We start from the raw sequence: 115,343 nt of genomic DNA, 5'->3' as shown, positions 1-115,343 counted from the left end.
GACGGCACGGGCAGCGACAGCGGCCGGGACGTCCCCCCGGTCGGTGAGGGCGTCCGACTCCGGGCGCCGGGCGCCGAAGGCGGGGAGGTGCGCCTCCCCCCTTCAGGGGTGAGCCCCCGGCCCGTGGCCTCGCTGCGCCGTACCCGCGCGTCGCTGGACACGGCCGGCCGCGGCGCCGCACCGTTCCCCTTCCCGCCCGCATCGAGCGCGTACGGCAGCACGAGCCCCGCCACCGCCAGGGTCGCCGCCGTCGAGGTCACCGCGACCACCGGGGCCTTGCCGGTCCCGCGCAGCCGCCCGCGCCCGACCAGGAACATCACCAGAGCGAGCGTCCCGGCCAGCGAGGCGCGCAGCGTGCGCCGGGCCCGGGCGAGCAGCGACTCGACGGTCCGGTAGCTGAGCCCCATCCGCACCGCGACCTGACTCACGTCCAGGTCCTCGGACTTCAGCCGGAGCGCCTCCGCCTGCCGGGCGGGCAGCTCACCGCTGCGCACGGCGAGCCACTTCGCCTCGGCCCGGTCGCACACCGCCTCCTCGACGGGTACCGGGCCCGGCGCGACGAGCGTGGGGCGACTGCCCACCTCGGCCTCTCGGTTGACCTGCCGGTACCGGTCGACGCACAGCCGCATCGTCACCGTCGTCAGCCAGGCGCCGAGCCGCTCGTCGTCGAGGTCCGGGCGTTCCGCGGCCCGCAGCATCGCCTCGTGCACGGCGTCCTCGGCGTCCTCCTGGCTCATGGAGCGTCGCCGGGCCACCTTGAGCAGTTGCTCGCGATGGCTCCACATGCGCTGCCAACGCTCCTCGGCGGCCGCTGTGTCCGCAGGCATGTCCGTCGCCATGAGGGCCCCTTCGCACTCACCCGCCGGTCCTGTGCTTCCGGCGGGTGGCGACATTACCGCCGAGTAGTCGCGGTTGTGGAGGGGGAGGCGCTCATCGTGTTCCAGCCGTTGCCGATGGTCACGGCCCCGCGTCGGGCAGCACGCCGCCGCTGGGCAGCGCGAGAGTCGGCTCGGGGACGGGGACCAGCGGCGTCCCGGACGCCTTCGGCACACCCGCCGTCGGGGACGGGCTGGGGGAGGGCGAGGCGGGCGGCGCCGACGACGTGGGCGAAGGGCCAGGGGCCGGCTTCCGGTCGTGCGACGACTTCGGCGGCGAGGGCTTCGGCCGCTGCGTGCGGGACGGCTTCGGCCGGTCCGCCCGGGAGCCGGTGGACGCGTCCGGCACCACGCGGTGTCCGGTCAGGTAGTACGCGAACCAGGCCTTGACGGTGCGCAGATAGGCGTCCGAGTGGTTGTAGCCCAGGATCGCCCGGTCCAGGTCGGCGGGGTTCGACAGGTCGCGGCCGCCCGCGCACAGGTAGCGCCCGGCGGCGAGCGCCGCGTCGTAGACGTTGTTCGGGTCCGACCGTCCGTCGCCGTTGCCGTCCGCGCCCCAGCGGGCCCAGGTGGACGGGATGAACTGCATCGGGCCGACCGCGCGGTCGTACACCGGGTCCCCGTCGTACGCGCCGCCGTCGGTGTCCGGCACGAGGGCGAAGGCGCCGCCGGTCAGCCGCGGGCCGAGGACGGGCGTCACGGTCGTACCGTCCGGGGTCACCCGGCCGCCCCATGCCTGCCCGGACTCCACCTGACCGATCGCGGCCAGCAGCTGCCAGCGCAGCCGACAGCCGGGCGCGCTGCGCGCCAGTTCCTCCTCGGCGCGCCGGTACGCGGCGAACACGGTCGCGGGCAGGGCGCCGCCGACCGTCGCTCCCGGTGCCGGGCCGTCCTTCCGTGTCCGCAGCGGGGGAAGGCCGGTGCGGTACGGGGTGTCGCCGGACACGCTCGCGCCGTGCCCGGCGGGCGCCGTGTTCGGCGCGGGCTCCGCGGCCGCGGCCGAGACCGCCCCCGGTGCCTGCGATGCGGTCAGCACGGCCATCGCCGCCGCCGCGATCGCCGTACCCCTGGCACCTCTCAGTGCCCCCTTGAGTGCACGCCCTGTCACTGTGCCGTCCCCTCCGTGGATGAATCCGTCGTCCGCTCTACGCGGCCGGAGGGCGGGTCCGTCGCGCGGAACGTGCCACCAGCACCGTGTCGTCAGCCGCCGACTCACCTCTCGGACACGGAACTCGTCACCACCGGCCGACATGCGGGGTGTGTCGTCGACGACGGATCGGATTGGATCGGATCGGGACACCGCGTTCCGCCGGCAGTACGGGCAGTACGGGCAGTACGGCCCATGTCGTCCGGGGCCGTTCCTGCATGATGACGGAATGAACCAGAGCGACCAGCGCTTCCATGTCATCGTGCTGTCGAACTTCGCGAAGGGCTTCGACAAGTACGCGTTCGCCTACGGTAAGGCGGGGATTCCGGAGAGTACCTATCCCGACCGGTTCCACCTGCTGACCCGTGCGGAGTTGGGTATCGGCATCGGCAAGGCGCGACGCCTGCTGGACCGACTGGCCATTCCGGGCGACCGGCTGCTGGTGCTGGAAACCACGGTGGACCCCGACAGGCTGGTGCCCAACGTGTCGACCGGCCTCGGCATGGAATGGCACGAGGCTCGCATCCGGTTGTCAGCGGTCCACGAACTCGACCAAGCGGGCGACGAGTTCACTCTGCGCCCGACAACCGTCGAGGACGCGATGGCGGCCTCCCTGCACCTGCACGGATCGGCACAGCGTCGCTACGCCGACACGCGACCGCGCTCGGTCTCGCTTCTGCCGGTCGCCTCCGCCTGCCAGGCCCGGTGTTCGTTCTGCTTCTCCTCGGCTTCGATCTCCAGCGACCAGGCGCCGGCACGGGTCCCGTGGGACGCGGTCGCCCACTGGCTGGAGCGTGCCCGTGCGGCGGGTGCCGAGCGTGCGGTGATCACCGGCGGCGGGGAGCCCACACTCATACCGTTCGAACAGCAGCTGCGGCTGGTGTCCGCCTGCTCGGCGGCCTTCCCGAAGGTCGTCCTGATCACCAACGCGCACACCCTGGCGAAGGGCGGGCACGCTGACCGGGCCGACCGGCTGGCGGCCCTGAGCGCCGCGGGCCTGAGCGTGCTGTCGGTCTCCCGGCATCATCAGGACGACGCCGTCAGCGAGCGGCTGATGATGCTGCGCACGCCGGTGAGCTCTGTGGTCGACACCTGGCGCGTGGAACGCGACCGCTGGCCGCGGCTGCGGATGAGGCTGATCTGCGTGCTGCAGCACGGCGGCGTCGCCGACGCGGCCGGCGTCGCCGACTACCTTTCGTGGGCCGCGGCGCTCGGTGTCGAGGAAGTCTGCTTCAAGGAGCTCTACGTCTCCACCAGCACCGAGTCGCTCTACTTCGACCGCGCCGCCAACGTCTGGAGCCGACAGCACCAGGTTTCGCTGTCCGTCGTCACCCGGTTCGTCGAGCAGCACGGCTTCGAACTGGCGAGCCGCCTGCCCTGGGGCGCGCCGGTCTACCACGGCAGCTGGGACGGGCGGCCGATGCGGATCGCCGCTTACACCGAGCCCAGCCTGCTCTGGGAACGCACCAGCGGGATCGCACGCAGCTGGAACGTCATGGCCGACGGACGCTGCTACGCCTCCCTGGAGGACCGGGCCAGCGAGATCGCGCCGGAAGGCGTGGTGGCATGAGGTTCGACGAGTTCCAGGAATTCCGGCAACGGCAGCTCAGCGCCTCCTCGTTGCTTCTGGACGCCGCCGAGACCAACGTGTACGGGGCGCTCGCTCCGGTGCGACCGGAACCGCCGGCCGACATGAGTACGGTGCACCGGTGCGATCTCGCCCGTGCCTGGCTGCGGCGCTTCGAGCTGCCGGAGGACTGGTCCGGCCACGCCATGGTCTGTCGAGGCGTCCGTCACGGGCTCGGTGTGGTGTTCCACTGGCTGCGCGCCGTGCGGGCGCGGTTGTGGTTGCCCAGCGACGTGTACCCGGTCTACTTCGAGCTGGCACGCGCTGCGGGTCTGGCGCCCGTGTCCTACCCGACGCTGCCGGTGCCGGCCCTGCCGACGTCGCCGGCGGACGACCGACCCGAATACCTGCTGCTCGTCAACCCCAGCAAGCCGCTCGGCCTGTACCTGTCCGATGCCGAGTGCGCCGCGGTCATGTCGTGGTTGCGGGAATCACCACGCCGCTGCTTGCTGATCGACAGCGTCTACGACCTGGGAGCCCCATTCGCTGTCGGCACACGGCGATTGCTGGACACCGGTCGTGCGGTCCTGCTGCACTCGGTCACCAAGGGATGGCTGTGGCCACGCACGTTCGGCGTGGTCCTGCTCGGTCCGGCGCAAGCCGAGCTGGCCGAAGCGTTCCGGGCGGATCCGCCGTCACCGGCACAACTGAGGCTCGCCGACCGTCTGCTGACCGAGCACAGCGACGTGCCCCGGCAGGTCGTCGACGAACTGGCCGCACGGGCCGAGCGGTTGTTCGAGAGGTTGCCGGACGACGTGATCGGGGCGATTCCCACAGCGAGCCGGACGTGTCCCGGCAACTACTTCTTCCCGGTTGGGATTCCAGCGGAGACGCTCCAGCGCGAGTGCGGCGTGCTCGCCATGCCGGTCAGCGTGTTCGGGGAGAGCAGCTGGTCCGGTTCCGTCCTGACCAGCCTTGCCGACGCTTTCGGCCCGACGTCGGCGGCGGCGCGATGAAGCCACTGAAGGACCTGGCCGTGTACGACGACGCGGACTTCTACGATCAGGAGTTCGCCGCGCGCACCCACGACATCCCGTTCTTCCTCGGCCAAGCGGTCCGGGCGGGCGGTCCGGTCCTGGAGGTGGCGTGCGGAACCGGGCGCATCACCCTGCCGATCGCGCGGGTGGGTGTCGATGTCACAGGGCTTGACATCATGCCCTCGATGCTCGCCCGCGCCCGTCAGCGGGCCGAGGGCGAGCGACTGCCGGTCCAGTGGCTGGAACAGGACTGCCGAGACATCCGCTCCGACAGGCGGTTCGCCCTGGTGTTCTCGGCGACCAACGCGATGCAGCACCTGCACGACCTGGATTCCGTGGTCGCGTTCCTCACCTCGGCGCGCAACGTGCTGCGACCGGGCGGGACCCTGATCCTGGACGTGTTCAACCCCGACCTGGCCAAGCTGTGCCGGCTCCCCGAGTCGCCCTACCACCACAAGTCGGTCGTGGACCGGGACGGGACGACACTCGACGTGCGAGCGACGACACGCTACGACGCCGCCGCCCAAGTGCTGCGCTTCACACTGGACTACCTACGCGACGGCGTGTGCGTACGCACCAAAAAGGTCAGCATGCGCTGCTTCTTTCCCGAGGAACTCCTGGCGCTCTGCCGGCTGGCCGGGCTCGACGTCGCGCAACGCTACGGGGACTACGATCATTCCCCGTTCACGAGCGCCTCGCCGAAGCAGCTCCTGTTCTGCCGCTCCCGAGCCGCCAACGGCCGGACCGGCGGTCCCGTGAAGGGCAAAAGCCGCCTCTGACCCTCGGGAACAGTTCAGAGGCGGCTCTCTGTCGGGCCGGCCGACGGGGGCTACTCCCGCTCCGTGGTCGGGCCGAATCTCGCCGATCCAGGCGCCGGCGTGGCATCGATGTCGCACCTGCCTCGACTGACCGGGGCGTTCGTCCTGGCCACCTTCTGCATGGCGCTGGCATCGGCACTGCTGTGGGCTTGGCCGCGCCCCGACCCGCTGGTGCTCGCCCGACAGCAACCGGACACGGAAGAGCAGTGGGGGACCGGAACACGCGTAGAGGCGGCTTCGGGCAAGGCCGTGCCAGACACGCGGGAGTTACAGGTCGGCACACTGCGGGCGGGCTTGCGTCATCTTCGCCACGCGCCACGCGCCACGCGCCACGCGCCACGCGCCACGCGCCACGCGCCACGCGCGGCGTTCGCGTTCGTGACCATCGTCATGGCCAACACGGTCATGGGCGCGGTCATGACGACGACACCCGTCAGCATGGTCGCAGACGGAGCCACTCTCACCCTTGTCGGCTTCACCATAAGCGGCCATCTGCTGGGAATGTACGCGTTCTCGCCCGTCGTCGGCCGGCTCGCCGACAGGATCGGGCACCTGCCGACCGCGGTCGCCGGACAGGCCGTTTCCATCGCGTCCGCGCTGTTGTCGGGCCTGAGCCACGGCTCGGTCGCCATGGTGATGGCAGGACTGTTCCTCCTCGGGCTGGGCTGGTCGTTCAGCCTGGTGGCCGGCTCCGCGATGCTCAGCGACGCCACGCCCGCGGCTCTTCGGCCTGGAGTGCAGGGTATGACGGACACCGCGATGAACGTCGTCGCAGCGGTGGGCGCCGGTCTGGCCGGACCTCTGATGCACACCCTCGGCTTCGGCGGGCTGAACGCCGTCGCCGGAGCCCTGGTCCTGCCCGTGCTGGTCTTCTGGCTCTTCCTCGTTCGAGCCCGTTGAACGGTGCATGCGCGGTGCGGCTACTGCTGACGGGTCCCGCCGCGGCGGCGCACGACGGGAACCCCTGACCGGCCTGCGGGTCGGTCGGGACCGGGAAGCAAACCTCAACGCCGAGCCTCAGCAGGGGCACAGAGCGAGGGATGGTCGACGTGCCAGTAGGTGCTCAGACTACGGGCACCCGGCTCCGATGATCGTCCGTGAGGACGGCCGGGCCGATTCCCCGGAACCGGACTCCTTCGCCCTGCCGCTGGGTCTGGGCGCGCACAGGACCGAGGGGCCGATGCCCTGTCGGGTGGGCTTCGCGTCCGGCGATCAGCAGCTGTTGGTACACATGGACGGTGTCATCGAAGCCAGGGAACCGGGAGGCTCCTTCTGTCCGCTCGGTGACCGGGTGGGCGTGCTGAAGGAACCGGACGCGGACCGCGCCCTCGATGCGCTGCGTGAGGACCTGGTCCGGCACGCTGCCGGGCCGTTCCATGGCGACGCCGCGATGCTCTTGCTCCGCTGTCACGACCACTCGGGGTGAATACCTGTTCCCATCGAGGGAGAGAACAGCGGCCTCGGCACGGTAGAAAGGACGTATGGCGGAGCGACAGACCCCCACGGGTGCCTTGGACGATGTTGATGCGGTCACCAGAGCGGTGCTGACTGCGTCGCGTCTGTTGGTGGCGGTCTCCGCCCGCTCGCTCGCCGCGGTGGAGGAGCGGGTGACCGTCGCCCAGTTCCGGATGCTGGTGGTGCTGTCCACCAGGGGGACGACCAAGCTGGTCGAGCTCGCCGAACTGCTCCAGGTGGCACCCTCCACCGCCATGCGGATGGTCGACCGGCTCATCTCCGCCGGGCTCGCCGACCGGCAGGCCAATCCCGCCAACCGTCGCGAGACACTCCTGCGGCTGACCGAGGAGGGTCGGCGCACCGTCGAGGAAGTCACCGCCCGGCGTCGTGCCGAGATCGCCGCCATCGTCGAACGGCTCCGCCCGATGGAGCGGCTGGCACTCGTCGAGGCGCTGGGTGCCTTCAACGAGGCGGGAGGCGAGCCTCCGGCACCGGGGGCGGACGATCCGGAACCGTACCCGCTCGGCTGGATGGTGGACGGAGCGCTGACGCACGACGCCTGACACGATTGCGGTCGGTCACGCCCGGAACGCTCCGGCCGCCGCATGACGGCCCGTCGCTGGTCAACCCGCCGTCGGGGATCCCGGCGGTCCGGGCGAGGCTGCGTTCGTTGTTCCGATGTTCCCGGAGCCGGATTCAGGGCGGCGCCGCGTGGTTCGCCTCCATCGGCGCCATCTCTCGTGCGGCCGGGCCGACGCCACGCGCCCCGGTCGCATGACGCGGGTCTTGCAGCCCGCGCAGTCGGGGCAGCGTGGCCACTGGAGCGGTGGGCGTACGAGCCTGCAGCCGAGGTGGTAGGTGGCGATGATGTGACCGTGATCGTTCATGGTCACATCGATGTCGTAGGTGGCCTCCCATCCGTGTCCGCAGGCCTGGGGTGCGGTCAGGTGGTCGCGTGCACGGCGCGCAGCGCGCTTTGGTGGCTGAGCCATCCGACCGGCTTGCCCCGCTCCGCGTCGAGGACGGGTACCCCGGTTCCGGAGGCCGACAGCAAGGCGTGCAGGGCCTGGGCGAGGGGCTGCTCGGGTGTCACGGGTGCGGGCGGCGCCGCGAGCTGGGCAATCGTCCGCGGTGCGGCGTCCGGCTGTTCGGCGAGGGCCTCGGCCACGGCCTGCGCGGTGACGACGCCGACGTACTCCCCGGTGCCGTCGACGACCGGGAGGGCTCCGTGGCCGGAGAGGCTCAGGAGATCGGCGGCGTCCGCCAGGGCTGTGGTCGCGGGCAGGAGTGAGGGCAGCGGTTCCATGACGGTCCCGACGTGCTGGGTGCCGATCGCCGCTCCGGGGACGGGGCCTTCGAGGTCGATGCCGCGGCGGCGGAGCTTGAGGGTGTAGATGGTGTCGCGGGAGAGCAGGCGGCTGGTGGCGGTGGCCAGGACGATGGCCAGCATCAGTGGCAGGATGATCGAGTACTCGCCGGTCAGCTCGAAGAGGATGACCACGGCGGTGATCGGTGCCCGGGCCGCGCCGGCGAAGGTGGCGCCCATGCCGATCAGGGCGTACGCGCCCACCGCCCCGGCGGTGCCGGGTATCAGGTCATGGACGCCGATGCCGTAGGCCGAGCCGAGCATCGCGCCGATGAACAGGCTGGGCGCGAAGACGCCGCCCGAGCCGCCGATGCCGATGGTGAGGCTGGTCGCGAGCATCTTGCCGGCCAGGAGCAGGAGCAGGAAGCCGACCGCGTAGCCGCCCTCGGTCGCCTTCTCCAGGACGGGGTAGCCGACGCCGTACATCTCGGGCAGTGCCAGCAGCACCAGCCCGAGAGCCAGTCCGCCGACCGCGGGGCGCAGCCACTCCGGGCCGCGCCAGAGCCAGTCGCAGGCGTCCTCGATCAGGTAGAGGAAACGGGCGAAGCCCATGCCGACCACGGCCGCGACGACGCCGAGCAGGGCGAACAGGCCGTACTGGGCGACGTGGGCGACGTGGAAGGCGGGCAGGGTCAGGAAGGCGACGTCGCCGAAGGAGGCCCGTCCGATGATGCTCGCGGTGACGCTGGCCAGCACCGTGGCGCCGAAGGCTTCCGCCGAGAAGGTGCCGAGGATCAGCTCCATGGCGAAGAAGACACCGGCCAGCGGTGCGTTGAACGTGGCCGCGATGCCGCCCGCCGCGCCGCAGGCGACCAGGAGCTTCGTGCGGCTCTCGGTCGCCTTGGTCACCCGGCCGAGAGTGGAGCCGAGTGCCGAGCCGATCTGCACGATGGGGCCTTCGCGGCCGACCGATCCGCCGGATCCGATGGTCAGGGCGGAGGCGAGCGTCTTGACGACGGCGACCTTGGGGCTGATCCGACCGCCGCGCTGGGCGACGGCCAGCATGACCTCGGGCACGCCGTGCCCGCGGGCCTCCTTGGCGAACCGGTTGACCAGGGGTCCGTACAGCAGACCGCCGATCACTGGCACGAGCAGTACGAAATACGGGCCCAGCCACGGTATGTGCGGATTGCTCGCGCCGGGGGCGGCGGAGTAGTCGGTGCGCCCGGACAGCAGGCGGGTGAAGGTCTTGATGCACCAGCGGAAGACGACCGAGCCGACGCCCGCTCCGGCGCCGACCACCACGGCCAGTGCCGTCACACCCCAGGGGGCGTTCCTCAGGCCCGCGATCGTCGGCGCCGGCGTGAGACTTCGTGCCGTCGTGTCGGCTCCTTGCTCCGTGTCCGTCGCTGCCCGTATGCCGCTCATCGATTCCCCTTCCTTATTTTTGCATTATGCAAAAGAAGACAAGGGTGCGCACCACCTGTCCGCGCCTCGGGACCGAACGGCCCTCGGGCCCGCCCGCACCCGCGCGAGCGGCGCTTTCGCCGACAACTTTCTCGGCTTGATCGGCCGGCACCTCGTGCCGCGCGCCGCCTGTCCGGTCGTTGGTCCGCTCCGATGAGTCTTCGTTGTCTGCGGGCCTTCTTGACGCATGAGCTTTGCATAGTGCAAAACTTAGAGGCCGGAGAGAGGTGGTGTACACCGAATGAGGGTCGTCATCTGTGGGGCCGGGATCGCGGGACTCGCGCTGGCCGGCCGGCTGCACGACGTGCTCGGCTGGGACGTCGTCGTCCTGGAGAAGGAGCCGCGGCCACGCACCGACGGTTACATGATCGACTTCTTCGGGCCCGGATACGACGCGGCCGAGGCCATGGGCATGCTGCCCGCCCTGGAAGAGCTGAGCTATCAGGTTTCCGAGGCGGCCCTCGTGGACGAACACGGTGAGTGCCGGGTCGGGATCCGCTACGACCGCTTCGCGCGCTTCCTGGACGGGCGCCTGCTGAGCATCATGCGGCCCGACCTCGAACTCGCCCTGCGAGAGCGGCTGTCCCTCGCGGTGCGTCTGCGCTTCGGCGTGGGCCCGGCCGGCATCGACGCCCGCCCGGACGGAGTGCGTGTCACCCTCACCGACGGCGACAGCATCGACGCCGACCTGCTCGTCGGCGCCGACGGCATCCACTCCACCGTGCGCGCCCTGGCCTTCGGCGACGAGGCGCGGTACGTCCGCCACCTCGGCTACCACACCGCCGCGTTCACCTTCGACGATCCCGAGGTGCACGCGGAAGTGGGCGACCGGTTCTGCCTCACCGACACCATCGGCCGGCAGATGGGCCTGTACGCGCTGCGCGACGGCACGGTCGCCGTGTTCGCCGTGCACCGCGCCACCGGCGCCCGTCTTCCCGCCGACGTGCGGGCGGCGCTGCGCCACGAGTACGGCACGCTCGGCTGGCTCACGCCCCGCATCCTGGACAACTGCCCGCCGTCCTCCCGGATTTACTACGACCACGTCGCCCAGACGACCCTTCCCGCCTGGAGCTGCGGCCGGGTCGTCCTGGTCGGCGACGCCTGCCAGGCGGTCTCCCTCCTCGCCGCACAAGGCGCCTCCCTGGCGATCGGCGCCGCGTACGTCCTGGCGGACCAACTCGCCCGCACCGCCCGCATCGAGGACGCACTGCACGGCTACGAACGGCGCTGGCGGCCCGTCATCACGCACAAGCAGCAGGCGGCCCGGCGAGTGGCCCGCTGGTTCGTACCCGAGTCACCACGACACCTGCGAATCCGCCGCGCCGCCCTGCGGCTTTCCAACCTGCCCGGTGCGCAACGCCTCGCGGGCATCTCGCTCACGGGGAGGCAGGGGCCGCCCCTGCGACGGCTCGCCTCGATTCCGTCGTGGGTGACCGAGAACCGTGGCTCCGGCCCCGTCCAGGAGGGAGCGGGACCACGCAGACCGTGAACACGTTCGGGGTGTCGCCAACCCCGCGACCCGGAAAGGTCCCGATGTCCTCCAGCCCGAGCACCATGGCCGCCCGCCTGCGCGCAGCCGTCGAAGCCGCGCACTGGCCGTCATTGGCCGGGCTGCTGCATCCGGACGTGACCTGCGGACCACCCGAAGACGGCGTCAGCGTCCGCCGGGGCCGCTCCTGCGTCCTCAGCCACTGTGCCCGCCCGGGCGCCGACGGACCGCGTACGACGGTCGACGAGACCTTCACCTATCCGGCAGCCGTCGTTCTCGGCCTGCGCCGCGCGGGTGCCGCACCCGGGCCCGGGCCAGCGCCCACGGTGTACCAGGTCTACGACCTGGCCGACGGCCTGATCATCCGCGTCACCGCATACACGGACCGTGCGGAAGCACTCGACGCGGCGTATCCCGGTGGCGGCACCGGCCTCCGCTCCTGCGGTTCCTCGTCCGGATCGGCATCGCGCTGCCCGGACGGTGTGCGGTGCGTCAGCGTGGCATCAAAGTCGCGTAAAGATGGCCGGGAACAGGCAATGTCCCCCGAGGGCCGCACGTGGGAACCTGGCTGTGCCGACGGGGGAGTCGCACATCGGGCAGCCGCTGCTCGGAACGTGTCAACGGGCCGGGGGGAAACGCGTGATGGCGTGGGAGATGACCGATGACGAGCTGACGGACTGTGCCCGCATCCTGACCGAGGTCTGCGCGACCGGCCGACGGCTCACGCGCCACGAACGGGAGGCCCCGCGTGCCCAGGGAGAGCGCGCCGCGGAGGCCGGCCAGGGGCTGCGGATCCCGGTGCGCAGGTACCTGTCGGCGACTCGCGCCGTATGGCCCACGCTGCCGTCCGCCGCAACCGAGCGTGTGCTGACGGCGGTCGAGCACGCCGTCGACGCCTTCGCCGAGGGACACGAGCGGGCGCGGAAGCCGAGGAGGCGGCCGCTCGCCGGGAGTTCGTCGAAGACCTTCTGCACGGCCGCAGCGACCTCGGCCGCCTGGCCGGCTCCATGTCCCGGTTCCCGAAGGAGTTCAGCGGGCCAGGCCGGTTGCTCCGCTGCGATCGGGTTGCGTCGTCGGTGCGCTTGTCGTTGATGCGCGGGGCCTTCACCTCGGTCACCCCGGTCGCGGTGGTGACCTTCCTGTACGTTCGACACGGCCATGTCGGAAGGTACGCCCTTCACGCCCACCCGAGACCGATCCGCAGGTCGTGAGCGCGGCGCGGCCGTTGTCGACGGCCCGCTCGACTGTGGTGCGGTCGCGGTAGAGGCCGGTGTCGCCGGAGAGGAGCCCGCCGTCCCCGGGGGCCTCGGTTGCCGAGCAACCCAACCGGGTGAACCATGGCATAGGTGCGGTTTTCATTCTTCGCGTGACAAGGATGGGGATTTCGTCGGGCCTGCACGTGCGACCTGTGGAGGACTCATGCACACGACTCGATCCCGTGCCCGTTCCGCCGCCGTCTGCGCCGCCACTGTCTGTGTCATGGGTGCCACGTCGCTCCCGGCTCTCGCGTCCTCGTCGCCCTCACCGTCGGCGGTCTCCCCCCTGGACAGGCAGCTCCTGACCGCAGCCCACCAGGGAAATCTGTGGGAGATCGCGGTCAGCGGGCAAGCTCAGAGCGCAGCGACCACCGCCTGCGTCAAGCGGGTCGGCGCCGAGTTCATCCGCGACCACCGCGCCCTTGATGCCGGTGTCGTCAAGACCGCGGCACAACTCGGCGTGGCACTGCCGTCCGGGCAATCGGCCGCGCAACTGAGGCAGACCGCCGCTCTCAAGTCCCTCGCCGGGACACCCGCGTACGACGTCGCCTGGCTCAAGGCCCAGTACCCGGCCCACGTGCAGACCCTGGCGCTCATCGACAAGGAGATCGCCTCGGGCACCAGCCCGCTCGTGAAGTCCCTGGCCAAGAGCGCCCGTCCGGTGGTCGCACGCCACACCCAGATGGTCAACCACGGCGTGTGCCACGCGTGACGCCCGCCGACTCATGGGCCTGGATGCGGCGATGTCGCAGGCGTTGGCGCCGTGGCAGCAGGCCCGTGCTCAGGCGTGTGCGTGCCCGGTGCGGCGGCGGGTGGTCCAGCCGAGCAGGATGTCCACCGCGAGGAAGGCGGCGAGCGGGATCCCGAGCAACGGGACGTAGTAGCCGACGACGGCGACCACCGCGACGCAGGGCACCAGTACGTACACCGGCACCTGCCGCCAGGCACCGCGGGGAGGCGGGCGGCCGAAGGCGGAGCCGCGGCCGCGCTGCCACCACATGCGGTAGCCCCACAGGATGAGGAGGATCAGAGCCAGGGCGAGGCCGGCCAGCGCGATCTGGTTGGCGAGGCCGAACAGGGTGCCGGTGTGGGCGTCGATGCCCCACCGGGTCAGTTTGGCCAGCAGCGGGTAGTCGGAGAAGCGCAGGACGTCGGTGACCTTGCCGGTGGCCGGGTCGACGGCGATCGAGTCCTGCTTCTCCGGCCAGCTGCGCTGGATCTGCCGTACGACGTAGGCGGAGTTGGAGTCCGCGGGCGGCACGATTTCGACCGGGTCGGACAGGCCCTCGGCGCGGGCCGTCTTCAGGACGGCGTCGAGACCCACGTCGGAACGTGCGCCGGAGCGCGAGCCCATGTCCATGCTGTTCATGTCCATGCCTGCCATGGAGCCGTGTCCCTCGTGCCCGCTCACCGTCGCGGCCACGGAGGGGGTGGACTGGCCGAGGGCTTGGCGAAGGTCGCCGATGTTCGCTCCGGCGTAGGCGGACCAGGTCAGGCCGGTCGCCGACAGGAAGAGCAGGCCGCCGGCCGCCCACACGCCCACCGTGCCGTGCAGGGTCAGGGAGCGGCGCCGCCCCGTGGTGCCGCGCACCGTGCGGCGGGTGCGGCGCCGGCCGAACCACAGCAGCAGCCCGCCACCCGTGATCACCCACAGCCAGCTGGCGGCGAACTCGCTGTACAGGCGGCCGGTGTCGCCCAGGTGCAGGTCGCGGTGGAGCTCGTCGATCCAGCTGCGCAGCGGCAGGGCGCCGGTGGAGCCGTACTGCTCCAGCGCGCCGCGCACCGTGCCGGTGTAGGGGTCCACGAACACGGCGAGGGTGTGGTCGGCGGCTGTGCCCTTCACCCCGGACAGCAGTACGCGTGTGGTCGCATCCGGCTGCGGTGACGGCCGCACGGCGGAGATGGTGCCCTCGGGGTGGGCCTTGCGGGCGGCGGCCACCTGCTGGGAGATCGGCAGCTTGTGGTCGCCGACCGGAACCGTCAGTTCGTGGGCGTACACGATCTTCTCGGCCTGGAACGAGCCCGCGTACAGCAGTCCGGTGACCGCCGCGACGAGCAGGAAGGGCGCGACGAACACGCCCGCGTAGAAGTGCAGGCGCAGCACCAGGGGGCGCAGTGTGCGCGAGGCCGAGAGAGTCGCCGCAGAGGCAGGGCCCGGGGTCGTCCCACCGGCGTCGCCGGCCGTGCGGGGTGGGGCGTTGGTGGGCGGTTCGACGGACATGGGAGCTGCTCCTGCGACGTATGGGTGTCACGTCAGCTGTCGGCCGAGTGGAGCGGCGAGTTCCGTGCCGTTGGTGTGATGTGGAACACCCGGTGCGGAACACCCGGTCGGTCGGGAGGGTCGGGCGGCCCGGTGTCGTGCAGTTGCGGCACACCCCATGCCACGGAGGTGGATCAGCATGTCCGACACCAGCGGGCCGGAACCCGTCGCCACGTTCAGGGGCCCGGAGGCGGCGGGTGCGCGCCCGTGTTCCTCGGAGTGCCACCGGTGCTTCGATGCCGCCGAAGTGGCCGGGAACTGAACGGCGCTCCCGTCCGACCTATAAGGAGGAGGCAGGTCGACCGGGTAACAGTTCCGTGGGCGGTGATGCGTGTGCCTGGGCCGGGGGAGAGATCCTTTGGACGCGTGGCAGCATCAGGTGCCGTGAGAGTGTCCCTGGCCGTGCGGAGCGTGCGCGCGGCGGTGTTCGCCGTGCTGTGCGTGCTGCTCGCTGCCGGAGGCCATGCCATGGCCACGGGCATGGCGCCGTCGGTGTGGGTGCAGGTCGCCGGGTTCGTGCCGGTCTTCGCGGCCGGCTCTCTGCTGGCCGGCCGTGAGCGGTCGTCGACCGCCATCGGCGCGGGGACGCTGGCCGCCCAGGGCGGGTTGCACCTTGTCTTCCACGCCGCCGAGCCCCGTCACGCCGCGATGGTCATGCACGGCATGCGGATGGTCCAGGCGCCCCACGCGCCGGCACCGCACGCCACCGCCGCGCATGCCGGGGCGGCCCTGCTGCTGACCTGGTGGCTGCGGCGCGGCGAGGTGGCACTGTGGTCGCTGCTGCGGTGGGCGGTCGCCTTCGTGCCGGGGCTCGCCGCCTGGTGGCAGGTGACCGGCGGGACGCGCCGCGCGCCGGCCGGGCCAGGGCTTGTGCGCCGGGCCGCCGGTGAGCCGTGGGCGCCCGGGCAGGTACGGCTGAGGTACACCGTTCACCGGCGGGGGCCGCCGACGGGGATGTCGTACGCGCAGTCGTACGCGATCTGACCCCGACGTCCCTTCTTCCGTACGGAGATCCCTCACCTCATGTCCAGGACCCGCACCATCCTGCGCCGCGCCGGCGCCGTCACGGCCCTGACCGCCGCCGGAGTTCTCGCCGCCGCGGGCGTGGCCTCCGCGCATGTCACCGTCCACCCCGACAGCTACGCCAAGGGCGCCACCGACGGCGTGCTGACCTTCCGTGTGCCCAACGAGGAGGACAACGCCTCCACCACCCGGGTCCAGGTCTTCCTGCCCACCGACCACCCCGTCCTCGGCGTGCTGGTCCACCCGCAGGACGGCTGGACCGCCCAGGTCACCGACACCAAGCTCAAGACGCCCGTCAAGACCGACGACGGCACCATCACCGACGCCGTCTCCGAGATCACCTTCAGCGGCGGAAAGATCGCACCCGGGCAGTACGAGGACTTCAACGTCGCCTTCGGCCAGTTGCCCGACGACGCCGACCAGTTGACCTTCAAGACCCTCCAGACGTACTCCGACGGCAAGATCGTCCGCTGGATCGAGGAGGCGCAGGGCGGCCAGGCACCGGAGAACCCGGCGCCCGTGCTCAAGCTCACCGCCAAGGGCGCGGAAGACGGTACCGGCACCGCGACCGCCTCGCCGGCGGGTTCGAAGGGCTCCGGCAGCGCCGGGTCGACGGCCTCGGCCGGCGACTCGACCGCCCGCGGTCTCGGCATCGCCGGGCTGGTCGTCGGCGTGCTGGGCCTGGCCGCGGCGGGCTTCGCGGTCGTGCGCGGCCGTTCCGCCGGATCCCGGGCGGAGTAGCGCCACCGCCCTGCCGACGGCAGCCGTCGGCAGGGCACCGTTCCGCCGCCATGGCCCGGACACAGTTGTCCCTCACGTGACCCGGACCACAACATCGCTCCGGAACTCGTCCCCCGCAGGCCCCGACTCCTGATGCAGCACGGCGCGATCCGACCGACGCCGTACGGACGTTATCTGGAGACACGGTTGATGGACGAGTCCCGGCACATCTCCTCCGGCGCCGGTGCGGTGTCGCGGAAGCTGGTGCCGCCGCCCGCCCTGTGCGGATTCCTTCTCCTGCTGGCGCTGGTGTTCTCGGTGTCGTACGCCGTCGGTGCCGCCGCAGGGCCCGTCGCGCCCGGCATGCACGGCACCGGCACGAGCCGGGGTGCCGGCGGTTCCGGTGGGGGCGGCGGCACGGACGACATGGGGGACATGCACGGGGGTGGCCACTGATGGGCGGAGAACCGGTGGCCGTCGGCCTGGTGACGACCGACCTGACCGTCGGCGGCATGACCTGCGCGGCCTGCGTACGGCGGGTCGAGAAGAAGCTCGGCAGGCTGGACGGGGTCACGGCGACCGTCAATCTGGCCACCGGGCAGGCGCGGGTGAGCCACCCGCCGCGGATCAGCCCCGGGGAACTCGTCGCCACCGTCGAGAAGGCCGGCTACACGGCCGCCCTGCCCGCACCGCCCCAGCAGTCGGAGAAGCGCGAGGGCACCGACGCGGGCGAGTCCGACGACGCCCGCCGGGAACGGGACCGGCTCCTGATCACCGCGCTGCTCGCGGTGCCCGTGCTCGTGCTGTCGATGGTGCCCGCGCTGCAGTTCCGCAACTGGCAGTGGCTGTGCTTCGCGCTGGCCGCGCCGGTCGCGGTGTGGGGCGCGTGGCCCTTCCATGTGCGTGCGGCGCGTGGGCTTCGGCATGCGGCGGCGACCATGGACACGCTGGTGTCGCTCGGTGTGGCGGCGTCCTTCTCCTGGTCCGCCTACGCGCTCCTCCTCGGGGGCGCGGGGGAGCCCGGCATGCGGATGCCGTTCACCCTGGTGCCCTCGGCTTCGGACGGCGCGGCGCACCTCTATCTCGAAGCGGCCGTCGGCGTACCGCTGTTCGTCCTGGCGGGGCGGTTCCTGGAGGCGCGGGCCCGGCGCGGGACCGGGGCCGCGCTCAGGTCGCTGGCCCAACTCGCCGCCAAGGAGGTGACGATCCGCGAAGACGGCGACGAACGGCTCGTTCCCGCCGAACAGTTGAGGCTCGGGCATGTCTTCGTCGTGCGGCCGGGGGAGCGCGTGGCCACCGACGGGCAGGTGGTGGAGGGCAGTTCGGCCGTCGACCTGTCCCTGGTCACCGGGGAGAGCGAGCCCGTCGAGGTCGGGCCGGGTTCGGCGGTGGCCGGCGGCGCCGTCAACGCCGGCGGGCGCCTCCTCGTGAAGGCCACGGCCGTCGGTGCCGACACCCAGCTGGCCCGGATCACCCGGCTGGTGACCGAGGCCCAGGCCGGCAAGGCGCGGGCGCAGCGACTGGCCGACACGGTGGCAGGCGTCTTCGTCCCCGTCGTGCTGGCGCTGGCCGTCACGTGTCTCGGCTTCTGGCTCGGCGCCGGAGCCGACCCGCAGGCCGCCGTCACCGCGTGTGTGGCCGTGCTCGTCGTGGCCTGCCCGTGCGCGCTCGGCCTGGCCACGCCGACCGCGCTGATGGCCGCGACCGGCCGCGGTGCCCAACTGGGCGTCCTGGTCGGCGGACCCCAGGCGCTGGAGGGGCTCCGGCACATCGACACGGTCGTCCTGGACAAGACCGGCACGCTCACCTCCGGCCACATGACCGTCGCGCGCGTCACGGTCGTGCCCGACGGACTGGGCAGGCAGGCCCTGCTGCGGCTGGCCGGGGCCGTCGAGCACGGCTCGGAGCATCCTCTGGGCCGGGCGATCGCCTCCTGCGCCCGGCGGGAACTCCCCGAGGGGACGCTGCCGGACGTGAGCGAGTTCGCCGCCGTGCCGGGGCGGGGCGTGCGCGGCCTGGTCGAGGGCCGGCGGGTGGAAGTCCTCGCCTGTGACGGCGAGTTGCCCACCGCCCTGGCAGACGCGTTGTCGGTGGCAGAGGCCGCCGCCCACACGCCGGTCCTGGTCTGGGTGGACGGGGTGGCCGAGGCCCTGATCGAGGTCGGGGACGTGGTGCGACCCGGCGGCTACCGGGCCGTGGACCGGCTGCGGCGCCTCGGGGTGCGCCCGGTCCTCGCCACCGGTGACCGTGAGGCACCCGCGCAGGCCGTGGCCGCGGCCCTGGGCATCGATGACGTGCACGCCCGCTGCACCCCCGAGGCCAAGGCCGGCCTCGTACGGGACCTGCGGGAGCAGGGCTACCGCGTCGCGGTCATCGGCGACGGGGTGAACGACGCCGCAGCCCTGGCCGGCGCCGACCTGGGCATCGCCATGGGCAGCGGCACGGACGCGGCCATCGGGGCCGCCGACGTGACGCTGGTGCGCGGGGACATCGAGGCGCTCGCGGACGCGGTCCGGCTCGCCCGGCGCACGCTGGGCACGATCCGGGCCAACCTCGTCTGGGCCTTCGGCTACAACGTCGTGACCGTGCCGCTCGCCATGGTCGGCCTGCTCGATCCGATGCTCGCCGCGGCGGCGATGTCGGTGAGTTCCCTGCTGGTCGTGGGCAACAGCCTGCGGCTGCGCGCCTGGCAGCCCTCGCCCGCTCCCGCCCGGAGGCGTACCCGATGACCGAGCAGAACCTCTGGCGACCCACGCGCCGTCGCATGACCGACACCCTCCTCGCCGCGCTCACGCCCGTGGCCGCCTGCAGCCTCGCCCTGGGCGGACTCACGACCTGGGCCGGGGCCGGGAAGGCGGGCAGCCCGGCCCGGATCACCGTCTCGAACGGGCGGGTCCTCCTGCCGTACGGCGACGGCACGGACACCGCGGCGCTCTTCGACATCGCCAACGTCGGTGGCGCGGACGACCGGCTGGTGAGCGTGACGTCCAACGCCACGCACAGCCGCATCACCCTCAGCGGGCACCGCATGCTGGGCGGCCGGGCCGCCTACAAGACGGACGTGACCTCGGCCGGCGTCCCCGCGGGCGGCGTGCTGTCCATGTCGCCGCGCGGTGTGGACCTGACGCTGCGGGCCGGCTCCGGCTGGCGGGCGGGCGATCTCGTGCCGTTCACGCTCCACTTCGAGCGCAGCGCGCCGGTCGAGACGATCGCGGTGGTGGTCCGTCCGGGCGCCGGTGGTCCGTGATCGCCCGCTCTGAGGGCGGAGAAGTCCTCTCCCAGAGGTCGGGGCAGAGTGTCGTCGAGTTCCAGCCGGTTGTCGTGGGCTGGATCACACCCCGCGGATTGAGTACGGTCCCCCGTGGAGGTCCGTACCCACGCACGACGACCGAAGCCCGGATGCGAGGATGAGGCACCATGACAGCAGGGTGGTGTGCTCGCGCGACACGGGCCGCGGTGTTCGCGGCCATGTGCGTGCTGCTCGCTGCCCTGGGCCACGTCCTGATGTCCGGCACCGACGTGCCCACGTGGGCGCTGGCCGCCGGCGGGGCCGTGACCGGTGCCGTGGGCTGGTGTCTGGCGGGGCGTGAGCGCGGGCTGCCGCTGATCGTGACGGTCGTGGTCGCCGCCCAGACGGTGCTCCACGAGGCGTTCTCCTACGCCCAGTCGACGACCGGCACGTCCGACGGCTCGGCCTCCATGGAGATGAGCGGCATGGGCTCCATGGACATGGGCGCCATGCACGGGGGCCACACGGGCATGAGCCCCATGGATCACATGGGGCACTCCATGGACGGCGGTTCGTCGTCGTTCGGCATGCTCGCCGCCCACCTGCTCGCCGCGGTGCTGAGCGGCCTGTGGCTGGCCTACGGTGAGAAGGCCGCCTTCCGGATCCTGCGGGCGGCGGCCGGACGGCTGGCGGCGCCGCTGCGGTTGCTGCTGGCCCTGCCCGACACTCCGGACCGCCCGCGCGTCCACCTGCGGCGCCGCCGGGCCGGCCGGGCGCCGCGTCTCCTGCTTCTCGTCCACGCGATCACCTCTCGAGGTCCGCCCGTGGGAACCGCTGTCGTCTGAAGACAGCTGGTTTCCCGAGGCCGCCCGGCTCTCCGTGCGTGCCTCGGGCCACGGCCGTACGACCGCGCAGGCGCCGTGGCGCCACAGCGACGCCGTAGGGCCGTCTCTCCCACTCTCACCGGACCTCGCGCTGTGGCGCGCCCTGGTCCGGATCATGGTTGACCCGAGAAGGACACCAGGTGATCACCTCTGCCCTGCCCACCCCGCGCACCCGGAACGAAACTCCGGCAGCGCTCGACGAATCGATCACCGCATGGGCGCTGGCCGCCCGAGGCGGTGACGCGGACGCGGTCGAGCAGTTCGTGGGCGCCCTGCACCGGGACGTCCAGCGCTACGTCGCCCATCTGTGCGGCGACCCCCAGGCCGTGGACGACCTGGCGCAGGACACGTTCCTGCGCGCGCTCGGCAGTCTGCACCGCTTCGAGGGCCGTTCCTCGGCGCGTGCCTGGCTGCTGTCCATCGCCCGACGGGCGGTGATCGACAGTTACCGGTACGCCGCCGCTCGCCCGCGCCTGGCCGACGTACCGGACTGGCAGCTGGTCGCTGAACTGACCCAGCCGTGCGACCTGCCCGGTTTTGACGACGGCATCGCCCTGCTGGATCTGCTGGCCTCACTGCCCGATGACCGCCGGGAGGCGTTCACCCTCACGCAGCTGCTCGGTCTGCCCTACGCGGAGGCCGCCGAGGTGAGCGACTGCCCGATCGGCACGGTCCGCTCCCGCGTGGCCCGAGCCCGCGCAACGCTGATGGACCTGCTGGACGACGGGGGCACCTCCCACGCCGTCAAGGCAGTGCGGGAGGACCAGCCCGCCGCGCTGGCGGCCTGAGCGCCAGGAGGGTGCCGGTGCCGGCTCGAAGAACGGCACCGGCACCCTCGGCGCCGGTGCGGGGAGCGGTTCACCTGCGCCGGATTGCCAACCGGCCGGGAACTCAGGGCGCCTTCGCTCCGACTACTGGAGCGGGTGGCGCAGGCTCGCCCGTGTACCGAGTGGATCCGGGAGTTGTTCGATGCGTTCTCGTGTGTGGGGCGGTACCGCGGCCGTCGGGCTCAGCGGCTTGCTGCTGGCGGGCTGCGGCGGCGGGGGGAAGGACACGGCGGACGGGAACGCGGGGCAGGCCGGGAAGGCGGCTTCCGGCGGCTACCCGGTGTCCGTCACCGACTGCACGGGCGCCAGGACCACCTTCGCCGGCGCCCCGAGGAGAATCGTCACCAGCAACGCCTCCAGCCTGGAACTGCTGCTCCGCCTCGGCGCCGGCGACCAGGTGATCGGCACCGGCTTCCCGCCCGGCAAGGGCACGCTGCCCGGCGCACTCGACGCACAGGCGCAGAAGATCAAGGTGCTCAGCCAGACCGTGATCCCGAAGGAGAAGCTGCTCGGCTCCGGCGCCGACCTCTACATCGACACCTTCGCCTCCATGGGAAGCATGGGAGGCGGAGGGATGGGAGACGCGCCGACGGCGGAGGAGTTCAAGGCGGCCGGGATCAAGCACATCTACCTGAAGTCCACCGCCTGCGCTGCCCAGAGCAAGAGCCCGGTGACCGATCTGTCAGCTGTCGAGGCCGACATCACCTCCCTCGGCGCGGTCACCGGCACGAGCGCTCAGGCGCAGAAACTCGTCGCCGGGATGAAGGAGAAGGTGGCCGCCGTCCAGAAAGCGGTCAGCGGTACGGCGCAGGGCAACCGGCCGACCTACTTCTTCTTCGACTACGACGCCGGTACCAAGCAGCCCTCCGCCACCTGCAACCGCCAGATCGCCAACGCCGTGATCACCCTGGCCGGAGCCCGCAACGTCTTCGCCGACTGCGACGGCGACTACAAGCAGGTCGGCTGGGAGGACGTCATCGCCAAGAACCCCGACTGGATCCAGCTCGGCGTCCGCAACCGCGGCACTGACGCGGCGAACAAGAAGGCGTTCGACGAGGCCGAGCAGTGGCTGAAGTCCAACCCCGCCACCAAGGGCCTGAAGGCGGTCAAGGACGGCCACTTCCTGCGCATCGGCTCCGAGCGGACCACCATCGCGGGAGTCGAGAACGCCGACACGGTCGAGGCCATCGCCAAGGCCCTGTACCCGGGCAAGGTCGCCTGATCGTGGCCTTCACATTGGTGCGCCGGAATGCCGCGGCCGCAAAGGAGCGCGGCAGCCTGCCCGCCGGTCCGGTGGCGGCCGTTCTGGCCGTGGCACTGCTGGCCGCGCTGACGGCCGCCGTGGCCTGCGGCTCGACGTCGATCCCGCCCGGCGAGGTGTGGAGTGTGGTGTGGCGAAGACTGTCCGGCGAGGCTCCGCGCCCCGGCACGGACGACCTCATCGTCTGGCAGCTCCGTGTGCCGCGCGCCCTTCTCGCCGCCCTCGTCGGCGCGGGCCTCGGTGTCGTCGGTACGGCCGTCCAGGCGCTGGTGCGCAACCCGCTGGCCGACCCCTATCTGCTGGGTGTCTCCAACGGCGCCTCCCTCGGCGCGGTCGTCTCGATCGTCCTCGGCCTCGGCGCGGGCGGGGCACTGGGACTGGGACTGTCCGGGGCGGCTTTCGCGGGCGCGCTGGCGACGTTCGCGCTGGTGTGGGCGGTGGCCCGGCGCGGCGGAGGGTTCGCGCCGCTGCGGCTGGTGCTGGCCGGGGTCGCGATCGGCCAGTTCCTCTCCGGGTTCACCAGCTACCTGGTGTTGCAGGCCGGGGACGAGCAGCAGACCCACAGCGTCCTGTTCTGGCTCATGGGCAGCCTCAGCGGAGCGACGTGGGAACTGCTCGCGTTGCCCGCCGTCGCCGTACCCGCCGCACTGCTGTGGCTCCAGGCACGCGCCCGGGGCCTGAACGCCCTGCTGATGGGCGACGAGACGGCCGCCGGACTCGGCATCGACGTCACCCGGCTGCGCCGGGAGCTGTTCACCGTGACCAGCGTGCTGACCGGTGTCCTGGTGGCGGTCTCCGGCGCGATCGCGTTCGTGGCGTTGATGGTGCCGCATGTGTGCCGCCTGGTCGTCGGCGGCGGTCACCGGCGCCTCCTGCCGGTCTCCGCGCTGTTCGGCGCTCTGCTGCTGGTCGTGGTCGACATCGTGTGCCGTACGGCGATGGACACGCAGGAGCTGCCGGTGGGCGTGGTCACCTCGCTGCTCGGGGCTCCGGCCCTGCTGTACCTGCTGGACCGGCGCCTGGGGAGCGGCAGTTGAGGATCGACATCGAGGACCTGCACGTCGCCTACGCCGGCCGTACGGTGGTCGCGGGTGCCCGTCTCGTCGCCGCCGAGGGCGAGATCACCGGCCTGGTCGGTCCGAACGGCAGCGGCAAGTCCACGCTCCTGCGCACCGTCTACCGGCACCTGAAGCCCACCGCCGGGCGGGTCCTGCTGGCCGGCACCGAGCTGCGCGAGATGACCCCGCTCCAGTCGGCGCGGCACGTGGCCGCCCTGCCGCAGGAGCGCGGGAGCGACTTCGAGCTGACGGTCCGCGAGGTCGTCGCGATGGGCCGTACGCCCTACAAGCGGGCCTTCGCCGGTGAGGACGCCGCCGACCGGGACGTCGTCGCGCAGGCGCTCACCGACGTCGGCATGGCGGAGGCGGCCGGACGCCGCTTCACGGCCCTGTCCGGTGGTGAGCGTCAACGTGTCCTGCTGGCAAGGGCGTTCGCGCAGGACCCGGACGTCCTTGTGCTGGACGAGCCGACCAACCACCTCGACATCCGCCACCAGGTCGACCTGCTCGTCCTCCTGCGGGCCCAGCGCCGTACGACCCTGGTGTCGCTGCACGACCTGAATGCCGCGGCCTCCGTCTGCGACCGTCTCCACGTCCTGCACGAGGGAGCGGTCGTCGCCTCCGGGCCGCCGCGGGACGTCCTCACGCCCGCGCTGATGGCGGAGGTGTTCGGGGTGCGGGCGGCGGTGGTCGACCATCCCCTGACCGGTGACCCGCTCATCGCCTTCGACCACCGGGCGGCGGCGGACGAGGCGCCGACGGCTGTGCCGCTGGAGACGCCCACGCGGGGATGAACGGGCTGCTGCACGGGCTCGGGCAGGACGCCGGTCGCGTCCTGCCCGCTCGGCCGCATGCCCGGATCAGGCGGCGACCGAGTCATGTACCGCTTCTGGTCCGTGGTTCAACTCCTGGACGCGGACGGGACGTCGGCGTGGCGTACGGCACGCGCCGGGCAGCGGGAGTGTTCAGCGCGGGCCGCTTCTCGCGGCCACCGTGGCCGTTCTCGCGGCGGCCGCCGCGACTGAAGCCGCGACTGACCGGCGGGGGCAGTTTCAGCCTGCCCGCCATGATTTCCGGCCGCGCCCGGGAACTCGTGTGCGATCCCTCCCGACTTGTGGGACGAGGCTGTCGTCCGGCAGCCCACCCACGACCGTGAGGGGCGGCAACGGTGACAGGCCACAGCCCGGGTTCGGCACAGCCCGGCCGCATATCCGTCGGCGGCGAGGACCGCTGGCTGCTCGTTGGCGTCGCCGGACTGCTGTCGTTCGTGGCGATGCTCGACATGAACATCGTCAACGTGGCCCTGACGGACATCGCCGACGGTCTGCACGTCTCCGCCGCGACCGCCCAGTGGGCGGTCCTGGGCTATCAACTGCCCGTGGTGGCCCTGCTGTTGCCTGTCGGCCGGTGGCTGGACGGGGCCGGGATGCGCTCCGCCCTGCTGGTCGCGACCGCGGGCTTCGCTCTGTGCAGCGCGCTGGCGGCCGCCGCACCCTGGGCGCCATGGCTGGTCACCGCTCGCCTCGCGCAGGGCGCGTTCGGTGCCGTGCTCTTCGTCCTGATGCCGGTTCTCGCCCTGCGCTCGGTACGGCCGGAACTGCGCGGGCGGGCCATGAGCGTGCCCGCGACGCTGGGCCCGCTGGGCGCCGTCACCGGCCCGGCGGTGGGCGGACTCCTGCTGGACCACCTGGGCTGGCGCGCCGTCTTCCTCGTCAAGATCCCGTTCTGCCTGCTCGCCCTGGTCGTGGCGTGGAGGGCGATGCCGAGAGACGGGGGCCTGCGCCTGCCCGACCGGCGGTCGGCGGCGGATGCGCTGCTGGTGGGTTCCGGGGTGGCCGCCCTGCTGCTGGCGCTGACCCTGGCGCCGGGAAGCCCGGGGTGGCTGGTGCTCGCGCTCGCCGCCGTACCGCCGTCGTGGTGGTGGCTGCGGGGACCGGGCGGCCGCCCGGTCGTCGGCGCCCTGCGCGCGACGGGGCTGCTCCGGGCGCATACGGCGGTGCTGGCGCTGGCGGCCGGTTTCGCGGCGATGCACTACGTCGTCGCCCTGCACCTCCAGCGCGACGACGGCGTCAGCGCCACCACGACCGGGCTGACCGTGCTCGCCTTCCCGCTCGGCATGGGGCTGGCCGGCCCGGTCGGCGGTCGCCTCGCCGACCTCCCCCACGCTCGGCTCCGCTCGCGCGGGGGGACCCCCACCGGGGCCCGGCCGGTCGCGGTCACCGGCGCCGCCCTCACCGCCACCGGTCTGCTCCTCCTCGTTCCGCTGGGAGGTGACTGGTCGCCGGTCGACGTGGCCTGGCGACTGGCGCTGGCCGGCCTCGGCATGGGCCTCAACGGCGGCCCCACCCAGGCCCTCGTCATGGGCGCCGCCCCACCGGACCGCACGGCGACCGTGGGCTCATCCGTCCAGCTGGCCCGCAGCCTCGGCTTCACCCTCGGCCCGGCCCTGGCCACCGCCGCCTGGGGCCTGGCCGGAGGCGACGACGGCGTGAGGGCCGGGCTGAGCCTGGCGGCGGTCGCCGCCTGTGTCGCCGTACCCCTGCTCGCACGGCGAGGACGCGGGCCGGCGCTCGAGCACGAGATGTCCACCGACGCGGCTCCCGCCGCCCACCATCCCTGACCGAGGAGTCGTCCCCATGTGCGGAATCACCGGCTGGGCGTCCTTCCACAGCGACGCCCGTACCCAGGCCCCGGTCATCGAGGCCATGACCGCCGCCCTCACCCCGCGCGGCCCCGACGCCGGAGGCGTGTGGCTCGGCGAGCGGGCCGCGATCGGCCACCGCCGACTGGCCGTCATCGACCTCGAAGGCGGCGTACAGCCGATGACCGACCGGCCCGAGAAGCCGGGCATCGTGCTCACCTACAGCGGCGAGGTCTACAACCACCACGAGCTGCGCAGCGAACTGCGCGGCCGGGGCCATGTGTTCCGCACCCGCAGTGACACCGAGGTGGTGTTGCGGGCGTACGCCGAGTGGGGGGAGACGGTGGCCGAGCACCTGGAGGGCATGTTCGCCTTCGCCGTCTGGGACGAGCGCGCCCAGCGGCTGCTCCTGGTCCGCGACCGGCTCGGGGTGAAGCCCCTGTTCTGGGCGGCCGTCGCCGGCGGCCTCGCTTTCGCCTCCGAGCCCAAGGCCCTGTTCGCCCACCCGGAGATCCGGCCCCGGGTGGACGCGGACGGGCTGCGGGAGGCGTACAGCCTGCTGTTCAACACCGGCCCGACCGTGTGGTCCGGCGTCAGGGAGGTCGAGCCGGGCGGCGTGCTCGTCCTGGACCGGGGCGGCATCCGTGAACGCCGCTACTGGCAGCTGGAGGCCGCCGACCACACCGACGACCAGGACGCGGCCGTCGAGCGGATCCGCGCCCTGGTCGGTGCCGCGGCCCGCAGCCAGCTCGAAGCGGACGTCCCGCTGTGCAGCCTGCTCTCGGGTGGTATCGACTCCACCGTTCTGACCGCCCTGCTCGCCGACGAACTCCGCCTGCGCGAGGGCCCGGACGCCCGGATCCGCTCCTACGCCGTCGACTACAGCGACCAGGCGGAACAGTTCACCGGCGACGTCCTGCGCACCGGCCACGACACGCCCTACGCCACCGAGGCCGGCGCCTACATCGGCACCGACCACAGCACCGTCGTCCTCGACCCGCGCGCCCTGCTCGACCCCGGGCACCGCAAGGCGGTCGTCGTGGCCCGTGACTCACCCATCGGTGTCGGCGACATGGACACCTCGCTGTACCTGCTGTTCGGCGAGATCCGCCGGCACTCCACCGTCGCCCTCTCCGGCGAGGCGGCCGACGAGGTCTTCGGCGGCTACCCCTGGTTCCACAACCCGAAGGCCCTGGCAGCGGAAACCTTCCCGTGGCTGCTGGTGACGGGCGACGAGGCCGCCATGCCCCTGAACCCCGAACTCGACCTGCGCATCTCCGAGTTCCGCGACGACACCTACCGCACCGCCCTGGCCGCCGTACCGCACACCGACGGCGAGAGCCCCGCCGAACACCGCCAACGCGAGATGCAGCACCTGTCCCTGACCCGCTGGCTGCGCCAACTCCTGCACCGCAAGGACCGCCTCAGCATGGTCCAGGGCCTGGAGGTCCGTGTCCCGTACTGCGACCACCGGCTCGTCGAGTACGCCTTCACCACCCCCTGGGCGCTGAAGAGCTTCGACGGACGGGAGAAGAGCCTCCTGCGCGCGATGGGCGCCGGCCTCGCCCCGGACTCGGTGCTGCACCGCCCCAAGAACCACTACCCGGCCACCCACCACCCCGACTACAACCGCGGCCTGCAGAACCTGGCCCGCGACGCGCTCGCCACCGGACAGGTCCGCGCCCTCGCCGACGAGACCCGCATCAAGCCCTGCCTCGACACCCCGCCCGAGCGACTGGGGTGGGGCCACCGCCTGCGCCTCGAACGCGTCGTCGACCTCTCCCTCTGGCTGGACCACTACCGGCCCGAACTCGCCCTCTGAGGAGCACCGTTGAGCCATCGGAACGCCCATGAACCCCTGCCCGACCCGGTGCCGCTGACGGGCTGCCCCTACAAGAGCGACCCCTACCCCCTGTACGAGCAGATGCGCGAGGCCGGCCCCGTCCACCGGGTCCTCTTCCCCAGCGGCGTCCAGGCCTGGCTCGTCACCGGCTACGACGCCGCCCACACCGCGCTGAACGACGACCGCCTCGGCAAGAACCACGACCGCGGCAACGACCGCTGGCGCGCCCGCGCCTCGATCATGCCCGAGCCGCAGCACTCCCAGCTCCAGGTGCACCTGCTCCACCAGGACCCGCCGAAGCACACGCACATGCGGCGCTTCGTCACCGACGCGTTCACCCCGCGCCGCATCGACAGCCTGCGCCCCCGCTTCCAGGAACTGGCCGACGCGCTCGTCGACGCCCTGCCCGAGCACGGCCCCGCCGACCTCGTCACCGGCTTCGCCGCCCACTTCCCCTTCCAGGTCCTCGCCGAAGTCATCGGCCTTCCCCGGCAACTCGCGGCCCGCTTCGACCGCGACTGGGGCAAGGTCGTCCAGCCGGTCGGCCCCACCGACCCCGGACGCCCCCGCTACGAGGCCCGCCTGCACGGCCTCCAGAGCTACATCGCCGCCGTCGTCACCCACAAGCGCGAGCACGGGGACGACGACCTGCTCAGCCGCCTCGTCGCGGCCCGCGACCGGCGCGAACTGTCCCAGGAGGAGCTGGACTCGATGATCTTCCAGCTCCTCGTCGCGGGCCAGGAGCCGGTCACCAACCAGATCACCACCGCCCTGATCGCCCTCTTCCGCAACCCGGACCAGCTCGCCCGCCTGCGCGACAATCCGGACCTGCTGCCCGGCGCCGTCGAGGAACTCCTCCGCTACGACAGCGCCTTCGAGCTGACCACCTGGCGCTTCTTCGACAAGGACAGCGACCTGCACGGCACACGCGTCCCCGGCGGCGACTCGGTGATCGTCTCCCTGTGCGCCGCCAACCGCGACCCGCGCCGCTTCCCGGCCCCGGACACCCTGGACTTCGACCGCTCGCCCAACCCGCACCTCGCCTTCGGCCACGGCATCCACTTCTGCCCGGGTGCCGCCCTGGCCCGCGCCGAACTCCAGCTCGCCCTCGGCACCCTGCTCGCCCGACTGCCCGGCCTCCGTCCGGCCCTCGCAGACGAGGACATCGAGTGGATCCCGGCCGTCCTCGGCCGGGGCACCAACCACCTGCCCGTCGGCTACGACCGCCGCCTCTGACACCGGGACATCGCTGACCGGGTCGGCCCACGCCGGCCGACCCGGTCCCGGCTGACCCACGCCCACCGACCCCAGGCGCCTGGCCTCCACTCCTGCCACGGCGCCATGTCGACGTGCCCCCGTACGTCCCCGTACGTCCTCGTACCCCAGGAGGAACGACATGCCCTTGACCACCGCACCGGACACCCTCCCCACGCGCACCGCCACCGAGATCCTGAACCTGCTCCTGCCCCACCACCGCACGACCGAGCGCGTCCCCGTTCCCGCGGAAGCGTTCCCGCACCAGCTGCGCCGCATCTCCGACTTCGTACGCGAGGGCGCTCCCATCGTCTTCACGCTGCCCGGCTTCCCCTGCAAGTCCCCGAACCCCGCCAAGGTCCTCGGCCACCTCCCCGACCAGGGCGAACGCCTCTCCCTGACCTTCCTGAACACCCTGTGCACCGAGATCGAGCGGATCTACCCACCCGGCGCCCGCGTGATCATCTGTTCCGACGGCCACGTCTTCGGCGACCTCATCGGCGTCCCCGACGACCACATCGACGCCTACGCCGACGACCTACGCATGCAGATAGGCCGGATGGGCCTGCACAGACTGTCCGTCTTCGATCTCCGCGACGTCCTCGGCGATCTCCCGCACGACACGAAACGCGCCCACATCCACGAGCGCCACGCCCCCACCCTGGAGGCCCTCCGCGCCGAGACCCGCTCCGACGACCAGGCCCTCGCCCTCTACCGGGGCATCACCCGCTTCCTCGTCGAGGACACCGCCGACTGGACCGGCACCCGCTCCGCCCTCCAACGCGCATGTCGGCAACGGGCCTATGGCGTCATCCAGCGCAGCCGCGCCTGGGGCACCCTGATCGCCGAACACCACCCCCGCGCCGTACGTCTCTCCATCCACCCCCAACCCATCGGCGCCCCGAAATTCGGCGTCCGCCTCCTCGACGCCCCGGACGCGTGGACCACTCCCTGGCACTCCGCCGCCCTGCACCGCACCGACGGCACCTGGACCCTCATGCCACGGGCCGAAGCCGCCGAGACGGGGCGACTGGTACAACGGGGCGGCAGGGACAGCCACTTCGACCAGAGCTGACGAGTCCGGCCGTGGCCGAAGTCGAAGAAGCCGATGCCGATCGTCGAGCAGTACCTTCCCCAACGCCCTGTGCGCCGGCGCGGGCAGCAAGATCGACAACGGGTCGAAGGTCATCCAGTGGGGCTGCAGGAAGGAGGACGAGGCCCTGGACGAACACTGGCTCTTCGAGAACACCACCGACTCCGACGGCGCTCGCGCCTACTTCCTGCGCACCACCTACTCCGGCAAGTGCATGGGCCCGGCCTCCCGTCTCGCCAACGGGGCGGCATGATCCAGTACACCTGCAACGGCGCCGCGGACGAGAAGTGGTCCCGGACCGATCGCTGACCGACCACACCGACGCCGACGGTCGGTTCCCCCGGCCACGTACGGCCCGAGGGTGACTCGGCCCAGGGGATTGAGCGAGTCGCGATGAGCCCCGCGGCGTCCGGCAGTCGTACTGTCGAACCCGTTGCCGAGGAGGATCCGTGATGCGCAGCGTGACCTATTCGATGGGCGTCTCACTGGACGGCTACATCGTCGGGCCGGACGGCGACTTCGGCTGGACGCCGCCCGACGAGGAGGTCTTTCGCTTCGCCACCGACGAGGTGAGAGAGGTCGGCGTCCACCTGTTGGGACGACGGCTGTACGAGACGATGCTGTACTGGGAGACCGTCGACCAGAACCCGTCGCTCGACTTCTCCACGCTCGAGTTCGCCGCGATCTGGAAACGGCTCCCCAAGGTGGTGTTCTCCACCACGTTGTCGGCGGTCCGGGGCAATGCCCGGCTGGCCTCCGGCGGCCTGGCGCAGGAGATCGAGCGGTTGCGAGCCGAGCCGGGAGAAGGCGACATCGCGATCGGCGGCGCGACCCTCGCCGCCGAGGCGGCCGCGTTGGGTCTGATCGACGAGTACCGGCCCAGGGTCTACCCGGTGCTGGTCGGCGGGGGCATTCCGTTCTTCCCCCGGCATGAGCGCCGGGTGGATCTCGAACTCGTCGAGACCCGCACCTTCAGCTCGCGCGTCGTCTGCCTCCGCTACCGCGTGGCGCGCCAGTCGAGGTGCTGACGGGTGGCCGGCCTCCGAGCGCGGAGTGCGGGCTGAGGTGACCTTGCGGATCCACGGGACAGTTGAGCAGGTCCGCGCGCACCTCCCCGGCGGCGTCGCGATCCTGGAGGAGCACGAGCCTGCGGCCGGCCAGGACCCGGCGGCCGAGCGCTGGCTGCGCGTCGAACTGCGGGCGCAGCAGCTCGACTGGCTGCCTCGGACACTCGCCTCACTCGACCGGCCGTTCGTCATCGAGCGCCCCGATGAACTGCGTGACCTCGTCGTAGCGCTCGCCGATCGCCTCGCGTCCTACGCCCGTCAGGCCTGACAGCGAGGACCGGTGTCAGGAGTCGGCACAGCCAGCCGGCTCGCCGCCGAGCCCTGGGAAGAACGGGCCAGGGTGACGGGTGCGGCGCGGCGACGCTCAGACATCGTGGATGGTGGGACATCGAGGCTCCGCCACATCCCCTCCACCAGGCCCGCCGGGATGACGACACCTGCTCGAAGGCGCAGGGCACGACGCACCTCACAGGCGAAAGCGAACGTTCAGTCCGCCGTGGCCAGCTCCACCGCAGACACCACATCGGCCCGGGTCGGCGCACCGGAGGCGCGGCGCACGACCCGACCGGCGCGGTCGAGGACGAGCACGGTCGGCGTGCGCATCACCTCGACGCGACGGACCAGGTCGAGCCGCGTCTCGGCGTCGATCTCCACATGGCGCACACCGGGCGTCTCGGCGGCCACGCCGGCCAGCAGCCGCCGGGTGCCGGGGCAGGTCGCGCACAGGGCTGTCGAGAACTGCACCAACGTCGCCCTCTCGCCGAGTGCCGCACCCAGCTCACCGGAGGACAACCGCAGGGCGTCGCCCCGGCCACCGTCGCGGAGCCTGCCGTCGCGACGGGCGCGGAGCAGCCCGAAGACGGTCGCGGCCGTGAGCGCGACGGCGGCCACGATCAGCCCGGTCGGATCGCTCACGGCCGCCTCATCCGTTGCTCAGCCGGGCCCGGCTGCGGACCGCGAGCAGGTAGAGCTCGCAGCCCAGGCAGTAGCCGAAGGCGGCGTTCAGGAAGGCCGCCGCGAGCGCCGCCGCGCTCGCGGCGATGCCGAGCCAGGTGACACCGGACAAGTACCCCGCCGCACCGACGACCGCGAAGCCCAGACCGACCGCCTGCGCGAACCGCGGGGGCCGCTCGTCCTCGAGTTCCCGCGGCGGCCCGAGGCGGGGCCGCACCAGCCGACGGTAGAGCCAGCCGTACGGGGACCAGCGCAGTCCCGCCACCGCGCCAAGAGCGAAGACGACGGCCTGCGCCGCGAGCAGCACGCCGCTGCCGGTGAGCAGGACCAGAAGCAGAACGAGGGTCGTGAGCACGGCGGCGAAGCGCGGCCCACGCGGGTCCACGCGAACAGGCACACCGGGGGTGGGGTCGGGCATGACGGACTCCGGGACGATACGGACGGATTCTGACGCAGGGGACACGCGGTCAGCGACACGCGGCGGACCACACCCGACCGAAGTCGATGTGCGCCCGGATCACCAGGAACGTCGCGGAGAACATGCCGCCATTGCAGCAGCCACCCCCACCGCCGTCAATCACCGCCCACCTGCCGGACAGACGGGCCGGCCGACCGGGGACGAGGCGGAGCGGACTGGAGAGCACCGGGGTGAGCCGGGCTCGTCCGGAAGGTGGGAACGTGGCGTGTATCGCCGCCCTGCCCGGCGGCGCACGCGACTGCATCCCCGGGGGCTGCGGCTCGGTGGTGCGCCGGTTGTCCGGCACCCGGCGCACCACTTCATCCCGGGGTCATCCGCAGGTCAGCGCCGGGTTCGCCCAGTCGCCGTGGTCGTTGCCGTTGCCGTCGCCGCCGTCCCCCACGGACAGGTCGAGGACCTGCCCGCCGGTGACGGGGACGTCGAGGGTGACGGGCGCGGACTTGCCGTCGAGGACAGGGGTGGTGGTGAGCACCTTGCCGTCGAGGAGGGCGGAGAAGGTGACGGTGCCGGGGTCACCGTTGTCGACGCCCACGGTCGCGGTGAACCTGCTGCACCGTCCGGCGAGGTAGACCAGGACGTCGCTGGGGGAGTTGGTGCCCAGGCCCTTGGCGTAGACGGTGCCGCCGAGTTTGAGCGGTGTGCCGTCGTTCGCCGCGGTGCCGCCGACGCTCTGGTCGCGTTCGACCGGGCCCCAGCCGTTGCTGGCCGACAGGAACGGCAGGTCGCTGACCTGGTCGGTCCCGGCGGGCGGCGGGGGCGGGACGGCGGCGACGATCCGTTCGTCGGTGGCGGTGGCGGACCGGTGGCGCTGGACGAACGTGGCCGTGGCCTTGAGCGCGGTGGTCTTCGCCATGCCGGCGGGCGTGGTGACCTTCCAGCTGAAGGTCACCGAGGTGCCGGGGGCGATCCGCTGGGCAGTGGTGGGTGCGGGCTTCGGGGAGACCGTCCAGCCGTCGGGTGCGGTGAGGTGCGCCGTCACGCCGGAGGCCGTGGGAGCACCGGCGGGCACGTGGAAGGTCGCGGTGGCGGTGAGGTGCTGTCCGGCGCCGGCCGACCCGGGCGCGTTCAGGGTGAGGCGCGCGCCCGGCGCGGCAGGCATGGCGTACCGCGTCCGGTCGTAGCGCGGGCTGTCGTTCTGCGGGACCCTCAGCGAGGAGGCGTAGCTTCCGTAGTCGGTCAGCGCGACCTTGCCGAGGCCGCCGGTGGAGCCGTCCAGGTTCCATACGGCGATGGCTATCCGGTTGTTCCCGTTCGGGTTCAGGATGCCGGCGGGGACGGGGAAGCTGTGCTGCGGGCCGAGGTAGTTGACGTAGTTGCCCATGTCCCAGCCGTTGACGTAGATCTCGGCGCGGTACTTGCGCGACGGGTCGTCGGTGATGGTCAGGCCGAGCGAGGTGTCCTGTCCCTTGGGCAGGTCGAGGGCGGCGTCGGTGGTGTACCAGGAGACGCCGGGGGTGGTGTCGGTGGTGGGGAGGGCGGTCGGGGTCCAGCTGCCGGTGGGGAAGCCGGGCAGCATCCAGCCGGCCCGTTCGCCGTACAGGCCGCCGGTGGCCAGCGGGCCGCGTACCGTGTCGACGGGGGTTTCGCCGCCGCGGACGCCCTGCAGCCGCCAGGTGACCGTGTTCAGCGGGTTGCCGTCGAGGAGGGCGCCGGTCAGGCCGCGGGCGGCCTTGTCGCCGTTGGACTCGTCGTAGTCCTCCTCGTGGCCCATGTTGACCGTCAGCACGGATATCACGTTGTCGCCGCCGGCCTTGACCGCTCCGGCCGGGAAGCCGTAGGTCTTCTGGCCGTCGGCGGTGGAGCTGCCGAGGAAGGTGCCGTTGAGCCAGACCGAGGAGGCCGCGGCCCGGCCGCCGCTCTGCGTGGCCAGGGTGATGCCGGTCTCCTTGCCGGTGCCGGTGAACCTGCCGCGGTACCAGGTGCTGCCGGTGTGGAAGCCGTAGTCGTCGGCGAACAGCACGGGGAGGCTGCCTGGTTGTGTGGTGCTGTGGGTGGTGGTCCTGTCGGCCACCTGCCAGGTGGAGTCGTCGAAGCCGCGCTGTGCCTCGGGGGACTCCTGCATGTGCTTCCAGCCGGTCAGGGCCGGCAGGGTGACGGGGGCTGCGGTGGGTACGGTGCCGGTGAGGCTGCCGTCCGCCGAGGACGTCGTGCGGACCGGTGTGCCGTTCCAGGTCAGGGAGTCGGCGTCGGCGAAGACCTCGACCGAACCGTCGCTGCCGGTGTCGCCGGTCAGGCGCAGGGTGGTCCCGGTGGACTCCGCTCCGCGCAGCAGGTGGGTGCCGCGGACCAGGACCGGGCCGGCCGCGGTGTCCTGCCGCCAGAAGGTCTTGGCGGTCGCGGTGTCGGCGAGCAGCAGGAGCAGCGGGTGGGAGCCCGCGGTGACGGTGACCCGGGTCAGGCCGGTGTGCCGGTAGTTCAGGCGCAGGTCGCCGGTGGCCGGGTCCCAGGTGGAGTCGACGGTGCCGCCCGTGGAGGTCACCGTCGGCCTGGACGCGTAGTGCAGGACCGTTTCGCCGTCCGAGCCGTGGTCGCCGTAGAGCACCGCGACATCCCGTCCGGCGATGGTGGCGTTGGTCATGATCTGCGAGGTGGAGTACTGGAGGCGGCTGCCGCCCAGGTCGTAGTTCGCGACGATGATCGAGGACTCGCGGCCGTCCAGGGCGAGGGCGGTGCCGGGCTGCTGCGGGACGGTGTAGACGGGCGCCGTGGAGGCGGGGCCGGTGGTCACGTCGACGGCGTCGACCGTCACGAAAGCGCCGGTGGCGGCGGCGTCCTTGGTGCCGGTCACCACGATCTTCAGGGTGTGCGGCCCCTTGGCGAGGCCGCTCGCCCGGTAGGCCACGTACTGGTTCTGCTTGGACGCGCCGTAGGTGTCGACCGTCTTGACCTTGGTGCCGTCGAGGTAGACATCGGCGATGCCGTGGTTGGTGTCGAGGTTGCTGATCCACTTCACGCCGGTGCCGGTGAAGGGCACGGACACGGTGTCGCCGGCGGAGTTCGAGAACGACTCGGTGTGCTGGTAGTCGCCGCCGGTGTAGTTCTGTTCCGCGCCGACGTGCGACCAACTGCCGGTGTACGTGAGGGCCTTGTCCGGATCGTCGTAGGTGTAGCCGGAGTGGGCGCCGAGGTCGATCGTCACATGGGCGCTGTCGCTGCTGGTGGCGGTGGAGTCGGCGTGCCGCAGGACGTGGAACTGCGTTCCGGTGTCGGGGTTGGCGCGCGCGGTGTCGACGATCTTCGCGTTGTCGGTGGGTGTGGCGGGCAGCGCGTCGGTCTTGGTCAGGGGGCTGACGGCATGGGTGAAGTAGCCGATCAGTTTGTCCTGGTCGTACTTGGGGTCGAGTTGGCGGGTCTCGCGGATGGCGGCGCCGTAGTCGTAGGAGGTGTAGTTCTCCGGCATGCCCAGCCAGCCCCAGTTGGTGCCGCCGTAGGTCATGTAGAAGCTCTGCGAGGTCGCGCCGACCGCGATGTTCTGCTTGTAGAACACGTCGGCGAACCGGTCGTTGATGAGCTGGGCGCACTTGTCGTAGCCGGGGCCGCCCCACGGGTCGAAGGCACCGCCCTGGAACTCGGCGGTCGCCAGCGGCTTTCCGGCCGCATGGTCGTAGCTGATGTCGGGAACGCCGTTCCACTTGGTGGGATCGGAGCAGTTGAAGCCCTGCGGATAGGAGTCGGCGGCGTCCACGTCCAGGGCGGCGTCACCGGAGTTGAAGGTGCCGTTGTTGTTGCCGACCAGCGGCACCGTGATGCCGTCGGCCTTCGCCTTGTCCTCCAGGTGCTTCATGTAGGTACGGCCGGCCGCCGAGCCGTGGTAGTACTCGTTCTCCACCTGGTACTCGATGACCGAGCCGGTGCCGTTGGTGAGCTGGTGGCGCTTGATGATCGCGTCGATCCGCGTCTGCCACTCGTCGCTGTACTTCAGGTACTCCGGGTCGGAGGTGCGGGTGTTGCCGGCCTTGGTGGACAGCCAGCCGGGGAAGCCGCCGCCGTCGACTTCGGCGTTGATGTACGGGCCCGGCCGGGCGATGACATAGATGCCCAGGTCGTTGGCCATGTCGAGGAGCTTGTCCACGTCGCGGACGCCGGTGAAGTCGTAGACGCCGGGTGCCGGGGAGTGGTAGCCCCAGTCGAAGTACAGCGACACCGCGTTGAAGCCCGCCGCCTTCATCTTCTGCAGCGTGTCGAGCCAGAGGGCCTGGCTGGGCAGCCGGAAGTAGTGGAACTCTCCCGACCACAGGTACGTCCGCTTCCCGTCGATCATGAACGAGTAGCCGTCGTACGTCACCGAGTGTGCCGCGGGGGAGACCGCGGCGGGCGCGGCGGAGGACGCTGCGGCGGCGCCCGCCGCGGGCTGCGCGCCGATGCCCGCTCCGCACACCAGGGCGAGGGTCGCAGCGACCGACAAGCGACGTCTGGCTGCCCGGCGACCCGGGCCGTGAGCCTTCATCTGGTCCTCCAGCAAGCTGATCGCCCCCCGAATACCAACCACTTGCACCAGAACTTGTGGCTTCAGAGGTTTGAATTATGTGCGAATCTGTTGGCGTGAGGAGTGTCGCGGGTCGGCGAGGGTGACGCAAGACCCCGAACAGCATTGGCTTTTGGGAGCTGCGGGGGCGACGAGGCCTGAAAAAGCATTGCGTACAGGGGTGTTGACGGGACTCGCCGACACCCTAAGATCCCTGCTGCTCGAAGTATCGACCGATGTACGGGATATCGAACGAAGGAATGGGCCGCATGCCTTCAGAAGCCGGAGTGCCCCGCAGAACCGTCCTCACCGCCTTGGGCGCCGCCCCCCTCGCGGCGACGTTCGCCGCCGCTCCCGCCGGGGCCGCCGACCTCACCGGCACGACCGCAGACGCCACCGCCGCGGACCTCCCCGCCGCGGCCGCCCACTGGACCTTCGACGAGGGCTCCGGCACCTCCGCCGCCGACTCCTCCGGCAACGGTCGCACCGCGACGCTCCAGGGCGCGGCGGGCTGGGGCACCGGCAAGGCCGGCGCACACAGCCTGAGCCTCACGGCAGGCGGCACCGCCACGGCGTCGGGGCCGGCCCTCGACACCTCCAAGGCCTTCTCGGTGGGCGCCTGGGTCAACCTCGCACAACTCGGCGGCTACCAGACCGCCGTCAGCATCGACGGCAAGGTCGTCAGCTCCTTCTACCTGGGACTGCGCGACGACACCGGCACCTACGCCTTCGCCCGGCTGGGCTCGGACGCCACGCAGAACGCCGCGGTGGCGGCCGCCGCCTCGGCACCCGCCACCGGCACCTGGACCCACCTGGCCGGCGTCAGCGACCCGACCGCCGGCGTCATCCGCCTCTACGTCAACGGCGTACTGGAGGGCGAGACCGCCTACAGCGCGGGCTGGGCCGGCAGCGGCGACACCGCCGTCGGCCGTGCGCTCTACGGCGGTGGACACGTCGACCAGTGGCACGGCCTCATCGACGACGTGTGGATGTTCCCGTCCGCCCTCACCCCCGACCAGATCGCCGCGCTGGCCGGGGTCCCGGTGGAGACCACGACGCCCTTGCTGAGCGTGGACGTCGGCAACCCCGCGCACGCCGTGTCCCCCGTCCTCCCGGGTTTGATGTTCGAGGACATCAACCACTCCGGCGAGGGCGGCATCTACGCCGAACTGGTGCAGAACCGCTCGATGATGGCGAGCGACTCCACGCCCGTCCACTGGTCCGCCGTCGGCCACGCGACCCTCGCACTCGACACCGCCAACCCGCTCAACACCGCGCTCAACCGCTCCCTCAAGGTCGAAATACCGGGCAGCACGGGGCCCGCAGACCGGGCCGGCGTCGCCAACGACGGCTTCTGGGGCATACCGGTGCGGCCCGGAACCGCCTACACCGCCCGGCTGTTCGCCAAGGCGTCGCGACGTATCGGCCCGCTCACGGTGGCCATCGAGTCGGCGGACGGCGCCACGGTGTACGCCTCCGCCCACGTGCCCCACATCGGCACCGCCTTTCCCGGCCGCCCGTTCGAGCTGACCCTGCGGACCGGTCCGCGCACCCCTGTGGCCGGGGACGCGCGGCTGACCGTCACCACGGCCGACCCCGCCGCCGCGGGCGAGTCCCTGTGGCTCCAGCACGTGTCCCTCTTCCCGCCCACCTACCACGGCCGGCCCAACGGCCTGCGCATCGACCTGATGGACAAACTGGTCGCTCTGAAGCCGAAGTTCCTGCGCTTCCCGGGCGGAAACTTCGTCGAGGGCAACACCATCGCGACACGGTTCAACTGGAAGAACACCATCGGCCCGGTGTGGGAGCGCCCGGGCCACATGGACGACGCCTGGGGCTACTGGTCCACCGACGGCCTCGGACTCCTCGAATACCTGGAATGGGTCGAGGACATGCACGCCCAGCCGGTCCTCGCCGTCTACGCCGGCTACTCGCTCAAGGGCGAACACGTCACCGGCGACGCGCTGGCCCCGTTCGTCCAGGACGCACTCGACGAGATCGAGTACGTCACCGGCCCCGTCACCAGCACCTGGGGCGCACGACGTGCCGCCGACGGACATCCGACGCCCTTCCCGCTGGAGTTCGTGGAGATCGGCAACGAGGACTGGTTCGACTCCTCGGGGTCGTACGACGAGCGGTTCGCGGCCTTCCACGACGCGATCAAGGCGAAGTACCCGCACCTGAAGCTGATCGCCACGACGCCCGTGACGAGCCGCACGCCGGACCTGATCGACGAGCACTACTACCTCGCGCCGTCCGCCGCCCAGGCCTCCACCCATAAGTACGACAACCGGGACCGCAATTCCACGAAGGTGTTCGTCGGGGAGTGGGCGGCGCAGGAGGGCCGCCCCACCCCCGACCTCAACGCGGCGCTCGGCGACGCCGCTTGGCTGGCCGGACTGATCCGCAACTCCGACCAGGTCCTCATGGAGTGCTACGCGCCGCTCTTCTCGCACGTCAGGAACAACGTCTGGGCCACGAACCTGATCGCCTACGACAACCTCACCAGCTACGCGTCCCCCAGCTACTGGGCACAGCACATGCTGACGAGCAGGCTCGGCGACACGGTGCTGCCCGCCACCGCCCGTGCGCTGCCCGGCCTCGCCACCGTGGCCACCCGTTCCGGGAACCGCCTCCACCTCGCCCTCGTCAACTGCGGGACGGAGAAGGTGAGCGTGCCGGTCGAACTGAAGGGGCTGGCCAAGGGGGTCAGGAGGCATGCCACCGCGACGGTCCTGACCGGCACCTCGCGCACCAGCACCAACACGCTGACGGAACCGGACACGTTGGTGCCCAGGACGAGCACCGTCACCGGCGCGGCAGCGTCCTTCACCGGTACCGTGCCTCCGCTCTCGGTCACCGTACTGGAGCTCGACCTGACCTGACCGCTCACCGTCCGGCACCGGCACGGCCGGCCGTGGACCTCGGCGGCTTCGGCACGTCACGCCGCGGCGCGGGCAGGGGGATCACCCCCTGCCCGCGCCCTGTTCGGTCGTCGGCCGCCGGGGGGGTCAGCCGAGCAGCTTGCTCGCCAGTGTCGAGGCGTTGTACGAACCCCAGCCGGTGGTGAAGTCCCAGCCCGTGCCGGCGGAGTAGGCTCCGTTGCTGCCGCTGGTGATGTCGTGGAAGCCGGTCCCGCTCGCCGAGTAGAGGGCGGGGTCGGCGAAGCCGAGCTTGGCCTTGCCCGCCGCCGCGGCCTGCTGGTTGTACAGCGCGCCGAACGCCGCCCACTCGGGCGCGGCGGCGCTGGTGCCGCCGACCGAGGTCCAGGAGCCCTGCGAGTAGATCGAGACGCCGGGGCTCGGGTTGGCGTGGGCCGAGACGTCCGGGACCTGGCGGTAGCCGCCGCCGGCGCTCTTCTGCACCGCGGTCTGCCAGCTGGGGATCTTGAAGACGGAGGACTTGCCGCCACCGCCTCCGGACCAGGCCACCTCCTTGCTCCAGGCGTTGGACGAGGTGACGGTCAGCTGGGTGCCGCCGACGCCGGTGACGTACGGGTCACTGGCCGGGTAGTCGACGGAGGTGCCGCCGTCGCCCGCGTCGTCGGAGCCGCTGTCGCCGGAGGCCGCGTAGAAGCCGAGGCCCTGGGCGGCGCCGGCCTTGAAGACGGCGTCCACCGCGTTGATACCGGACGTGGTGCGGGCGCTCTCGGCGGCACCCCAGCTGATCGAGGTGGTCGGGATGCCGCTGTCGACGATGGCCTGGTAGGTGTCGATCTCGCCCGCGTCGGAGTTGGGGCCCTCGAAGACCGTGACGTTCGCCTTGGGGGCGATCGCGTGCAGGACCTCGATGTCCAGCTCGACCTCGACCTGGCCGTCGCCGAGCGCACCGGAGCCGCCGTCCACCTTCTGCACGGTGGGGGTGGGCGAACCCAGGCCGTAGTGGCTGTCGTACGCGGTGATGTTGGACTGCTGGAAGCCGTCGAACTCCAGCAGCGCGATCTTCTGGCCGCTGCCGGTGTACGTACCGGAGACGTTGTAGCCGCCCTTGAGCTGGGCCGGGGTGTAGCCGCCGCCGGGGCCGTTGTGGGGGCTGACGGTGTGCGGCGTGGCCTGGTGGTGCAGCTGGACGCGGTTGTTGAGACCCGCCACGTCGCCGACGAGGGAGGCGATCGAGGCCGGCAGCGTGGGCGCGCTGTCGTTGGCGTAGAAGGAACGCCCCGTCCTGGCGTCCTTCCAGGTCGACAGCCTGGTGCCGAAGGCCTTCTCCACCTGGGCGGCGGTGCCGCCGGCATCGACCAGCAGGTTGCCCGAGTGGACGGTGCCCACGGTCAGCCCCTGGGCGCGCAGGTAGTCCGTGAGCTGCTTGATCTCGGAGTCGGTCCGGCCGAAGCGGGCGGCGAACTGGCGCTTCGTGAGGTAGTGGCCGTAGGAGCTCGACCGCGGATCACTCACCTTGGCGACAAAGGCGTCAAGTGCCGTGCCGCCTCTGGGAGTCAGGCTGATCGCCACCGATATCCGCTTGCCCGCCGCGACGTTTCCGGTGCGGGCCGCGCTCTGCTTCAGTCCGGTCAGGACGTCTCCGGCGACTGCGGCACGGGTCGTCGCGTGCGGCTGGGGGGCGTTCGCGGCATAGGCGGCGGGGACGACCGCGGCGACCAGGGCCGGCGCGGCGACCAGGGCCGGCGCGGCGACCAGGCCGAGCAGTTTCAGACGTGACTTCACTGAAGTCCTCCGGGGAGTGTGGGGAGTTGTTCCCGAAGCGGAACGGACTCACCGTAGAAAGAGCGGCTCCACTCCCATAAGCGGGGGAACCCTTGCGTTACCTGTTAACAGCTGATGTCACGTCAACGGCGTGTGTCGAGAGCGCTGCGGGTCCGATGCCGGTCGCATCCGACTCACCGTCACTGTCGAACTCACGGAGTCCACTTGGCCTGCGCCGTCGGGGTCGACGACCGCCGCCCCGGACGCGACGACGGCGACGGCCATCGCGTGGGCGAGCGCGGTGCGCGAGCGGACCCCGACCTTGCGGTAGACCCGCGACAGGGCCCCTTCCACTGTCTTGACGCTGATGAAGAGCTCCGCGGCGACTTCCCGGTTGGTGGCTCCGCTCCCGACCAGCCTGGCGATCCTGGCCTCCGTGGGGGTGAGTTCGGGGCCGCCCGCGCCCGCCTCGCCACCGCTGCGGTCCACGGCGTCCAGCCGGGCCAGCTCGTCCCTGGCCCGCGCCGCCAGCGGAGCGGCGCCGAACCGTGCGGCGGTCTCCAGCGCTTCGCCGAGAACCGCCCGCGCCGCGCTCCTGCGGCGTGCGCGGCGCTCGACCGCGCCGAGCGCGATCAGGGTGCGCACCAGCTCCATGGGCAAGGGCAGTTCGCGCAGCCGGTCCACCGCCGCACGCAGCCGCGTCGCCCCCTCCTTCGCCCGGCCGAGCGCCGCCTCCCGGAGCCCCTCGGCCCGGTCCAGAGCCGCCAGCACGCTGCCAGGGGTGTCGCCGGACACATGAGCGCGGGCCTCGCGGACGACGGCCCCGCCCTCCTCCGTCTCGCCCAGGAACACCAGGGCTTCGGCCAGGTCGCCGTACCAGTGCAGCAAGGGCGGGTCGGCGGCGCACATGGCAGCGCCGAGTTCTCTGACGCGCTGCAACGCGTCGACCGCGAAGGCCGCCCCCTGCGGATCGCCCGCGAGCAGTCCGGCCTGTCCGAGCACGGCCAGCGAGCGCAGCAGGAACAGCCGGTCACCGTCGGCTTCCGCGGCGCACGCCGCCTGCTCGGCCAGCTGCCGGGCCTCTTCGGCGGTGCCGCCCGCGGCAGCCGCGAGCGCGGCCGCGTACAGCGCCGGAGCCGTGCGGGCCATGACGCGTGAGCAGCGCGCCGCGGTGTGCAGTGCCTCGTGGCAGTGTCCGGCCCGCACCTGGATCCGGGTCAGCGACACCAAGGTCGCCATGACCTCCTCGACGCCCGCGAACTCCTCTATGACTGCAAGGAGTTGGACGACCTGCTCGCGGGCCTCGGTCACCCTGTCGGAATCCAGTGCCAGGATCGCCCGCATCCGGATCAGCCGCCAACTCTGCGGACCGCCTTCGGCACCCCCGGCCAGGGCGAGCGCCTCCTCCAGCGCGACGTCCGCCGCCAGCGGTTCGCCGGCCAGGGACCGTACCCGCGCGAGAGTGGCGAGCGCCCCGATCCGGGTCTCGGGGTCGCCCGCGACGGCCGCACGCCGCGCGGCACGCCCGGCATGCCGGGCCGCCTCCGCCAACTCCCCGCACAACACGCCGCGTACGGCCGCCCAGTGGTGCAGCCATGCCTCGGCCTGCGCATCGCCGTCGGCGTCCCGGAGACCATCTTCGATCAGGGTATGAGCACCCTCCAGCGCCTGTCCGGCGTTGCGGAGCAGCACCAGCCGGGCCCGCACCCGCCGGCGCGCCGAGCCCGCTTCGGCGAGGACCGTCTCGGCGGCCTCGCCCGCCGCCTCCGGCTGCCCGGCGTCGCACGCGTACTCCGCCGCGGCCAGCAGCCGGTCGGCCCGGTCCGCGGGCCTGTCGCCGGGCGTGCGGCCGGCGGCGAGCCCGGCCAGTTCGCACGCGGCACCGAGCGCGCCCGCACGGCGCGCGTACTCCGCCGCGGACATCAGCGTGCGGGCGGTGTCCTCGTCCTTGTGCGGCCGGGCGTGGGCGAGGTGGCGGGCCCGCTCGACAGGTTCGGTGGTCACGCGGGCCAGCAGCGCGTGGGCGTGCCGGCGGCTGTTCTCCGAAGCGTCGGCATAGACCGCGGCCCGGACCAGCGGATGCCGGAAACGTACGGTTTCGTCGATGTCGGTCGTCGCGATGCCGAGGCGTTCGGCATCCGCCAGGTCCGCGGCGGGATCGGAAAGCCCGGCGGCACGCAGCAAGCCGAGGTCGGGGTGGGCGGCGGCGCTCGTGACCAGGAGGGTGTGCCGCGCCTTCTCCGGCAGCGTGCGCGCCCGGCTCAGCAGCAGATCACGCAGTCTCCGGGGCACGGCCAGCGTCGGGCCGTAGCCCACGGGCGCCCTCTCCCGCAGGGCCGCTCGCCCCAACTCCAGTGCGTACAACGGGTTTCCGGCGGCAGTGTCCTGGACCGCCCGCAGCACTCTCGGTGGCAGGTCGGCGCCGAGGCACGCGCGCAGGAGAGGGGCCACCTCCTCGTCGGGCAACGGCGGCACCGGGAGTTCGACGGTGCCCGGCGGGCAGCAGTGCAGCCGTTCGGGCTGTTCCCCCTCCGCCACCCGCTCGGCGGCCACCACGCGTATGTCCAGGCCGCCCAGACGGCGTACGGCGAAGACGAGCACCTCGGCGGTCGGCGTGTCGAGCCACTGCAGACCGTCGACGACCAGCACGACCGGGCCGGTGGCGGCCAGCTTGCGCAGCACGTCGAGGACGGCGACGCGCACCGCCAGGCGGCCGCGCCCGTCCGCGGGTTCCGGGCCGCGCAGCAGCGCCGCCCGCAGCGCCGCCCGAGGTTCGGGTGCGAGGGTCTCCAGGCAGCTCTCCGGTACCCGGGCGAACAGGTCGACGAGCCCGACGAACGGGAGCCGGGCGTCCTCCGCCGCGGGCGAGCAGTGCAGCACGGCGGGGACCGACGGGGCGTGTGCCGCCAAGGATGCCGTAAGGGCTCCCACGAGCACGGACTTGCCGATTCCCAGGGGGCCGTGGAACAGCACTCCGGGACGGGCCGTCAGTTCGGCCCGGGCGGCGTCGAGCAGCTCGCGTCGCCCTGTCAGTGACCGTGCTCCCACTGCAGCCGCCCGTCTCCGGCTCCGGAGGTGGCGCCCGTGGTCTTGGCGCACGATGCGTCCCGTGACGGGTTACACCCGGTACCGAGGGCGGAACCGTCGGTCGGGTGAGCGCGGCAGGCACCGGGAGGCTGGAACATGTGTTCATGACAACCTGCACGGTTCGGCTTGTCAATGAGGTTTTTCCGCGTTGCCGCTCCACCCATCCTCGACCAGGGTCCGCGGCCTCGACAGCGCTTTGCTGACGGTCTGTAACGGGAGGGCAGGTGTGCGGAGCCGTCCGCGTGCGTCACCGACGCCCGGAGCGTGAAGACCTCCACCAGCGTCCCGTCGACGCGGACCTCGCATGGAAATCGTCCGACACGCCCCCGGGACCAGGGGATTCACTCCACTTCCTCAGTGGTCTGCGACGCAAGTCCTTCGGGGGGTGACGTCGGAGCTGGTTGTAGGCGTGTTCGCGGTCAGGTGTCGGGGGCGGTGAGGTGGAGATGGCAGGCGGTGTCGAGGGCGTCCTCGGGGGTGCCGCTGCTACTGCCGGTGGACAGGAGGGCGTCCTGATAGCGGTCGCTGGCCGGGTCGTGCAGGGCGAAGCCCCAAGGCTCGCGGTGCCGTGATGGCGCAGACGCATCAGCTTGAGGCTCCCGATGTGGGTCAGTTCGCCTTCCACGTAGGCGTACTGGCCCCGTGGCGGACGCGCAGGCCGGCCAGTTGCGGCCAGGCGGCCTTGGCGCGGATTCTCAGGTACAACTCAAGCTGGAGCCGGGTGTGTTCCAAGGGCGTTGGCACAGCGGACATCCTGCCGGAGGGCCGGTGATCGGGGTGCGGCAGGATGCGGTCTGTCGTGATCCACTTCTCGTGATCGGCGTGCCTGCCTTGCCTGCGCATCGCGGAGGTGTTCGGCAAGACGCCGGACTACGTGAAGTGGCGGATGGACCTGCTCAACCTGACGACCGACATCGCGGCGCTGCCGGCCGACGGGAAGATCAAGCCGGACTTCGCCTGGCACCCGTCGCGGCTGTCGACGGCGAACCGGAAGGCGGCCGTCACCCGGTACATGAAGGGCGACTTCAGGTCGGAGACGGACGCCTCCACCTTCGCGCAGGCCTGAGGATGAAGGAGAAGCAGGAGGGCTTCTTCTCGGACAAGGAGCTGTCGGAGAAGGAGAAGGAGGAGAAGGCCAAGGAGCGCAAGCAGGCCAGGACCAAGGTCGACCACGTCGAGCGGGCCGGGACCCTCCTGACGGAACTGGCGAAGAAGTCCCCGAAGGAGCTGGCCGAGCTGTTCGAGGGCGAGGTCGGTAAGCACCTGGAGGCTGTGGAGCGCGTGCGCAAGGCGGCGACCGAGGCGGCGAAGAAGCTGCGCAAGGCGAAGGCGATGTCCGAGGCGAAGCAACTGGAGGTTCGTCCCGAGCTGGAGGTTGCGTTGTCGGGGCCTGAAGCCGGGGAGGACGAGCCGGCCGAGGTCGAGGCCCTGGAGGAGACGGTGGGCGGCGACGCCGATCAGGAGCCCACGGAGGCGGAGCTGGCTGCGGCGGAGGCTGAGTTGGCCAAGCTGCCGGCGGCGGACGAGCAGGAGCAGGAGGCGTCAGCGGCGGCCTGACTTTCTCCGAAGTGCGGCTGGGCACCCTGACGGGGCCCAGCCGCTTTTTAGCGTTGTCGCGCAATGCCTGCCTTCAGCCCAGCTGCCACAGCGCATACACCGCGACAAGCAGGAGAAGTCCCGCACCTGCCATGACAGCGCCAAGGAACCGCAGATACCCGACAGACGCGAAAAGGTTCGGAGAGCCGCCGAGGCGGCCCATCACCCACGTCTCCTGGTTCCTGCGGTGAATCCGTTCGGCTCTGCGAGTGGTGATCCCCCGCACATCGAACGCCCAACTCAGTCCGCACCACAGGAAAACCATGCCTCCTACGGCGAAGAGTATGTCGATCATCGGGGCGGCCCGTGCGCCCCGGCAGCGAGGTGCTGCATTTGCTTGGGTTCCTTTCGTCGTTCCGCGCCTCGGTCGGTCCATCGGCGGCCGCGCCATCAGCTTGTGGCTCGTCTGGGCGACTGAGCGAGGACTATCCAGGCGCGTAGTCCCCCAGGTGGTGACCCAACCTCCCGGAGTGGTCTGGGCGCAACGTAGGAGAGGACGAAGTGAGAGTGACTCAGCCGCAAGCCGGCGCCAGCTCAAAGCCCCCCTCCCGGCATCCCATCCTCACCCTTCCCTGCCCGATAGAAAGGGGTGGAACGCGGCGAGGGCAGCTGCCACGTCGGATGCGACCGGGTCCTCCGCAGGAAGGGCACGCCCCAGACCCAGGTCCTCCGCCGCGCGCAGCACGACGGAGGCGAGTTCCGCAGCCGTCGTCCGAGCGACGACACCGCCTTTGCCGGCGACCGACAGGCCGTCCTTGGTCCGTCTCACGACACGACCGAACGAGGTGTCGGCACCGGTGAAGCTGAGCACGTGGGCGTTGCCCCGGACAAAGTCACGCACGTTGTCCAGCAGCTGGACGACCGAGAGGTAGATCATCATGCCCTGGTCGGGAACGTGACCGGCCGATTCGGCCGTCCCGAGATCCCCGGTGACGGTCATGTCACCCAGATCGAACCCGCCGGCGTCGCCCTGGCCGGGCCGGACGGTGAACTGCACGGTGATCACCGGAGGTATATCTCTTGCGCGGGATGAAGTTGTTGACGTGGTTCCCATCTGCCGAGTCGACGATGAGCCGATACCTTGTGGGTCGGTGATCCCGGTTGACTCCTCAGCCGACGTCTCCCCAAACGGCTTGCAGGTCCTTGCAGCGGACGGTGATCGACGCGTCGGTGAGCGCGATCTCGTGCACGCAACCCCCGTCTTCGCCCGGGAGGATCTCGTCGAGGAGCACGGTGTCGACCAGCATCCAGTCAATGGAGTGCTCATAGTCGATGGAGAAGTGCGTCACTCCTGAGTAGCTGATGCGCAGCCCGGTGTCGTGCTTCCACTGATTCGGGGCGAATTCCAGGGTCAGCCCTCCGCTTTTGTCGGTGGCCACCTGAATACCGGACAATTCCAGATCCTTGACGCAGCGGCCATTGCCGTACCCGAGAGCATAATGCGCCGGATCCGATGCGAATTCCCTTGCCCCGGCCGGCAGCTGATCGCGAAACTTCGGGAGTTCGGCCAGGTAGGCCCTCGGATCGACGTAGAACCCGCCATCGTCCCAAACGGCCGTCACGTACTTCATTTGCAACCTTCCGCGGCGAGAGGCGGTCGCCTCCACTTGTCTCCCGAGATGTCTTCGGTACCCTTCGGGCCGATGCGCCCGACTTTCCGCAACTCGTAGATGACTCGTCCCTTGATGGCATTCTCCACGCCAGGTGGGACCTCGACTTCCGAGGCTTTGATGCCGTGCTTATTGAACCATCCCTGGCTGTTGAACAATCCCACTTCGCGCATGGACTTGTCGTAGACGTGGATTTCCACGTCCATGCCCTTGTTGCTCACTGGGAAGATGTCAGCCCGGCCCGTATACCCCTGACCGAAGTCCAGGGGATTCGGCGGGCCCTTCGGTCCCTTCCCGGCGAGGCCGAGATGGTCGCTCCAGCTCAGCGGGTTCGGTACATAGGCGTGGTGATCCGGTGCGGGGACGAGACCCAGCGGATCCGCGCTGATGTACCGCGCTGTCTCGGGATCGTAGTACCGGTGCAGGTTGTAGTGCAGACCGGTCTCGAGGTCGGCGTACTGCCCGGGGAAACGCAGCGGGCAGTCGACTGGCGACGTCGCTTCGTCCAGGGCCGGAAGGGGAGTACCCCACAGGCTGGTACGACGCTGCCAGACCAGATCACCTGCCGCGGAGACCAGCTCTGTGGGCGTACCGAGGGAGTCGGTGACGACGGCGTGGAACTGAGCGCCCCGCTCGGGATCTGATTCCGCTGCCAACTGCGCCAGAAACGACGTATTGGCGGCTGCCGCGGTCGGTTTGTGGCGCGTCTGGGCGACTGGGCGAGGGCTGTCCGGCGCGTAGTCCCAGGTCGTCACCCGGCCGTCTGCTGTGGTCTGCTCGGCCAGGCACAGGTCATCCCAGACGAAGTCCGTACGGTCGGTCACGGAGCCGTCGTCGGCGACCCGGTGTTTGGAGATGCGTCGCCCGAGCGGGTCGTACGCGTACTGCCACTGAGTTCCGTCCGGGGCGACCACCTCCGTGAGACGGTCTTCGGCGTTCCACGTGTAGGTCCAGGTACGGGTCTGGCCGTTCAGAAGCTTGCGGGTCCTGCGCACTAGGCGGCCTTCGCCGTCATGCTCATAGGAGGTGCGCCCGGCCGAGCGGACGAGCGTGCCCTCGAACCGCAGCTCACCGGGTGTCTCATGGGCAGGCGACGTGGCGTGCGTCAGGTTGCCCGCTGGGGCGTACGCGTACGTCTCGCTCCAGCCGTGCGCGCGCGTCTGGGTGACGCGGCCCATGCCATCCAGGTCGAAACGACGGGTGCCCGACGTCAGCTCCCGGATTTCGGTGAGGTGGCCGTCGGCTCGGTGCGCGTACGTCCGATGCTGGAGGAGGCGGTCAGGGGAGGTGGCGGTCAGGGTCTGCCCGATCAGCAGACCCGCCGCGGTCCATGTCTGGGTGAGCGTCACCTCCGTACCGAGGTTGCGCTGCGTCTCACGGCCGACAGCATCGTGGGAGAAGTACAGCGCGCCATCGGACGATCGCAGGGTGAGCGGGTGCCCCGCCAGGTCGTAGGTCCATTCAGAGACCAGCCCTGAAGGTGTCGTACGTCGGGTCCGGCGGCCGGTGGCATCGTGGACATAGGTGGTCGTCTGGCCGTTTACGGTCTCCGACAGCACTCGGCCGAGCGGGTCACGCTCCAGTGTGACCTCGGCATCCGCGTTTGCCGCACGGCACAGGTTGCCGTCGGAGCCGTAGGCGAAGGTGGTGACGTCACCGGTGTCGGCCTGCTGTTCCACTACCCGGCCGAGCGGGTCCCGCACGAAGCGCAGCGTCTGTCCGGCGCCGTTGGTGCGCGTGGCCAGGCTGCCGGCAGCATCGCGGGTATAGGTGAGGGTACGACCGTTGAAGTCCGTTTCCGCTGTCGTCCAGCCCGCGTCGTCATAGGTGTACGTCCAGGTCAGGCCCTGCGGGTTCGTGACGGAGGTCAGACGGAGTTCGGTGTCGTAGTCGAACGCGTACCGTGTGCCGTCGGGATCGGTACGGGTGGCCGGCACGCCGAAGTGGCCCACCGAATGGTGGGTTGTGTTCCCAGCGACGTCCGTATGGCAGAGCAGGTTGCCCTCGGCGTCCCAAGTCCAGGACTCACGCGTCCCGTCGGTCATTTCGCGCCAGGCCGGCTTGCCCTCCGTGGTCCACCCCAAGTGGATGGTGTGGCCGAGAGGGTCGGTCGCCTCAATGACCCGGCCGAAGGGATTGCGGCGGACCGTTGTCGTGTGGCCCAGTTCGTCCGTCAGGGCGATGGGCAGGCCAGTTTCATCGTACGCCACCGTGCGGGTGTGGCCGAGCGCGTTCGTGATCGCCGTCGGACGGCCCGCATCGTCGTACACGTACCGGGTTTCGGCGCCGGTCGGGTCAACCGTCGTCAGCAGGTTGCCTCGCTCGTCGTACGTGTGCTGCCAGACCGCCCCTCCTGGCTCGACCACCTCGGTCGGGAGGCCGAGTGCGTTGTACTCCGCCCGGGCCGCAGTGCCGTCGGGGAGAGCGAGGCCGGTGAGGTTGCCGGCGTCGTCGTACGTGTACCGCGTGGTGTGGCCCAGCGGGTCCGTCACCGCGAGTGGCCGGGCCCCGTACTCGTCCCATTCTGTGCGCGTGACATGCCCGAGCTCGCGCTCATACGACGCAGCCACAGATCGCCGGGCCCCGTACCCCGGACAGGCACCCGCCCCGGAAGCTGCGACATCCATTTCGCCGGCGGGGACCATGGCGCAGCCGGACCGTGCTGATCGCACCCATGGCCTCCCTTAAGCTGACAGAGCATCAACTGCACTACCGCTGCCGGGCGGGGAGAATCATGCGCGGTCTGACCGAGGCGAACCTCAAGAAGCTGGCCGGTGCCCGTTCCTTCGAACGTGGCCTCGGGTACCTTGACGCGGTGTCGGGGGTCGAGGTCGGTGACGGCTGGGTCACCGCGACCGTTCACGGCACCGAACGGTACGAGGTGGAGCTGACCCTGGACGGGCCCGGAGGGCTGGTCGGCGCGTGCGACTGCCCGTTCGGTCTGGAGGGCAATTTCTGCAAGCACCTCGTCGCGCTCGGTCTGAGGGTGCTCGCCGAGCGGCAGAGCCTGCCGCGGCAGCGGAAGGCGGCCAGGGAGCGTGCGCAGGACCTCGACCGATGGCTGTCCGCCCTGTCCAAGGACGAGTTGCTCGCTGTGCTGCGGGAACTGATCGGCGAGGACCGGCAGTTGCGGCGGCGTCTGGAACTGCGGGCCGCGAGCGTGCGCGGCGACCTTGTCGCGGTCCGGGCCCGCATCCGCGATCTCCTCGACGCCGGCCCCTTCGCGCGGTACGGCTACGTCGAGTACGCCGATGCCCGCGCCTACGCCGACCAAGCCGGGCAGGCGGTCTCCGCGATCAGGGCGCTGACCGGCTCCGGCCGGGCCGCCGATGCGATCACCCTGGCGCGGGAGGCGATGCGACTGCTGGCCGAGGCGGTCGAGAGCGTCGACGACTCGGACGGATGGCTCGGGCAGATCGGTGCGGACCTCGCCGACGCCCACCTCGAAGCGTGCCGTGCGGCACGCCCCGACCCCGAAGAGCTCGCGCGCTGGCTGGTCGGCCATGCGCTCGGCGACCTCGACGACGGCCTGACCGACATCGACCCACTCGATTACGAGGATGCCCTCGGCGAGGAGGGAATGGCCGTTCTCCGGAAGTCGGCCGTCGAGGCGTGGCGGGGCAACCGTCGAGGCTGGGCGGAGAAAAACCTGATGGAACGTCTGGCCAAGGCGGGAGGCGACGTCGACACGGTGATCGCCGTACACGCGGCCGACCTCACTCCGAACGGCCACACGCACCTGGTCATCGCCCGCGTGCTGGACACCGCCCAGCGCTGCGACGAGGCCCTCACCTGGGCGGAACGCGGCATCCGGGAATCCCGGGACCTGTCCGCCGTCGACACCGCCCTCGTCGACTACCTCTGCGACCGCTACACCCGGGCGGGCCGTCTGCCGGATGCCGTCGCCCTGCGCCGCGACCACTTCGGCGCCCGCCGCTCGCTGCTCGCGTACCAGCAGCTCCGGGCCGCCTCGCGGGCCGCCGACCGCTGGCCGGCGGAGCGTGACGGGGCGCTGGACCTGTTGCGTGCCGACGCGGGGCGGCCAGAGGGGCGGTACGGCGGCCCTGTGCTGATCGATGCCCTGCTCGACGACAAGGACGTCGACGCCGCCTGGCAGGCCGCCACCCGGTGGGGCGCCCACGACCGGCAGTGGCTCACCCTCGCCGACCAGGCACGTGTCGGCCGTCCGACCGACGCGCTCGCTGTCTACCTGCGACTGGCCGAACCACTGACGAAGCAGACCGGAAACTCGGTCTACGAGCAGCTCGTCGCCCTGCTGCTGAACATCCGCGACTGCCACCACCGTCTGGGCACGGACGAGGAGTTCGCCGTGTACGTCGCGGCCCTGCGCACCGCCCAGAAACGCAAGCGGAACCTGATGCGTCTGATGGACGAACACGGTCTGTGAGCCGGACGGGACTCGTTCAGTCACCACTTCGAGTGGTGACGCGGTGTTCGAGTCGACCTGGCGGCCTCGGGCGCGGACCAAGTCCGGGATCTGGCACTCGGCGTCAGGGTAGAAGCAGCCTGACGTGCTCAATGGTCACCCGTGCGCGGGCGCACGGGGCGTGGCAGTGGCTGGCGCCAGTCGCCCGGCTTCGTGAGGAGGAACTGACGGGCGAGGGAACGTATGTCGTCCCACGCCGGATCTGTGGCCAGGGAGTTGGCGCACAGACCGACTGGGCCCATGCGAAAGTCGGCGGACCGGTCCGAGCCCCCTGCCCGCTGCTCGTTCAACTGCCGTACGGCCGCGAGGAGTTGTGGGATCGCGCCCAGAGCGCGAGCGCGCAGCAGTCGGGTCTGCGACTCCTGGCCGTCGGCGGAGACGAGCCAGGCGAGGAACACCGCGACCTCCGCACCGCGCAGGTCGATGGTGCAGCGCACCGCGCCGCCCCAGCGTCTCGTCGTACACCGGCAGCGCCTGCTCGTCGGCCGCACCGGCCTGCGTGAGCTGGTAGATGAGACGTTCGCGGTAGAAGTCCTCGACCGCGGTGACCCGCGAGGCGTCCGGGTCCGCCCGCAGGTGGTTTCCCCACTCGACGAGGGGCTACCTCGTGCCACCCGCTGATGCCGGAGGCTCACTCGTCACCTGCGGACGCGCTGAGTGCGACATCGACCACGCCGTCGTTCTGGAACAACGCCGAGGCCAGCCGGCCGGTATCGGCGCTTCCCTCCAGTTCGAGCAGGACGCGGGCAGCGGGATCCGTCCGCCCGGGCAGCCGCTCGACCTTGACCTGGAGGATGCGGAACCCGCGCCGGGTGCATGTCTCCATCAGCTGAGGCAGCAGGGCGGTCCCGGTGCGGTAGGTCATGTGCAGCTCGAAGACGGACGGCGCCGTGCCGGGTACCACTCGCCCGGGGAGCAGGGGGTAGCCGCGGACGACGAGGAAGTGCAGAGCGGTGGCCGCCAGGGCGAGGACCGGCAGGCCGCCGCCGCAGGCCATGCCGACGGCGCAGGTGAGCCAGACAGTGGCGGCGGTGGTCAGGCCGCGTACGGCGTCGCGGCGTACGAAGATGATGCCGCCGCCTATGAAGCCGATCCCGGAGACGATCTGGGCGGCCACCCGTGACGGGTCGAACGAGACGTTCTCCAGGCCCAGCACGTTGGTGAAACCGTGCTGGGAGACCTCCATCATCAGGGCGCTGGCGATTCCGACCAGGGTGTGTGTACGCAGCCCGGCGCTCTTTTGCTGGGCCGCCCGTTCCCAGCCGATCAGACTCGACAGCAGCAGGGCGAGTCCCAGCTCGGCCATCTGCCGCAGTCCCTGCCCATTGCCCGCATCCCATAGAGGAACGGCCAGCCCGGCCATGTGCGCCTCCCATCCGGCACTGCGCCTACCCAACCGGGGAGCCATCCCACCTGTGACTCGTCCGACGGTCACACGCCACGGACAGTAATGCGACGGTAGCCCAGGTGTGCAAGGCTGCAGGATCGGGAGCAAACGTGCTCAGAAGGGAGCAGGAGGCGCACGATGCGGGTCACGTATCACAAGGAGCTGGACTCGATCAGCGACGGCCTGGTGGAAATGGCGAGGCTCACCGGTTCGGCGATCGGCCGGGCCACCACCGCCCTTCTCGATGCGGACGTCGAGTTCGCGGAAAGCGTGATCTCGGGCGACGAACGGATCGACCAGCTCCAGCGTGACCTGGAGGAAAAGGCGATCGCTCTCCTGGCGCGCCAGCAGCCCGTTGCGACAGACCTGCGGGTCGTGGTCACCTCGCTGCGTATCAGTGCGGACCTGGAGCGTTCCGGCGACCTGGCCCAGCACCTGGCCAAGCTCGCGCGCATGCGTTTCCCCGAACGCGCGGTCCCCGGTGACCTGCACCGCACGATCCTGGAAATGGGCCAGCTCGCGCAGCGCCTGATGGCGCAGGCGGCGGAGGTGCTGATCACCAAGGACGTCGACGCGGCTCTGAAACTGGAACGGGACGACGACCGGATGGACGAGCTGCACCGCGAGGTCTTCCACCATCTGCTCGACGAGCGCTGGAAGCACGGCGTGGAGACCGCGGTCGACGTCACGCTGGCCGGCCGCTACTACGAACGTTTCGCCGATCATGCGGTGTCAGTGGCCAGGGGAGTGGTCTACCTCGTCACCGGCGAACACGCGGACGAGCTCCCCCCTCCGCCCGTGGTGGTCCCCGACGGCCCGGCGTAGCCCTCGGCCGTTCGGCGCGCCGCTCCCAGGTCAGACCGTTGGCCGGCGGCGAGGAGAGTGACGTCGTCCTCGCCGGCACCTGTCGCTCACCGCGCGATGACGGGCCTCTTCCGTCGGCCGACGCCGTTCATGTGTCCCATGGCCGCGGCGCCCGTGGGCCGTCCGAGGCCGCTCGACAGCAGCCGATGACGACCGGCGACGACCACCGGGCTTACCAGGTCTGCGCTCCTCACCGGCAAGGACCCGGCACGCCAGGATCCCCGGCAGGACGCGGGGCGAGAAGACGCGAGCGCTTCAGATCCCACTCGCCGCGGTCCGCGCTGTGGAGCCTGCCGTTCAGGCAGTCCGTCTACCGCCGGCTGATGTACCTCGTGGTGGTCCGGTCGGTCGCCACGGCCCTGTCCGGCAGCCGACTGCGCTGGCAGCGCATGGAGCGCTACGGCTCCCACCAGGAACCACCGCTGTCACCGGCGACGGGGGCGCGGGGCTGACGAGGACCCATGAGACCGGCCCCCGTGTCAAGACTCCGTCAAACAGTTGCGTGATCTCGCAACTATGAGGCTATGCTGTCGGAGGTTTGAAAAGGGCACCTCGTTCGGTGAGGCGTCTTCACGGACACAGGCCACTGACCCCACGACGTCGAGAGACGCCCAGGGTCAGGACAGGTCTCCCCGGCCCAAGGGGTGACCCCAAGTGGCTTCCCCGGAAAGGGGATTACGCCGTGGAGTGCCAAAGCTCTGACGAGATGGGGTGAGCCGGCCGTTCCGGTTGGGTTGCTCCTCGCCGAGTCGTTGTCGACGCGCACGACCGCGTCCCCGGGCCGGAAGGAGGCGAGAGACATGGACTGCAGCAGCAGTAGTCCGGGCCATAGTCGGCCCCACCCCCGCTTGTCCTCGCATTCTTCCGGCACGCGGTAACCACCTCCCCTGCGCGGATCCCCGTCCGCGTCTCGCGCCCCCGCACGGCCCTGCGCCGTGACGGGCCGCCGTCCTGCGCACTCGCGCAGGGGGGACGGCTTTCGCGTGCCCCCTACCTCCCCCTTCTGGGGGGATTCGGGAGGTACGTACATCATGACCACCGTTTCCCACGTGTCCGAGGCCCCGCGCTCCGCGGTCCTGGACGACGCGCACGTCGGCGACATCCAGGGCGCGCTCGGCACCATCAGGCTCGACGACACCGCACCCCGCACCGGCCTGTCCGCCAAGCTGAAGACGCTCCTGGCCATAGTCGGGCCTGGCCTGATCGTGATGGTCGGCGACAACGACGCCGGCGCCTTCGCCACCTACGGCCAGGCCGGCCAGAACTACGGCACCCACCTGCTGTGGACCCTGCTCCTGCTGGTCCCCGTCCTGTACGTCAACCAGGAGATGGTGCTGCGCCTGGGCGCCGTCACCGGCGTCGGCCACGCGCGCCTCATCCTGGAGCGGTTCGGGAAGTTCTGGGGCGCGTTCAGCGTCATCGACCTGTTCCTGCTCAACGCGCTCACCCTGGTGACCGAGTTCATCGGCATCACCCTGGCCACCGGCTACCTGGGCCTGCCCAAGGCCGCCTCCGTGGTACTCGCCGCCGCGGTCATCATCGCCTCGGCCTTCACCGGCTCCTTCCAGCGGTTCGAGCGGATCGCCATCGCCCTGTGCGCAGCCTCGCTGCTGCTGGTGCCCATCTACTTCATGGTCCACCCGCACGCCTCGCAGATGGCCCGCGACTTCGTCGTCCCGAACATGCCCGGCGGCACCGGCCAGTTGTCCACCGTCATGCTGCTGATCATCGGCATCGTCGGCACCACGGTCGCCCCGTGGCAGCTGTTCTTCCAGCAGTCCTACGTGATCGACAAGCGGATCACCCCGCGCTTCATGACGTACGAGAAGGCCGACCTGTGGATCGGCATCGCGGTCGTGGTCATCGGCGCGGCCGCGATGATGGGCTTCACCGCCGCGACGTTCGCCGGCACCCACGACTTCGGCCAGTTCACCGACGCCGCCGGCATCGCCACCGGCCTGGAGCACAAGGCCGGCAAGGTCGCCGGCGTACTGTTCGCCATCGCCCTGCTGGACGCCTCGATCATCGGCGCATTCGCCGTCTCCCTGTCCACGGCCTACGCGATCGGGGACGTCTTCGGCATCAGGCACTCGCTCCACCGCGGCGTCAAGGGTGCCAAGGGCTTCTACGCCGTCTACGCCGGACTGGTCGGCGCCGCCGCGGCGATCGTGCTCATCCCCGGCTCCCCGCTGGGCCTGCTGACCGAGGGCGTCCAGACCCTCGCCGGCGTCCTGCTGCCCTCCGCCTCCGTCTTCCTCCTGCTGCTCTGCAACGACAAGGCCGTCCTCGGCCCCTGGGTGAACGGACCGAAGACCAACGCGTTCACGGCGGCCGTCGTCGGGGTCCTGGTCGCCCTGTCGATCATCCTGACCGCCTCGGTCCTGTTCCCCGACATCTCCTCCGAGGCGATCCTCGACATCATGGCCGCCTGCGGCGTCGTCGGGGTACTCGCCGCGGGTTACGCCTTCACCCGCCGCCGCACCGGCACCAAGGAGGACCCGATCGACCGGACCGGCAGGGACGAGTGGCGCATGCCCGCGCTGGGGACGCTGACCCGGCCGGCCATGTCCACCGCCCGCAAGGTCGGCATGGGCGCCCTGCGCACCTACCTGCTCATCGCCATGATCCTCGTCGTCATCAAGATCGTCGAGGTCGCCCTCGGCCACTGAGCCCGCGCTGTCGCGTGACCTGCGCCGGCACCTGGAGGACGGGGAAACCGACCCCGATCGACCGGCGAGGGGCGGCTGTTGGCCTCCTTTACTTGCGGTAGGCGCGCAGCAGGACAGCCGCCGTCGTCGCGATGCCCACCATCGCGACGACGAGGATGATCCGGAGCCCGCCGCCCGCCAGGAGCGGGGCGGCGATGTCATGGGGATGGGTCATCGTGTGTACCTGTGGCCTTTCGAGTCGCTGTGCTCTGCGGTGATGCGGACGCTTCGGCCGGCGCTGCGCGGTGTGAGGTCCGGCGCTGCGCGGTGTGAGGTCACCAGTCGCCACCGCCGAAGTCGCCCCCGCCGTCGGAGCCGAAGTCACCGAACCCGCCCCCGAAATCGGAGGCGTTGAAGTCCGCACCGGAGAACTCGCCGCCCTCCGGCATGTCGACAGCCCCCGGGAAGCCGTCGCCGCCGTCGACGAAGGCCGAGGGGGCGCTGAGCACGCTGCCCAGCAGGGTGCCGGCGAGCAGGCCGCCGACAACGACGCCGGCGCCGCCGAAGTAGCCGCCCGCCCACGGGGCGTAGGCCGGGCCCGCGCTCCAGTACGGCTGGGCACCCTGGTCGGTGGGCACCATCCGGGTCAGCGGCTGGCCGCCCTGGCTCACCCGCAGCGCGTCCTCGGCGCAGGCGGGCACCATGCGCAGTACTCCACCCGGCGGGCACCAGTTCACGTCGCTGACCGACGGGCCGTGTCGGGGGTCGAAGAAGCACGGGACGCGCCGCTGGGGCAGCGGCGCACCGGTGCGCCGGGCGGCGAGGACGGCCAGCGCGAACCGGCCCTCGGCGAGGGTCCCGGTGACCGGCTGTACGTCCTGCGGGCGCGTTGCCGCGGCCATCTGCTCCTTGGCGCTGTCGTAGGCGTCCAGGGCACGGGTGTAGTCGTCACGCATCGCGTCCGTGGCACCCGGCTCGGACGGCTGGAAGCCGAGGCGGTCCAACTCCTCCCCGAAGGCCGTGATGTCCTCGTCCACCACCACGCGCAGCGCCTCCAGTTCGGCCCGCGCGCGTTCCTCCCGCTTCTTCCGTGACCGCCGGTACAGCGCGTATCCGCCGCCGGCCGCACCGACCGCGACCAGCCCGCCGACCAGTATGCCGGTGGCCGAACCGCCGCTTCCCGACGCCTCCCAGGACGCGGGGGCATGGCCCTTGGCCTGCTGGAGCGCCTGGTCCACGAAGGCGTTCACCTCGGCGGAGGCGTCGGAGGCGTACGAACGCCTGACCGCGCTCTTGAGGTTGTCGACCGCGGCCTTCGGCATCACCTGGCGGTCGGCGCCCGCGTTGAACCCGGCGCCGAGCCGGACCGCGTAGACGCCCGTGATGCCGGTCAGGGAGCGCAGGTCCCGCAGCACGGTGGCTTGCGGGTACTCGGAGGTCTCGGGCAGTACGGCGACGAAGACCGGCCTGTCCGCCTTCTTGATCTTCTCGGCGAGCCGGTCGGCCTCCGCCTTCGGCAGCTCACCGCCCGCCCGGGGATCGACGTACACCGGTCCGTTGCGGAACGCGTCCGCCACGGCGGCGGGGCCGGTCTCCGCGGCCGATGCGCCGGCCGCCGGCAGCGTGAGCGTCACCGCGGCTGTCACGGCCAGCGCGGCCAGCGGCCGGACCAGGCACCGGGTCCGTACGGGAGAGGTGAGCAAGGGGAACCTCCTGGTCCTCCGAGACGGGCAAGTGTAAATACTTTACCTACTGCGCAACTGAGCAATGACTGTGCCCCGGCCGTCCGCGGATGCGGAGGTGGGGGTGCGCCCGCCGCTCTCCGGCCGTCGGGGAAGGGCGGGGGGTCGGGTGCGGTCGTTCACGGCCGTGCCGAGGTCGCCGGTCGAGGAGGAGTCGCCTCGATGAGCGTGATGTCGCAGCCCGGGCGTCACGTCCGTCTCCAACGGCTACGGCAGCGGCTGCTGCGCGTACGACCCGAAGCCGCGTCAACCTCAGGATGCCGGAACGCGCCTGCGCCGAAAGGGACTTGGCCGGCTACTGCGATCGTACGACCCGGGGCGGCGGGCGGGCCGAACCTCGGATAGGTTTCATTAGTTGCGCAATAATGAAATCATTGTCCGAGTGGAGCCAGGGGAGGGCCGGATCATGCGAGACACGTCCGCGGCGGAGCGCCTGCTGGAAGTGCTGGCGCAGGGATGTCCACCGCCTCCCCAGGACGGCCAGGTCCAGCTCACCTACCGGCCGGTGGTCGTGAACGACCAGGCCGGATGGCCGCGACCGGGCACGATCACCGCGTGGTGGGCCGGTCCCGACGGCGCCGTCCTGTGCCGCCTGCGCCTGTCCGGCGCCCCGAGGCCGCGCTGGGTGGTCTACGACCCCGACCGGATCGCCCTCTCGACCCCGGACAGCACCTGACGGTCCTGGTCGGCGAGAAGGCCGCCGCGCAGCACAACCGAAGTCAGCCTGGGGTCGCACGCCCTCGGGGAGGAAGGGCATTCATGACACACGGCGACGTTCGACGGCGCGAGGCGGATCTACGACTGTCAGCCGCCGTGGCCGAGATCGAAGGGCTCTACACGGCCCTGTCGAGGACCACGTCTCCCGGACGGCGCCGGCGGCTCCATGCCGAACTGTTCCGTGCCGCCGAGCGCCTCGCCGTGCTCGCGGCCGTGCCCGGCCGGGAGCGGCGGCAGGGGAGGGGTGCTTCGCGTGTGCGCCCGGGGCGTTCGCGCCGGGACCGCCGGAAGGCACTGGCCGAACGGGGCGCCGCGTGGATCATCGCGCGCTACGGACGTGACGCACCCTGAGGCCGGGTCGGCGACCGCTTGAATGCACTCAGACCGCGAATCGCGTCAAAGTGAGAAACCTGCGCGAACGCGACACCTCACCGCTGAACCCGGCGGCGCCGCTGTCCGGGCTCGCTCCGGCCGGCCGACCGCCTGCCCCATGGCTTGAAGACGGACAGCACGACGTTGGCGAGGTAGAGCAGCAGCGCGACGGCCGGGACGATCACCATGTTGTAGCGGATGAACCCCAGGTGCATGGCGGAGACGGGGCCCGAGGGATGCAGGGCCACCGTGTGTACGGCGTCGTGGAGCCTGGCCGTGAGGGCGAAGATCGAGGCCACCGTCGCGCCCAGGGTCAGCCAGAACTTGGTGCCGACCCAGTAGAACCGGAACAGTCCCCACGGTGTGCCGAGCGCCAGGACCACTCCGCTGACCAGCGTGAGCAGGCTCAGCGGGATGATCAGTGCGTCACCCAGCATCCCCATCGCCCGGTAGGCGGTGCGCACGGTGCCGGCGTCGCGCGTCGCCAGTGCCGTCGTCCCGAGGGTGAGCAGGCACAGCATCAGGGCCAGCCAGCTGACCGAGGCGACCACGTGGAGGACGACCATGCTGTGCCGGACCCTCACGGGCAGCCGGCGGTCCGGACGCCGCAGCGCGCCGCCGCCGTCGGCGGGCGACGCCACCGCCGATGATTCGGTGGAGAAGGACATAGACACCTCGATCAGGTCGCGGGCCACAGGTGTGCGACCAGGCTCCCCCGCCCGGGAGCCCGGGGCGTCCGCCGGCGGAAGTAACTCCTGCTGCTCCGGCGCGAGTACGTCCGCGCCGTACGGTGCCGCATGGCCGCGGAAACGGCGATCGCGGTGCCGTAGTCAGCCGCGGTTCTCTTTCCGTAGAAGCTTCTCCAAGGCGCCAACCCTTCCGGCCTGCCACGCCACTCGGGGGTGTCACTCCTCCCTCGTGGAAGGAACACCCGTGGTGTCCCGTCAGCCCCACCGGCGTCCCCGCACCGCCCGCCGCACCGCGCTCGCGGTCGGCGCCGTCCTCGCGCTCGGCGGTCTCGCCTGCGTCCCCCTGCTCGCCCAGGCGGGTCCCGGCCGTTCCCCCCGAGTGCTGAGCGTCGCCAGCGACGGCAGCGGCACCTACCGGACCGTCCAGGCGACGGTCGACGCCGCCTCACCCAAGGACACCCTGCTGGCCTGGGCACCCAGCGCCACCACCCAGACGCGGCAGTACTTCCGCGACGACCGCATCAGCGCCGACGTCGACTCCTCGCAGAAGTACGGCTTCCTGATCGCCAACAGCACGGTCAGCAGCGCCGCCAAGCCGAACACGTACTACCTGGGCCGCCCCTGGCGCTCTTCGGCCACCTCCGTCGCCCAGTCCTGTTCCGCAACACGGTGCTGCCCGCCGCCGTGAAGAGCGCGACGCCGTGGACCGACATGGGCGGCTGCTCCTGGAAGTCGGCGCGGTTCGACTCCTACGCCGACACCGGACCGGGCGCGGCGGTCAACGCCCGTACGCCGCAGCTCACCGCCGCGCAGGCGGCCGACCACACCGTCCGGAAGTACCTCGCGGGCAACGACGGCTGGAACCCCACCGCCACCACGGCCACCACCACGTCCGGCGGCTCCGTCGCTCCCGCACGTGCCACGGGGGACAGCCGTCAGGTGACCGAGCCGCGGCGTCCGTCCGTCACCTGCCGGACGGTCACCGCCCGGCTCGCCGCCTCCGGACGCACCTTCGGCGCCGCCGCCGAGAAGAACCCGCCGGACACCCGCCGCCCTGCAGGCCGCACTGGACGCCTGCGCCGGAAACCGCTCGGCCCCGTGGCCGTGGAACGGCAGCGGCTCCCACATCCCGTCGTTCACCGGCATCGCGGTGGCGGGCCTGTGCGTGGTGAACTCGCCGTCCGACGCCCGGTCGGTCTTCAACGGCTACAGCGACGGCCGGCCGCTGGAGCTGACCCTGAGCAACGTCGGCCTGGACCGCGACGCCGGTACCGCCTCGTACGCGAAGATCGCCGTCCACGACAGCACGATCACCCCGTCCGGGACCGGCGTCACCGTGACCCCGGTTCCCGGCGGCGGTCCCCTCCCGACGTGCGGTTTCCCGGCCTACCCGGCGCTTTAGCCCCCGGGACACCACTACCTGCTACATCGGACTGGTGTTTTTGCCGGCCGACGGGGTGCTCGGCGAGGCGGACGGGGAGGCGCCGCCCGGGGGAGGCGTCTGGCTGAGCGCTGTCAGAACCGCGTCGGTGACCAGGCCGTTCGCGTTCGTGGTGAGGACGACGGGGTCGGCGGCGCCCAGAAGCTGATCGCAACCCAGGTTGGTGAACGTCTGGTTGGCCCGTGAGGCGAGGAAGCCGAAGAGGTTCGGTGCCGTGGCCGGGTCCGGCGAGGGCGCCTTCTCGAAGAGCTTCTTGTCCTTGAAGACGCGCCGTATGCCGGCGGGGTCGCGGAAAAGAGTGGTGCAGAAGGCGGCTCCGTCCCCGTCGGCGCCGGCACCGACCGCGGGCATGTCGACTCCCGCGCGGTACGCGTTGGTCTTCGCGACGCTGGTGCGGCCGTCGACGAGCGTCATCGGGTCGTTTCGCGGAACCAGTGCGATCGGCGTCTTCTGGTGTGCCGCAGCGGACAGTTCGTCGAGCGCGAGGGCGGAGGCGGCGTGGCCGTCGCCGGACTGGTCGGGCGCGGTGAACGGCTTGCAGCCAAGAGCGGGGTCCATGAACTGGGTCAGCAGCAGGTTGTCGCTGCCGTTGGCCAGATCCTTGGCGGCGCCGGTGGTCGCCGACATGGCCTTGCCGTTGTGCCGGTGGTGCCGGTCGCCGCGGTTGGCCAGCCGAGTGGCCTTCTTGAGGGCGGCCCTGCTCGCGGCGTTGTTCTGGGCGATACGGCCGTGCGCGTCGGCGAGGTAGTGGGTCACCACGTTGTCGCTTCCGTCCTGGTCCACGACGGAGAAGTCCCGCGTGGTCGGGCACGGCAAGCCGTCCTTGGCTCTCCCGAGCGCCGGAATCCTGAGGTGCCCCTTGGCGATCTGGGTGTTGGCGGCCCGGAAGAAGGCCGGCGCGTTGCAGTACGCGAACTGCCCGAAGACCGACCCCGGCAGGCCGTTGACGCACTTGCCCTGGGCGAGGCTGTCCGCACGACCGCTCGTCCGCAAGGTCAGATCGGCGCTGTTGAAACCGAACCAGATGCCCACGGTCGACCCGCGCGGCACCGAGGGCCGGGCGGCGCGCGCCGCCGGTCTCGTTCCCTTGTCGGTCACCAGCGGGTTGTAGACGGTCAGCCTGCCGTTCGGGGTGAGGATCGCGGCTTCCACGAACGCCGACTGATCGGGGTTGGCCTCGTGGCAGGGGCCCTGCGCCGGATCGGTCGCGACGAGTCTGTACGGCGTGGCCAGGCCACCGGCGGTGAGCGGGTTGTCGGGCACCAGCAGCGTGCACTTCGGATCGGGTTTGGCAGCCGCCGCGGGCTGCGCGGCGGCTGCCTGGTTCTGTCGCGGGCGGCGCTGATCACGCCCTTCCGCCGCGAACACCGAACCCGCGACGACGGCGAGGATCACCGGCCCGCCGATCAGCGCGAGCGACACCTTGGACCGCTTCCAGCGTCGGGCGTGCTCCCGCCGCGACGTACGCGACGGCTGTGTCAGGTTCTTGCGGGCCACTGAGCTGCTCCTCACTGTGCGTCCCTCCGTGGGGAGCGACCCACGGTCGCGCGGGCGCACGACGGTCGTGACAGTGCGGACCCTTCTCAGCGTGACGGAGGGAGAACGAACCGATCGCCCGCACGACGGATCCACCTGCGGTACGTGCCGGACCCGCGGGATGTTCAACGGCCGCACGAGCCATTGCCGAACCTTGAAGGAACGGCTTCAACACGTCCGACGAGCGCAGGCGCAACAGGGGAAGCGGTCAGCAGGGCTCCGGGCGATGCCCCGGCCGGGACCGGTCCGGATCTTGGGTGGGCAGTCGGTGAGAATGACGTGAGCTGCGGGGCGTGCACGGCGCGGCGTCCACGTGCCCCGGAGCTCAAGGAAGGCGACGGCGACTTCTCCGACCGCACGGTCTGCGGCCTGGTGTCCGCTTCGAGGAAAGGCCACCGAATGGTGAAGTGTAAGTAAGTATATGAACTTTCCTTGTCGGATGACGCGTTACTCTGTCGGCCGCAGACGCCGGGGGCGGTCACGCGTCCCGGTGGCGCGGATTCATCTACCCGCGCCATGCATGCCTCCATATGCCGCTGAACAGGACTGGCGCTCAGGGAATGACAGATAAGACGTCGTCGAACGCCGAGCCGGTCCTCAGGATAGGCCGCGCACCCGACAACGACCTCGTCGTACCGGACCCCATGGTCTCCAAGTACCACGCGGAGCTGCGGCAGACCGCCGAGGGCGAGCCCGAAATAGCGGATCTCGACAGTTCCAACGGCACGTACGTCAATGGTCATCAGGTTGCCCGGCACGTGCTGGGCCCGCGCGACGCCGTGATGATCGGTCATTCCAGACTTCATCTGGCCGACGGTCGGCTGGTCCGCGCCGACAGGGGCACAGGTTCTTTCACCGCCCGGGACCTGACAGTCCGGGTACGTCAGCGCGGTGAGGCGAAGACCCTGCTCAGTCAGGTCAGTCTCGACCTCCCTGAGAAGTCCCTGGTGGGCATCGTGGGCCCGTCCGGCTGCGGCAAGTCCACGCTCCTGCGGGCGCTGACGGGCTACCAGCCCGCCGACGAGGGCGAGGTGCTCTACGACGGCCTCAACCTCTATACGCACTTCGCGGAACTCCGCCAGCGCGTGGCTCTGGTCCCGCAGGACGACGTCCTCCACCCGCAGCTCACCCTGCGCAAAGCGCTGAGCCACGGAGCCAAGCTGCGCTTCCCGCGCGACACCGATGCCGCGGCCCGCGAAGAGCGCGTCAAGGAGGTGCTCGAGGAACTGGGCCTCTCGGACCGTTTGGACACCCGGATCACCGCGCTCTCCGGCGGGCAGCGCAAACGCGTGTCGGTCGCCATGGAACTGCTGACCAAACCCGCGCTGCTGCTGCTCGACGAACCGACGTCCGGCCTCGACCCGGGTCTGGACCGGCAGGTCATGCAGATGTTGCGCGGACTCGCGCACGGTGGCCGCCGCGTCGCGGTGGTGACGCACAGCGTCGCCAACCTCCATCTGTGCGACCGCCTGTTGGTCCTCGCCCCGGGTGGCCGCACCGCGTATTTCGGCCCGTCGCACTACGCGTTGGAGTTCTTCGGCCACGACGACTGGGCGGACGTCTTCCAGGCCTTCGACCTTCATCCCGATCGGGACTGGGCGGCCCGCTACCGCGATTCGATCCACCACCACACCTATACCGCGGTGATGGAGGAGCTGGCGTCCCAGCCTGCCGACGCACCGGACGACGACGGAGCGCAGAGCACGAACCCTGATGCGGGGGATGCGAAACAACTGAGGAAACCGAGGAAACCGAAGAAACCGCGGAGATCGAGGAAACGACCGAAGGCGGGCGGCGGGCCGCGGGAGTCCTCCGGTGCCCCGTCGGTTCGTCCGCCGAGCTGGCGCTCCCAGTTCACCACCCTGATGCGCCGCAACTTCTCGGTCATCGCAGCGGACCGGGGCCATGCGGGTCTGCTGCTCGCCCTGCCCCTGATCATGGGGGTGCTCAGTTGGACCGTGCCCGCCCAGTACGGCTTCATGGCCGCCGCACATACCTGCGTGAGGTCGGCGTCCTGTGTTCCGGACTACAACGTCGACGCCCAGCCCGTCCTGCTGGTGCTGGCAGTCGGCGCATGTCTGACCGGTACCGCCAACTCGGTGCGCGAGTTGGTTCAGGAACGAGTGGTCTACCAGCGGGAACGTGCCATAGGGCTGTCCCGGTCCGCCTATGTCCTGTCCAAGGTGATGGTCTTGGGGCTGATCACCGCCGTACAGGGATTCATGGTGGTCGCGATCGGACTGGCCGGCCGTCGGCTGCCGGTGGCCGGACTGGTGACCACACCGTCCGAGATCGAGCTGATACTGGTGGTGGTCCTGCTCTCCACCACCTCGATGATGCTCGGCCTGATCATCTCCGCCCTGGTGCGCACCGCCGAGAAGACCATGCCCCTGTTGGTGCTCTCCACAGTCGTCCAGGTGATGTTCAGCGGCGCGGTCTTCCCGCTGTTCAACCAGATGGGCCTGAACCAGCTCTCCTGGCTCGCCCCCTCCCGCTGGGCGGTCGCCGCACAGGCGGCCACCATCGACCTGAGCCGGATCGGTCCACCCACGGACGACAGGCACCCCCACTCCGCTGATCCGCTGTGGGTCCACACCGCCCACCAGTGGTGGCTGGATTCGGGGGTGCTGGAAGGCCTGGGGCTGGTCGGCATCGTCGTGGTGCTCGTGCTCCTGCGACGCCATGAGCCACTGGTCATGCGCCGAGGCTGACCGGCAAGCCCGCGGCGGGGGACGGCGCGACGTGCACGCCGACCCTCACCACCTGGGCGGCCGGCCCACCGGACCCGGCACCCGCAGAGCCGGTCGACGAACGCCACACGGAGCCTGTGGGCGGTGAACCGCACGGCGAGTTCCGGCACGGCGCCTCAGTATTTCTTCGAGCCGGCCACGATCGCTTCGCGGATGCGGTGGTACGTGCCGCACCGGCAGACGTTGCGGATCTCGTCGAGGTCGGCCTCGGTGATCTCCCGGCCCTCCTCGCGGGCCTGGCGGACCTTGGCCACGGCGGTCATGATCTGGCCGGGCTGGCAGTAGCCGCACTGCGCCACGTCGTGCTCCAGCCAGGCCTCCTGCATGGGGTGCAGATCCTTGCCGACGGTGGCGGGCAGGCCCTCGATGGTGGTGACCTCGTCGTCCGGTCCGACCGCGCCGACCGGCACCGAGCAGGGGTTGAACGCCCTGCCGTTGATGTGGCTGGTGCAGGCCTTGCAGACGCCCAGCCCGCAGCCGTACTTCGGCCCGGTGACCCCGAGGACGTCTCTGAGCACCCACAGCAGCCGGACATCGTCCTCGATGTCGACGGTCACCCGCTTGCCGTTGAGGACGAAGGTGTGTTCGGGCACGGCAACTCCTAGAAGGCGCGGTTGAGTCCGTCGGTCGGGGACGCGGGGATCGGCGGGGTGGTGGGCAGCGGCTCGAAGCCGAGCGGTCCGGCGTGGTTGATCGGGAAGCTCGTCGGCATGGTGCCGGTGGCGCGGCCGTAGGCGCAGGCCACGGCGGCCGCCGCAGCCGCCACGGCCAGTTCCCCGGCACCGCCGGGCCGCCCGGTGGTCGGCGGCATGACGACGATCTCCAGCTCGGGCGGGACGTTCCACTGCCGGGTGTAGAAGTAGTTGTCCCAACTGCCTTCCAGGAAGTGCCCGTCGTCGAGATGGAGGCCGGAGCTGAGGACGATCGCGATGCCGTCCATGATGCCGCCCATCATCTGTGCCCGGAGACCCTGCGGGTTGACCGCCAGGCCCACGTCGACCGCGCACACGACCTTGGTGACACGGGGGCCGGTGCAGGCGTCGCGGACCTTGCGGCCGGTGGTCTGCGGACGGCAGTCGATCTCGGCGAGGACGGCGACACAGGCGTGGTACTCGGGATGCAGCGCGATGCCCTGCGCCGTGCCGGCGGGCATGCTCCGGCCCCAGTTCCCGACGTCCGCCACCTTGTCGAGGACGGCCCGCACCCGCTCGTCCTTCGCGAACTCGCGGCGGAACCGGTACGGGTCCTTGCCCGTCCGCCCGGCCAGCTCGTCCACGACCAGCTCCTGGGCACAGCGGACGTTGGGCGAGTAGATGTTGCGCATGGAGCCGGTGTTGAATCCCTTGTCCGTCTCGCTGAGCAACTGGGTGACGACGCCGAAGTCGTACGGCGTCTGCTGGCTGAGGGCGAAGATCGTCTCGGAGAAGGCCAGGCCGCCGACCGGCAGCCGCGCGGCCTCGGAGGTGATGATCTCGCCGACCCCGTGGCCGAAGTCGGTGGCGACGGAGGTGTGCCGCTGGTCGTAGGTGAGCACCTGGCCGAGGGCATAGGTGGCGCGCACCCGCGAGGTGGCCATCGGATGGGCACGGCCCTGCCGGAAGTCGTCGGTGCGGTGCCACATCAGCTTGACCGGCTTGCCCATCGCCTTCGAGACCTCCGCGGCCTCGGCGGCGGCGTCGTGGAAGAGCTTCCGCCCGAAGGAGCCGCCGCCCTCGGTGACATGGACCGTCACCGCCGGGACGGGCAGCCCCAGCCTCAGCGCGATCTGCTCCTGGGCGACGATCGGGGACTTCATGCTCCCCCAGATCTCGGCCGAGTCCTTCCGTACGTCGGCGATGGCGCAGTTGGTCTCCAGCGCGCTGTTGCTCGCGAAGTGGAAGGTGAACCGGGCGTCGACCGACTCGGTCAGCAGGTCCAGTGCGGGGAGCGGAAGTTCGGCCCTTCTCAGCTCGTCGCGGATCGTGGTGTCGGAGGCGCCCTCGGCACTGCCCGGCCCCCAGGAGACCTTCAGGGCGCGTACGGCGTCGATGCACTGGCCGAAGGTACGGCCGCGGACGGCGACCCCGGTGGAGACGGCCACGACGTCGGTGATGCCGGGCATGGCCCGCACCTCGGCGAGGTTGTCCACCGAGCGCACGGTGCCGTTGATCGTCGGCGGTCGGCACACCATGGTCGGCAGGGCGTCAGGGATGTGCAGGTCCATGGCGAACTTCTTGCGCCCGGTCACCGCTTCGAGCGCGTCGACACGTCGCCGAGCGGTGCCGATCACCGTGAACTCCGCCGGTTCCTTGAGCCCCACCGAGACCCGGCCGGTCGTCACCGCTGCTGCCTTCTTGGCCAGTTCACCGTAGGTGAGGCTGCGGCCGGTGGCCGAGGAGGTGATGACACCGGCCTTCGCCGTCAGGGTGTCCAGGGCCTCGCCCAGTTCCAGGGAGGCGGCCTCCAGCAGCCGGCCCCGCGCCACGGCGGCGGCGACGCGGATCGGTGTGAAGGTGGAGATCGTGGTGTTGGAGCCGCCGGTGAGCTGGTTGAACAGCAGCTCCGGCCGCGCGTCCGCGAGCGTGACCCGGATCCGCTCCAGCGGCAGGTCCAGTTCCTCGGCGATCAGCATGGCGCTGGACGTCGTGATGCCCTGCCCGACCTCGGCCCGGGGCAGCGCGAAGGACGCCGTGCCGTCGGCGTCGATCCGGATCGTGATCAGGTCGGCCGTCGGCAGCGCCGCATGGGTCAGCATGTCGTTGAGGTCGTAGATCTCCGCCGGACCCGGCACGGACGGGACGACCGCCGCCGCCTCGTCCGGCGCGAGCACTGCCTCACCGAGTTCGGCGGCCACGGTCAGCGTCGAGGCGGCCAGCACGTAGCCGAGGAATCTCCGCCGCCCCAAGCCGGCCGCCGCGGGTCCCTGCCCCTGCCGCGCAGAGTGGGTCTCCATGTCTGTCAACAGTCCTCCCGGCGACGCGCGTTGCCTGCCTTCACCACAGCTCCTCGCGGTACATCCCGTCCCTGTACTCGCCTGAGGATCTCCCTGGTGGCGACCACCGGCAAGACCTCGGTGCCACTGCACCCGCCCCCGATGGCGACGTGGTCGAAGGTCTCACGTGATGTCCTTCGATCCGCCATGCCGTGCGCACACGCCGTCGGTACGGAGCGGGTCCGAGCGGGGTCGAAGACCATGCGGTACCGAACGCAGCGGCGATGCCGCTGCCTGCTCGCGGCGTGGACCGCTGCCTGGCAGCACGCAGGTCGGGCTGTTACTCGTAGCGGTACTTCAGCGAGTCCGCCTCCGCCTGCTCGATGTCGGCGATCGTCAGCTCCGGCATCCGCAGCTGGGCCAGTGTCACCTCGGCCGAGGTCGGCTGGGCGTCCGCCGGCAGCCACTGCTCCGGCTTCCAGGCCGCGCTGCGCAGGAGCGCCTTGGGGCAGTGCGGGTAGACCTCCTCGATCCCCAGCACCAGGGCACTGACCGGCGGCTTGCCCACGGCGGTCAGCTGCGACAGCAGCTCCGGTCGGGTGGAGACGCAGGCCCGGCCGTTCACCCTGAGCGTCGTGGTGCGCCCCGGGATGACGAACAGCAGCCCGGCCCGTCCGGTGGCGATGACGTTCTGCAGGGTGTCCAGACGCTTGTTGCCGGTCGCGTCCGGTATCGCCACCGTCCGTGCGTCCAGGACGGCGACGAACCCCGCGGGACCGCCGCGCGGGGAGACGTCGCAGTTGCCCTCGGCGTCGGCGCTGGCGATGAGGACCAGCGAGGAACAGCCGACCAACTTCCGGGTCTGCTCGGTGAGTTCGGTCATCTGCTTGCGCACGGCCGCTTCGCTGGGGGCTTCGTAGACCCGGCGCAGCGTCTCCTGGTCGCGCACAGCGTCGAGGTGGAGCATGTCGAAGGCACTGCCGGTAAGGGGTGACGTCATGCCTGCGACCCTAGTGGGCCGCCCCGCGATCGATCTCGGGCGGTCGGTGCGGGGACATGAGGACGGCCACGCGAGTCGTCCGGCGTGCGAGGATCACACAGGTGGGCGGCCATGTCCCGGCTCCGCGCCCGGCTCTGTCGGCGGGGCATCGCCCACATGATCCCCGAGCCGATGTGGGCGTGGCATCTGACGGTGACACCTGCGCCGGACAGGTCGTGGCACGCCACGGGCCGTGGCCCGGGCACCGTCGATCGTCCGCGTTCCCCGGACGACGTTCGAACGTGATCACCCGGACGGTTCCTACTCCCATTCCCACGTGATGCCGAGGACGCCCGGCCGTATCTGCTGCTCCACGAGGTGGACGGAGCCGTGGGCGTTCAGGGTCAGATCGGCGAAAGCCTCGCGAGGGGCGGTCGCGGACGGACGGGAGAAGCGGCGGCAGTGGACGGGCAGGGCGGTGCGGTCGAAGCCGACCTGAAGGACGTACTGGCCGCCGCCGTAGGTGAAGCCGCGAACGTACTCGTGGCCGGGCGCGCCGGTTCCGTCCTCGAAGCGGTACCCCAGGACGGCGGTCTCGCCGACTCTCAACCGCCCGTCGAAGAGCAGCTCCACGACGATGACTCCGGAGGCGCCGTGACGCCGGATCCGCCCGACCCGGCAGTTGCCGAGACCGCGTACCCGTACGCGCTCCGTGTCGCAGCCCGGGTCGCCGTGATGGATGGCGACATAGCGGTCGACGCCGTCGCGGTGGGCGCGTACGACGTGCTGGGAGTCGCGGGCGGTGAGCTCTCGACGGGCACCGATGTGCACGTGCTCGTAGTGGATGACGGTGTGCAGGCCGCCGTCCGCCGGTGCCGCCAGACTCGCCAGCAGCGATTCGAGTGCGGCGGCCGGTTCGAGCAGGGTGCGATACGGGCGGGCCGGGGGACGGCCGCCGGTGTCGCGTGGGCCTATCAGGCGGGTGAGGGCCTGCGGGGGCAGCTCCAGGACCTCCTCGAGCGCGGTGACGGCTCGAAGCGACTCGGGCCGCTCGGGCCGCCGTACCCCGCGCTGCCAGTAGCTGAGGCTGGTCACACCGACACGTATGCCGCGCTGGGCGAGCCGGTGCTGCACGCGATGCAGAGCCAGCCCGCGCGCGGCGAGCGCGGCCCGCAGCGCGGCGGAGAACGGGCCGGTGCGCAGGACTTCGGCGAGTTCGGCCTCGGGGGCGGGGCGGCGGGAGGCGCCGGGGGCCGGGGCGGCGGGGCGCGGGGTGGTGCGGCGGCGATCGGTGTTGTGTGCTGTCACGTGGGCCTCTCCCTCCCCCCACCCCCTCGGATCGTTTACCTATGAACGTTCACTTCCCCGTCCTGGAACAGGGCGTGACGTGCGCTGCCACCTGCCGGTACCTGCGGTGGCGTTCACAACCGTACGGGCGGTGTTCACTTCGCCGCCAGCCCTGTGGACAACCTCATTGACCGAGACCCGACAAGAGATCGATGCTGCTGTCGCAGCGTCCGGACGCGCTCCTCCACCCCCACCCTGACTGGGAGGAACGCCATGTCCATCACCACCCGGGGCCGTAGACGCCCGCCGTCGACGGCCTTCGCGGCCGTCGCCTTCCTGGCGGCCGTCGTCGTACCCACGGCAACCGCTCACGCCGCTCCGTACGCCACTTCGCACTCCGCCCCGTACTCCGCCCCGCTCGCCACTCCCCGAGGCGCGGCTCACCCGGCCGCTCCCGCCGTTCCCGCCGCCAAGCGACTCGACATCACCATGCAGGCCCAGCAGAACAGCAACTGGTGCTGGGCGGCGAGCGGCGACACCATCGCCGCGTGGTTCGGGCGCAACTACACCCAGAACCAGTTCTGTGACGCCGCCTTCAACCGGCCCCAGGGCAGCACCTGCGGCAACTGGCAGGCGGCGTTGGACGACGTGCAGAACGCCCTCGACTGGATGGGCATCAACCCGGGCAGGTACGTGAACGGCTACCTGCGCTACAGCACCGTGCAGACGGAGATCGGCGCCGGTCGCCCCGTCGAGACACGCATCGAGTGGAACTCCGGGGGCGGGCACATGCATGTGCTGTACGGCTACGACACCTCCGCCAACCAGGTCTACTGGGGCGACCCGTGGCCCTCCAACTACCGCTACAACTGGGGGGATTACGACTACTACGTGAGCAACAGCACGTTCACGTGGACCCACTCGCTCTACGGGATCGGAGCGTGACCCCCATGACTCCGACCCGCACGTCACCGATCCGGACGTCACCGCCCCGGACGTCACCGACCCCGAGGTCGTCGATGCGCCACACGCCGACCCCGCACGCGCCCGCCGGCCGCAAGCCCGTCCGCACGTGCACGGCGGTCATGGCGCTCGCCGTCACCGCGGCCCTCGGCGCTCTCGCCCCCACCGCCGCCCACGCGGCGACCGCCGGCACCCTCCCCGCGCCCTTCACCGCCGCCGACACCGCTCGGGCACGTGAGGCGGCGTCGGCCCCGGCCACCCTCCTCACCCTCGCGCGCTTCTTCGCCCGCGACGGCGCGATCGCACCGAACGCGGCCCGGCCGCACCTCGTCGGGCCCTCGGTGACCGTGTCCTTCCTCGACCCGGGGTTCGTCGCCGGGCGCCCTGGCGCCCCCGTGGCCGACCGGCAGTTCGTCGCGAGCAAGGCGGTCTCCTCGGACGGCCAGGTCGCCTCGGTGTGGACCGCACGGACGGCGAAGGGCTGGAAGGTCGTCGACATCGCGACCGGCGGCGACGAGACCGACTACGCCGGCAAGGCGCACGGTCTCGGAACCGTCTTCCAGGAACCGCAGATCGACGCCTGGTACGTGGTGCGCGACGGCCGTGTGCTGCCGCTCGACCCCGACGCACGGCGCGCCGTGGGCAACGGCGGTATGACCCTGGCCGCCTACCAGCACCTGGTCCACGCCGAATACGGCGACAAGCTCCCGGGGTCCGCCTACGACCGGGCGGGCAAGGGCGGCGGTTACGGCGGTACGGCCGCGCCCCCGCGCGCGTCCGCCGCCCCCACGGCGACCGCCGGAGCAGCCCTCACCGCGGGCGCCGCGACAGCGGCCGTCGCCGCCCTGCTCGGCACCTGCCTCGGCGTCCGCCGCCTCCGCCGCTCGCGCCGCGCCGGCTGAACGGGCTTCCCGGCCCGGATCCCCGGGCCCCGCGCCCCCGTGCCTCAGGCTCACCCCCGGTCCGGCGCACGGGGGCGAGCCGCGGCCGGGCCCTGGCCCGTCCCCCGGCGGGCGACCGGACGTCGCTCCCACCGGCGTCAGCGTGCACACCTCGCCACGAACTGGTCATGCCCCCCAGGGCACTTGGCCCTGCCCGTCCCCGGACGTGATGGTTCAGGCGGGGTCGCCCGGGGAGCGGTCGCCGGGGCGGGAGACCGGCCGGGGTGGCTCCCGCAGGGTGAACGCCGCCTCCGTCGTGCGGCACAGTGCCTGTACGGCGTGGCGCAGTGAGCGCCAGGAGGCCAGGCCGAGGAGGACGCCGGTCGGGGCGGCGGGCCACCACCAGGCGCCGAGGATCGTGAACGCCGTGCTCCAGGCGAGGGCCTCGCAGGCCGCGTCGTAGGCGTCGCGGGCCTCGGCCAGTGCGGCGCGGGGTGAATCGGCGGCCCCGAGCAGGAGTACGGTCCAGCCGTGGACGACGTCGCCGCCCGTCTCCCTGATGCGCGCCTCGGTGCGGCGGAACCGGTCGCCCGACCAGGTCGGTGACTCGGGCCGCCCGAAGGCTCGGGCGCGGGCGGCCCGCGCGTCGAGGAGGTCGGCGCGCAGGGCGTGGCCCGCGCCGCGTGCCCGGACGGAGTCCTCGGCCAGGCTGTCCGGCTCCGCCCAGTGCCGTGTCCGCCACGCCGTCACCCGGCGGCCCACCGGCATCAGCCACCACGGCCAGGCCCCGGACGCCAGCGCGCCGATCGCGGCGGCGGCATACGGCACCGCGAACGCGGCCCCCACCACCGGCACCGCGAAGAGCACGAGCGAGGCGACGGCGTCCGCGGGCAGGCCGTCGCCGGTGTGCAGCGCGCCGGCGATCCCCCGGCGGGCGAGCGCGACGTCGTCCCAGTGCGTGTGGCCCAGTTCCCCGCCGCCGACGACGGCGACCAGGACGAACAGCGCGGCGGGCAGCAGCCGTCGTAGGAACCAGCCGTCGGGTATGCGTTTCTGCAGCTCGATGAGGAGCCCCATCCGTCGTCAGCCGCCCACCAGGCGCATCGGCTCGCCGCCGCTCAGCGCGCAGCCCGGTGTCGCGGTGGGCGCCGTGCCCCGGAGCTCGACCCTGGCACAGCGGCCGGTGGGGCAGACCCAGCCCGACGACCGCGGTGTGGGGGCGCCGGGCCAGTCGCCCACGGCCATGGTGGCGGCCAGTCCGAGCCCGTTCGGGACACCGGCCGACTCGACCGCGTCGTGCAGGGCGCGTACGGCGTCCCGCCACGCGGCGCCCGCCGGGTCCGCGTCCCGTACGACCGGGAAGGCCGAGTCCCAGACCGCGGAGGCGATCAGCGGACGCAGTTCCTCGACATTGCGGCACAGGTATTCCACGGCGTCCTCGTACACCCTGTGCGCCTTCGCCCCGTCCCCCACGGCCGCCTCCTCCAACGTCCCGGGAACCGCTTCCCCCTGACAGTCGGTCAGACTAATGTAAGAACGATGTCCGAGCTTCGGGAACGAGTGGTCGCACGCCTCGTAGCGGCTCAGAACGCCCGTGACCCCGCGCCCCTGCGCGATCAGGACGCGGTGGCCGACGCGCTGTCCCTGCTGCGGGAGGCCGCGCCCGCACCCGGGGCCCCGGTCGACCTCGGCGCGCTCGCCGACGTCTTCTGGACCTTCTGGTTCCGCCACCAGGGCGCCGAGGACCCCGACGCGGAACAGAACCTGACCCTTGTGTTCGGCACCTTCGGCCACCTGTGCCCGCGCGTCCCCGACGGCATCCGGTTACCCGAGGCCCTGACGGAGGGCTTCGATGCCGCCGACCCGTCCCACGAGGCACGGTTCGCGCATCTGATGAGCACGGCGTACCTGAACGCCGCGGCCGAGGGGCCGACGCGGGCGAGGACCGCCGCCCTGGAGTCCGCGCGTGCCTGGTCGGACACCTCGTTCGAGTACGTACAGGCCGAAGACCACGTGGGATTCGTGCTCCTGGCCGTCCACGCCCACGACGTCCACATCACCCGCTTCCAGACCGCGGCGGACCCGGACGGGCTGGCCGCCGCGGCCCGGTACGGGCAGGCGGTGTGCACGCGGCTCGCCGCCGCCGAGCCGGGCCTGTTCGACGCCGACGGGGCGCGGGCCGTCGCCGCGGCCACCCTGCGCACGGTGGTGGACGCCGCACGGCTGCTCGGCACGCCCCGACTCGCCCTGGTCGAGCGGCTGGTCGCGGCGGCGCCCGACGGAGCGGTCACCCCGGAGACCGCCGACGGCCTGCGTTTCCTGCGCATGCTCGACGCCCAGCCCGTCGGCTGGCCCGGCGAACGCGACCTGGTCGTCGGCGCGACCATCGCGGACGCGGGCATCGCCGAACACGACGCGGGCCGTATCGCCTGCGCCGTACGACGGCTGCGTACGGCCCTGGCCGCCACTCCCGCCGGGCATCCCGCACATCCCCGGGCGACCACCGCGCTCGGTCAGGCGCTCGCGGCCCTCGGGGCGGAGCGCGAGGACGAGGAGGCGGTCGCAGAGGCCCTGGAACTGCTCGACTCGGTGGGGGCGTTGAGCGACGAACAGCGTGACATGCTGTCGGCCTACCGGGAGTTGCAGGAGGCGGGCCGGAGCGAGGACCCGGACGGCCTGAAGCGGGTCGGACCGCTCCTCGGGCGCCTCGTCGAACGGGTCCGGGAGGATGCCGCACAGGCGGGCGGCGGCGCCCTCGACATCGACCTCGAACTCGTCGGCCTGGCCGCCGGATTCGAACCCGACGACACCTCCGACGAGCGGATCGACCGCTACCGCACCGCCGTCGCCGCCCTCCCCGCCGACCGGCCGCACCGCCACGCCTACGTCGCCGTACTGGCCGCGCTCACCGGACTGCGCGCCGAGGCCCTGCGCGACACCGCGCCCGCGCGGGCCGGGCTGCTCGCGGCGGAGTGCCGGGAGCTGACCGAGGAGGTGGTGGCGGGTGCCCCGGCCGGGTCCCCGGTCTCGGACCTGCTGCGGCGGGGCCAGTTCGCGGTGGCGCTGCCCGTCGCCATCGTGTCGGCCGGCACCGGGGACGTGCTGGACGACGACATGCGCGGCCGGGTGGAGCAGCTGACCCGCATGTCCGAGATCCGCCTGTCGGGCCGTGAGAGCCTCGACGCCGACATCGAGATCATCCGGGAGCTCATGGCGGACATGGGGGAGGACGGCAGCACCGTCCGGCCCTACCTCTCCGCCGCACTCGGTGCCGCGCTGTCCTCCCGGTCCGCCACCCGCCCCGACCTCACGGAGCTCGAGGAGGTCGTCAGCCTGCTGCGCGACGCCCGTGCGAACGCGCCCGACCTTCCGGGCGAGTTCAACCGGATACTCGCGAACGCGCTCACCACCGTGTCCCTCGGCCGCTTCGACGCGGAGGGCGCACGCGAGGCCGCGGCCCTGCTCGCCTCGGCACAGGGCCTGCCCGGCATGCCGGCGGACGAGGGGGAGCCCCGGCCCGGCGATCCGGTGCTGTCCGATACCGACAAGGAGCTCCTGGCGTGCCGCACCCAGCTGCACAACGCCCTCCAGAACTACCTGTTCGGCCATGAACCGGCCCAGCTGGACCGGGCGCGGCAGATCGCCCGCCGCATGCGCGACATCACCCGCGCCGTGCCCGCCGTGCCCGCCGGGGACGACCCGCCCTGGTACGACCTGATGGGCGATGTCTACGTCGACCTCGTCGAGACCGTGGGACCGGGCGGCGGCCCGCGCCGGGACCTCAGCGACGCCGTGGTCGACCAGTGCCGGGCGACCTTCGCCCGGTGCGCCCCCGGACACCCGCTGCGGACCATGACCGCGATGACGCTCGTCCGGGCGCTCGCACAGCGCGCCATCGCGCTGCGGGCCACCGAACCGGGGCGGGCGCAGGCCCTGCTGACCGAGGCGGAGGAACTGAGCCACGTTCTGACGGACGAGATGCCGCAGGGCGCCCCGGTGGACGCGGGCGCCGCGATGCGGACCGTCCTCGACGTCATCCGCCGGGGCCGCCTGCCGAAGGCGACCACCTCCACCCCCACCTCCGCGTCCACCTCCACTGCCACGGGCGCTCCCCGTACCGGCACCCCGGAGGACTTCCTCTCCGCCCTCATGAAGCCCCTCCAGGACCGCCTCTCCGGCGTCGTGGACCCCGAGGCGTGGCAGGACACCGCGATCCCGGTGTGGATGCGGGCCCACGGTGAGATCGGCGCCGCGGCCGGGGCCCTCGGCCGGGACCAGCCCCGCGTCGACCTCGCCCTGGCACATCTCGAAGCCGGCATCGAGGCGATGGCGGCCGTCACCGACCGGGGCAGCGACCAGGCGTCCGCCGAGCACGGTCTGTCGACCTTCGAAGGGGACATCCGGTCGATCACCGAGCTGGTCCTCGCCCACCTGGTCGGCCAGGCGCTCGTCGAACGGCTCCCCGCCCAGGTGAAGGCCCTGGAAGAGAGCGTGCGCGCGGTCAAGGCGGGGCGGACCCCGCACGTACCCGCCCCCCTCGAACGCAGGGCCGAGGGCCCGGACGTCGACCGTGCCGCAGAACTGCTGGAGCGCGGCCGGGGCCTGCTGCTGGCCCGGCGGATCGAGGCCCGCGCGGACACCGGCGGCCTGCGCTCCGCGCACCCCGAGCTGGCCGCCGAGTTCGAGCGGCTGACGGAACAGCTCGACGCGCGGCCCGAGCCGGGCGCCGCCGGCGACGCCGAGTGGGCCCGGCTGGCAGGTCTGCGCGCCTCCCGCGAACTCGACGGTCTCGTACGGCACATCCGCACACAGCCCGGTTTCGAGGGCTTCCTGCGGCCCCTGGCCGCCGAGGAGCTGAGGGCGCTCGCGGCCGACGGCCCGGTCGTCCTCCTCAACCACGCCAGGCGCTACTGCCACGCCCTCGTCGTCACGCCCGGGTCGATCACCGCCCTGCACCTCGAAGCCGAGGCCGACGAGATCACCGCCGCGGCACGCACGCTGCGGGACGCCGTGGACGCCATCAACGCGCAGGGCACGTCCCGTCCGTCCCCGCTCCAACTCGTCGCCGCGGGCGACGCGGTCCGTGAGACGCTCGCGTGGACCTGGCACACGATCGTGCGCCCGGTGCTGAAGCTGGTCGGCTCGGCAGCCCCCGTCCCCGACCACGCCGACTGGCCGCGCATCTGGTGGGTCCCCACCGGCCCCTTCAGCGCCCTGCCGCTGCACGCCGCCCAGTGCACGGCGCCCGACTGCGAGCGCGAAGGCTGCGGCGCCGCACTCGACGCCGTGGTGTCGTCGTACGTACCCGGGCTGCAGACCCTGGCCTACGCCCGTGCCCGCGCCCGACAGCGCGGTACGGCCGATCACGGCAGCGCCCTGCTGGTCGCCGCGCCCGAGGACGATCTCCCCGGCGTCGCCGCGGCCACCGCTCACGCCGCCGAACTCCTCGGCTCGAACCCGCCGTTGACCGGTCCGGCCGCCACCCGGGAGGCCGTGCTCGCCGCGCTGCACGACGCCTCGTGGGCCCACTTCGGCTGCCACGCGGCCACCGACCCGACGGAACCCTCCGGCGCCCTGCTGCACCTGCCCAGCGGCGAGCCGGTCTCGGTCCTGGACATCTGCCGGGCGCGCCCGCGCGCGGCACAGCTCGCCTTCCTGGCGGCCTGTGGCACCGCACGCACCGCCGAACGCCTCACGGACGAGGCCATCCACATCACGAGTTCCTTCCTGCTGGCCGGTTTCCCCGCGGCGGTCGGCACCCTGTGGAAGATCGACAGCACCCACGCCGACCGGATGACCCGCGACTTCTACCGCCGCACGACGGCCCCCGACACCCCCGGCCCCGCCCGGGCCCTCCACGACACGGTCCGCCACCTGCGCCACCGCATACCCGACCGCCCGCACATCTGGGCGGCGTACGTGCACGCGGGGACGTAGAGCGGCCGCCGCGTGAGCAAGGGCCGCGGCCGTTGCGGCGGTGGCCGTCCTGCGGGTGCGACACGGGGAGGACGCCTGCCGGGAACCTTCACCGTGTCTCCTCCGTTCGCCCTCGGCTCCACGGGCATAGTGGGTGGCGCTCTGCAAACGGCCTGTGTCGACACGGCCGAGCACGTACATGTTCCAACGGGGGTTGTCGCACCATGCGTTCCATATCTGTGTCCTTCGCGCGCCGCGGACGGCAGCGCACCTTTCTCGCCGCCACCGGGCTCGTCGCGGCCCTGACGCTCACCGCGACCGCCTGCGGCGGCTCCGGTTCGCACACGGCGAACGGCGCCTCCGGTGCCGATGCCTCCCAGCCGGCCGGCAGCGCCGACGGCAGGGCGCAGGTTCCGGCCGACCTCGCGAACAGGCTCAAGGCACACGGGATCGACGTCTCCCAGTGGGAGCACGGCGGCTGGAAGAACTGGAACAGGTCCACGTGGCTCAAGGACGCCAAGGACTTCGTCAACCCGGTGATCAAGGGGCTGTGGAAGCCGGAGCGGATGCAGTCGGCGCAGGCGGCCGACAAGACGGTCTCCACCCAGGACGCCTCCGCCGGCCAGGGCCTGAGCGATCCGGCCCCGCGGCCCGTGCAGGCCGTGGCCGAGAAGACCCCCTACCACGAGTACTCCGCCCCGGTCGGCAAGGTCTTCTTCGACTCCCCCCGGGGCCCGATGGTCTGCTCCGGCACGGTCATCAAGGACGTCAACCACCCCGGCAGGTCCAACCTCGTGTGGACCGCCGGCCACTGCGCGCACGCCGGGCGCGACGGCGGCTGGTACCGCAACATCGCCTTCGTGCCGTCGTACAACGACGACGGCGACTCCGCGGCGCAGATGCGCACCGCCGGCGCCACCGAGGCCGCTCCGTACGGCACCTGGTGGGCGGACTGGGTCTCGACCTCGAACGAATGGCTCCAGCGGGGCGCCGAGGTGGGCAACGACGGGTCCCCGTACGACTACTCCATCCTGCACGTGAAGCCGGAGAACGGCAGCGGCAAGTCGCTGGAGGAGACCGTCGGCGCGGCCCTCGACGTGGACTTCTCCGCGCCCCCGGCGAACCAGGTCGCCGAGATGGGCGCCTGGGGGTACCCGGCCGCGCCGCCGTACGACGGCCTCAAGATGTTCAAGTGCCTCGACCGGCCCGGCCGGCTCTCCATGGGCCCGGCGCTGCCGGACATGTACCGCATCGGCTGCACCATGACCGGCGGTTCGTCGGGCGGGGGCTGGTTCCGGGTGGTGAACGGCAAGACCGTACTGGTGTCGAACACCTCGATCGGCCCGGCGGACCACTCCTGGCTCGCGGGCCCGCCGCTGGGCCAGGAGGCGAAGGCGGTGTACGAGAGCATGAGCCGGAAGTACGGCGGGCAGTGACGCAAGCGTGACCAGGGGCCGCCTCCGCAGACGGGGGGCGGCCACTCGCGCTGCCACGGCCTGGACGGTCCGCGCCCCCGGATCACAGAGATCCCACAAGATTCACCCCTACGGTGCCCCGGCGGACGTCGGCAACGAGGGGGGAACACCATGGATCGGTCACGTCGTCTGGGCGGACGCTACCGTCTGGAGGAGGTCCTGGGGCACGGGGGGATGGCCGACGTATGGCTGGCATACGACCTGCTGCTGTTCCGCCAGGTCGCCGTGAAAACGCTCCGGCCGCAGCTGGCGGCCGATGCCGAGCACTGGGCGCGGTTCCGCCGTGAGGTCGTCTCGGCCGCCCTGTTGGGGCATCCGTCCGTCGTCGCCGTGTACGACGCGGGCGAGGACACGATCGACGGCCACCTCGTCCCGTACCTCGTGATGGAGTACGTCCGGGGCACCACGCTGCTCCAGCTCGTGCGCGAGGCACCGGCCGTCGGACCCGAGCACGCCCTGGAACTCACCGCCGGCGTGCTGGAGGCACTCGATCACGCCCACCGTCACGACATCGTCCACCGGGACATCAAACCGGCGAACGTCATGCTCTCCCACGAGGGCACCGTGAAGGTGACGGATTTCGGCATCGCCCGCTCGGTGGACCGGGCGGGCACGACCCTCACCCGCACCTCGGTGGTGGTGGGCACGGCCGAGTACCTCTCGCCGGAACAGGCCCGGGGCGAGCAGGTGGACTTCCGCACCGACCTGTACTCGACCGGCTGCCTGCTGTACGAACTGCTCACCCGCCGGCCCCCGTTCACCGGCGACACCCCGCTGGCCGTGGCCATGAAGCACGTGTCGGAACCACCGGTGCCGCCCTCCGCCCACGTCCCGACGCTGCCCGCCGCCTACGACACCCTGGTGCTGCGCGCGCTGGCCAAGGACCGCGCGGACCGGTACCAGACCGCCGGGGAGATGCGCGCGGCCATCGGGGAGGTTCTGGCGGGCCGTGCCACGGCGGTCACCCCGCCGCTTCCGGCTCCACCTGCGACGGACCGGCACACGCAGCCCTCGCCACGCCCGGATCCCCGGAAAGAACGCCCCGTGCGCCGACGGCGCGTCCGCCGCGCACTCCCGGCGACGGCGGTGCTGCTGACGGCCGCCGCCGTGTGCACCTGTGTGATCGCCGGATCGCACGTCCCTGCGGGCCCCCGGGTCGCGGCACCCTCGCTGATCGGCCAGACGATGAACGAGGCCCGGTCGAGCGCCCAGGCCATCGGCGCACGCGTCCAGCCCGTCCGGCACCGAGTGTGCCCTCACCCCGGCACCCCCGTCGGCCGCGTATGCGAGCAGACACCCTCGCCCGGCAGCCAGGTGCCACGTCACGCCGTCCTGCGGGTCACCCTGTCGTCAGGCACACCTCGTCAGTGGTAGAGCGGAGCCTTGGCGTCATGCTGCGGGAGCGGCAGCAGGGCCCGCGACGGGACACCTGCGGCTGCGGCCGCCGGCCCGGGCCCGCCGATGGTCAAGAGTCCGCCATGTGACACCGACGGCTGAGAGGGCGGGAGTCGTCCGACGTACTGGGGGAGGAAGCAGACGGCGACTCCCGACGAAGGGCAACTCCGTGATCCCGCAACGCATCGTCCTCTCCTCGGTCGCAGGGCTCGTGTCCGCGTTCCTGCTGGCGGCCTGCGGCTCTTCGGACGGCAACGCCTCCAGCGCGAACGCCGGCAACGCCGCCCCCGTCGCCACGGCCGCGTCGGGTCCCGCGACCTCCGCACCGGCCACCTCCGCACCCGCGGACGCCGGCAGCTCCGGCAGCGGGCACATGGCCACGACCACCCTGCTGATGGCCAGGGCGGTGAAGGGGATGGGCACCGTGGTCACCGACGACAAGGGGATGACGCTCTACCGCTACGACAGGGACCAGGCGACCCCCTCCAAATGGACGTGTGCCGGAGGGTGTACGAGGACATGGACGCCCGTCATGGTGCAGGGCTCCGTACGGACCATGGGCGTGGAGAAGAGCCTGCTCGGCACGGTTCACCGCAACGGCATGAAACAGGTCACGCTCGCCGGATGGCCGCTGTACCGGTACACGGGCGACACCAGGGCCGGACAGATGAACGGCCAGCGCATGGGCGGGCAGTGGTACGCCGTCACCCCGACCGGCCAGAAGGCCGCAGTGACGAGTTAGCGGCGATCGTGGCCCGGGCGGACGGACGGCCGCTCCGGTGAACCGACTTTCTCCGAAAAGGAGTTGACCGATTTCAGCGCACTTGAGTCGTCCGGTCGGCAGTGCTCCCGCGCCGGCCGACCCGGGCTCCCCGGCCGGCCGGGAGGAGAGGGCGGGCGAAGCACCTGTCCGACGGCATGTGCGGGGTCTGGACGGTCTGCGCGGCCTGGCGGCGCTGTACGTGGTCCTGTTCCACTGCTGGTTGTACTCGTTCCCGGGCTACCCGCGCAGTTCGGCGCCTTGGTGGCTGGACGGACTGATGTTCGGCCGCCTTGCCGTCGTCTTCTTTCTGGTGCTGTCCGGCTTCTCCCTGGCGATGTCCGCGGCGCAGCACGGCTGGCGGTCGAGCGGCGTCACCCGGTTCCTGCGCCGACGCGCCTGGCGCATCCTGCCCCCGTACTGGGCGGCCCTGGCCATGAGCCTGATCATTGCGTGGCTCGTGGTGCCGGCTTCGCACTTCGGTCCGCCTACCGGTGCGTCAGTTCTCGTGTACGGCACCGTCGCTCAGGACATGGTCACCGCACCCACACCGAACGGCGCGTTCTGGTCCATCGGCGTGGAGGCCGAACTCTATCTCCTCTTCCCTCTCCTCTTGCTGGTCCGGCGGCGGTGGGGCGCGACGGTCCTGGTCGCGTGTGTGGCGCTTCCGGTGATCGCCCGCGGGCTGACGGCGAGCGGCGCATCCCCGGTGGAGGGCGACAACTGGCTCGCTCCGGACCTCGTTCCCGTGTTCGTGGCAGGAGTCGTGGGCGCGGGAGTCGCCGTGGCGTCGGACAGAGTGCGACGCCTGCCATGGGGACTCTTCGCCGCCCTGGCCGCCCTGCCCGTCCTGGCTCTGGGCTTCGTCCAGGGCTCCGTGTGGACGGTGAACCACTACTTCTGGATGGATCTCGCCGTCTGCCCCGCCATGACGATGCTGCTCGCCGCGGTCGCCACCGGCAGACCCGCCTTCCTCGTACGACTCCTGACGGCACGGCCCGTTCGCGGTCTCGGTGAGTTCTCCTACAGCCTCTACCTGATCCACCTTCCGATCATCATGATCGTCATTCGCCGGGCGGCCCCGCATGCCGTGTCGCCCCGGCTTCCCGTGTTCGGGTTCACTCTTCTCCTCGGCCTACCGGTCGCGATATTCGGGGCGTGGGTTTTCTCCCGGATATTCGAGATGCCGTTCAAGCACAACAGATCCTGGAAATCCTTGACCGCGCCGCGCGGAAGGCAGCGGGCCCGGCTGTCGTCGGTCCGTGCTGTCAGGTGACCGTCACGGTGACGTCGTAGCGTCCCTGGCCGGGCGGGCAGCGCATCGCCTCGCCGCAGCTGTCGCGCCGGGCGGTGATGTGGACCGCGCCGGGCCGCAGGGCGGTGAATCGCACGGAGGACGTGCCGCAGCCGCGGCCGGGCGGGCAGGTGGCGGAGGCCGAGGTCCCGCCGCCGATGGGGGTGAGCACGCGCGGGTTCGAGCTGGCGGGTGTCGACCAGTAGGCGCCGTGCAGGCGCACCACGACGAGCGTGCCGGGGGCCACCCGGACCGTGGTTCCGCGTGCGCGTTCGTCGAGGACGGCCGCCCCGGTGGCGGATGCGGAGGACGAGGAGGACGCGGGAGCGTGCGACGGCGGGGGAGACGGCGATCCGGCGGGGCCGGACGAACAGCCGCCCAGGGCGCCGGCCGCCGCTGCTGCGGCCACGGTGGCGAGCCCGGCGCGCAGTGCGCGCCGGGCGGGGCTCGTACGGGCTGACGAAGCGGACACGGGTCCTCCGGTGGACGCCGCCCGGCGTGGGCGCTCGGACGGGGATGGGGGCGAGCCGTCGGCCCGCCCCCACCGTGCGGTGCGAGGTCAGGAGACGGTCACGTCGTCGTAGTAGGTGTAGGTCGCGTCACCCGCGTAGTTGTCGTCCTTGTTGGTGAGGGTGAGCGTGTAGGTGTGGCCCGCGGTCACGGTGCCGGAGACCTGCTTCCAGCCCGCACCCTGGGTGCAGGTCTTGCCGAGCAGCGTGGTGCTGGTGCCCGCCGTGGTGTCCTGGAGGGTGGCCGTCGCCCAGTCGTAGCTCACGGTGTCCGGGCAGGTGACGTCGTACCAGAAGGAGACCTTGCTGCTGCCGGACGGGGCGGTGAAGGACTGGGAGACCGAGGAGGTGTTCGTCGGGTTGGTGGAGCCGAGCATCGCACCGTAGGTGCCGCTGTGCGCCGCCGAGGTGGTGGCGGCGGTGGTGCCGCTGGTCGTCCAGCTCGACAGGCTGCCGGTCTCGAAGGTGCCGTTGGTGAGGGTGCCGCCGGTGCCGCCACCGCCGCCGCCTCCGACGATCGGGTGGGAGATGGCGCAGTTGTTGGTGTCGTTGGACCAGCTCGCCTGCTCGGCGAAGGTACCCGTGCCCATCGTGACGTTGGCCGCTCCGCCCGCGCTGCCCGGCGAGATCCAGGCGCATTCGTCGGAGTTCTCCTGGCCGTTGTAGGAGCTGCCGGTCTGGTTGGTCCAGCCGCCCGCCGGGTTCTGGTCGGACATCATCTCGTGCCATTCATGGCCGAGCGTCATGGTCCAGCCGTCGAGCGTGCCGGGCGAGTTGACGAATCCGACGCCGCAGCCGGAGCCGGAGTCCATGTTGTACGGCTGATTGCTGAACGCGATGTCCCCGTAGGAGGAGGACACCGGCCCGCCGGTGAGCGTGCTGTCGCCGTTGTAGTCGTGCCAGGCGCAGTACTGCCCCTGGTAGCTGTCCGGGTTGGTGTTGTGCGGCGAGAGGACGACGTAGTAGGCGTCCCGGTTGGACGCGGCGGTGGTGTTGCCGAAGTGTCCGGCCGCCTTGACGGCTTCGGCGCCGAGCTGGTGCCCGGTCGCGGCGCTGGGCGAGGCCGCCGAGTTGTCGTACCACACGCCGGCCAGCACGCCACCGCTCTGGTACGGGATGAAGTTCGCGTTGGACGGACAACTCGTGGCGCCCGCCGACACGTTGGGACCGTCACACCACTGGGTGAGGTCCGCGGACCACAGCTCGTTCCCGGTGCCGATGCCCTTGAACATCTCCTGGGTGACCGGGGCCGCGCCGTCCGGGTCGCCGGAGAACGTGGCGTCGCCGTTGCCGTTGGTGCTCTGCGTGCCCCACTGCGAGCCGTAGAAGACCAGGTAGACCTTGGAGTGGCCGCTCTGGACGCCGATGCCGTCGACGCCGCCGCCGTAGGACAGCGTCTCCGGTCCGGTCGCGGTGGTGGCGGCCGGCTGGTCGGCCGCCCAGGACTTCATCCTGGCGTTCTGCCGGATGGTCGGTATGACGCCGTGCCGGTACGGGTGGTGGTAGGCAGGGCTGTAGGGGTTGGGGCTCGCGGTGTGAGCCGTGGCCTGGGTGGCGGCTGCCGCCTGGGGTACGAAGGCGAGTGCCACGCCGGTGACGAGGGACAACGACGCGAGACCGGTCAGGGTCGCGCGGGCTGCACCGCGTATGTGGGGTCTGCCCATGGGTGTTGGGGCCCTTTCTGCGCACGGACCTCCGCCGGCGGTCCGGCGGAGGTGAGCTGAACGGGACGCCGACGAGGCGCATCACCGGGTGTGCCGCAGTCGGCCACCGACGCGGACGCCGGTTCCGTCGCGGAGCAGGGGGAGAGGCCCGAGCCCGCACCGGGTGACCGCACGGGCGATGTGCCCGGCGGCTGGGGAAACTCACGCACGGCGTCGTGATGCGCGGGGGAACTCTCGTCCTGGACCGGACGAATGAAAAAGGCGGTGAGAAGGGTTCGCACTGCGACTTCTTGCTGGCCGAAATGGTGATGCCCTGTCAGACGCGGAGAAGCAAAGCAGACTTGACGGGTTCAGGTCAATGGAAGGAGTGCTGCTTTCCCGGAGCTGTCGCGGCAGGTCGGACCGCAGGTCAGGGCAGGGCGTTCGTCGGCCGCGGGTGATCCTCTGAACTCGCTCTGAATTCGGGAAAGTTGAAGAAAACGCTCCGTCAAAGGGAAGCAAGGGCCCGGCGATTGCCTGGCATGACCGCTACCTGGATTCCGCTCGCTCCCGGCGAATCCCGGGCGTTGCCCCGCGCCGGTGGGGCGGGTCGAACCGACGCCCCACGGCGGTCGTCATCGGCGTGCGAGGACGCGAAGGGTCCCGCCCAGCGGCGGGTTCGCGGAGCCGTGCAGTACCCCGGCGCCCCGTGCGAGCACCGCCTTCGCCGTGAGGAGTTCGATCTCCACCAGCGCACCCGCGAGCCGTCGGCCGTCGGCCCTGGTCAGCGTCGAAAGGTCCCTCGCGGCCAGCAAGGCGGTGCGTGCGGTGGTGACCTGCTCCGCCACCAGCTCCCGCAGGGGCGGGCCGCCGACGCCGGCGGCCAGGCTGTCCGCGGTGATCCCGAACCGCTCCATCGTCTCGACGGGGACGCCCACGCGCCCTTCCCGCACGTCCTCGGCAAGGTCGTTCACGAAGTCGAGCCGCTGACTGCCCTCGATGAAGGTCCGGCACGCGGTCCGGTACCGAGCGTCGTCCTCCGGCGCGAGCAGTCCCGCCACGAGCATGAAGGCGGGGTACGAGTAGGCGTCCACATAAGCCTGGAAGTCGGCCTCGGTCGCGAAGCCCGTGAAACGCAGTTCGGCGGTGGCGGTGGTCAGGTAGGACTCCACGATGCCGCCGAGCCGCGGATGGGCGGACACGGTGTGCGCGAACGCCCGGAGCAGGGGGTCGTCGCTCGTCCTCGTCCGCAACGCCTCGCGCACCTGCCGTTCCCAGGACGCCCACGCCGTCTCGCGCTGTGGCAGGGGCCCGGTGTCCAGGAGGTTGTCCCCGTGGTGCATCACGGCGGTCGCCGCCACCACGTGCGCCAGCAACGGCGGCGGCAGGAGCAGCCTGGCCGCCAGGTACGCGCTGCGCCTGAAACGCCGTACCAGCCGCCGCTGACGGTCGTAGTCGTCACGCAACCCGGGGTCCCGGACACCAGCGGCGTCCAGGCTCTTCGTCCACCCTCGCATGGACAGATCGTAGGGGGCGGCCGCGCCACCTTCGTCCTCTGCGCCGGCGGACCGATCGAAACCCCCGGCAGCGACATCGAGCACCGGCTCACCGGCCGCACCCGCCGTCCGGGAGCGGCGCCCCGGGAGCGGCCTTCCATGTGCCGCGTCGAGATCATGCCGGTACACGGCGGGGCCTGCCGCGCGCCCCGTCCGAGGCCCGGCCGGCGCCACTCCGCCGTGAAGAACAGGGCGCGTCCCGCCTCAGGGACACACCTCGGCGCCGGTCGGTTCGGTGTGGCGGATATTTCGGGCGGGGGAGGCCGGACATGATGAAGGTACGGATGCGTCGTGCGAGGAGGAGTGCGGCATGGCCGGACCTGGCTCTGGCGGTACCGAGGACATGGCGGGCGGCAAGTCACGCTTCGACGACATCTACAGCCGGCCGGACCCCCGCCCGTACTTCAGGCGGCTGGCCCCCCTGGAGTACGAGATCCCCCACCACGCCCAGCCGGTCTTCCGGCAGGCTGCCGCCGAACGGGCCGCGCTCGACGACGCCCGCGGCCACCGGTCGGCGGTACTGGACGTGTGCTGCTCGTACGGGATCAACGCGGCACTGCTCAACCACGACGTGACGCTCGCTGAGATGTATGAGCGGTACACCTCCCCGGACCGGCAGGCGTTGTCGACGGCGGAACTGAGGGCGTCGGACACGGCCTTCTATGCCGCGCGGCGCAGGCCGGACGCCGTGCCGGTGTTCGGCCTGGACGTCTCGGCCCCCGCCGCGCGGTACGCGCAGGACGTGGGTCTGCTGGACGCCGCGTTCACCGACGATCTGGAACAGGGCTCGCCCGGCCCCGGTCTCAGCCGCGCACTCGCCGAGGTCGGCCTCATCACGCTGACGGGCGGTGGCACCTACATCACCGCCCGAACGCTCACGGCCCTGCTGGACGGCGTACGCAGACCGGTGTGGGTCAGCGCGTTCGTGCTGCGCACGGTGTCGTACCGGCCGATCGCCCGGACACTGGCCGCACACGGTCTGAACACCACCGTCGACACCTCCCGGACCTATCCGCAGCGCCTCTTCACCGACGAGCGGGAACAGCGCTACGCGATCGCGGCTGTACGGGCGCTGGGCGCAGACCCCGCCGGGTGCGAGGAGGCCGGCCGCTTTCACAGCCTGCTCTACGAGTCACGACCCGGCACGCCATGACAACCGGTGCGACCGGGAGGTCGTGGGTTCGCCCGGCCGGAGCGAATTGCCACCCTCCGGAATTACGCCACAGGAATGCGCCCGTCGTCGGCGGGAACTCGAAAAAATTCCCTCAGCTGCCCACGCGCACCAACAGAATCCGGCGCACGTTGCGCAACAGCGGGCTGCATGGGATTACTTCAACCTCATGCGCAACAGTCGAATTTCCTCTTGCGGCGCCGACCCGGCCAGTTGTAGCGTGTGGCTCGCAAAGATGAGGGTGCTGCCAAGTAGCATACCCGTCGCGTGGTGCGGTCACCTCTCAGGATGATTCAAAACGGCGTTATACGGTCCCTGCATCGCGCGCTTTCTGAGAAAACGGGGGGACGGGGATGCATTCCCTATTGACGCGATTATGGGAATGGTGTCGACTCGGGCGTCTGAATCAGAGTGTCGTCGCAGGCCTGACAGTGTTTTCGCGCGCCACTCTCCTCGCCGCGTCCCCGGGGCGAGAACTCGGATCCGGGACGACCGGTTCGCCTGTCCCGCCCGGCAGGCGTGGGACGCCACGGCAGTCGCGCGGGGCTGCGCACCGCCTGGAACGTTGTGCGCGGACACGGGTTCCGAGGCCCGCTCGGATCACCGCGACTCGTCCGGCCGAGGCGCGTCCCGTGACCGCTCGCGCATCCTGCCGGCCGTTCCCCGCGCGTGGCGCACGAGAAGCCGGCCGCACCCATGCGGCCACCGGGGTGCGGGTGCCGGGTAGGCCGCGCCCCCGGGGGTGCTGTTCGCATCACCCCTCCGGCGTGCGGGCGCACGGACCAGACGCTGCTCGGGTCGGCCGGTCCACACTCTTCGTCGCGGCCGGCCTGATCCGCACGCCACCCCCCAGGCCGACCGAACCGGCCGGAAGCCACCCGCGGTCCACCCGGCGATCCCGATGGTTCCCGCGCACCGCCGGTGACGCGGCCGTGGCCTTCGCGGCAGGCGTCACCAGCGGCGATGCCAACGCGCCGGCCGGCATCGGCGAAGTCCCCGAGAACAACCCGCACCCTCTTGCGCCGCTCACCCGGCTTTCCCGCCACGGAAGCCCGCTCATCCCGTGGCGGCAACTGATGGACCTCATGCACCTCGCACAGCTCATGCACGCACCCGGTGCCGAGCCCCTCGATCCACGCGACCGGGGCGCCGACCAGATCCGATAGTTCCGCTCGAAAGACGACGGGGGAGTTCCGCCATGTCCGAGCCGACCGACACGCCCACCGGCACGACCACCACGCCCGCCCGCACGAACCGGCCGGACGGCACGTCCCGAGCGCGGGCGAACGCCCAGATCTCCATGACTCCGGGAGCCATCGACCTGCCGTCGCTCGTGCCGGTCATGTACACCTTCATGTTCCGGAACATCTCCAGCGACGGCTTCGCCTTCAGCGATCCGCAGTCGCCGGGCGACATCTCCCGGAACTCGAAGCCGGGTTGCATCATCGCCGCCCCCTCCTTCCCGGCCGACACCCCCGGCATCGACGAGGACTACGTCTTCAACTGGGTGCGCGACGGGGCCATCACGGCCATGGAGGTGGCCAAGGCCGACATGCCCACCCGCCCGGGCGGGACGGTGCAGACGCTCAACGACTACGTGCAGTTCGCCGACCTCTGCCACTCCAACGCCCAGCCGCCGCTGACCAAGGGGCACGCCTGCTTCAACATCGCCGGCGACGCCCGCCCGTGGACGGAGCAGAACGACGGTCCGGCGCTGCAGACGATCACCGTCCTGGCCGCCTACGACCAACTCGACGTCGGCACCCAGAAGCGCGCGGTCGACCTGGTGAACGCGAACGTGGCCTACCTCCTCGGCGTCTACCAGAGCCCTACCACGAACCTGTGGGAGGAGCACGGCGGGTACAGCTTCTTCGCCCGCTCCGCCCAACTGCGCTGCTTCGAGGAGATCCAGGCCTCGACCGTCGTCGGCATCGAGAAGCCGACCGGGCTGCGGCCCGCCATCAAGTGGCTGCGCCAGGCGCTCGCGGGCCACTGGGACGGAAGCGTGTACGTGAGCATGCTGGCCGACCCCGGTGACGGGTCCCAGCCGTCGCCGCAGAACCCGGTCGTCAGCGGTTACGACCCGAACATCGACATCGTCCAGTCGGCCGTCTACGGCGCCGTTCCCGTCACCGACACCAAGCTGCTGGCCACGGCGGCCCGACTGCGCGCGCAGTGGGAGGAGGGCGGCATCGCCTTCTACCCGATCAACAAGGCCGACAAGGAAGCATTCGGTATCGGACCGCTGTTCGGCCGCTACCCGGGCGACGTCTACGACGGCGACACCGCGCACCCGGTGCTCGGCGGCCACCCCTGGGCCCTGTCCACGTGCAACGTCGCGGAGCTGCACTACAGGCTGGCCGCCGCGATCAAGTCGACCGGCAAGGTGCCCCTGGACGACCTGTCCGCACCCTTCTTCGCCCAGTCCGGCATCGACGCGTCGACGGCCCCCGCCGCGGCGGCCGCCGCCTTGGCGGCCACCGGTGACGCCATGGTGCGGGCCGTCGTCTACCACAGCGACAACCTGGAACTCTCCGAACAGTTCGACGGCACCACCGGCTTCGAGCGCAGTGTGCACAACCTGACGTGGAGCTACGCCGCCTATCTGTCCGCCATGCGGGCCCGGGCCGAGGCCGTGTGACCCATGGCCCACCGACGCGCATCCCCACCGACACACCGGTCCCGGCCGCGCCCGGCAGCGGAGGAGTGACTGCCCCATGTACGCGAAGTTCCCCGAGGGGGCGGCGCACCGCACCGACCCCGCGGCGGCGGCCGAGGTCCTCTACGACGCCGTCGTCGTCGGCGGCGGGATCGCCGGCGCCCTCATCGCCTCGCGGCTGAGCCAGGCCGGCAAGAGGGTGCTGATCCTCGAAGCCGGCCCGGCCGAGGATCTCACCCTGCGGGGCTACGAGAGCTACCTCGACCGCTTCTACTCGGCCACCGGCAAGGACAACCAGTCTCCCTACCCGGCAGGCGTCAACGCCCCGATGCCCCGCGGCACCGACGCACGCCGCATCTCCCCGGGCGCGCCCGACGCCTCGGCCTACCTCGTCCAGAGCGGGCCCTTCGCCACCGACACCACCTACACCCGGGTCCTCGGCGGCACCACCATGCACTGGGAGGCCAAGACGCTGCGGATGCTCCCCGAGGACTTCCGTATGCGCACGCTCTACGGCGAGGGGGCCGACTGGCCGCTGACCTACGAGGACCTCGCCCCCTACTACAACGAGGCCGAACGCGAGATCGGCGTCTCCGCCGACGTCGCGGACCAGGCCTACCTCGGGATCACCTTCGACGAGGGCTATGTGTTCCCCATGAAGGGGCTGCCCCTGTCGTACCTGGACCGGATGGTGGCGACGGACCTCGACGGGATGCCGGTCGAACTCGGCGGGGAGCGGCGCGAGTTGCGGGTACGGCCCTTCCCGCAGGGGCGCAACGGCATACCGAACCCGGCGTACGACGGCGGGAAGGGCTACCGGCCGCGAGGCGCGGTGAGCACGTACCAGGTCGAGGTCGGCGAGCGGTGCCAGGGCAACAACAACTGCGTGCCCATCTGCCCGGTGCAGGCCAAGTACCACGCCGGCAAAACCCTCGCGGTGGCCCTGCAGAGCGGCCGGGTCGACCTGGTGGCCCAGGCGGTGGCCCACAAGGTGCACATCGACGAGCAGACCGGCCGGGTGACCGAGATCGAGTACCGCCGCTACGACCGGCCCGACAGCCCCGGCTCCGCCACCATGAGGGCCCGCGGCCGACTGTTCGTCCTGGCCGCCAACGCGGTGGAGAACCCTCGGCTGATGCTGGCCTCCGGCCTGCGCGGCTCCAGCGGCCTGATGGGGCGGAACTTCATGGACCACGCCTACCTGCTGGCGTGGGCCCTGCTGCCGGAGGTGGCCGGCACCTTCCGGGGCACGAACTGCACGGGCGGCATCACCGACCTGCGGGGGGGCCGCTTCCGCCGCCACCAGGCGGCGTTCAGCGTCGACATCCACAACGACGGCTGGGGCTGGGCCCGGGGCGCGCCGATGACCGACCTGGTCGACCTGGTGGACGCCGGCGGCCGCTACGGCCAGTCCCTCCGCCAGGGCCTGGTGGACCGCGTCTCCCGCCAGCTGCAGCTGGCGTTCATGGTCGAGGTCCCCGCCAACCCGAGCAACCGGATCACCGTCGACCCGGCCTACACCGACCACCTCGGGAACATGCGGCCCATCCTCACCTACGACATCCCCGACTACACGATGCGGGGGGTGGCGTACGCCCGGCAGCTGTCGCGGCGGATCTTCGCCCGGCTCGGAGCCGAGGACCACACCGCGTACGACCCCGACTTCTGGGGTTATGCCGTGCACGCCGGCGAGGGGTACGAGATCCGAGGGGGCAACCATCTCGCCGGCACCCACACGATGGGCAGCGACCCGTCGACCTCGGTGGTCGACCCGGACCAGCGCAGCTGGGACCACCAGAACCTCTACCTGGTCGGCGGGGGCAGCATGCCCACCGTGGGCACCTCGAACGTGACGCTCACCATCGCCGCCCTGTGCCTGCGCAGCGTGCGGGCCATGCTGTCCCAGCTCGACGCCGAGACCGCACCGATCGCCGTGGAGGTGGCCCGGTGACCGCGTCCACCATCGACAGCCGTGACGACCTGATCAGCTATCTGCACGTGGCGATGGCGCTCGAGCACGCGACCATCCCGCCCTACCTGACCGCGTACTACTCCATCCACTCCACCACCAACTCCGACGCCGCCCACATCATCCGGGTGGTCGCGGTGGAGGAGATGCTGCACCTGACCCTCGTCGCCAACGTCCTGAACGCCATCGGCGGCAGGCCCGACCTGACCCGCCCCGGCTTCGTGCCGTCCTACCCGGCCCGCCTGCCCGACGGGGAGGACGACTTCACCGTCGACCTGCGGCCCCTGTCCCCCGAGGCGGTGGAGACGTTCTGCAAGATCGAGCGGCCGGGCCGGGCCCCCAGTGCCGACGCACGGCTGCTGCGCGCACCGGACGGCGGGCGTCCGGTCCTGGCCTTCAGCCCGACGGCCGAGGGGATGCGCTTCTACAGCATCGGCGAGTTCTACGCGGAGATCATCGAAGGCCTCGAGAAGGTGGCGGCCGGCGACCCCAAGCTCTTCTCCGGAGACCCGGCCCTGCAGGTGGGGCCCGAGTACTTCTACTCCGGCGGCGGATCGGTGACCGTCGTCTCCGACCTGGACTCGGCCTGCCGGGCGCTGCGCTTCATCGCCGCCCAGGGCGAGGGCCTCGACTCGGGCATCCACGACGCCGACGGGGAACTGGCCCACTACTACCGGTTCCGGCAGCTGCAGCTCGGACGCTACTACCAGGTGGGCGACGACCCCGACGCGCCGTCGGGACCGCCGCTCGGCGTCAGCTGGGACGAGGTGTACCCGGTGAAGGTGAGCGCCCGGCTGGCCGACTTCCCGGCGGGATCGGAACTCGCCCGCGCCGCCCGGGACTTCAACGCCGCGTACGGCGCCTTCCTCGCCCTGCTCACCAGGGCGTTCAACGGGCAGCCGGGCCTCCTGCAGGACGCCGTCTGCGACATGTTCCGCCTGCGCGACGGGTTCAACCAGCTGGTGCGCAACCCGCTGCCGGGCAGTGACGGCCTGCACGCAGCCCCCACCTTCGAGATCCCGGCAGCGGCCGGCTCCGATCCGGGGGCCTCCCGGCCCGCCGGCGGGACAGCGCGGGCGGTGATCCGGTGACCGCCCCGTCGTTCGAGGAGTTCCTGCGCCTGTCGGTCGACCTCACCGCCTTCGGGGAGACCGAACTGCTCGGCACCGGTCTGGCCCGGCAGTACCTGGCCAAGGTGCGGGCCGCCTGCGGCGACGAGATCGTCACCGCCCTCCTGGACGCCCACCGGGCGGCCCGGACCGAGGCAGCCGGTGATGCCGGCGACGCCGGAAGCCTTGACGGGATCCTGCTCGACCGGGTCCTGCTCGACCGCGCCCTGCGCCACCGGATCTTCAGCGACGACCGCCTCGGACCGGTGGCCCGCAACGTGATCAAACTCTGGTACGCCGGGATGTGGTACGCGCTGCCGCCCGAGTGGACCGACCGCTACGGGGCCCGTGCCGCGGGCGAAGCCTCCACGGTCACCGCCGCCTCCTACCAGGAGGGGCTGCTGTGGCGGGCCATCGGAGCCAACCCTCCCGGCGCCAAGGGACCCGGCTACGGCTCCTGGGCCCAGCCACCCCGCATCGAGGACCGCTACCTGAATGGGGCGACGAAATGACCGACCTGGCGGACCGCCTCGGCCCGGACAAGGTGAAGCTCGGCGTCTGCTGCACCCTGTGGTGGAACGACGACTTCCCCGCCATCGACGCCGGCATCTCCTTCGGCCAGGCCGTGAGCGAGATGGCGCTCGCCGGCTTCCAGGGCTGCAGCATCGGGCACAAGTACCCCTCGGACGCCGCCGAGCTCAAGGCCGCCCTCGACCTGCGCGGCCTGCGGGTGTCCGAGCCCTGGACGAGTACGTACTTCACGATCGGCAAAATGCGGCACAAGACGATCGCCGCCTTCGAGGAGACCCTGGCCCACATCAAGGCGCTGGGCGGGACCGAGCTGGTCGTGGCCGAGTTCGGAGCGTCGTCGCACCTGCTCCCCGTCGACGTGTTCGCCAACCGCCCGGTCTTCACCGACGCCCAGTGGGACGCCCTGACGTCGGGCCTGGACGAGCTCGGCAAGATCGCGGGATCGGCCGGGATGAAGCTCAGCTATCACCACCACATGGGCACCGGCGTCATGACCCGGGCCGACGTCGACCGACTGATGGCCTCGACCGATCCGGCACTGGTCCACCTCCTGCTCGACACCGCCCACATCGCCTTCGCGGGCGACGACCCACTGGAGCTGGCCCGGGCGCACGCCGACCGCATCGGCCACGTCCACATGAAGAGCATCCGGCCCGAGGTCGTGAGCCGGGTGCGGGAAGAGGGCCTGTCGTTCCAGGAGGGCGTCGAGCTCGGCGTCTTCACCGTGCCCGGGGACGGCGCGATCGACTTCCGGCCCATCCTCGAGGTGCTGGCCGACGCCGACTACCAGGGCTGGCTGGTCGTGGAGGCCGAACAGGACCCGAACAAGGCCGACCCGCTCGAGTACGCCAAGAAGGCCCGCGCCTATCTCGCCGACGTCCTGGGCTGGTAGCGAACGGAGGACCCGGCAATGAACGAGACATCCGAACGGGACGTGTTCTTCAGCTTCTTCATGTTCACGGCCGACCTGAGGCCGCAGGACTCGCGCTACACCGCAGTCCTGATCAACCATCTGAAGGCCCTCACCGACATGGGCTACGACGGTTTCGACCTGCACATCGCCCCGCAGCCCGAAACCGTCGACCACAAGCTGGAGACCGACAGCTACGTCGCCCTCAAGAAAGCGTTCGACCAGGCGGGTCTGAAGGACGTGAAGTTCACGACGAACGTCGGGACCACGCGGACCTTCGACCCGACGTCGCCCTACGAGGAGCAGCGCAGGCGCGCCCTGTCCTACCTCACGTCACGCGTCGACATCACACGAATCCTGGGCGGCGACTCGATCATGTCGGGGCCGTTCCTCTACCCGTACGGCGTCTTCCCGGCCACGGACGCCGACGAGCCGCTGTGGAGCGACGCCCTCCAGGACTGGATGAAGTCGCGCTATCGCGCGGCGCGGTCCGTCTTCGAGGATCTGGCGGAGTACGCCGCGGCGCGAGAGGTGAAGCTCGCCATCGAGCCCGTCAAGAGCTGGGAGACGCCCCCGCCCAACATGGTCTCCGAGGCACTGGACTTCCTCGACGGCCTGGAACACACGCACGCCGGCGTGACGATCGACACCGCGCAGGTCGTGATGGAGAGTCAGGGCCCGTCGGTCTTCAAGGACAATGTCGCGAGGGCCGCCCGGCAGAACCGGCTCCACTACGTCCACATCTCCGCGCCCGACCGGGGCGCGGTGAAGGACAGCTGGATCCCCTGGGACATCGTCCTGAACGAGGTCGAGCCGGTGTACCGCGGTCCGTACCTCGTCGAGGTGTTCAACGCGATCCCGCCGTTCGTCAGCTCCATGCGCATGGCACGCCGGCGGTTCTGGCGGCCCGGCGAGGACGACCCGGTGCCCGGCGTCGACAGCGCCTACGACGTCGCGAGGGCCGCACTGGAGGAACTGCGGGAGCAGATCATCATCCCCTCCGCCCGAGTGCCTCGGAAAGGTCCCGCATGCTAGCCCAGGTGTCAGATCCCATCATCATGGTCGTGAGGCAGCGGGGCGACGTCCGTATTCACACCTTCGTCGCCTCCTTCGCGTACAGCAACATCGCGAACGCCACGCACATCATCGAGACCAGGAACCAACTGGTGCTCGTGGACGGGCAGTTCCTCGTCCCCTACGCGAGGGCGTTCAGGGACTACGCGGACAGCCTGGGCAAGCCGATCGAGCGGCTGTACCTCTCCCACCGGCACCCCGACCACTGGTTCGGTGTCGGGGCGGCGTTCGGCGACATCCCGGTCCACGCGCTGCCCGAGACCATGAGCTTCATCCAGGAGCACGGGGAAGCGTCGAGAAGCGACCACTGGAAGCTCGGCGACCTCGTCCCGGACCGCATCGTCGTGCCCAAGCAGGCCGTCGGCCCGGGCACCGAGACGATCGACGGGGTCAGGTACCTCTTCGACCGGGTGACAGAGACCGAGATCGACTTCCACCTGACCATCAGGCTTCCTGACCTGGGGGTCCATTTCACCCAGGACCTGGTCTACAGCGGCACCCATCTGTACCTGACGCAGCACATGGACCACTGGATCCAGGTACTCCAGGACATGCTGCTGTCGGACTACGACCTGTTCATGCCGGGCCACGGCCTGCCGGCCGACAAGAACGAGGTCGCGCGCAACATCGAGTACCTCTCGGCCGCCCGGCAGGCGATCGGCAACGGACTGACGGGCGACGCCTTCAAGGGTTTCATGCTCCAGCGGTATCCCGAACGCAAGTGCCCGGGGATATTCGACATCTACATGCCCCGGCTGTTCGGCGGCGCGAGCGACTACTGACCCCGGAGGCATACGGACCATGGACGAGAACTGCACCGTAGGGAAGTACCTGGTGGACCGGCTCCGCCAACTGGGGCTGGGGCATCTCTTCTCCATCGCGGGCGACTACTCGATCGAATGGCTGAACCGGTACGTCGCGCCGGGCGGCATCGAGATCATCGAGGAAGTCAACGAGGTGAACGCCGGTTACGCGGCGGACGGATACGCGAGACTGAAGGGCATCGGCGCCCTCTGTGTCACCTACTCCGCAGGCGCGCTCTGCGCCGTGAACGCCGTTGCCGGCGCCTATGTCGAGAAGGTGCCGCTCGTGCTGATCAACGGCACGCCGAGCATCAAGAAGACCATCGTCTTCGAGCAGACCGGGTTCAGCGCGCACCACTTCATCAGCGGACGTGAAACGGACCTCCAGTCCTTCGAGCACATCACGGTCGCAGCCGTACGCATCGAGAACCCGGACGTCGCACCGGCGTTGATAGATTACGCGCTGACTCAGTGCATCAGCGCACGGCGTCCGATCTACATCGAGCTCCTCCAGGACATGGTCGACCTGCCGTGCGAGCCGCCGAGGGGCGTTCTGAAGCCGTCCAGGATCCTGTCGGACGAGACCAGCCTGGAACAGTCGGTGGCGCAGATCCGCGCAAAGCTCGAAAGCGCCGAGAACCCGCTCGTCTGGGTCGGTGTGGAGATCGACCGGCTCGGCCTTCAGGACAAGGCCATGAGCCTGATACAGCAGCTGAACGTCCCCTTCGTCACGCAACTCCTCAGCAAGGCCGTCCTCTCCGAGGACGATCCCCTGTTCGTCGGCGTGCTCGACGGACAGGCGTCCTCGACGGCCGTCACGGATCTGGCCGCGACGGCTGATTTCGTACTGGCCCTCGGCGTGTGGCTGACGGACATCAACTCGCTGGGGTGGGAGCCGGACTACGACAAGACCGCGTTCGCGTCGTTCGACGCGGTCAAGTTCGGCACGTTCTTCGGCGGGCAGGTCGCCTTGGAGCACCTGATGGACGGCATCCTGGCGCAGAAAATCGCGCCCAGAACACGGAAACTTCCGGAGAAGCCGGCTCGTAGTGCGCCGACTTCGGGCTCGTCCGATGTGATCACGTACCAGGGGTTCTACAACTTCATCCAGCCGTACATCGACAGGAAGACCATCGTCGGCGCCGACGCGAGCATGAACTACTTCGGCAGCCTGCTGCTCGATGTGCCGAGGCCGGGCGGGTTCATCGCCCAGTCGTCCTACTCGGCGATCGGTTACAGCGCGGCGGCCGCGACGGGTATGTGCCTGGCGAAGGCGCCCGACCAAAGGGTGATGGTCTTCTCGGGGGACGGCGGCTTCCAGATGACCGCCCAGTGCCTCTCGACGCAGACCCGCTTCAAGCTCAACCCGATCGTCTTCGTCATCGACAACGGCGTCTACGCCGTGGAGCAGTGGCTCGGCGACGCGTCGGTTTTCCATGCCGACAAGCCGTTCTACAAGCCGTGTGTCCTGCACCGGTGGAATTACAGCAGGCTGTCGGAGGTCTTCGGGTGCCGAGGGTGGGAAGTCGGCACGTACGGAGAGCTGACGGCCGCTGTGACGGGTGCCCTGAAGAACTCGGACAGCCCGTCCATCATCCAGGTCCACGTGCCCGACAAGTCGATTCCCGAGAATGCCAAATGGAAGACCCAGTAGCGGACAAGGAGCAGGAATAGTGCCGACGAAGATCACCGCAATCTACGAGAACCCGAAGTCCCCCGAGGAGTTCGAGGCCGGTCATCACGAGCAGATCGTGCTGGCGAAGAAGATCCCCGGCGTCCAGAAGGTCGAGAGTGCGAAGGTCTGGCCGAAGGAGGACGGCAGTGCGACGCCGGCCTACCGCGTCCTCGACATGTACTTCACCGACTACGCCGCGGCCAGCAGGGCCGTGACGACCGAGGAGGCAAAGGCGTTCGTCGGCAAGGCCTTCGAGCTGGCGACCGGCGGAGTGCGGCTCCTCTTCACGGATGTCGAGGACGTCTGACCTCGACTTTCCCGAGGCATGGCGGCCTCGCCGCGAGCGGGTGAACGCACGACGTGTCCCGAGTCGCGGCGGGGCCGGCCATCGCACGCCATCGCAAGCCGTCGCGCGCCGGGTCCCACGGGCCCGGGCGCGCCACCCGCCGCACCCGCGCCCTGGACACCTTCATCCCGCGAGCCGCACTCTTTCGAGCCCCAGGTCCGGCGAGAACGCCGGCCGGACCTCAGCCGCCCGACGCGGACATTGAACATGCGGCGGCAAGGGCCTCGGCAACCGCCTCGATACCCTCGGCTCCCGGGAGCCGTAAGCTTCGTCGGGTTTGAGACGAGCGGGGAGGCGTGAGTGGGGCGGGACAAGGTCCTCAGTGACCGGTACGAACTGGTCGAGAGGCTCGGGCAGGGCGGCATGGGCACGGTACATCGGGGGGTGGACCGGCAGCTGCGGCGCACGGTCGCGGTCAAGCTGCTCTCCTCGGCGCTGGCCCACGATCCGCAGTCACGAGCCCGCTTCCGGCGCGAGGCACACGCGGCGGCCGCGCTGAACCACCCCGCCGTGGCCACCGTCCACGATGTCGGCGAGGAGCCCGACCCCGACGGCCCGCGGCCCTATCTGGTGATGGAGTACGTACCGGGCACGACCCTCGCCGAGGCCCTGCGCGACGGCCCGCTGCCCGTCGCCGAGGCGATCGAGACGGCATGCGCCGTGCTGGACGCGCTGCAGCACAGCCATGAACACGGCATCGTGCACAGGGACATCAAACCCTCGAACATCATGCGCACCGGCCCCGGCCCCGGCGCCGTGAAGGTCCTCGACTTCGGCATCGCCAAGGCCTTCACCGAGACGGCCACCCGCATCACCGGCAGCGGCGCCGCCATCGGCACCCCGGCCTACCTCTCGCCCGAGCAGATCAGCGGGGCGGAGATCGACCACCGGGCCGATCTGTACGCCATGGGGTGCCTGCTGCACGAACTGCTGACCGGGCAGCCGCCGTTCCACGGCGCATCTCCGTTCGCCGTCATGCACCAGCACCTGTTCGCCGAACCCGAGCCGGTCTCCCGGCTCCGCCCGCAGGTGCCGCCGGCGGTGGAGGCGGTGATCCAGCGCGCTCTGCGCAAGGATCCGAAGGAACGATTCACTGACGCGCGGCAGATGGGCGCCGCCCTCGCCGACGCCCTGGAGCGGTCCGTCATGGCGACGGCCCCGGCTCCCGCCCCCCTGCCCGCGCCGACGCCCTCCGGCCGTCGCAGCGCCCCCGGCAGCGGGTTCGTGTCGCGCCTCACGGTCGACAGCGTCCTGGCGCTGTCGGGGTGCCTGCTGGCGCTGCTGTGCGCACGCGGTCACGTGGTGGAGACGGCCCACTTCGGCTGGGCCGCCACCGCGGCCGGCCTGCTGGGGATGGTGACGCTGCCCTGGTCGACACGTCTGTCGTGCGTCCTGGGCTGGGGTCCTGTGGCGGAGGCCGTGGCGGTCAACTCGGAACTGCGGCGCGCCAACGACGGGTGGGCCCACTCGTACGTCGGCATCGCCGCGCTGCTGGCGCTGACCGCCGTCTGCTGTCTGGCGAGCGCGGCACGCCGCACGGAGGGCGGCGCCGGTCCACTGGTCGCCTTCTGGTTCTGCGCCACCGCGTCGGTCTGGTACCTCCTCGACGACCTGCACAAGCTCTTCGTCTTCTACCTGCTGCTGTCCCTGACGGCCGTCGCCACCCTGGCGTGGGAGACCACGGTCCGGGTGCGCCGCCGTGGTGGTCGGACCGCCGAGTGAAATACACCAGGGCCGTGTCTGTCGGCCCGGGCCCCCGGGGCGGGTAGGTTTCCCCCGGCCCGCCTCCACGGAACGAGTTCTGTGGACGCCCGTCTGATCGCGGATATCCGTCAGACCCTCCTACCGGGAGAGAACAACAGACATGTCTGCACAAGAATCTGCGCAACACCCGCCCCAGCGCATCGGCGTCGTGGTCGAGTCCCTGTCCGGGGAGACACGGGTCGCGGCGACGCCGCCGACGGTGCGTCACCTGCTGGGTCTGGGCTACGAGGTGGTGGTGGAGTCCGGGGCCGGCGCGGCGAGCGGCTTCGGTGACCAGGCCTACCTCGACGCCGGCGCCGGTATCGGCCAGGCCTGGGACGCGGATGTCGTCCTGAAGGTGAACGCCCCCTCCGACACGGAGATCGCCCGGCTGCGGAACGGCGCGACCGTGATCGCCCTGCTCGCCCCGGCACAGCACCCCGCGCTGCTGCGGGCACTGGCGGACGCCGGGGTGACCGCGCTGGCGCTCGACGCGGTCCCGCGCATCTCACGCGCCCAGCCGATGGACGTGCTGTCGTCGATGGCGAACATCGCCGGGTACCGGGCGGTGATCGAGGCCGCCCACGTCTTCGGCCGGTTCTTCACCGGCCAGGTCACCGCGGCGGGCAAGGTGCCGCCGGCGAAGGTCCTGGTCGCCGGTGCGGGCGTGGCCGGTCTCGCGGCGATCGGCGCCGCCTCCAGCCTCGGCGCGATCGTGCGGGCCACCGACCCGCGGCCCGAGGTCGCGGAGCAGGTGAAGTCGCTGGGCGGCGAGTACCTCCCGGTGAACGTCGTCCAGGAGGCGGGCACCGACGGCTACGCCAAGGCGACCTCCGCCGACTACGATCGCGCCGCCGCCGAGCTCTACCACGAGCAGGCCGAGGACGTGGACATCGTGATCACCACCGCGCTGATCCCGGGCCGGCCGGCGCCGCGCCTGCTGACGGCCGGGGACGTGGCGGTCATGAAACCGGGCAGCGTCGTCGTCGACATGGCCGCCGCCCAGGGCGGCAACGTCGAGGGCACCGTACCCGGGCGTGCGGTCGTCACCGACAACGGTGTCACCCTCATCGGCTACACCGACCTCGCCTCCCGGCTGCCCGCCCAGGCCTCACAGCTCTTCGGCACCAACCTGGCGAACCTCCTGAACCTGCTCACCCCCGGCAGGGACGGGCAGCTGACGATCGACTTCGACGACGCCGTACAACGGGCCGTGACCGTGGTGCGGGACGGCGACGTCACCTGGCCACCGCCGCCCGTGGCGGTCTCGGCCGCGCCGACCGCGCGGGCCGCGGAGCCAAAGGCCGTGCCCGCCGCGCGCGAACCCGGGGCGAAGGGGCCGAGGCTGACGCCCGCGCGACGCTACGGCCTGATCGGGCTGGGCATGCTCGCCCTGTTCCTGCTGGTGGCCCTCGCTCCCGCCCAACTGGCCGGAAACTTCACGGTGTTCACCCTGGCGGTCGTGATCGGCTACTACGTCATCGGCAAGGTGCACCACGCGCTGCACACGCCGCTGATGTCGGTGACCAACGCGATCTCCGGGATCGTCGTGATCGGCGCCCTGCTGCAGATCGGGCACGAGAACCGGATCGTCACCGCGCTGGCCTTCGTGGCGATCCTGCTGACGAGCGTGAACATCTTCGGAGGTTTCGCCGTCACCCGCCGCATGCTGTCCATGTTCTCGAAAGGCTGAGCCGAGATGACTTCACTGACGGCGTCCCACGCCGCCGACCTGGTCGCCGCGCTGCTGTTCGTCCTGAGCCTGGCGGGCCTGTCCCAGCACCGCACCTCCCGCGCCGGTGTCGTCTACGGCATCGCCGGCATGGCCCTCGCTCTGGTCGCCACGGTCGTGCTGGCGGCGCGGAGCATCACCGTCGGCGCGGTGACCCTGATCGTGGTGGCGATGGCGCTCGGCGGGGCGATCGGCCTGTGGCGGGCCCGCCGTGTCGAGATGACGCAGATGCCCGAACTGATCGCGGTGCTGCACAGCTTCGTCGGCCTCGCCGCGGTGCTGGTGGGCTGGAACAGCTACCTGGAGGTGGAGGCGCACGGCAGGGCGCAGACCCGGATCGGCGCCGGCCTGCTGGGCATCCACCACGCCGAGGTGTTCATCGGCGTCTTCATCGGCGCGGTCACCTTCACCGGCTCGATCGTCGCGTTCCTGAAGCTCTCGGCGCGCATCACGTCCCGCCCGCTGACGCTGCCGGGCAGGAACGCGCTGAACCTCGGTGCGCTCGGCGCCTTCGCCGTACTGACCGCCTGGTTCACCGTCAGCCCCGGCCTGGCGCTGATGATCACGGTGACCGCGCTGGCGCTGGCCCTCGGCTGGCACCTGGTCGCCGCGATTGGCGGCGGTGACATGCCCGTCGTCGTCTCCATGCTGAACAGCTACTCGGGCTGGGCGGCGGCTGCGGCCGGCTTCCTGCTCGACAACAACCTGCTCATCGTGACGGGCGCGCTGGTGGGCTCCTCCGGTGCCTACCTCTCGTACATCATGTGCAAGGCGATGAACCGCTCCTTCCTCTCCGTCATCGCGGGCGGGTTCGGCGTCGAGGCGCCGTCCTGCGGCGCGGAGTCACAGGGCGAGCACCGGGAGGTGCGGGCCGCGGAGGCGGCCGGGATGCTGGCCCGCGCCCGCTCGGTGATCATCACCCCCGGTTACGGCATGGCCGTCGCGCAGGCCCAGCACCCCGTGGCCGAGCTGACGCGCCGGCTGCGCGGACGGGGCGTCGAGGTCCGGTTCGGCGTCCACCCCGTCGCCGGGCGCCTGCCCGGGCACATGAACGTGCTGCTGGCCGAGGCGAAGGTCCCGTACGACATCGTCCTGGAGATGGACGAGATCAACGACGACTTCGCCGGTACCTCGGTCGTGCTGGTCATCGGCGCGAACGACACCGTCAACCCGGCCGCGACCGAGGACCCGGCCAGCCCGATCGCGGGCATGCCGGTGCTGCGGGTCTGGGAGGCGGACCAGGTCGTGGTCTTCAAACGCTCCATGGCCTCCGGTTACGCGGGCGTGCAGAACCCGCTGTTCTTCCGCGAGAACAGCAGCATGCTCTTCGGCGACGCCAAACAGAGCGTCGAGGACATCCTGGCCGCGCTCGGCACCGACGGCCGCCAGGAGCCGACACCGGCCGCACGCCAGGCGACGGCCGCCGGCCGGTGAGCCGGGTCCGGCTGCAGCAGCCGCCCGGCGGTGTCCGACGTGGAGGACACGTACGTGCGGCACGGGCGGCCCGGTTCCGGGGCGGAGCGCTTGCCCACCTCGGCGCCGGGGCTCTGGGGTCCTCGTCGCACCGCTGCTCGCGGTCGCCGTGTTCGTCCTCCTCCCTGTCCTCTCCTTCGTCACCCGTGGTTACAGTCGCACCATGGCTGACGGGAAGCAGGGAGGCGGAGTTGCGACCGGGTCGATGTGTGCGATCCGGGGCACGCCGGTGAATATCAGTCCGAATTCCCCGGGCGACCCCACCCGCCCATGGGTGTGACAGCGACGACGGACCCCCTACCATGCGGTGATCAGGCCCGAGACCCCCGGACGATCGGAAGACCGCACATGCAGCGCGGCCTTATGTGTGCCTCCGCAAACGTGTACGTGTGCGAGTCGATGCGGCCGGCCGTGTGGGAGGCTGCCGTGCCGTGGGGGAGGGGCCTTTCCCGATCGCCCGTGTGTGAGAGAGCCGTGAGCCGAGTGCGACCCAGAGGCCGACCTTGACGATCAACGACAACGAATGGACTCTGCGGCCCGGCGCCCGGGGCAGGCGGACGGCCGGGTACACGGCTCGGACAGGTGACGGCCCGCTGCGGCCGCGCGCCGCGTCGTGGACGGCGGGGGCGGGCGTCTTCCTGTTCGGGCTGGTCGGTGCGAGCGCGCCCAACCCGAACACGCTGAGGGTGCCGATCACCTGGCTCCGGCTGCCCGCCATGCCCGGCACCGTCTCCGAGGCGGCCATGGCCGCCGCCGTCGTGCTGTCGTGCGGCGCGACGCTCGGTCTGCTCCACGCGCACAGCAGAGGGTGGAGTCCCGATCCCCGAACCCTGTTCCGCGCGGGTGCGCTGGCCGTGCTCCTCCTCGCGAACCTCACCCCGGTCGGCTCCTCCGACACGGCGAGTTACGCCGCCTACGGTCGTATCGCCGCCCTCGGTGGTGATCCGTATGTGACGACCCCCGCCCAACTGGGCGGAGCCTACGCGCACGTGGTCGGCGACGCCTGGCGGAACTCCCCGTCGGTGTACGGGCCCGTCGCCACGTGGTGGCAGGCCGCCGCCGCGTTTGTGGGCGGCAACCAGCCGTGGCTGACGATATGGGTGCTGATGCTCGCGAACGCGGCCGCCTTCCTGGGCGTCGGCCTCCTGCTGATGCGGATGGCCGACGATCCGGTCCGGGCCGCGCTCCTGTGGAGTGCCAATCCGCTGCTGATCGGTGTGCTGGTCGGGGGCGGGCACCTGGACACCGTCGTCGCCGTCCTGGCGGTCTGCGTGGTCCACCTGGCACGCGGCACCGGCGGAAGGCGCCGCGACCTGACCATCGGCGGCCTGGTCGGACTGGCCTGCGGCATCAAGGCCAGCGCCGCACTGCTCGGCGCCGGGGTGCTCTGGCTGCTGCTGCGACGCGGTGCGTGGGGGCGGGCCGCCTGCGTGGTGGGAGCGGCCACGCTGACGGTGGCGGTGCTCTACGGCACGTACGGCCTGCACGCCCTGGACCCGCTCTCCAAGGCCTCGCACATGGTGTCGATGCCGTCGTTGTGGGGCGTGTTCGAACACTATGCGACCGTTGCCGCCGGGCCCCGCGCGGCCGCGGCGAGCGTCAGCGTTCTGTGGCCCGTGCTGATGCTCGCGCTGGCCCTGGTACTCCACCGGCACGTTCCCGCGGGGGCGCCTGTCGTCGTCACCGTCCCCTTCGTGCTCTCCTTCGCCTGGATCATCGCGGCACCATGGTCCATGCCGTGGTACGCGGCCGTCGCCTGTGCACTGGCGGCGCTGTTCTGCCCCGGCCGCCTCTCACGGCTCCTCGTCGTGGCCACCGCCGGCCTGGCCCTGTTCCACACCAGCGGCGGTCACGGGTGGTGACGATGCCGGCGTCGACCCGACGTGGCTGGTCCGGGACCGGTCGGCGCCGTCGAAGGCCCGCCGGACCGCCACCCCCGGCACCCCCGAGCTCCCCGGTACAAGGTGATTACTGCAGACCTGCCGTGCTCCGGTCGTCGAGGTCCGAGAAGAAGCGGTCCACGACGTCGCTCTCCCGGACGACGCTGTCGATGGGTTCGCCGATCACCCGCCCGGCCAACTCCGTGGCCAGTGACACGACGGCACCGTGAAGCTCTGTTTTCGCGAGCGCCCGGTCGGCCGCGATCCGGGCCTGCGCTTCGGTCGTCATCGCCTCGCGTTCCCGCAGCGCCTCGGCACGCGTCTCGGCGATCAGCCGAGCGCCCTGCTCCAGGGCTTCCTGACGCAGGCGTGCCGCCTCGTGCCGGGCGTCCGCCAGTTCCTCGCGGTACTCGGCGAGGACCTCACCGGCCTCGATCGTCGTCCGCTCGGCCAGTTCCCGCTGACCCTCGATGGCGTCCCGGCGTTCAGCCAGTACGTTGTTGATCCTCGGGAGAAGGATCTTGGACAGACAGGCGAAGATCACGGCGAAGGTCAGCACGCACACGAGTGACGGAGCGAGCCCAGGTATGAGGATGCCCATGCCGAGATTTTAGAGAGATGTTGAAAACTTATGGGTGTGCGTCGGGTAAGAAGTTGCCCCAACTGATCGGAGTGGAAAGCTTTCTGATTCTCCCTCAGCTCCGTGGCGATATCAGTTCGCCGTCCGTGCTGTCGAATCCGCCGACGTCCGTGTGCTCTCCGGGATGCGCCAGCCGGGTTCGAGGGCGTCGAGGAGGGCGTGGAAGGCGGTGTCGGCCTGTGCCCAATGGCCGTTGGCCAGGGGGGCCATGAGGAGACCGAGGCAGGCGTCGGTGAGGACGGTGGCCTGGGTCAGGGCCTGGTCCCGGTTCATGCCCAGGCCGTGGAAGACCGACGTGAGCAGGTCCGTCCACTCGGTGACGATGTCGCGCATGACGGGTCCGTAGCGGTCCGGGTGGAGCACGCTGGCGCTCATGACCTCCAGGTAGAGGGGGAGCGCGGCGCGTACGTCGGGTTCGCCGAACTGTCGCCACAGTTCCTCCATGAAGCGGCGCAGGCCCGCGGGGTCCGTGGGGGAGCCGGTCGTCTCGAGCGCGGTGCGGACGCGGAGGAGGGGGCGGCGTTCGAAGAGGGCGAGCGCTTCGGCGATCATGCGTTCCTTGGTGCCGAAGTAGTACAGGAGCATGCGGTCGCTGGTGCCGAGGGCCCGGGCCAGCGGGCGCAGGGAGAGATCCGTGAGGCCGTTGCGCAGTGCGTAGGCGCGGACACGGTCGAGAAGGGCGCGCCGTTTGGCCGGGTCGGGCGGGCGGGGCATGCGGGGCTCCTGGACGCGTGAGGGACGCTCCGGTAATCGATGACCGATTACTGACTTTTGAGAACTTTGGGCTGCTCTTTACTGTAGCAGCCGTTACGTCTATATTTGGGTGTAGCGGTTGCTACATGTACGGGTCCGGCCAGTGGCCGGCGCGTATCCCGTGGCCGCTCTCCACCAGCCTCGAAGGACTGATCGCCATGGCCACCGACGCCATCGACACAGTCGGCCGTCCCGTCGGCCGTACCCTCGCCCGTCACCGGGAGAGCGGGTCGTCCCGCAGTGCCGCGCCGTCGTGGTTCGCGAGGCAGTGGGCCATGTGGTCCCGCACGCTGGCACCGCTGCGTCCGCTGGACGCTCCCCGCGGCCGGCCCACCGCCTGGGACGCCTCCTGGCCCTTGCGGCGGGAACCGATCTCGGCGGGCCGAGCCCGGCGGCTGGTGACCGAGCAGCTGACCGACTGGGCGGTCGGTGACCTCGCCGACACCGCGGAGCTGCTGGTCAGCGAGCTGGTCACCAATGCCCTGCGCCACACGCGGGGTCCGCTCAGGCTCAATCTCCAGCTGCGCCAGGGCCGCCTGTTGTGCGAGGTCGAGGACACCGAGTCCACCGGTCCCGTGCGCGGTGCCGTCGACCCGGACGCCGAGGGCGGCCGCGGCACGGAACTGATCGACCTGCTCGCGGACGCCTGGGGCAGCAGACGGACGGCCACCGGCAAGAGCGTCTGGTTCGAGCTGCGGTCCGGGGGCCGGTTCCCGGACGTGCCGGAGACACGGTGACGGTGCGGCTCGGCCGTCTGAGCCGGTGCGGGTGTCCAGGTCCAGCGCCGCCGCCCGGCGGCCGCGCTGGGGGAACGGCCCCGTGCAGTGGCTCACCTTCGGCGGTGCTTCACGTCGGTCAGCGCGTCGGCGAGTCGTACGGCCGGATCCCCGGTGAACCGATGCCGCGACTGCCCGGTCGGCCAGGTGGAGATGCCGTCGTCCGGTCCACCGTCTCGGCCAGGACCTCGGCGGGGCGTGTCCGCTCGCGGCGAGGGCGGGCACCGGCCGACCGACCCGGCTGCCGCCCCTGCCCGCCGTGATCGTGCGTGCCTGACCTGAGAGAGGACGGAAGCGGTGTGAGACTGGGCGCGGAAGGGGTGATGACCGTGTCGGATCCGCCGCACGCGTTCTCCGGTCCCGACACCGCCGTCGACGAGGATCTGCTGGAGAAGCTGATCATCGAGGCGCAGTCGGCCCTGCCCTTCGAACTGCCGGCCCTGGCGAACCGGTGTGCCTCGGCCCTCGGCCTGGACACCGCGCTGGTCTACCTCGTCGACCTGCAACAACGGCTGCTCGTCCCCCTCGACGAGGCCTTGCGGCCGCTGCCGGTGGACCGCTCGCCGGCCGGCTGGGCCTACCGCACGGTCTCTCCCCGGGTCGTCAACGGCGACGACGGCGTGACCGTCTGGACGCCCCTGGTCGACGGAGCGGAGCGGCTGGGCGTACTGGGGGTGCGGGCCGTATCGCCCGACCGGGTTCGGCTGGGCCGCTGCCGGATGCTCTCCCACCTGTTCGCGATGCTGGTCACCTCCAAGCGCACCTACAGCGACTGGCTCGCCGGCCGCACCCGGACCATGTCGATGGGGCTGCCCGCCGAGATGCTGCGCGCGTTCCTGCCCCCTCACACCGTGGGCAGCCGCAGGTGCGTGTCTACCGCGGTCCTGGAGCCGGCGTACGACATCGCCGGCGACGCCTTCGACCACTCGGTGGTCAAGAACGTGCTGCACACCATGATCCTCGACTCCATGGGGCACGATCTGGCCGCCGGCCTGAGCACCTCGGTCGCCATGGCGGCGGCCCGGAACGCCCGCCGGGGCGGGGGCGACCTCGCCGACGTCGTCGGCGCCGTGGACCAGGCGCTCGCCCGCTGGCTGCCCGACCATTTCTGCACCGGCGTGGTGTGCCGGCTCGACGCCGAGACCGGGGTGCTGCGCTGGGTCAACTGCGGGCACCCCCCGCCGCTGCTGATCCGTGCCGAGCGGGTGCTCGCCGGGGCGCTGGACAGTCCGCCGCAGCCGCCGATCGGCCTGGCCGGCCTGCTCGCCCCGGCCGTCCGGCAGGTCCACGAGACGGTCCTGGAACCGGGCGACTGCGTCCTGCTCTACACCGACGGGGTCGTGGAGGCGCGCGACGCGGACGGCGCGGAGTTCGGCCTCGACCGGTTCACCGACTTCATCATCCGCTCCAACGCCGCGGGCCAGCACCCGGCCGAGGTGCTGCGGCTGCTCATCCACGCCGTCCTCGACTACCAGCGCGACCAGCTGCGCGACGACGTCACCATCCAGCTCTTCGAATGGTGCCCGCCGGCGGTCGGCCCCCGCGCTGCCGTGCCGGGCGGGGCTCCCTGATCTTCGGAGATCCTCGGCGCGACGCGCACGGGCGAGTGGAGAACGATGGAAACGGTAGAGGTGCAAACGGTAGAGGTGCAGAGGTGAGGCAGGAGGCCGACGCGGCGGGACCGGCCGCCACAGGCGCCGCGGGGCCCGCTCGGCGGTGCCCGGGGCCACGGGGTCCGAGCGGGCGGAACGGGCGGTGACCGGCATGGGCGATGCCATCCCCTCGGGGATCGGCCGCGGGCACGCGGTGCGGGCCGCGGGACGCTATTCGGCCGCGGCGCTCAGCGTCCGGCGGCCGGCCGTCATCGCCCGTGCGGCGAGGCCGAGGGTGCGGGTGAGTGTCATCGCTACGGCCATGAGCAGCAGCGCGTCGGTGAGGGCGTCGGCGGTCACCTGGTGCTCGGTCATCCAGCGGCCCAGCTGCGGGGCGAACCAGTGCGCGGAGCCGTAGGAGAAGGCGGCTCGCGCACCGATCACCACGGTCCACAGCGCCGCGTAGGCGAACCCCGCCCGGCTGACCGGCCCGCCGGTGGTGGGGCTGCGGTAGACGGTGGTGAAGGCCATCGCCAGCAGGCCGACGAGCAACCCCGCGAGCGTGGCGGTGAGTTCGAGCGCCAGGCCGAAACCGTGTGTGGCCGGGCTCTTGACGAAGAGCGGGACGATCGCGCCGGCCATCAGCGCCGGCCGCAGGATACGCAGCCTGCCGATCCTGCGGTGGGGTCCGAGGTCCGCCTCCAGGACGGCGATCAGGACCGCACCGTTGATGATCATGGCTTGGGTGAGGGTGGACATGGGACACGAGCCTCTCTCGGTGGACGGCCGGGCCGGGGTGTGCGGCCGGCCCGTCCAGGCTCGTGTCCGGGGCGGTCGTGCGCGCCGTGGCAGGGGGTGACGTCCGGGGTGATCCTCGGCGCCGAGCGCTGGTACCGGTGGCGGACGCCGGCGTCACCCCGCACGTCACCGCCAGGGGTGACGCGGTGACGTGCGGGCCCGCATAGCGTCGGCGCGAGCCGGCGGACATCCGGTCCGACCGGCGCCCCGAGGGGAGCTCTCAGGTGAACGTCCTGCACGTACTGGCCGCGGTCGGTGTCGTGATCTTCGTCATCGTGCGTCAGCTGAGCGGTGAGCCACTGCGCGCCAAGCGGCTGATCCTGCTGCCCGCGATCCTGGCCGTCATCGGTTTCACCAGCCTCGGCAAGAGCGGCCGCCACCTCACGACGACCGATCTCGCGTGCCTCGTGATCAGCGCGGTGATCGCGGCCGGCATCGGAGGAGCCCAGGGGGCGCTGATCCGACTGCGGCCACGCGACGGCGTGTTGTGGGCCCGTATGCCGGTGCGCGGGCTGTGGCTGTGGCTCGCGCTGGTGGCCTCACGGGTCGTCATGACGTTCGTCGCCACGGCGCTCCACGCCCACGTGGCGGGCTCCTCGGCGCCGATTCTGCTGCTGCTGGGGGTCAACCGGCTCGGCCAGGCAGCCGTCGTCACGCCGCGCGCCCTCGCCTCCGGCGTGCCGTTCGCTCCGGAGAGGGACGGCCGCTCCTTCGACGTGCGCGGCGCCCTGGCGGACCGCTTCGACCGGGACGCCGCAGCGCCGCCCACCACCGGTGCGCACCGGCCCGCGTACCCCCGCACGACGAGGCCCTGCACCCGCTCGGAGCGAGACATCCCGCATGACCGGGACCGGCACCGCGACCGGGCCCGCCGCCGGATCCGGCGATGACCGGAACGGGACCGCGTCCCGCGGTCCTTGAAGAGGCGAACTGCCCGGAAGCCGCCGTAGGGCCGTCGCATCGGTATCCTGCGCATGTGCTGCGTACGGTGTCATGGTTGCTCAGGAGCGGCGCGTACGTGTTCGTCGGCGTGGTGGCGTTCACGGGCCCGGGGGCCGGGGCGACGGCCTGGGCCGTGGTCGCGTACGCGATCGGCGGACTGGCCCTGCTGCTGTGGGGGCTCACCGAGGCCTTCGGCGAGCGCCCTGCCGGGCAACTGCCGCTGATCCAGGGCCTCTTCGCCGTCGCCGCCGTGGTCTGCGGCTATGCCAGCGCCTTCGTGCACACCGGACCGCTCGTGGCGATCTCGCTGATGATCATCATGGACCTGGGCACTGAGTCGATTCTTCCCGTGGGCTGGGCGGTGGCGGGCGGCACGGTGGTCGCCATCGAGACCGGGGTCCTGGTCGCCGGGGCGAGCGACGGGCTCGCACTGGGCTATCCGGCGCTGGTGGTGATGGTGCTGATCGCCAGTCACAACCGGCGCGCCTACCGGGTGCGCGCCGAGCAGTCGGCCGCCCTGCTCGCCCAGAGCGAACTCCTCCGCGCCGAGCAGCGCCGGGTCGCCGTCCTGGACGAACGCACCCGGATCGCCCGCGAGATCCACGACGTCCTGGCCCATTCGCTCGGCGCGCTGAGCATCCAGATCCAGGCCGCCGACGCCCTGTTGACGGACCATCAGGACATCGACCGGGCCGTCACCGTACTCGCCGAGGCCAGGCGGCTGACCGCCGACGGGCTCACCGAGACCCGCCGCGCGGTGCACGCCCTGCGTGCCGACATCGCACCGCTCGACGAGGAACTGGCCACGGCGGCGGACACCCACCGGCAGCGGCACGGCGGTGCGGTACGGCTGAGAGTCGAGGGCGAGCCCGCGCCGCTCTCCCCGGACCAGGCACTGCCCCTCTTCCGTACCGCGCAGGAAGCCCTGACCAACGCCGCCAAACACGCCCCCGCGCAGCCGGTGGAGGTCACCCTGGCCTACAAGGCCGATCACGTGACCCTCACCGTCGACAACCCCCTCGCCCTCCCGGACCCCGGGCGCACCGGCGACCGGCCGGAATTCGCCACCGTCGACGCCGGCTACGGCCTCACCGGCATGCGTGAGCGCCTCCTGCTGCTCGGCGGGACCCTCGACGCGGGGGTACGCGACGGACGGTGGTGCGTGCGTGCCGAGGTGCCGCGATGAGCGCCCCGGCCGACCGGCCGCTGCGGGTGGTCGTCGCCGACGACCAGACCACCGTCCGGGAGGGGCTGGTCCTCATGCTCGGCCTGCTGCCGGACATCGACATCGTCGCTTCCGCGTCCGACGGCCGGCAGGCGCTCGACCGGGTCGCCGAGCACCACCCGGACGCGATCCTGCTCGATCTGCACATGCCGGTGCTCGACGGCACCGAGACCACCCGCCGGCTCACCGCCGAACACCCCGAAGTCGCCGTCGTCGTGCTCACCACGTACGCCGACGACACCTCCGTCCTGGAGACACTCAGGGCCGGGGCCCGCGCCTACCTCACCAAGGACGCGGACCGCCTGCACATCGCCCGCACCCTGCACAGTGCCGTCGCGGGGCTCTCCGTCCTCGACCCCAAGGTCCACGCCACGCTGCTCGCCGCGGCCGCGCACCGGACCGGCCCGCCCGCGCGGCCGGACGCCGCCGACCGGGAGCTGCCGCACGGACTCACCCGTCGTGAGGCGGAGATCCTCACGCTGATGGCGCGGGGCATGACCAACGCCGAGATCGCCGACACGCTCTTCCTCAGCGGCAACACCGTGAAGACCCACATCAACCGGATCTTCACCAAGACCGCCTCGCGCGACCGCGTCGCGGCCATCCGCTACGCCCGCGACCACGGGCTGGACTGACCACACGGACGGACGAGCCGGTTCCGGCGGTCCGCGCCCCTTCTCACTCGTTCGGGGGCGAGGGAAACGCCGGGAGGAAAACGGGTGGCGAGGGGGCGGCCGGATGTGCCGGCGCGAGGTCGTCAGGAGCGGAGACGCCCAGGTGAGCCGGTCCGCGGGAGGACGGGTACGGGCCCGGGCACCAGGGTGTGACGCCTGGTGTCCGGGCCCGGTGATGCGTGTACGGCGTGCGGATTGTCGGACAATGGTGGGGATCGGGGTCCCCGGCCCGATTGCGGCGGGCCGGGGCCTCATCTGTGCCGCCGTCCGATCAGTCGTCCCAGCCGCCGCCGTCG

The 115,343-nt window shown here is 71.3% G+C and carries 93 protein-coding genes, 3 pseudogenes and 1 riboswitch (1 of these 97 running past the window's edge); of the genes and pseudogenes, 64 read left to right on the top strand and 32 right to left on the bottom strand.

Annotated elements, in window-relative coordinates:
- Positions 1-839 carry the 5' portion of an RNA polymerase sigma factor gene (locus tag BIV23_RS01925; RefSeq protein ID WP_071378936.1) on the bottom strand. 229 nt of this gene lie to the left of the window's left edge, so only the first 839 of its 1,068 coding nucleotides appear in the window; the start codon lies at positions 837-839; its stop codon lies off the left edge, out of view.
- A 118-nt stretch (positions 840-957) separates the two neighbouring features.
- Entirely contained in the window at positions 958-1,983 is a 1,026-nt protein-coding gene (locus BIV23_RS53790) for a lytic transglycosylase domain-containing protein (RefSeq protein ID WP_425443452.1), read from the bottom strand.
- A 268-nt stretch (positions 1,984-2,251) separates the two neighbouring features.
- Here BIV23_RS53790 and BIV23_RS01915 point away from each other — a divergent pair, with 268 nt between their 5' ends.
- The 6 genes from BIV23_RS01915 (at position 2,252) to BIV23_RS01890 (ending at position 7,462) form a co-directional block, all read left to right on the top strand.
- A complete protein-coding gene (locus BIV23_RS01915) occupies positions 2,252-3,592 on the top strand; it encodes a radical SAM family protein (RefSeq protein WP_071378935.1) in 1,341 nt (446 codons plus the stop codon).
- Positions 3,589-4,605, top strand: coding sequence for an aminotransferase class I/II-fold pyridoxal phosphate-dependent enzyme (locus tag BIV23_RS01910; protein WP_071378934.1), 1,017 nt, complete (start codon positions 3,589-3,591; stop codon positions 4,603-4,605). The genes BIV23_RS01915 and BIV23_RS01910 overlap by 4 nt, the downstream gene beginning before the upstream one ends.
- Positions 4,602-5,405, top strand: a complete 804-nt coding sequence (locus BIV23_RS01905; protein WP_071378933.1) for a class I SAM-dependent methyltransferase — start codon at positions 4,602-4,604, stop codon at positions 5,403-5,405. Before BIV23_RS01910 ends, BIV23_RS01905 begins: the two co-directional genes overlap by 4 nt.
- 63 nt (positions 5,406-5,468) lie before the next feature.
- Positions 5,469-6,344, top strand: a complete 876-nt coding sequence (locus BIV23_RS01900) for an MFS transporter (protein WP_143079031.1) — start codon at positions 5,469-5,471, stop codon at positions 6,342-6,344.
- A gap of 7 nt (positions 6,345-6,351) precedes the next feature.
- Positions 6,352-6,870, top strand: a complete 519-nt coding sequence (locus BIV23_RS01895; protein WP_079172868.1) for a SpoIIE family protein phosphatase — start codon at positions 6,352-6,354, stop codon at positions 6,868-6,870.
- A 55-nt stretch (positions 6,871-6,925) separates the two neighbouring features.
- On the top strand, positions 6,926-7,462 hold the full coding sequence (locus BIV23_RS01890; protein ID WP_071378930.1) for a MarR family winged helix-turn-helix transcriptional regulator: 537 nt from the start codon (positions 6,926-6,928) through the stop codon (positions 7,460-7,462).
- Positions 7,463-7,842: 380 nt separating this feature from the next.
- On the opposite strand, the gene BIV23_RS01885 is transcribed toward BIV23_RS01890, so the two are convergent.
- Positions 7,843-9,633 carry a chloride channel protein gene (locus BIV23_RS01885; protein WP_071378929.1) on the bottom strand — a complete coding sequence of 597 codons (1,791 nt, stop codon included), beginning with the start codon at positions 9,631-9,633 and terminating at the stop codon, positions 7,843-7,845.
- Positions 9,634-9,913: 280 nt separating this feature from the next.
- Between BIV23_RS01885 and BIV23_RS01880 the strand changes: the two genes are divergently transcribed.
- The 3 genes and pseudogenes from BIV23_RS01880 to BIV23_RS50095 all read left to right on the top strand — a co-directional run bounded on the left by BIV23_RS01880 (position 9,914) and on the right by BIV23_RS50095 (position 13,129).
- Complete coding sequence (locus BIV23_RS01880) at positions 9,914-11,161, top strand: FAD-dependent monooxygenase (protein ID WP_071378928.1); 1,248 nt, start codon at positions 9,914-9,916, stop codon at positions 11,159-11,161.
- Between the two features lie 654 nt (positions 11,162-11,815).
- Positions 11,816-12,180: pseudogene (locus tag BIV23_RS51410) on the top strand (PucR family transcriptional regulator); the annotation flags it as partial.
- 460 nt (positions 12,181-12,640) lie between these two features.
- A complete protein-coding gene (locus tag BIV23_RS50095) occupies positions 12,641-13,129 on the top strand; it encodes a DUF4142 domain-containing protein (RefSeq protein ID WP_071378925.1) in 489 nt (162 codons plus the stop codon).
- A gap of 69 nt (positions 13,130-13,198) precedes the next feature.
- Here the strand turns inward: BIV23_RS50095 and BIV23_RS01860 are convergent, their stop codons facing one another.
- Entirely contained in the window at positions 13,199-14,638 is a 1,440-nt protein-coding gene (locus BIV23_RS01860; protein WP_071378924.1) for a PepSY-associated TM helix domain-containing protein, read from the bottom strand.
- A 423-nt stretch (positions 14,639-15,061) separates the two neighbouring features.
- Between BIV23_RS01860 and BIV23_RS01855 the strand changes: the two genes are divergently transcribed.
- The 16 genes and pseudogenes from BIV23_RS01855 to BIV23_RS01780 form a co-directional block, all read left to right on the top strand.
- Positions 15,062-15,661: a hypothetical protein gene (locus tag BIV23_RS01855; RefSeq protein ID WP_245790288.1), complete on the top strand. Its 600-nt coding sequence runs from the start codon at positions 15,062-15,064 to the stop codon at positions 15,659-15,661.
- Between the two features lie 39 nt (positions 15,662-15,700).
- Positions 15,701-16,441 (top strand): YcnI family protein, encoded by a 741-nt coding sequence (locus BIV23_RS01850; RefSeq protein ID WP_071378923.1) that lies wholly within the window; start codon positions 15,701-15,703, stop codon positions 16,439-16,441.
- Positions 16,442-16,630: 189 nt separating this feature from the next.
- Positions 16,631-16,876, top strand: coding sequence for a hypothetical protein (locus BIV23_RS01845; RefSeq protein WP_071378922.1), 246 nt, complete (start codon positions 16,631-16,633; stop codon positions 16,874-16,876).
- Positions 16,876-19,149: a heavy metal translocating P-type ATPase gene (locus tag BIV23_RS01840; RefSeq protein ID WP_071378921.1), complete on the top strand. Its 2,274-nt coding sequence runs from the start codon at positions 16,876-16,878 to the stop codon at positions 19,147-19,149. The genes BIV23_RS01845 and BIV23_RS01840 overlap by 1 nt, the downstream gene beginning before the upstream one ends.
- Before the next feature lie 35 nt (positions 19,150-19,184).
- Positions 19,185-19,667 (top strand): copper chaperone PCu(A)C, encoded by a 483-nt coding sequence (locus BIV23_RS01835; protein ID WP_342746342.1) that lies wholly within the window; start codon positions 19,185-19,187, stop codon positions 19,665-19,667.
- Positions 19,668-19,837: 170 nt separating this feature from the next.
- A complete protein-coding gene (locus BIV23_RS01830; RefSeq protein WP_071378919.1) occupies positions 19,838-20,494 on the top strand; it encodes a hypothetical protein in 657 nt (218 codons plus the stop codon).
- 179 nt (positions 20,495-20,673) lie between these two features.
- A complete protein-coding gene (locus tag BIV23_RS01825) occupies positions 20,674-21,321 on the top strand; it encodes a sigma-70 family RNA polymerase sigma factor (RefSeq protein WP_071378918.1) in 648 nt (215 codons plus the stop codon).
- A 181-nt stretch (positions 21,322-21,502) separates the two neighbouring features.
- Positions 21,503-22,582 (top strand): ABC transporter substrate-binding protein, encoded by a 1,080-nt coding sequence (locus tag BIV23_RS01820; protein ID WP_071378917.1) that lies wholly within the window; start codon positions 21,503-21,505, stop codon positions 22,580-22,582.
- 2 nt (positions 22,583-22,584) lie between these two features.
- Positions 22,585-23,658: a FecCD family ABC transporter permease gene (locus tag BIV23_RS01815; RefSeq protein ID WP_107471032.1), complete on the top strand. Its 1,074-nt coding sequence runs from the start codon at positions 22,585-22,587 to the stop codon at positions 23,656-23,658.
- Complete coding sequence (locus BIV23_RS01810) at positions 23,655-24,473, top strand: ABC transporter ATP-binding protein (protein WP_071378916.1); 819 nt, start codon at positions 23,655-23,657, stop codon at positions 24,471-24,473. The genes BIV23_RS01815 and BIV23_RS01810 overlap by 4 nt, the downstream gene beginning before the upstream one ends.
- A gap of 374 nt (positions 24,474-24,847) precedes the next feature.
- Positions 24,848-26,299, top strand: a complete 1,452-nt coding sequence (locus BIV23_RS01805) for an MFS transporter (protein WP_071378915.1) — start codon at positions 24,848-24,850, stop codon at positions 26,297-26,299.
- Positions 26,300-26,315: 16 nt separating this feature from the next.
- The gene (asnB, locus tag BIV23_RS01800; protein WP_071378914.1) at positions 26,316-28,142 is read left to right on the top strand and encodes an asparagine synthase (glutamine-hydrolyzing); all 1,827 of its coding nucleotides are present in this window, start codon (positions 26,316-26,318) and stop codon (positions 28,140-28,142) included.
- A gap of 9 nt (positions 28,143-28,151) precedes the next feature.
- Entirely contained in the window at positions 28,152-29,399 is a 1,248-nt protein-coding gene (locus BIV23_RS01795) for a cytochrome P450 family protein (RefSeq protein WP_071378913.1), read from the top strand.
- A 160-nt stretch (positions 29,400-29,559) separates the two neighbouring features.
- Positions 29,560-30,492 (top strand): L-tyrosine/L-tryptophan isonitrile synthase family protein, encoded by a 933-nt coding sequence (locus BIV23_RS01790; protein ID WP_071378912.1) that lies wholly within the window; start codon positions 29,560-29,562, stop codon positions 30,490-30,492.
- A gap of 470 nt (positions 30,493-30,962) precedes the next feature.
- Positions 30,963-31,538: a dihydrofolate reductase family protein gene (locus tag BIV23_RS01785; protein ID WP_071378911.1), complete on the top strand. Its 576-nt coding sequence runs from the start codon at positions 30,963-30,965 to the stop codon at positions 31,536-31,538.
- A pseudogene (locus BIV23_RS01780) lies at positions 31,474-31,845 on the top strand (WCX domain-containing protein); the annotation flags it as partial. The gene BIV23_RS01785 and the pseudogene BIV23_RS01780, both read left to right, overlap by 65 nt.
- A 218-nt stretch (positions 31,846-32,063) precedes the next feature.
- On the opposite strand, the gene BIV23_RS01775 reads toward BIV23_RS01780, so the two are convergent.
- The 3 genes from BIV23_RS01775 to BIV23_RS01765 form a co-directional block, all read right to left on the bottom strand.
- On the bottom strand, positions 32,064-32,492 hold the full coding sequence (locus BIV23_RS01775) for a thioredoxin family protein (RefSeq protein ID WP_071378909.1): 429 nt from the start codon (positions 32,490-32,492) through the stop codon (positions 32,064-32,066).
- Between the two features lie 7 nt (positions 32,493-32,499).
- Positions 32,500-32,949, bottom strand: a complete 450-nt coding sequence (locus BIV23_RS01770) for a DUF4395 domain-containing protein (RefSeq protein ID WP_071378908.1) — start codon at positions 32,947-32,949, stop codon at positions 32,500-32,502.
- Positions 32,950-33,319: 370 nt separating this feature from the next.
- Positions 33,320-37,414 (bottom strand): beta-galactosidase, encoded by a 4,095-nt coding sequence (locus tag BIV23_RS01765; RefSeq protein WP_342746341.1) that lies wholly within the window; start codon positions 37,412-37,414, stop codon positions 33,320-33,322.
- Between the two features lie 329 nt (positions 37,415-37,743).
- Between BIV23_RS01765 and BIV23_RS01760 the strand changes: the two genes are divergently transcribed.
- The gene (locus BIV23_RS01760) at positions 37,744-40,359 is read left to right on the top strand and encodes a LamG-like jellyroll fold domain-containing protein (protein ID WP_079172864.1); all 2,616 of its coding nucleotides are present in this window, start codon (positions 37,744-37,746) and stop codon (positions 40,357-40,359) included.
- A 126-nt stretch (positions 40,360-40,485) separates the two neighbouring features.
- Here the strand turns inward: BIV23_RS01760 and BIV23_RS01755 are convergent, their stop codons facing one another.
- Both BIV23_RS01755 and BIV23_RS01750 read right to left on the bottom strand, forming a co-directional pair.
- Positions 40,486-42,138 (bottom strand): S53 family peptidase, encoded by a 1,653-nt coding sequence (locus tag BIV23_RS01755; protein WP_079172863.1) that lies wholly within the window; start codon positions 42,136-42,138, stop codon positions 40,486-40,488.
- A gap of 117 nt (positions 42,139-42,255) precedes the next feature.
- Positions 42,256-45,165: a helix-turn-helix transcriptional regulator gene (locus BIV23_RS01750; protein WP_245790286.1), complete on the bottom strand. Its 2,910-nt coding sequence runs from the start codon at positions 45,163-45,165 to the stop codon at positions 42,256-42,258.
- 889 nt (positions 45,166-46,054) lie between these two features.
- Between BIV23_RS01750 and BIV23_RS01740 the strand changes: the two genes are divergently transcribed.
- A complete protein-coding gene (locus BIV23_RS01740) occupies positions 46,055-46,270 on the top strand; it encodes a hypothetical protein (protein WP_071378904.1) in 216 nt (71 codons plus the stop codon).
- A gap of 2 nt (positions 46,271-46,272) precedes the next feature.
- The gene (locus BIV23_RS01735) at positions 46,273-46,761 is read left to right on the top strand and encodes a hypothetical protein (RefSeq protein ID WP_071378903.1); all 489 of its coding nucleotides are present in this window, start codon (positions 46,273-46,275) and stop codon (positions 46,759-46,761) included.
- 601 nt (positions 46,762-47,362) lie between these two features.
- On the opposite strand, the gene BIV23_RS01725 is transcribed toward BIV23_RS01735, so the two are convergent.
- The 3 genes from BIV23_RS01725 to BIV23_RS01715 all read right to left on the bottom strand — a co-directional run bounded on the left by BIV23_RS01725 (position 47,363) and on the right by BIV23_RS01715 (position 50,902).
- Entirely contained in the window at positions 47,363-47,806 is a 444-nt protein-coding gene (locus BIV23_RS01725) for a hypothetical protein (protein WP_071378901.1), read from the bottom strand.
- A 103-nt stretch (positions 47,807-47,909) separates the two neighbouring features.
- Positions 47,910-48,371 carry a hypothetical protein gene (locus tag BIV23_RS01720; RefSeq protein ID WP_071378900.1) on the bottom strand — a complete coding sequence of 154 codons (462 nt, stop codon included), beginning with the start codon at positions 48,369-48,371 and terminating at the stop codon, positions 47,910-47,912.
- Positions 48,368-50,902, bottom strand: coding sequence for an RHS repeat-associated core domain-containing protein (locus tag BIV23_RS01715; RefSeq protein ID WP_071378899.1), 2,535 nt, complete (start codon positions 50,900-50,902; stop codon positions 48,368-48,370). Before BIV23_RS01715 ends, BIV23_RS01720 begins: the two co-directional genes overlap by 4 nt.
- A 242-nt stretch (positions 50,903-51,144) precedes the next feature.
- Here BIV23_RS01715 and BIV23_RS01710 point away from each other — a divergent pair, with 242 nt between their 5' ends.
- A complete protein-coding gene (locus BIV23_RS01710) occupies positions 51,145-52,818 on the top strand; it encodes an SWIM zinc finger family protein (protein ID WP_071378898.1) in 1,674 nt (557 codons plus the stop codon).
- 128 nt (positions 52,819-52,946) lie between these two features.
- Here the strand turns inward: BIV23_RS01710 and BIV23_RS51405 are convergent, their stop codons facing one another.
- The 3 genes and pseudogenes from BIV23_RS51405 to BIV23_RS01695 all read right to left on the bottom strand — a co-directional run bounded on the left by BIV23_RS51405 (position 52,947) and on the right by BIV23_RS01695 (position 54,220).
- A complete protein-coding gene (locus tag BIV23_RS51405; RefSeq protein ID WP_071378897.1) occupies positions 52,947-53,294 on the bottom strand; it encodes a DUF2397 family protein in 348 nt (115 codons plus the stop codon).
- A 49-nt stretch (positions 53,295-53,343) separates the two neighbouring features.
- A pseudogene (locus BIV23_RS51400) lies at positions 53,344-53,433 on the bottom strand (hypothetical protein); the annotation flags it as partial.
- 55 nt (positions 53,434-53,488) lie between these two features.
- The gene (locus BIV23_RS01695; protein WP_071378895.1) at positions 53,489-54,220 is read right to left on the bottom strand and encodes an MgtC/SapB family protein; all 732 of its coding nucleotides are present in this window, start codon (positions 54,218-54,220) and stop codon (positions 53,489-53,491) included.
- A gap of 162 nt (positions 54,221-54,382) precedes the next feature.
- On the opposite strand from BIV23_RS01695, the gene phoU reads away from it, so the two are divergent.
- The 3 genes from phoU (at position 54,383) to BIV23_RS01685 (ending at position 57,777) form a co-directional block, all read left to right on the top strand.
- Positions 54,383-55,069, top strand: coding sequence for a phosphate signaling complex protein PhoU (gene phoU / locus BIV23_RS01690; protein WP_071378894.1), 687 nt, complete (start codon positions 54,383-54,385; stop codon positions 55,067-55,069).
- Between the two features lie 362 nt (positions 55,070-55,431).
- On the top strand, positions 55,432-55,560 hold the full coding sequence (locus BIV23_RS53075; protein WP_281250076.1) for a hypothetical protein: 129 nt from the start codon (positions 55,432-55,434) through the stop codon (positions 55,558-55,560).
- 92 nt (positions 55,561-55,652) lie between these two features.
- Positions 55,653-55,826, top strand: a riboswitch (M-box (ykoK) riboswitch).
- Positions 55,827-56,139: 313 nt separating this feature from the next.
- Positions 56,140-57,777, top strand: coding sequence for an NRAMP family divalent metal transporter (locus BIV23_RS01685; RefSeq protein WP_071378893.1), 1,638 nt, complete (start codon positions 56,140-56,142; stop codon positions 57,775-57,777).
- Between the two features lie 88 nt (positions 57,778-57,865).
- On the opposite strand, the gene BIV23_RS53070 is transcribed toward BIV23_RS01685, so the two are convergent.
- Together BIV23_RS53070 and BIV23_RS01680 are read right to left on the bottom strand one after the other, a co-directional pair.
- The gene (locus tag BIV23_RS53070; RefSeq protein ID WP_281250075.1) at positions 57,866-57,991 is read right to left on the bottom strand and encodes a hypothetical protein; all 126 of its coding nucleotides are present in this window, start codon (positions 57,989-57,991) and stop codon (positions 57,866-57,868) included.
- A 100-nt stretch (positions 57,992-58,091) separates the two neighbouring features.
- The gene (locus BIV23_RS01680) at positions 58,092-59,459 is read right to left on the bottom strand and encodes a hypothetical protein (RefSeq protein ID WP_071378892.1); all 1,368 of its coding nucleotides are present in this window, start codon (positions 59,457-59,459) and stop codon (positions 58,092-58,094) included.
- 445 nt (positions 59,460-59,904) lie between these two features.
- Here BIV23_RS01680 and BIV23_RS01675 point away from each other — a divergent pair, with 445 nt between their 5' ends.
- Together BIV23_RS01675 and BIV23_RS01670 are read left to right on the top strand one after the other, a co-directional pair.
- Positions 59,905-60,174, top strand: coding sequence for a hypothetical protein (locus tag BIV23_RS01675; RefSeq protein ID WP_071378891.1), 270 nt, complete (start codon positions 59,905-59,907; stop codon positions 60,172-60,174).
- A gap of 83 nt (positions 60,175-60,257) precedes the next feature.
- Positions 60,258-60,566 carry a hypothetical protein gene (locus tag BIV23_RS01670; protein WP_071378890.1) on the top strand — a complete coding sequence of 103 codons (309 nt, stop codon included), beginning with the start codon at positions 60,258-60,260 and terminating at the stop codon, positions 60,564-60,566.
- A 77-nt stretch (positions 60,567-60,643) separates the two neighbouring features.
- Here BIV23_RS01670 and BIV23_RS01665 read toward each other — a convergent pair whose 3' ends face one another.
- Positions 60,644-61,255 (bottom strand): DUF2269 domain-containing protein, encoded by a 612-nt coding sequence (locus BIV23_RS01665; RefSeq protein ID WP_245790285.1) that lies wholly within the window; start codon positions 61,253-61,255, stop codon positions 60,644-60,646.
- Positions 61,256-61,523: 268 nt separating this feature from the next.
- Here BIV23_RS01665 and BIV23_RS01660 point away from each other — a divergent pair, with 268 nt between their 5' ends.
- Positions 61,524-61,964 (top strand): hypothetical protein, encoded by a 441-nt coding sequence (locus tag BIV23_RS01660; RefSeq protein WP_143079030.1) that lies wholly within the window; start codon positions 61,524-61,526, stop codon positions 61,962-61,964.
- Positions 61,965-62,025: 61 nt separating this feature from the next.
- On the opposite strand, the gene BIV23_RS50085 is transcribed toward BIV23_RS01660, so the two are convergent.
- Entirely contained in the window at positions 62,026-62,199 is a 174-nt protein-coding gene (locus tag BIV23_RS50085) for a hypothetical protein (RefSeq protein ID WP_177239649.1), read from the bottom strand.
- A 245-nt stretch (positions 62,200-62,444) separates the two neighbouring features.
- Here BIV23_RS50085 and BIV23_RS01655 point away from each other — a divergent pair, with 245 nt between their 5' ends.
- Complete coding sequence (locus BIV23_RS01655; protein WP_143079029.1) at positions 62,445-62,678, top strand: hypothetical protein; 234 nt, start codon at positions 62,445-62,447, stop codon at positions 62,676-62,678.
- A 21-nt stretch (positions 62,679-62,699) separates the two neighbouring features.
- Here the strand turns inward: BIV23_RS01655 and BIV23_RS01650 are convergent, their stop codons facing one another.
- Positions 62,700-64,214: a hypothetical protein gene (locus BIV23_RS01650; protein ID WP_071378887.1), complete on the bottom strand. Its 1,515-nt coding sequence runs from the start codon at positions 64,212-64,214 to the stop codon at positions 62,700-62,702.
- Positions 64,215-64,813: 599 nt separating this feature from the next.
- Between BIV23_RS01650 and BIV23_RS01645 the strand changes: the two genes are divergently transcribed.
- Positions 64,814-66,964, top strand: coding sequence for an ATP-binding cassette domain-containing protein (locus BIV23_RS01645; RefSeq protein ID WP_071378886.1), 2,151 nt, complete (start codon positions 64,814-64,816; stop codon positions 66,962-66,964).
- Positions 66,965-67,119: 155 nt separating this feature from the next.
- Here the strand turns inward: BIV23_RS01645 and BIV23_RS01640 are convergent, their stop codons facing one another.
- The 4 genes from BIV23_RS01640 to BIV23_RS01625 form a co-directional block, all read right to left on the bottom strand.
- Entirely contained in the window at positions 67,120-67,596 is a 477-nt protein-coding gene (locus BIV23_RS01640; protein ID WP_071378885.1) for a (2Fe-2S)-binding protein, read from the bottom strand.
- 8 nt (positions 67,597-67,604) lie between these two features.
- On the bottom strand, positions 67,605-69,935 hold the full coding sequence (locus tag BIV23_RS01635) for a molybdopterin cofactor-binding domain-containing protein (protein WP_071378884.1): 2,331 nt from the start codon (positions 69,933-69,935) through the stop codon (positions 67,605-67,607).
- Positions 69,936-70,254: 319 nt separating this feature from the next.
- Positions 70,255-70,914 (bottom strand): MSMEG_1061 family FMN-dependent PPOX-type flavoprotein, encoded by a 660-nt coding sequence (locus BIV23_RS01630; protein WP_071378883.1) that lies wholly within the window; start codon positions 70,912-70,914, stop codon positions 70,255-70,257.
- Positions 70,915-71,214: 300 nt separating this feature from the next.
- On the bottom strand, positions 71,215-72,096 hold the full coding sequence (locus BIV23_RS01625) for a hypothetical protein (RefSeq protein ID WP_071379075.1): 882 nt from the start codon (positions 72,094-72,096) through the stop codon (positions 71,215-71,217).
- A gap of 357 nt (positions 72,097-72,453) precedes the next feature.
- Here BIV23_RS01625 and BIV23_RS01620 point away from each other — a divergent pair, with 357 nt between their 5' ends.
- Both BIV23_RS01620 and BIV23_RS01615 read left to right on the top strand, forming a co-directional pair.
- A complete protein-coding gene (locus BIV23_RS01620) occupies positions 72,454-73,125 on the top strand; it encodes a papain-like cysteine protease family protein (RefSeq protein WP_071378882.1) in 672 nt (223 codons plus the stop codon).
- A 74-nt stretch (positions 73,126-73,199) separates the two neighbouring features.
- Positions 73,200-74,045: a hypothetical protein gene (locus BIV23_RS01615; RefSeq protein ID WP_071378881.1), complete on the top strand. Its 846-nt coding sequence runs from the start codon at positions 73,200-73,202 to the stop codon at positions 74,043-74,045.
- A 213-nt stretch (positions 74,046-74,258) separates the two neighbouring features.
- On the opposite strand, the gene BIV23_RS01610 is transcribed toward BIV23_RS01615, so the two are convergent.
- Both BIV23_RS01610 and BIV23_RS01605 read right to left on the bottom strand, forming a co-directional pair.
- Positions 74,259-75,101 (bottom strand): hypothetical protein, encoded by an 843-nt coding sequence (locus BIV23_RS01610; RefSeq protein ID WP_071378880.1) that lies wholly within the window; start codon positions 75,099-75,101, stop codon positions 74,259-74,261.
- Between the two features lie 6 nt (positions 75,102-75,107).
- Positions 75,108-75,497, bottom strand: a complete 390-nt coding sequence (locus BIV23_RS01605) for a hypothetical protein (RefSeq protein ID WP_071378879.1) — start codon at positions 75,495-75,497, stop codon at positions 75,108-75,110.
- 66 nt (positions 75,498-75,563) lie between these two features.
- On the opposite strand from BIV23_RS01605, the gene BIV23_RS01600 reads away from it, so the two are divergent.
- The 5 genes from BIV23_RS01600 (at position 75,564) to BIV23_RS01580 (ending at position 84,846) form a co-directional block, all read left to right on the top strand.
- The gene (locus BIV23_RS01600; RefSeq protein WP_143079028.1) at positions 75,564-79,961 is read left to right on the top strand and encodes a CHAT domain-containing protein; all 4,398 of its coding nucleotides are present in this window, start codon (positions 75,564-75,566) and stop codon (positions 79,959-79,961) included.
- Between the two features lie 203 nt (positions 79,962-80,164).
- Positions 80,165-81,376 carry a trypsin-like serine peptidase gene (locus BIV23_RS01595; RefSeq protein WP_071378877.1) on the top strand — a complete coding sequence of 404 codons (1,212 nt, stop codon included), beginning with the start codon at positions 80,165-80,167 and terminating at the stop codon, positions 81,374-81,376.
- A gap of 150 nt (positions 81,377-81,526) precedes the next feature.
- Positions 81,527-82,789: a protein kinase domain-containing protein gene (locus tag BIV23_RS01590; RefSeq protein ID WP_079172860.1), complete on the top strand. Its 1,263-nt coding sequence runs from the start codon at positions 81,527-81,529 to the stop codon at positions 82,787-82,789.
- 190 nt (positions 82,790-82,979) lie between these two features.
- Positions 82,980-83,552, top strand: a complete 573-nt coding sequence (locus BIV23_RS01585; protein WP_071378875.1) for a hypothetical protein — start codon at positions 82,980-82,982, stop codon at positions 83,550-83,552.
- 178 nt (positions 83,553-83,730) lie between these two features.
- Entirely contained in the window at positions 83,731-84,846 is a 1,116-nt protein-coding gene (locus BIV23_RS01580) for an acyltransferase family protein (RefSeq protein WP_079172859.1), read from the top strand.
- On the opposite strand, the gene BIV23_RS49485 is transcribed toward BIV23_RS01580, so the two are convergent.
- From BIV23_RS49485 to BIV23_RS01565, 3 genes are all read right to left on the bottom strand, one after another.
- On the bottom strand, positions 84,839-85,336 hold the full coding sequence (locus BIV23_RS49485) for a hypothetical protein (protein ID WP_143079027.1): 498 nt from the start codon (positions 85,334-85,336) through the stop codon (positions 84,839-84,841). The genes BIV23_RS01580 and BIV23_RS49485 overlap by 8 nt on opposite strands.
- A gap of 87 nt (positions 85,337-85,423) precedes the next feature.
- A complete protein-coding gene (locus BIV23_RS50080) occupies positions 85,424-87,037 on the bottom strand; it encodes a hypothetical protein (protein WP_071378873.1) in 1,614 nt (537 codons plus the stop codon).
- A gap of 614 nt (positions 87,038-87,651) precedes the next feature.
- Entirely contained in the window at positions 87,652-88,533 is an 882-nt protein-coding gene (locus BIV23_RS01565; protein ID WP_071379073.1) for a squalene/phytoene synthase family protein, read from the bottom strand.
- 349 nt (positions 88,534-88,882) lie between these two features.
- Here BIV23_RS01565 and BIV23_RS01560 point away from each other — a divergent pair, with 349 nt between their 5' ends.
- From BIV23_RS01560 to BIV23_RS01490, 15 genes are all read left to right on the top strand, one after another.
- Positions 88,883-89,725, top strand: coding sequence for a hypothetical protein (locus BIV23_RS01560; RefSeq protein ID WP_071378872.1), 843 nt, complete (start codon positions 88,883-88,885; stop codon positions 89,723-89,725).
- A 950-nt stretch (positions 89,726-90,675) separates the two neighbouring features.
- Positions 90,676-90,909: a hypothetical protein gene (locus tag BIV23_RS01555; RefSeq protein WP_071378871.1), complete on the top strand. Its 234-nt coding sequence runs from the start codon at positions 90,676-90,678 to the stop codon at positions 90,907-90,909.
- A gap of 32 nt (positions 90,910-90,941) precedes the next feature.
- Entirely contained in the window at positions 90,942-92,384 is a 1,443-nt protein-coding gene (locus tag BIV23_RS01550; protein ID WP_218161848.1) for a glycoside hydrolase family 15 protein, read from the top strand.
- A gap of 76 nt (positions 92,385-92,460) precedes the next feature.
- A complete protein-coding gene (locus tag BIV23_RS01545) occupies positions 92,461-94,353 on the top strand; it encodes a GMC family oxidoreductase (protein WP_071378870.1) in 1,893 nt (630 codons plus the stop codon).
- Entirely contained in the window at positions 94,350-95,462 is a 1,113-nt protein-coding gene (locus BIV23_RS01540) for a ferritin-like domain-containing protein (RefSeq protein ID WP_071378869.1), read from the top strand. The genes BIV23_RS01545 and BIV23_RS01540 overlap by 4 nt, the downstream gene beginning before the upstream one ends.
- A complete protein-coding gene (locus BIV23_RS01535) occupies positions 95,459-95,992 on the top strand; it encodes a hypothetical protein (RefSeq protein ID WP_071378868.1) in 534 nt (177 codons plus the stop codon). Before BIV23_RS01540 ends, BIV23_RS01535 begins: the two co-directional genes overlap by 4 nt.
- Entirely contained in the window at positions 95,989-96,903 is a 915-nt protein-coding gene (gene iolE / locus BIV23_RS01530) for a myo-inosose-2 dehydratase (protein ID WP_107471029.1), read from the top strand. The genes BIV23_RS01535 and iolE overlap by 4 nt, the downstream gene beginning before the upstream one ends.
- Before the next feature lie 18 nt (positions 96,904-96,921).
- The gene (locus BIV23_RS01525; RefSeq protein ID WP_071378867.1) at positions 96,922-97,956 is read left to right on the top strand and encodes a sugar phosphate isomerase/epimerase family protein; all 1,035 of its coding nucleotides are present in this window, start codon (positions 96,922-96,924) and stop codon (positions 97,954-97,956) included.
- Between the two features lie 5 nt (positions 97,957-97,961).
- Positions 97,962-98,777 carry an MBL fold metallo-hydrolase gene (locus BIV23_RS01520; protein ID WP_218161847.1) on the top strand — a complete coding sequence of 272 codons (816 nt, stop codon included), beginning with the start codon at positions 97,962-97,964 and terminating at the stop codon, positions 98,775-98,777.
- A 19-nt stretch (positions 98,778-98,796) separates the two neighbouring features.
- Entirely contained in the window at positions 98,797-100,452 is a 1,656-nt protein-coding gene (locus BIV23_RS01515; protein WP_071378865.1) for an alpha-keto acid decarboxylase family protein, read from the top strand.
- Positions 100,453-100,471: 19 nt separating this feature from the next.
- Positions 100,472-100,780: an EthD family reductase gene (locus BIV23_RS01510; protein WP_071378864.1), complete on the top strand. Its 309-nt coding sequence runs from the start codon at positions 100,472-100,474 to the stop codon at positions 100,778-100,780.
- A 339-nt stretch (positions 100,781-101,119) separates the two neighbouring features.
- Positions 101,120-102,541: a protein kinase domain-containing protein gene (locus BIV23_RS01505; protein WP_071378863.1), complete on the top strand. Its 1,422-nt coding sequence runs from the start codon at positions 101,120-101,122 to the stop codon at positions 102,539-102,541.
- Positions 102,542-102,683: 142 nt separating this feature from the next.
- Positions 102,684-104,255 carry a Re/Si-specific NAD(P)(+) transhydrogenase subunit alpha gene (locus BIV23_RS01500; RefSeq protein ID WP_071378862.1) on the top strand — a complete coding sequence of 524 codons (1,572 nt, stop codon included), beginning with the start codon at positions 102,684-102,686 and terminating at the stop codon, positions 104,253-104,255.
- A 6-nt stretch (positions 104,256-104,261) separates the two neighbouring features.
- Positions 104,262-105,728, top strand: a complete 1,467-nt coding sequence (pntB, locus tag BIV23_RS01495; RefSeq protein WP_071378861.1) for a Re/Si-specific NAD(P)(+) transhydrogenase subunit beta — start codon at positions 104,262-104,264, stop codon at positions 105,726-105,728.
- A 542-nt stretch (positions 105,729-106,270) separates the two neighbouring features.
- Positions 106,271-107,629: an MptA/MptB family glycosyltransferase gene (locus tag BIV23_RS01490; protein WP_071378860.1), complete on the top strand. Its 1,359-nt coding sequence runs from the start codon at positions 106,271-106,273 to the stop codon at positions 107,627-107,629.
- 106 nt (positions 107,630-107,735) lie between these two features.
- On the opposite strand, the gene atpF is transcribed toward BIV23_RS01490, so the two are convergent.
- Complete coding sequence (gene atpF, locus BIV23_RS01485; RefSeq protein ID WP_071378859.1) at positions 107,736-108,248, bottom strand: F0F1 ATP synthase subunit B; 513 nt, start codon at positions 108,246-108,248, stop codon at positions 107,736-107,738.
- Positions 108,249-108,359: 111 nt separating this feature from the next.
- Entirely contained in the window at positions 108,360-109,001 is a 642-nt protein-coding gene (locus BIV23_RS01480; protein WP_071378858.1) for a TetR/AcrR family transcriptional regulator, read from the bottom strand.
- A 197-nt stretch (positions 109,002-109,198) separates the two neighbouring features.
- Between BIV23_RS01480 and BIV23_RS01475 the strand changes: the two genes are divergently transcribed.
- Both BIV23_RS01475 and BIV23_RS01470 read left to right on the top strand, forming a co-directional pair.
- Positions 109,199-109,777 (top strand): ATP-binding protein, encoded by a 579-nt coding sequence (locus BIV23_RS01475; protein ID WP_245790283.1) that lies wholly within the window; start codon positions 109,199-109,201, stop codon positions 109,775-109,777.
- 362 nt (positions 109,778-110,139) lie between these two features.
- The gene (locus BIV23_RS01470) at positions 110,140-111,387 is read left to right on the top strand and encodes a PP2C family protein-serine/threonine phosphatase (RefSeq protein ID WP_071378857.1); all 1,248 of its coding nucleotides are present in this window, start codon (positions 110,140-110,142) and stop codon (positions 111,385-111,387) included.
- A gap of 252 nt (positions 111,388-111,639) precedes the next feature.
- On the opposite strand, the gene BIV23_RS01465 is transcribed toward BIV23_RS01470, so the two are convergent.
- Positions 111,640-112,167 carry a hypothetical protein gene (locus BIV23_RS01465; protein WP_071378856.1) on the bottom strand — a complete coding sequence of 176 codons (528 nt, stop codon included), beginning with the start codon at positions 112,165-112,167 and terminating at the stop codon, positions 111,640-111,642.
- A 263-nt stretch (positions 112,168-112,430) separates the two neighbouring features.
- On the opposite strand from BIV23_RS01465, the gene BIV23_RS01460 reads away from it, so the two are divergent.
- From BIV23_RS01460 to BIV23_RS01450, 3 genes are all read left to right on the top strand, one after another.
- On the top strand, positions 112,431-113,096 hold the full coding sequence (locus BIV23_RS01460; RefSeq protein WP_071378855.1) for a hypothetical protein: 666 nt from the start codon (positions 112,431-112,433) through the stop codon (positions 113,094-113,096).
- Between the two features lie 107 nt (positions 113,097-113,203).
- Positions 113,204-114,334: a sensor histidine kinase gene (locus tag BIV23_RS01455; protein WP_177239647.1), complete on the top strand. Its 1,131-nt coding sequence runs from the start codon at positions 113,204-113,206 to the stop codon at positions 114,332-114,334.
- Positions 114,331-115,008 carry a response regulator gene (locus tag BIV23_RS01450; protein WP_071378853.1) on the top strand — a complete coding sequence of 226 codons (678 nt, stop codon included), beginning with the start codon at positions 114,331-114,333 and terminating at the stop codon, positions 115,006-115,008. Before BIV23_RS01455 ends, BIV23_RS01450 begins: the two co-directional genes overlap by 4 nt.
- The last annotated feature ends 335 nt before the right edge of the window (positions 115,009-115,343 follow it).

Origin of the sequence: Streptomyces monashensis, assembly GCF_001866665.1 — a bacterium.
Taxonomy (GTDB): domain Bacteria; phylum Actinomycetota; class Actinomycetes; order Streptomycetales; family Streptomycetaceae; genus Streptomyces; species Streptomyces monashensis.
This window is presented reverse-complemented; position numbering and strand designations above follow the sequence as displayed.

Bases quoted from the DNA above. Each gene is read 5' to 3' on its own strand.
- BIV23_RS01620 (WP_071378882.1), top strand. From the start codon at position 72,454: ATGTCCATCACCACCCGGGGCCGTAGACGCCCGCCGTCGACGGCCTTC.
- BIV23_RS01770 (WP_071378908.1), bottom strand. From the start codon at position 32,949: ATGCCCGACCCCACCCCCGGTGTGCCTGTTCGCGTGGACCCGCGTGGG.
- BIV23_RS01665 (WP_245790285.1), bottom strand. From the start codon at position 61,255: ATGTCCTTCTCCACCGAATCATCGGCGGTGGCGTCGCCCGCCGACGGC.
- BIV23_RS01525 (WP_071378867.1), top strand. From the start codon at position 96,922: ATGAACGAGACATCCGAACGGGACGTGTTCTTCAGCTTCTTCATGTTC.
- phoU (WP_071378894.1), top strand. From the start codon at position 54,383: ATGCGGGTCACGTATCACAAGGAGCTGGACTCGATCAGCGACGGCCTG.
- BIV23_RS01695 (WP_071378895.1), bottom strand. From the start codon at position 54,220: ATGGCCGGGCTGGCCGTTCCTCTATGGGATGCGGGCAATGGGCAGGGA.
- BIV23_RS01500 (WP_071378862.1), top strand. From the start codon at position 102,684: ATGTCTGCACAAGAATCTGCGCAACACCCGCCCCAGCGCATCGGCGTC.
- asnB (WP_071378914.1), top strand. From the start codon at position 26,316: ATGTGCGGAATCACCGGCTGGGCGTCCTTCCACAGCGACGCCCGTACC.
- BIV23_RS01895 (WP_079172868.1), top strand. From the start codon at position 6,352: ATGCGCGGTGCGGCTACTGCTGACGGGTCCCGCCGCGGCGGCGCACGA.
- BIV23_RS01850 (WP_071378923.1), top strand. From the start codon at position 15,701: ATGTCCAGGACCCGCACCATCCTGCGCCGCGCCGGCGCCGTCACGGCC.
- BIV23_RS01565 (WP_071379073.1), bottom strand. From the start codon at position 88,533: ATGCGAGGGTGGACGAAGAGCCTGGACGCCGCTGGTGTCCGGGACCCC.
- BIV23_RS01670 (WP_071378890.1), top strand. From the start codon at position 60,258: ATGACACACGGCGACGTTCGACGGCGCGAGGCGGATCTACGACTGTCA.
- BIV23_RS01515 (WP_071378865.1), top strand. From the start codon at position 98,797: ATGGACGAGAACTGCACCGTAGGGAAGTACCTGGTGGACCGGCTCCGC.
- atpF (WP_071378859.1), bottom strand. From the start codon at position 108,248: ATGGGCATCCTCATACCTGGGCTCGCTCCGTCACTCGTGTGCGTGCTG.
- BIV23_RS01615 (WP_071378881.1), top strand. From the start codon at position 73,200: ATGCGCCACACGCCGACCCCGCACGCGCCCGCCGGCCGCAAGCCCGTC.
- BIV23_RS01840 (WP_071378921.1), top strand. From the start codon at position 16,876: ATGGGCGGAGAACCGGTGGCCGTCGGCCTGGTGACGACCGACCTGACC.
- BIV23_RS01675 (WP_071378891.1), top strand. From the start codon at position 59,905: ATGCGAGACACGTCCGCGGCGGAGCGCCTGCTGGAAGTGCTGGCGCAG.
- BIV23_RS01710 (WP_071378898.1), top strand. From the start codon at position 51,145: ATGCGCGGTCTGACCGAGGCGAACCTCAAGAAGCTGGCCGGTGCCCGT.
- BIV23_RS01790 (WP_071378912.1), top strand. From the start codon at position 29,560: ATGCCCTTGACCACCGCACCGGACACCCTCCCCACGCGCACCGCCACC.
- BIV23_RS53070 (WP_281250075.1), bottom strand. From the start codon at position 57,991: ATGACCCATCCCCATGACATCGCCGCCCCGCTCCTGGCGGGCGGCGGG.
- BIV23_RS01760 (WP_079172864.1), top strand. From the start codon at position 37,744: ATGCCTTCAGAAGCCGGAGTGCCCCGCAGAACCGTCCTCACCGCCTTG.
- BIV23_RS50080 (WP_071378873.1), bottom strand. From the start codon at position 87,037: ATGGGCAGACCCCACATACGCGGTGCAGCCCGCGCGACCCTGACCGGT.
- BIV23_RS01735 (WP_071378903.1), top strand. From the start codon at position 46,273: ATGAAGGAGAAGCAGGAGGGCTTCTTCTCGGACAAGGAGCTGTCGGAG.
- BIV23_RS01685 (WP_071378893.1), top strand. From the start codon at position 56,140: ATGACCACCGTTTCCCACGTGTCCGAGGCCCCGCGCTCCGCGGTCCTG.
- BIV23_RS01470 (WP_071378857.1), top strand. From the start codon at position 110,140: ATGACCGTGTCGGATCCGCCGCACGCGTTCTCCGGTCCCGACACCGCC.
- BIV23_RS01595 (WP_071378877.1), top strand. From the start codon at position 80,165: ATGCGTTCCATATCTGTGTCCTTCGCGCGCCGCGGACGGCAGCGCACC.
- BIV23_RS01835 (WP_342746342.1), top strand. From the start codon at position 19,185: ATGACCGACACCCTCCTCGCCGCGCTCACGCCCGTGGCCGCCTGCAGC.
- BIV23_RS01860 (WP_071378924.1), bottom strand. From the start codon at position 14,638: ATGTCCGTCGAACCGCCCACCAACGCCCCACCCCGCACGGCCGGCGAC.
- BIV23_RS01885 (WP_071378929.1), bottom strand. From the start codon at position 9,633: ATGAGCGGCATACGGGCAGCGACGGACACGGAGCAAGGAGCCGACACG.
- BIV23_RS01785 (WP_071378911.1), top strand. From the start codon at position 30,963: ATGCGCAGCGTGACCTATTCGATGGGCGTCTCACTGGACGGCTACATC.
- BIV23_RS01905 (WP_071378933.1), top strand. From the start codon at position 4,602: ATGAAGCCACTGAAGGACCTGGCCGTGTACGACGACGCGGACTTCTAC.
- BIV23_RS01465 (WP_071378856.1), bottom strand. From the start codon at position 112,167: ATGTCCACCCTCACCCAAGCCATGATCATCAACGGTGCGGTCCTGATC.
- iolE (WP_107471029.1), top strand. From the start codon at position 95,989: ATGACCGACCTGGCGGACCGCCTCGGCCCGGACAAGGTGAAGCTCGGC.
- BIV23_RS01910 (WP_071378934.1), top strand. From the start codon at position 3,589: ATGAGGTTCGACGAGTTCCAGGAATTCCGGCAACGGCAGCTCAGCGCC.
- BIV23_RS01820 (WP_071378917.1), top strand. From the start codon at position 21,503: ATGCGTTCTCGTGTGTGGGGCGGTACCGCGGCCGTCGGGCTCAGCGGC.
- BIV23_RS01590 (WP_079172860.1), top strand. From the start codon at position 81,527: ATGGATCGGTCACGTCGTCTGGGCGGACGCTACCGTCTGGAGGAGGTC.
- BIV23_RS01600 (WP_143079028.1), top strand. From the start codon at position 75,564: ATGTCCGAGCTTCGGGAACGAGTGGTCGCACGCCTCGTAGCGGCTCAG.
- BIV23_RS01890 (WP_071378930.1), top strand. From the start codon at position 6,926: ATGGCGGAGCGACAGACCCCCACGGGTGCCTTGGACGATGTTGATGCG.
- BIV23_RS01720 (WP_071378900.1), bottom strand. From the start codon at position 48,371: ATGAAGTACGTGACGGCCGTTTGGGACGATGGCGGGTTCTACGTCGAT.
- BIV23_RS01630 (WP_071378883.1), bottom strand. From the start codon at position 70,914: ATGACGTCACCCCTTACCGGCAGTGCCTTCGACATGCTCCACCTCGAC.
- BIV23_RS53075 (WP_281250076.1), top strand. From the start codon at position 55,432: ATGTACCTCGTGGTGGTCCGGTCGGTCGCCACGGCCCTGTCCGGCAGC.
- BIV23_RS01545 (WP_071378870.1), top strand. From the start codon at position 92,461: ATGTACGCGAAGTTCCCCGAGGGGGCGGCGCACCGCACCGACCCCGCG.
- BIV23_RS01645 (WP_071378886.1), top strand. From the start codon at position 64,814: ATGACAGATAAGACGTCGTCGAACGCCGAGCCGGTCCTCAGGATAGGC.
- BIV23_RS01560 (WP_071378872.1), top strand. From the start codon at position 88,883: ATGGCCGGACCTGGCTCTGGCGGTACCGAGGACATGGCGGGCGGCAAG.
- BIV23_RS01915 (WP_071378935.1), top strand. From the start codon at position 2,252: ATGAACCAGAGCGACCAGCGCTTCCATGTCATCGTGCTGTCGAACTTC.
- BIV23_RS01475 (WP_245790283.1), top strand. From the start codon at position 109,199: ATGGCCACCGACGCCATCGACACAGTCGGCCGTCCCGTCGGCCGTACC.
- BIV23_RS01610 (WP_071378880.1), bottom strand. From the start codon at position 75,101: ATGGGGCTCCTCATCGAGCTGCAGAAACGCATACCCGACGGCTGGTTC.
- BIV23_RS01480 (WP_071378858.1), bottom strand. From the start codon at position 109,001: ATGCCCCGCCCGCCCGACCCGGCCAAACGGCGCGCCCTTCTCGACCGT.
- BIV23_RS01845 (WP_071378922.1), top strand. From the start codon at position 16,631: ATGGACGAGTCCCGGCACATCTCCTCCGGCGCCGGTGCGGTGTCGCGG.
- BIV23_RS01550 (WP_218161848.1), top strand. From the start codon at position 90,942: ATGTCCGAGCCGACCGACACGCCCACCGGCACGACCACCACGCCCGCC.
- BIV23_RS01450 (WP_071378853.1), top strand. From the start codon at position 114,331: ATGAGCGCCCCGGCCGACCGGCCGCTGCGGGTGGTCGTCGCCGACGAC.
- BIV23_RS01635 (WP_071378884.1), bottom strand. From the start codon at position 69,935: ATGGAGACCCACTCTGCGCGGCAGGGGCAGGGACCCGCGGCGGCCGGC.
- pntB (WP_071378861.1), top strand. From the start codon at position 104,262: ATGACTTCACTGACGGCGTCCCACGCCGCCGACCTGGTCGCCGCGCTG.
- BIV23_RS50095 (WP_071378925.1), top strand. From the start codon at position 12,641: ATGGGTGCCACGTCGCTCCCGGCTCTCGCGTCCTCGTCGCCCTCACCG.
- BIV23_RS01830 (WP_071378919.1), top strand. From the start codon at position 19,838: ATGACAGCAGGGTGGTGTGCTCGCGCGACACGGGCCGCGGTGTTCGCG.
- BIV23_RS01880 (WP_071378928.1), top strand. From the start codon at position 9,914: ATGAGGGTCGTCATCTGTGGGGCCGGGATCGCGGGACTCGCGCTGGCC.